The following is a 113,733-nucleotide window of genomic DNA, read 5'->3' as shown; positions in this document are numbered from 1 at the left end:
GTAAGGCTCTTGCCTTCGGCGAACGCGGTCCGCTCGGCGAATTCGCTTTTCTTACCTTTGTTGAAGGACGAGACGGGGCGGTGATAGCCCATCACCCGCGTCCAGACTTCGCAGGGCTGGCGCTCGTCATTGGACAGCAGGGTGACGGCATCGGTTTCAATGGCAGAAAGCGGCTTGTTCATTTCAGGTCTCCTTGGCGGATTGGTTCACTCGGCAGCGGCCTGCTTCTCGGCGAGCCGCTCGGCATCGCAGATCGGGCAGAACTCATGTTCGCCAGCGAGGTAGCCGTGCTTGGGACAGATGGAGAAAGTCGGCGTTATCGTGATGTAGGGCAGTCGGAAATTCTCGAGCGCCCGCCGGACCAGTTTCTTGCAGGCCTCGGCCGACGACACCCGTTCGCCGAGATAGAGATGAAGTACCGTGCCCCCGGTGTAGCGGGTCTGAAGCGGCTCCTGGCGGCGCAGCGCCTCGAAGGCATCGTCCGTGAAGCCGACCGGCAATTGGCTGGAGTTGGTGTAGTAGGGCGCATCCAGCGTGCCGGCCTGCAAGATGCTCGGAAAGCGCTTCTTGTCCTCGCGAGCAAAGCGATAGGTCGTGCCTTCCGCCGGCGTTGCTTCGAGATTGTAGAGATGGCCCGTCTCCTCCTGAAAGGCGACCATCTTTGCCCGCACATGGTCGAGCAGACGGATGGCGAAAGCCTCGCCCCATGCCGTCGTGATGTCCTCGGTATCGCCGGTGAAGTTGCGGATCAGTTCGTTGACGCCGTTGAGGCCCAGCGTCGAGAAATGGTTCCGGAGCGTACCGAGATAGCGCTTGGTGTAGGGAAACAGGCCATCGGCCATCAGTCGCTCGATGGTCTTGCGCTTGATCTCCAGGCTGGTGCGACCGATGGCCAGGAGCTCGTCCAGCCGACGCAACAATCCGGCCTCGTCGCCCTTATGAAGATAGCCGAGACGGGCGCAGTTCACCGTGACGACGCCCACCGACCCCGTTTGCTCGGCCGAGCCGAACAGGCCGTTGCCGCGCTTCAGAAGCTCCCGGAGATCGAGCTGCAGCCGGCAGCACATCGAGCGGACCATATTGGGCGTCAGCTCGGAATTGAGGAAGTTCTGGAAGTAGGGCAGCCCGTATTTCGCCGTCATCTCGAACAGGCGAGTGGCGTTGTCGCTCTCCCAGGGGAAGTCGGGCGTGATGTTGTAGGTTGGGATCGGGAAGGTGAAGACGCGCCCCTTGGCGTCTCCCGCCGTCATCACCTCCATATAAGCACGGTTGATGAGGTCCATCTCGGCCTGCAGGTCGCCATAGCGGAAGTCCATCTCGACGCCGCCGACCACCGGCACCAGATCCTTGAGATCGTCGGGACACACCCAATCGAAGGTGAGGTTGGTGAACGGCGTCTGCGTGCCCCAGCGCGAGGGGACGTTGAGATTGTAGATCAGCTCCTGGATCGACTGCCGGACATCCTCATAGGAGAGCCGATCCTTGCGCACGAAGGGCGCCATATAGGTGTCGAAAGACGAGAAGGCCTGAGCACCGGCCCACTCGTTCTGCAGCGTCCCGAGGAAATTGACGATCTGGCCGACGGCGCTCGAAAGATGCTTCGGCGGCCCGGCCTCCACCTTGCCCGGCACGCCGTTCAGCCCCTCGGTGAGCAGCGTGCGCAGCGACCAGCCGGCGCAATAGCCTGCGAGCATGTCGAGATCGTGGATGTGGATGTCGCCGTCGCGGTGCGCCTTGCCGACCTCGGGCGGATAGACGTGGGAAAGCCAGTAGTTGGCCGTCACCTTGCCCGAGACGTTCAGAATGAGGCCCCCCAGCGAGTAGCCCTGGTTGGCGTTGGCGTTCACCCGCCAATCGGCGCGTTCGAGATATTCGTCGATCGACGACACCACATCGACGACGGCGTTGGCATCGCGGCGAAGGCGCGCCCGTTGTTCGCGATAGACGATGTAGGCACGCGCCGTGGCAAAATGGTTGGCCGAGATCAACACCTGCTCGACGACGTCCTGGATCTCTTCGATCGACGGCATGCGCTCGGCAAACCGGTGGGCGATCACCTTCACGGCCTGCATGGCAAGCAGATGCGCCTCGGTGCTGGAAAATTCGCCGCTGGCAGCGCCAGCCCGTTCGACGGCAGAACGAATTTTCTCGGCGTCGAACAGGGCGAGCGCGCCCGACCGCTTGAGGACGCTGAGAGGCGGCTTGACTGACGTGATTTCCGACATCGTTCCCTGCACCGAAAAGAGAGGCAGAGAACGGGGAGCGCAATCGACACGCCGCCCGGAGAGATCTCCGGACGCAGGACGACGACGATCCACCGGTGCACCCCGCCCGAGGACATTTCACATAGGCCGGGGCAGGTCTCCTGGCTCACGGGTCTCGGCGGCCGATCCGTCTTCCCAGTGCCTCGCACCAGTGACATTCTTGGATCGGCCACTTCCCGCCTACAGTTGCGGGGGCAGCGCCGGCATTGACCGGCTTCCCTTTTCACTCCAGATGTTGTGGCACCTGAAGAACCTCGGCTCTACGAATAGTATTTCGCGCCTCACGAGTCGGGTCAATGAAAGAGGTTCACGGGAGTGGTTCTACCTATAAAGGCTGTGGATCACCATCGGTCAGTCCCGTCCGGTGGTTCGCTTCGGCAGGCCGAACCCGGGGGTACGACACGCAAAAAAGGCGCCCGCCACCACCGGTCAACGGCAGTTGGCGCAGCGCCTTCTTGCAGACTGGGAGAGGCTGGACCGATCGCCAGCCAGAGACAACAACCGCTCCGAAAGCCGCCCGCCGAGACAATGAGCTCGGCACAGCCCTCGGGTTCAGCCGGCGTCTATCACACCATGCCCAAAGCGTTCATGTACAGCTCGAGGATGGCTTCCGCCTCCTGCCGCTCGTCCGGGTCCTGCTTGCGGAGCTTCAGGATGGCCCTGACGGCCTTGACGTCGTAGCCACGGCCCTTGAGCTCGGCCATCACGTCCTTGATGTCGTCCTGGAGAGCGGCCTTCTCTTCCTCAAGCCGCTCGACGCGCTCGATGAACTGCCGAAGTTCACCCGCCGCGACGCCGCCCTGCGATTCTGCCGATTCCATGCTCATGGGATGTCTGTCCTGCCGATCTTGTCATTGGGTCCGGGCGGGGTGCCGCCCGTGAGGGGCGCATGAAGTCCGAAGTTCAGGGGCGCGTCAACCGTTTTCAAGCGTCCATTCACACGCCCGGTCCGTCAGCGCGCGATCGGTAAAAGGCGGTCTCGTGCATGGCCGGCTGCGCCACCAAAGGCGCCACCACCTCGAAAATCGTCTGCGCCCAGTGATTTGCGCCCGCCTCGTCGGCGATATGATCCTGCCGCACCTCGATGAGGAGATGGGCAAGGCCGCGCGCCGTACCGTGGTGGTAGAGCGTGTCGTTCTTGAGCGCCCCGTCATAGGGCTGGTTGTCACCTACCACCAGGCCGCGCGCTCGGAAGGCATCGAGTGCCGGCACCACCATGCGGTCGTCGCTATCCCAGAGAATCGCCATGTCCCACGGACGGGCAACGCCCTTCCAGGCCGGTGTGAAGGAATGGATGGACAGGATCACCGGCGCCACGCCGGTGGCGATCATCCGGTCGATCTGCCGGGCAATCGCCTGGTGATAGGGACGATGGAAGCGCTCGATGCGCCGCTGCCGCTCGGTGGCATCGACGCCGGCATTGCCCGGCACGATTGCCCCGTCGGAGAGCCGCATCACCAGCGTCGGATCGTCCTCGCCACGGTTGGGATCGATCAACAGGCGCGAGAAGCGGGTGAGCAGCGTCGGCGCGCCAGTGAACGCGGCGAGGCGATGAACCAGCCATTCGGTGCCGATGTCATAGGCGATGTGCCGCTCGAACTCGGCCGGCGGCAGGCCGAGGTCGCCATAGGGCGGCGGCACCCGGTTGGACGCATGATCGGCGATGATCAAGAGACCACCGGCATCGTTACCGGGCAGAAAAATGAAAGGAGCGTCGTTCGTCGGGTCCTGCATGGCTAACGATCCTAAATGCTGCTATCGGTCGGATAAAGTCGAGATCCATCCATCGGCGCCACCGACCCGCCGACCGTTGCACATCCGCCGCGGTCCGGCCCGGCGGCCGCCGCCGCCAGGTTGCTTCATGCCCGCTGCCCGAACGCTGTCGCACTCCGCCCGCCCCGGTCAGGTCGCGGCCTTTCTCGCCCTTTGCCTGGGCGCAGTCGCCATGGGCGTGTCGCCGATCTTCGTCCGCCTCGCCGACGTCGGCCCGTTCGCCAGCGCCTTCTGGCGCGTGGCGCTCGCCGTGCCGGTGCTGGCCATCTGGGCGATCAGCGAAGGCGGCAAGGGCGCCCTCCTCTCTGCCTTCCGCTCCAAGGCCATCTGGCTTGCGGGCTTCTTCTTCTCGATCGACCTGTTCTTCTGGCACCTTTCGATCCTTCACACCTCGATCGCCAACGCCACCTTCCTGTCGTCGATGGCGCCGATCTGGGTATTGCTGTTCTCCGGTCTGTTCATCGGCGAAAAGGTCGGACGACGCGAGGCAGGCGGCGTCATCGTCTGCATTCTCGGCGGCGCCGTGCTGCTGGGCGGCTCCTACACGCTCGATTCCAGCAAGCTGATCGGCGACATCTACGGTATTGGCACCTCCTTCGGCTTCGGCACCTATTTCCTTGCCGTGCGCGCCGCCCGCCGCGAGCACAGCACCGGCACCGTCACCTTCGGCGCCACCACGGTGACCGCGCTCTGCCTCGGCGTCATCGCCTTTGCCTTCGAACCGAAGCTCCTGCCCTCTTCGCTGGCCGGCGCCGCGACGCTCGCCGCCCTCGCCTACATCAGCCATATCGGCGGACAGGGCCTGCTCGCCTTCGCCCTCGGCTATCTGTCAGCCGCCTTCTCCTCGCTGGTCATTTTCATGGAAGTGATTGCCGCCGCGGCGCTGGCCTTCCTGGTGTTCGGAGAGGCGATCGGCTGGAGCCAGGCAGCCGGCGGCCTGATGATCCTCGGTGGCATCTGGATCGCCCGGCCGCGATCATGATTCATGTGTCTCAACGCGACCAAAGACTGGAGCGTAAGCCCTTGAGGGTGCGTGCTAATGCTGGAAGGGGACCGGACACGGCGGAACTGCGCGGCGGCTTGCGTAATTATACGTTGACATTTTGCCGTAGGTCACGCGATAAGGCGGGGCATTCTCCGATGAGCACCGGACAAGGATCGTTGGCGGGCGGAATACCGATGGCGGCACTCAAGGGACCGGTACGACGGACGCGGCCGGCACTCATTGCCGCGACGCTGTCGTTTCTCGCCCTTGCCGCAGCGACACCCGCAAAGGCCGATCTCAGGCTCTGCAACAAGACCGACGGCACCATTTCCGTGGCGATCGGCTACAAGGCCGCGGACGGCTGGCGCTCCGAAGGCTGGTGGAACATCGGCGGATCGAAATGCGGAACGCTGCTGACCGGCGCTCTCGCCTCGCGCTACTACTACCTCTACGCCGTCGACAGCCAGCATGGTGGCGAATGGGGTGGCAAGGCGTTCATGTGCACGAGACGCAAGATGTTTACCATCGGCGGCGTCGAGAACTGTGTCGCACGAGGCTATGAGCGGACGGGCTTCTTCGAGGTCGACACCGCCGAACAACGCAGCTGGACCGTACACCTCTACCAGCCGACCCAAAAAGGAAACGGGGCGAAATGAGACGAAACCGCAAGGTCAAGATTCTTGCAACATTGGGCCCCTCTTCCTCCGACAAGGACATGATCGCCCGGCTTCACCAGGCGGGTGCGGATTGCTTCCGCATCAACATGAGCCACACCAATCACGAGAAGCTGCGCTACTACGTCTCGACCATCCGTGAGGTCGAAGCCGAGGCGGGCCGCCCCATCGGCATCCTTGCCGACCTGCAAGGCCCCAAGTTGCGCGTCGGCACCTTTGCCGAAGGTCCTGTCTTCCTGGAGATCGGCGCGAAGTTCGGCTTCCACCGCGAGAAGTTCGCCGGTGATGTCACCGGCGTGACGCTGCCACATCCCGAAATCATCGATGCGCTGGAGCCGGGCCACCGCCTGTTGATCGACGACGGCCGCCTGCGGCTGCGCATCGTCGAGAACGATCGCAAGGTGGCGGTTGCCGTGGTCGAGGTCGGCGGCAAGATCTCCGACCGCAAGGGCGTCAGCCTGCCCGACACCGTGCTCACCTCCGGGGCGCTGACCGAGAAGGACCGCTCCGACCTCACCGCGGCGCTCGAAGCCGACGTCGACTGGATCGCGCTGTCCTTCGTGCAAGGGCCGGACGACCTTCGGGAAGTGCATGAGATCGTCGACGGCAAGTGCGGCGTCATGGCCAAGATCGAGAAGCCGCAGGCCGTCAAGCGCTTCAACGAGATCCTCGAACTGTCCGACGCCATCATGGTGGCGCGCGGCGACCTCGGCGTCGAGCTGCCGCTCGAGCAGGTGCCGAGCGTCCAGAAGAGCATCACCCGCACCACGCGCAAGGCCGGCAAGCCGGTGGTCGTTGCCACCCAGATGCTGGAATCGATGATCCAGTCGCCGGTGCCGACCCGCGCCGAAGTGTCCGACATCGCCAACGCCGTCTTCGAAGGTGCCGACGCCGTCATGCTCTCAGCCGAATCGGCGGCCGGTGCTTACCCGGTCGAGGCGGTTGCCACCATGAGCAACGTCGCCGAGGAAGTGGAGAGTTCCGAACACTACCAGTCGATCCTGGCCGGTCAGCGCGGCGAGCCGGACGCGACTCCCGCCGATGCCATTTCGGCCTCCGCCCGTCAGATCGCCGAGACGCTGGGCATCGCCGCCCTCGTCTGCTTCACCGCCTCCGGCGCCACCGGCCTGCGCGCTGCCCGCGAGCGGCCGTCGACGCCGATCCTGGCGCTGTCGCCCAACCGCTCGATGGCCCGCCGTCTGGCGCTGGTCTGGGGTATCCACTCGGTGGTCACCGACGATGCCCGCTCGCTCAACGACCTGGTGCAGCGTGCCAGCCGCATCTCGGCCGAAGAGGGCTTCACCAAGCCGGGCGATCGCATCATCATCACCGCCGGTGTGCCCTTCGGCACGGCGGGCGTGACCAATCTTCTGCGCATCGCCAGCATCGGCGCCGACGGCAAGTCGGGGATCTGACCGGTTGCGTGCCGTATGAATGGAGAAGGCCGGAGCGATCCGGCCTTTTTTGCTATTTCAGATATCCCGGCCGTGGCTGCCCGCGACAATCGCCTCGATCGCCTCGCTGAGGCCTTCCATTTGCGGGTCGACGGCCTGCAGGCGCCTCAGCACCTCCAGCGCCCGCTCGTGCTGGTCGAGACTCTCCAGCACCTCGGCCAGTTCCTTCATGGCCAGGAAATGGCGGGGCTCGATGCGCAGCACGGTCTGCAGATCGCCGAGCGCCTGTGACACCCGGCCGGCCAGAAGATGCAGCGTGCCACGCCGATAATAGGCCTCGGCAAAGGCCGGCCGCCGCACCGTCAGTTCGTCGAGAATATCGAGCGCTCCGGCGGCATCGCCCGCCGCCACTGACTTCGCGGTCCAGGAAAGGAGAAGATCGTCGGTGGCGCCGCCGCTCGTCGCCCAGCGCTGGCGAATCTCCGCCTCGATACCGGCCGCTTCGTTCCGGTCCTTGGCGGCGGCCAGGCGGGCAAACAGGTCGTTGAATTCCACAGCCTTGTCGGCCGGCACGACCGACACCAGCCGCTCGCGCCCGCTTGAAGCAGGCGGCAGCAATCCGTCGTCGGCCCAGACCGGTCCGACGGCAGTCATCAGCAGCAATGCGAAGGGCACAAAAACACGCATACCCGGAAAGGTACCTTCCCGGGCAGCGATCGTCGAGTGCATCCTGGCGCCGAGGCGGGTCAAAGCCCGCCCGTCCTTAGCCCTGGCGGGCCTTGTAGCGCGGATTCTTCTTGTTGATGATGTAGATGCGGCCCTTGCGACGGACCATCCGATTGTTGCGGTCGCGGGTCATGAGGGCCCGGAGAGAGTTCTTGATCTTCATTTGGTCCATCCTTGCCGACTGCCCGCCACGGCGTCAGCGCCTTGCGACGCGCCGCCGACGGGGCAATGCCCGACGTGGTCAATCCCGATGCCAGAAGGGCTGAGGCCCCCTTGCCCGAATTCGGGCGGACCATACGTATCGACCTCGAAGATGTCAATTGCGCGATGACCGACTTTTCGGGGAGAGTTGGCTGATTCTGCGATGGCTGAGAAACCGCTGGCTGGGCGGCGTGCCGGCTAACCGGCTTCCGCGTTCTCCTTGGCACCCCCGCCCCTCTTCGCCACTTCATTCAGCGCCCCGGCTCTATCGGCCACGTCTTCCAGCGCCTCGGCCTTCTCGGCCAGGGTTTCGCTGACTTGGCGGATTTCCTCTTCGTCGAGCTTTTCGATTCCGACGAACTTATTCTGGGCCGCCGAGGTGAGGATCAACTCGTCGATCTTCGCCTGCAGCGCCCTGCCGTCGCGATTCTGGGAATTCTGAAGCACGAACACCATCAGGAAGGTGATGATGGTGGTCGACGTATTGATGACCAGCTGCCACGTCTCGGAATAGTTGAAAAACGGCCCGGAGATCGCCCAGACCGCGACCAGCCCCACGGCCAGGGCGAAGGTGGCGGGCCGGCCGGACAACTCGGAGATGGCAGAGGCAAATTTCGAGAAGAGACGCGACAGAGAGGAACCGTTCATGATGACCTCGTGTTGTGAACGGGTGTCGTCCGTCTCGTTGGGGCGCTGCTCCAGAGGGACCGGGAGCGCGCTCCAGAGGGACCAGCGAGACGACACGCACAGAATGACAACCATCTTGCCAAGCGGCGGTTCCGTGCACCGGCCAGTTGAGTTATCGTCGGCCTCGCCCTTTTCTCGCCGCCATTCCGCTGTTATCGCATGCGTACCGGGACCGATGCCCGGAGTTCCAAAGTCGCTTCCCGACGTCGGACGACGAGGCTCGAACACCATGTCTGGGCAGATTGCCAGCCTTTCCCGCCTGCTTGATGGCGTCGGCCGCTTCATGCGGCTCGGCCGGGTGTCCCACGCCGCCGCCGAAGGGCCAGCCTGCGATGGCTGCGATCTTGTCCGTGTCGCCAGCTACAATATCCATAAGGCTATCGGCAACGACGGCACCTACGACCCCGCCCGGACCATCTCGGTGATCGCCGAGATCGACGCCGACATCATCGCTCTCCAGGAGGCCGACCGCCGGCTGGGCGATCGCAAGGGACGGCTCAACCTCGCCACGCTGGAAAAGGAAACCGGCCTGACGTTGGTGCCGCTCGCCGCCCGCCCCATGAGCCACGGCTGGCATGGCAATGCTCTGTTCTACCGGCGCGGCACGGTCATCCGTGCCGAACGCCTGCATCTGCCGCATGCCGAGCCGCGCGGCGCCGTGCTGGCCGAGTTCGACATTGGCGGCCGCCGTCTGCGCGTCGTCGCCGCCCATCTCGGTCTGTTGAGCCGCACCCGCCGCCTGCAGATGGAACGCCTGCGCTCGCAGCTCGAAGCACGCGAACCGATGCCGACGCTACTCTGCGGCGATTTCAACGAGTGGCGGCCGGGCCGGACCAATTCGCCGCTGGAACGGCTGTCGCCACTATTCCAGACCGCCAATGCCGTGCCGAGCTTCCCTTCGCGCCGGCCGGTCTTTCCGCTCGACCGCATCTTCGGCTGGCCCGACGGGCTGATCAGCGATTTCGGCATTCACGACAGTCCGACGGCGCGCCGCGCCTCCGATCACCTGCCGGTCAAGGCAGTGATCGATTTGAAATCGGCAGGCGGTTTGTTCGAGGAAACGCTAGCCCTGCCGCCGCGCCGTCAGAGCGACGCGGGCGGCGGCGAGATCCTCGACGGCGAGGCCGACCGACTTGAACACCGTTATGTCGGCGACTGAACGGCGCCCCTCGACCCTATTGCCACAGAGATCGTAGAGCGTGCCGGCGATCTCCTTCAGCGCCCCCGATACCATTGGTCCCTTGATGTCGCCCGATTCGACAGCCGCTGCCGGCCCGTCGATGAACACCCGGCCACGCGCCATCGCTCGATCATCGGCTTCGCGCATATCAGGCGTGAACGAGCCGACGAGATCGAGATGCTGGCCCGCCCTTAGCCAGTCGCCCCGGATCAACGGCGTGGTGGAAAGCGTGGCGCAGGAGATGATATCCACCTCGCCGACCGCCGCCTCGAGATCGGTCCGGACCGCCGCGTCGACCCCCTTGCCCCTGAGCTGCTCGACCAGCCGCTCGGCGCGCGCCGGCGTCGGGTTCCAGACGAGCACCCGGTCGATCGGCAGCACGGCGCGATAAGCGCCAGGCATTTCCGAACCGATATGGCCGGCCCCAACCACCAAGAGCGTATGGGCGTCGGCACGTGCCAGATACGACGCGGCAAGCGCCGAGGCGGCCGCGGTACGCCGGCCGGTCAGCGCGGCGCCGTCGAACAGCGCCACATGGGCGCCGGTCGTCTCGTTGAACAAGAGGTAGCTCGCCGTCACCGCCGGGAGGCCGCGCCTGGCATTGCCCGGCACGACGTTGACGATCTTGACCCCGCCATGGCTGCCGTCGCCCATCCAGGCCGGCATCATCAACAGCGTGGCATCCGGCTCGCCGGAGCGCGGCAGGCCGTGGGCATGGCGAAGCGGCGCCGTGACGCCGGCGGCGAACATGGCGCGCAGCTCGGCGATCAGCGACGGATAGTCGAGGGCGGACGCGGTTTCGGCAGCGTCGAGAACGAGCATGATTGGCTCCCAGGGGCGGAACTCAACAAAGCATAGCGTTCCCTCGGGCGATGGGAAGCCTCCTCTCGCGCCACGTCTCTCACGTTCCGCGGCAATGAGCGAAAGACTGAGACAAGGATCAGCTATCCATTTTTCGTATATGTGCCATGCAAAGGCGATTCAAACGACTAATTCGCCGAACGGATAGTTTTGATGACACTATAGCGAGGCTATTATCCAACCAAACGATTTGACAACTCGTCGAACTATCTCTGAATACGCTCTAGGACCGATTTTATTCAGGGCTAAAACCAATAGCGCCCGCCCGTTTTTTGCCCATTGAGCCTCGTAAAGCGGCATGTAGAGCCAGCCTCCCGAAGCCGACAGGAGAGACCATGACCTATCGACGCATCACCCTGCCGCTCTTCCTGGTGCAGGAACAGCGCCGCCTCGGCGGCAGCGGCGTGTTCACCGCGCTGATGACCGACATCTGCACCACCTGCAAGACCATCTCCAACGAGGTCAATCGCGGCGCCATGGCGGGCACTCTCGGCTATGCCGGTTCGCGCAACGTGCAGGGCGAGGACCAGAAGGAACTGGATGTTCTCGCCAACGACATCTTCCTCTACATGACCGACCAGAGCGGCAACTGGGCGGGCGTCGCCTCCGAGGAACTGGAAGACGCCTACATGTCGCGCGGCTCCGACGGCCGCTATCTCCTGCTGTTCGATCCGCTCGACGGCTCGTCCAACATCGGCGTCAACGTGGCGGTCGGCAGCATCTTCTCGATCCTGCGCCTGCCCGAGGGTGTCGACCCTTCCGACGAGCGCGGCTATCTGCAGCCCGGCGTCAAGCAGGTGGCGGCCGGCTACGCCATTTATGGCGCGTCGACCATGATGGTGCTGACCTCCGGCCACGGCGTCAACGGCTTCACGCTCGACCGCAACATCGGCGTCTTCGTCCTCACCCATCCCAACATGCGCATCCCCGAGGACACTAGCGAATACGCGATCAACGCCTCGCGCGAGCGCTACTGGCCGGCGCCGATCCGTCGTTACGTCCAGGAATGTGTCGCTGGCCCCGAGGGACCGCGTGGCCATAGATTCAACACCCGCTGGATCGCCTCGATGGTCGCCGAGGTACACCGCATCCTGATGCGCGGCGGCGTGTTCATGTATCCCGTCGATCGGGAAAATGCCCCGCGCGGCGGTCATCTCCGCCTGCTCTACGAAGCCAATCCCATGGCTTTCATCATCGAGCAGGCCGGCGGCCGCGCCATCTCCGGCCATGAGCGCATCCTCGATATCATGCCGGAGCGGCTGCACCAGCGCACCGGCGTGATCCTCGGCTCCACGAACGAGGTCGAGCGCATCGGCCGCTACTATGCCGAGGCCGACCGCGAAGAAACGTCGGCTGCCTGAAATTACGCCGAGAGTCGGAGAACTGGACCAGGGCCAGCGACGCATCGAGCGTTGCTGGCCCTTGTGACTTTAGCCGGTGTTCGATGGCCGGCCGGCACTGGCAACCCATGCCGGCGCGACGGACAGAAAAATGCGGAACCGATCGCACCCCTAGGGAATTTCCCTAAATCGGGAACCTCGCGTATTGTTCCCGGCGAAAGGTGAGAGCGTGCCCGAATTGTCCTTCCTTCCATTTTGCGCCGACTCCGCCGCGTTACCGCGACAGACGCCCGGTTTGAAGTGTCGTGGCGAGCGATAAGCGCGCACCACTGCCAGCTTTCGACAATCCTATTGCTATTTTTGACTGATCCGAGACCGCCGTGTCTCCCGATCGCCGGCAGGATTGAGAAGATCGGGATTATTCCGCTATCAGCCAGGAGAACAGTGATGACCCCCATGAGATATGCCACCGCTGTGCTTGCCCTAGGCCTTTTCGCCGGCACCGCCGATGCCAAGGTCGTGGTGTCCTCGAAGATCGACACCGAAGGCGGCGTCATCGGCAACATGATCCTGCTTGCCCTTCAGAATGCCGGCATCGACGTGGAAGACCGCATCCAGCTCGGCGCGACGCCGGTGGTGCGCAAGGCGATAACAGCAGGCGAGATCGACATCTATCCCGAATATACCGGCAACGCCGCCTTCTTCTTCAACAAGGCCGACGACCCGATCTGGAAGGATGCCGCCAAGGCCTACGAGGAAGCCAAGAAGCTCGATTACGACGCCAACAAGATCGTCTGGCTGACGCCGTCGCCGGCCAACAATACCTGGGCCATCGCGCTCCGCAAGGATGTGGCCGATAAGGCCGGCGTCAAGACGCTGAGCGACTTCGGCGCCTGGGTGGCTAAGGGCGGCGAGGTCAAGCTGGCGGGGTCCGCCGAGTTCGTCAACTCCGCCTCGGCGCTGCCGTCCTTCCAGACCACCTACGGCTTCAAGCTGACGCCCGAGCAGCTGATCGTGCTGTCCGGCGGCGATACGGCAGCCACCATCAAGGCGGCGGCCGACCAGACCAACGGCGCCAACGCCGCCATGGTCTATGGCACCGATGGCGCCATCGCCCCGTCCGGTCTCGTGGTGCTCACTGACGACAAGGCGGTGCAGCCGGTCTATCAGCCCACCGCCATCGTCCGCGAAGAGGTGCTGAAAGCCAACCCGGCCATTGCCGACACGCTGAAGCCGATCTTCGAGAGCCTCGACCTCACGACGCTGCAAACCCTCAACGCCCGTGTCCAGATCGGCGGCGAACCGGCCAAGACGGTCGCCGAGGACTATCTGAAGTCCAAGGGCTTTCTGAAGTAACAACCTGAAACGGAGGGGATTGGATTCCAGTCCCCTCCACTTGTCTCCCAGCGTAAAGGATTGTCATGACGACGCTCGCCGACGCCGCAACGGACGGAGCCGCCACGCCGCGGATCGACCGTCTCGGCGTCGTCATCGCCATCCTCATGGCCGTGGCGCTGGCCCTGCCCTTCGTCACCTTCCGGGCGACCCGCATCGCCGCCGGAAACGGCCTCAGGCTGTTCGACGCGCTGCCGCCGACGGCCGCCGCCGCTGTCGGCGCGGTGCTGATCGCCGCGCTCGTCACGGCGGTGGCAAATCGTCGGCCGAGTTTGCGCCTCGCCCTTGGCGCGTTGGCGCTCGTCGCCCTGGCGCTGGGGGCCGGCGCCGCCGGTACCCATCTGACGCCGGCGGACAGTCCCTATGCCCGCATCGCCCCGGGAAGCGGCTTCTGGGTCGGCCTGTTCGCCGGCGCCATATTGATGACCGATGCCATGGTGCGGCTGAAGCTCGGCCCGGTCGGCAGGCTGATCGCGCTCGCCGTCACGGTGGCGCTGGTCGCAGGCCTCCTCGCCTCCGGCGCCTGGAGCCATCTGTCGCTGATCGCCGAATACCGCAGCCGCGCCGACGTGTTCTGGCGCGAGGCGATCAATCACGTCATCCTTGCCGGCGGCTCGCTCGCCGCCGCCGTGGTCATCGGCCTGCCGCTCGGCGTCGTCGCCTATCAGCTCCGCGCCATCCGCGATCCGTTGATCAATGTCCTCAACATCATCCAGACCATCCCGTCGATGGCGCTGTTCGGCATCCTGATCGCCCCGCTCGGCTGGGTTGCCGCCAATGTTCCCGGCGCCCACGCCATCGGCATTCGCGGCATCGGCACCGCGCCGGCTTTTCTGGCTCTGTTCCTCTATTCGCTGCTGCCGATGGTCGCCAACACCGTGGTCGGTCTCAACGGCGTATCGCGCGCCGTGGTCGACGCGGCGCGTGGCATGGGCCTCACCGTTTTCCAACGGCTCCTGCAGGTGGAAATGCCGCTGGCCCTGCCGGTCGTCCTCACTGGCATCCGCATCGTCCTCGTGCAGAACATCGGCCTTGCCACGGTGGCGGCGCTGATCGGCGGCGGCGGTTTCGGCGTCTTTCTGTTCCAGGGGCTCGGCCAGACGGCCACCGACCTCATCCTGCTCGGCGCCTTGCCGCCGGTGGCCTTGGCATTCGCCGCCGCCGTCGTGCTCGACGCCGCCATCGAGATTTCCGGCAGAGGCAAGGCATGATCGATCTCAGCCATCTCACCAAGGTCTATGGCGATACCGCCGTCGTCGACGACGTCAACATGCACGTCGAAGCCGGCACCATCACCGTCATCGTCGGCACCTCCGGCTCCGGCAAGTCGACGCTGCTCCGCATGGTCAACCGGCTGGTCGAACCGACCAAGGGGCGCATCCTGGTGCAAGGCCGCGACGTCCTGAAGATGCCGGCCTACGAGCTCCGTCGATCGATCGGCTACGCCATCCAGAGCCACGGCCTGTTTCCGCATTGGACGGTCGCCCGCAACATCGCCACTGTGCCGATGCTGCTCGGCTGGGACCGCAAGAAGGTCGCCGCCCGTGTTGAGGAACTGATGGAGCTGTTCCAGCTCGATCATGCCCAATTCGCCGGCCGCTATCCGCATGAACTGTCCGGCGGCCAGCAGCAACGCGTCGGCGTTGCCCGGGCGATGGCAGCCAAACCCGCCCTGCTCCTGATGGACGAACCCTTCGGCGCCCTCGACCCGATCATCCGCGGCAAGGCCCAGGCCGACCTCAAGGCCATTCAGCGGCGCACCGGCACCACCATCCTGCTGGTCACCCACGACATGGACGAGGCCATCCACCTCGGCGACCGCATCGCCGTGATGGACGCTGGACAACTCAAGCAGTATGCGCCGGCCGCCGACATCCTGGCCCGGCCGGCCGACGCCTTCGTCGACGACCTGATCGGTACCGCCGACCGTCCCTTCCATTACCTGACGCTGGGAACGCTAGGCTCGGCCGTCGAGCCGGGCGAAGCCGATGGCGCACCGCTTGCCGCCAGTGCCAGCCTCTACGAGGGTCTCGGCGCGCTGCTCTGGTCCGGCCGCAAGGCTGCCCCGGTGATCGGCGACGACGGCGCGCCTCTCGGCCGCGTCAGCCTTTCCGGCATTACCGACAGGGCGGCGCAACCCAGATGATCCGCCCCGGCCTCCTCCTCAGGCTCGTCGTCTTCACGGCGCTGATCGCCTTCCTCGCGATGCCGGACCGCTTCGCCGGCCTGCTGGCGCCGCTGACCGACAATGGCGCGCCGGCCATCTACAATCAGGGCAGCCTCGTCAGCCTGACGCTGTCGCATCTCTTCACCGTCGCGCTGGCGACGTCGGCCGCCACCATCGTCGCCGTCGGCCTCGCCATCTTCGTCACCCGGCCGGCGGGGGCCGAGTTCCTCGCCCTGTCGCGCGCCGCCGTCAACATCGGCCAGACCTTTCCACCGGTCGCCGTGCTGGCCCTGTCGGTGCCGGCCATGGGGTTCGGCGAGGGGCCAACCCGGTTGGCCCTGTTCCTCTACGGCTTGCTGCCGATCTTCGAGAATAGTCTGGTCGGCCTGTCGACGCTGCCGCCCGCCGTGGTGGAGAGCGCGTCGGCGATGGGCATGACCGGCCGCCAGCGTCTCCTCAAGGTGGAACTGCCGCTCGCCATGCCGCTGATCATCGAGGGTATCCGGCTGTCGGCGGTCATCGGTCTCGCCACGGCGACCATCGGCTCGACGGTGGCCGCCAAGGGGCTCGGCGAGGTGATCGTCGCCGGCCTTCAGTCCAACAATCTCGCCTTCGTCGTCCAGGGCGGCGTGATCACCGGCATCCTGGCAGTGCTGATTTCCGACGGCTTTCAGATTTTGGCGCGCCGGACAAGCAAGCGACGGGGCGCCTCGCCTCAGGCGAGCCGGCCGGCGACGGACGGGCAACAGGCACCGGTATGAGCCGTCCGGAACGTCAGCGCCAGCCGCGGCCGCGCTCGCGATGATGGGCGACGGCCGCCAGCACGCGCTGTCGTGACAGATCCAATAGGCACCGCATTGCCGCCTCGGCGCGCTCGCCTTCGCGCGCCAGAATGGCCGATAGAACCGCCTCGTAAGGAGCAAGGTCGATCGGCGTGCCGCTGGCGTCCTTCTGCGTCATGCTGAACGACGCCTTGAGCGCGGTCTTGACGGCGCCGCCGATCGTCACGAACAGGCCGTTGTGCGTCGCCGCGATGATGGCAAGGTGGAACTCGCTTTCGGCGCCGGCGGCCAACGGCGCCTGATCGAGCATCGATACCATGTCGGCATAGCGTCGGCGGATGCGGTCGTGATCTTCCGTCGTGCCGGAGCGGGCGGCGAGGTAACAGGCGCGCGGCTCGAAGCACTGGCGCACCTCGTAAAGATCTTCGATGATCCGCTCGTCGAACTGGGCACTGAGGCGCCAGGACAGCACGTCCGGATCGAGAAGGTTCCAGTCGGCAAACGGCAGCACCCGCGTACCGACCTTGGGCGCCACCTCGATCAGCCGCTTGGCGGCGAGATTCTTCACCGCTTCGCGCACCGTCGAACGGCTGACCCCATATTCCTGGCAAAGCTCGGCCTCGATCGGCAGGGAGTCACCGGGGCCGAATTCGCCAGAGACGATACGGGTGCCGATGATTCGCGCGACCTGTGCACTCATGGTGCTGATGGTGGAATCTCTTTCGAACATATGTCTCTTTCCCAGAGCACCCATCGTCGAGGCCGCACCGGCCAGATCGAACAGTGGCTGCCCAGCCAATCCGATACGGAGCATTCGCCGGCCTCTGAGTTGCCTCAGTCCGACAAACACTCGAGCCATGAAGCGGGCCAGCCTCCGCTTGCAGCGGTAAGCCCGATCGAGACCTCAGCAGGGAATTGTCGCCCAGCTCGTCCGCCCTTCCCCCGGGAAGCACCGGCTAGCTGTACCTTTCTCGCCAAAAATGTCCAACGCGAGGATTGACAAGGCTCCTGCTCGCCGTACAATCTTATCATCATACCATAAGAAGAAAACTGGTTTTGTGGAGGAGAGTGCAGTGAGCAGCATCGAACTGGATTCGGTGTCCAAGCGGTTCGGCTCCGTCGAGGTGATCTCGGAGCTGTCGCTGACCGTCCACTCCGGCGAGTTCGTCGCCTTCCTCGGACCGTCTGGCTGCGGCAAATCGACGCTTCTGCGCATGATTGCCGGGCTGGAGACGGTCGACGGCGGTGAGATCCGCATCGGCGGCGAAAGGGTTGACAATCTCCCCCCCGGGGCACGCGGCGTCGCCATGGTGTTCCAGCACTATGCACTTTATCCGCACATGACCGTATTCGATAACCTGGCTTTTGGTCTCAAGAACATCGGCACGCCCACCGAGGAAATCGGCCGTCGCATCGAGGAAGCCGCCCGCATCCTGGAGATCAGCCACCTTCTGAAGCGCAAGCCCGGCCAGCTTTCCGGCGGTCAGCGCCAGCGCGTCGCCATCGGCCGCGCCCTGGTGAAAGACCCCAAGGCCTATCTGTTCGACGAGCCGCTTTCCAACCTCGACGCCGCCTTGCGCGTCCGCACCCGCGTCGAGCTGGCCCGTCTGCACCAGCAGACGCGTGCCACCACCATCTTCGTCACCCATGATCAGGTCGAGGCGATGACGCTGGCGAGCCGCATCGTGGTGATGAACGCCCGCAAGGTCGAACAGGTCGGCACGCCGATGGAAATCTATGGCCGCCCGGCCACTGAATTCGTCGCCCGTTTCGTCGGCTCGCCGGCCATGAACTTCCTGACCATCAACCTCAAGGATCGCGGCGGCTTCGCCTCCGCCGTGCTGGGCGACGGCTCGGTCATCGAGACCGACGTTCCCATCAACATCCTGCCGTCCGGCGAGTTGCGTGTTGGTCTCCGCGCCGAGGCGATCCGCGTCCGTGAAGACGGTGCGATCCCCGGCAAGGTGGAAGTGGTCGAGCGCCTCGGCGACCGTACGCATGCGCACATTCGCCTCGCAGACGGCAGCACGCTGGTGGCTGAGGACAAGGGCATCAGCCAGGTCCAGCCGGGCGACAGCGTCCGCCTCGCGGTGGAAGGCGCCACGGCGCACCTCTTCGATGCCGACGGCCTCGCCTATCACGCGCGCCAGTGACGGAGGGTGAGATGACGGACGTCACGCTTTCTCCCGGCAAGGCGGTTGCGGCGGTCAAGCGCCCGACCGGCGCCTCGATCGGCCCCCGCTGGTCCAATGCATTGTTCGTGGCACCCTACCTGGTGTTCTACGTCGTGCTCTTGGTCTACCCGCTGTTCAAGGGCATCTGGATGTCGATGCTCCAGTCCGACATGTTCGACAACACGTCGAAATATGCCGGCATGGCCAACTATCATCGGCTGTTCAACGATAAGATCTTCATCGGCACGGTCTGGAACACCGTCTGGTTCGTGGTGATGACGGTGCCGGTGTTCGTGGCGATCGGCCTTCTCTTGGCGCTCGCGCTCAACAGCAGCGACCGTACCGCGGCGGTGCTGCGCGCCATCTTCTTTGGCACCTCGGTGCTGTCGGTCACCATCGTCACCATCATCTGGAAGATGATGTACATGCCCGGCAACGGCGCAATCGCCAGCATATTCAAGCTTCTCGGCCTCGAGCCGGTCGCCTTCGTCACATCGTCCTCGCTGGCCCTGGTGGCGATCGCCATCTGTACCATCTGGTGGATCATCGGCCTGCCGATGATGCTGTTCCTCGCCGCCTTGCAGCAGATCCCCGGCGAACTCTATGAAGCCGCCGCCCTCGACAACGCCAGTCGCTGGCGCTCGTTCTGGTCGATCACCTTGCCGTCGATCCGCCGCACCATGCTGGTCGTCGTCATCTACGAGATCGTCGCCCAGTTCCAGCTGTTCGGTCAGGCCCAGTTGCTCACCCAGGGTGGCCCCAACAACGCCTCGCGCCCGATCGTTCTGTTCATCTACGAGCAGGGCTTCCGCTCCTGGAACCTCGGCTATGCCGCCGCCGCCTCGGAAATCCTGTTCCTGATCATGGCGGTTGCCGCCCTCGCCCAGTTCTTCGTGTCCCGCAAGCGCGTGGAGGAATAAGCCATGGCTGCCAGTGAACACATCGTCGGCCGCGGCATCGGCAACAAGCTGATCCTCTTCACGGTCGTCCTCGTCGCCGTCATCTGGATGTTGCCGATCGCCTGGACGCTCCTGCTATCGTTCAAGCCGAACTCGGAGCTGATGATCTCGACGGCCTCCGCCTTCCATCCGCCCTACACGCTCAAGAACTACGCCGACATCTTCCAGACATCGGGTGTGTTCCGCTGGCTGTGGAACAGCGCGGTGGTGTCGGTGGGCGTCACCGTCGGCATCCTGGTTCTGTCCTCGCTCGCCGGCTACGGCTTCGCCCGTGCCGAGTTCAAGGGCCGCGACATCATCTTCGTCCTGGTCTTGCTCGGTCTCGCCGTGCCGGAGCAGGCGGTGATCATTGCCCGCCACCAGATGTTCTCCGACCTGAAGATGCACAACACCTACCCGGCGATCATCCTGCCGGGCCTTTCAAGTGCCTTCGGCGTCTTCCTGATGACCCAGTATTTCAAGGCGATCCCCAAGGATATCGACGAGGCGGCGATGCTCGACAACGCCTCCCGCTTCAAGATCTTCTGGAAGGTGCTGCTGCCGCTGACCATCCCGGCCCAGGCGACGCTCGGCATCTTCTCCTTCCTCGGCGCCTGGAACGACTACCTGTGGCCGCTGATCTCGGCGACCAAGCCGGAGATGTTCACCATCACCGTCGGCATGGCCTCGACCCAGACCAACTTCGCCCAATCGGAAGGCCTCGGCTTCCTGATGGCGCAGGCGATCTTCGCAGGCCTGCCGGTGTTCGTCGTCTACCTGTTCTTCCAGAAATACATCGTCCGGGCCGTGGCCGGCGCGGCGATCAGCTGATCCCTCGGAGGAGGGGTTCAGCAAGACGGAATCCAGCGCATGACCGGCCGAGCGCGAAGGATTTTCAAAGAGATCGGCCGTATTGGAGGAGGTCCAATGAGAAAGCTAACAACTGCCCTGCTGGCGAGTCTGGTCGTGACCGCTGGCGCAAGCGCAGCGCTTGCGGCCGACAAGACCGAGATCTCCGTTGCGCGCTTCTTCGGCGCCTGCGAGGCCGACTATGGCACAGTCACCGACGTGACCAAGGCCAACGGCGAGTGCGGCATCATCACCGCGCTGATCAACAAGTTCAACGCCGACAGCAAGACCACCGTCGTCAAGCCGGAGATCGTCGAGTGGCCGGGCTATGACCAGCTCACCGCCCGCATCCGCTCCGGCGAGCCGCCGGTCATCTCCGTCATGCACGAAGCCGTCATTTCCGACTATTCGTCGCGCGGCCTGCTCGAACCCCTCGATGACGACTTCGCCAAGGCCGGCGTCGACGTCAATGACATGACCGATGCCGCCCGCCAGGGTGTCACCAAGGACGGCAAGATCTACGCCATGCCGTTCGACACCCACACCTGGCTGTGGCACATCAACATGAACCTCTTCAAGCAGGCCGGCCTCGTCGATAGCGCCGGCAAGCCGATCCTGCCGAAGAGCACCGACGAGCTGATGAAGCAGGCCCAGCAGTTCAAGGAGAAGACGGGCAAGCCCTACTTCATCTCGACGCTGGCCAACGAGACCGCCTTCTACACCCGCACCTTCGACACGCTGCTCTACCAGCAGAATGTCGACTTCTTCGCCGATCCGAACAAGGTGAACTTCTCCTCGCCGGAAGCCAAGAATGCCCTGCAGCTCCTGGCCGACATCTTCTCGAAGGACCTGACCACCAAGAACCAGGATTACGCGGCGTCCGTGTCCAGCTTCGCAGCTGGCGAAGGCGGCGTGTTCATCTGCGGCACCTGGCTGATCGACACCTACGACCAGGAAGCCAAGAAGAGCGGCGCGCTGGCCAACGGCTATGCCGTGACCGCCTTCCCGCAGATCTACCCCGGCAGCCCGCGTGTCTGGGCCGACGGTCATAGCTGGGTGCTTCTGAAGCAGGATCTCACCGACGCGCAGCGCGCCTCGGCAATCGAGTTCATGAAGTTCCTCTGGGACAATAACTACGAGTGGTCGCGCACCGGTCACCTGCCGATTCGCAAGTCGATCATCAACAGCGACCAGTTCAAGAACCTGCCGCACCGTGGCGACATCGCCTCGCTCGCCGTCAACGGCACCGCTCTGCCGTCGGCCGTCAAGCGTCAGTTCTCGATCCAGGAAATCGAGGGCGAAGAAGTCGGTTCGGCCATGCGCGGCGACAAGCCGGTCGATCAGGCCCTGACCGACGCCGAGTCCCGCATCAACGAGCTGCTCGCCAACGCGAAGTAAGCCACGACACTCTGCCCGGCCGGATCACTGCGACCGGCCGGGCAGGACACCCGCCGCAGTCGCCCGGCCGGCCTCCTCCCACCGGTTGGATACGGACGACGAGCGCCTTCCGTCCCTCAAGGGCCGGAAACCGCGCCAGGGTCTGCGGTGCCCTCTCCCCAGCCGGGGCACTGCAACCTTAAAGATCCTTCAAACCCGAAAGCTGAAAGCTCATGACGTCCGCTCGTCTTATCGTCGACGCCGATTTTGCCATTTCCGATCTCGACCGCCGGGTATTCGGCACCTTCGTCGAGCATATGGGGCGCTGCGTCTATACCGGCATTTTCGAACCGGGCCATCCCACCGCCGACGAGAACGGCTTCCGCCAGGACGTGGCCGACCTCACCAAGGAGCTCGGCGTCACCATCGTCCGCTATCCCGGCGGCAACTTCCTCTCGGGCTACAACTGGGAAGACGGCGTCGGCCCGAAGGAACAGCGCCCGCGCCGGCTCGACCTTGCCTGGTTCTCCACCGAGACCAACGCCTTCGGTACCAATGAATTCATGGACTGGTGCCGGCAGGTCGGCGTCGAGCCGATGTTCGGCGTCAACCTCGGCACCCGCGGCCTCGACGAGGCCCGCCGCTTCATCGAATATTGCAACCATCCCGGCGGCACCGAACTCTCCGAGCTCAGGAAGAGCCACGGCTACGAGAAGCCGCACGACATCAAGTTCTGGTGCCTCGGCAACGAGATGGACGGCCCCTGGCAGATCGGCGCCAAGACGGCAGCCGAATATGGCCGCGCCGCCCAGGAAACCGCCAAGGTGATGCGCTGGGTCGACCCGTCGATCGAACTGGCCGCCTGCGGTTCATCGAACCGCGACATGGCCACCTACGCCCGTTGGGAGTACGAGGTGCTCGACCACAGCTTCGACTACGTCGATTTCATCTCACTGCACACCTACTTCATGAACCCGCATGACTCGACCGAGGAATTCCTCGGCAACATCGAGCTCCTGGACTATTTCATCAAGGAAGTGGTGGCGATCGCCGACGCCGTGGCGGCCAACCGCCGCTCGCAGAAGCGTATCATGCTGTCGCTCGACGAGTGGAACGTCTGGTACAAGGCGCGCGGTCATGACGACCTCCGCAAGCCCGGCTGGCCCGAGCATCCGCCGCTGATCGAGGAAGTCTACAACACCGAGGACGCCCTGCTCATCGGTGGCGCGCTGATCACGCTGCTTAACAACGCCGACCGCGTGAAGTGCGCCTGCATTGCGCAGCTCGTCAACATCATCGGCCCGATCATGACCGAGCAGGGTGGCCCTGCCTGGCGCCAGACCATCTTCCACCCCTTCGCGCTGACGGCGAAATATGCCCGCGGCCGGGTGCTCCGGACACTCGCCACTTCCGGCAGCTTCGCCGGCAAGACGGCCGAGGAGATGCCCTACCTCATCTCCGCGGTCACCGAGGACGAGAGCACCGGCGAAGTGGTGATCTTCGCGCTCAACCGCAATCTCGCCGAACCGATGGACCTCAAGGTCGAGCTGCGCGGCTTCGGCGGCACGCGCGAAGTGACCGAGGCGTTGCAGGTCTATCACCCCAACATGAAGGCGGTGAACACCAAGGACGCCCCCAACACCGTGGCGCCGGCGCCGATCAAGTCGGTCGCCATCGAAAAGGACGCGCTGACCGCCAAGCTGATGCCCGGCAGTTGGAACGTCATCGTCACCAAGCCGAAGGGCTGAGGCAAAGCCACAGCAATTCCAGCAAAAGTAGGAACCGGTTTTGCGTCCGGAATTGCGTGAAAATAGATAAGGCGCGCGGCGACCGCTTCCCCGGTTGCCGCACCCTGCCGGCAGCGCTCCCGTCTGCTGGCCCGCAAGAACGCCGCGACTCCCCCAGTCGCGGCGTTCGTCGTTTTGGGCTTTGTCAGTCGAGGAAGTGAAAAATGACGAAGTGCTCGATCGGCTCGATCACCGCCGTAATATTCTTCGCCTTCTCCTTGTCGCGGAAACCGATGATCGTCTTGCCCAAGGTAGTCTTGGGCTCGTCGATCTGCTCCCATTTCTTGACGTTTTGAATCCAGGCCCTGAGGTCGCGCACCGTGGAGACGGGAACGAAATCCTCATCCATTCCCAGCATGGAACGCGCCCGGTTGTTGACCAGCAGGATCGACGCGTCTTCCAGCGCCTTATCCTCGCCGATCATCTTGGTGGCGGCGACCATGCCGATCGACGACTTGTCGAAAGCCGCCTGCAGGATCTCCAGCTTGTCATCGAGCGGCTCGGAATAGAGCAGCAGAAACTTGGTCGTCTGTTGCTCATCCGAAACGAGGGGCAGGACGACGCGCTCCCAGCGGACGTGACGGGCGGAAAAGTCGGTGCGGAACTGGATGTAGCGCGGCCGCATGTCGGCAAGGGCTGCGTTGTAAAGTCGCCGGAAGGACAGGCCCATATTGCCGACGATGGAAGACAAGAGGACGCCGCGGAACACCTTGCCATACTCGTGGACTGAGTTCGTCCCCTGATGGACATAGATGAAATCGTCGCCTTGCTGCAGGAGCAGCATGGCATCATCGAGACGAGCCTCCTCCTCGAAACCGTAAAGTTCCTTGAGAAGCGGCGCCGCGCCTGCCGATCGGGTTGCCTTGACCCAGTTCTCCAGGCGGCTGCGCAGGAAGAGAGACCGGCAGACGCTGAAGACTGCCGTCCCTTCCCAGGCCTGGACCTCCGAACCACCCAGCCGCGCCAAATCTGCCCTAACAGGCGGAGACGTTTCGACTCTGGGCGAAGATTGCCGACGATATAGTTCCGTATTGCGCATCTAGAACTCCTGTGAGCCTAGATATCTTTGCGGGTTTAAATATTCGTGAACCCCGGGTTGTAGGATCGTAAAAACAACCTATACGGCACAGCATCCCAATTTGGAAAAGATGCCGAATACAGCACGAACAACAGGCCACGAGGTGAGAATATTCAATGTTTTATCGGCAGGACCTGCTGCGAGATACGCCATTTGAAAAAAATGCCCCCGCAGACTGGTATTTGGCTAAGCAACTAGCAATTATACTTAAGAGATTTTGCGCTACAGATCGCTTTGCCGTACCTCCCGACAACGACTTGTTACTGCCCACATGGCCGGCAATTGCCTCCGCCTCGATTTGCGTCTCGCCAGAGTCGGCTATGAGAGCTCCCAAGTTCAGCCCAAGCGCGACATTGGCAGCCTGAGGGAACGGACCAGATGCGAACAGGACGGACGGAGGCCTGTGTAGGCCACCTTCGTCAGAGAGCAATAGATCATCCAATCCACCCTTGGGATACAGCCTTCTTAATGAAAGCTTAATTTCCCCGTTATTCCTAGTTATTTTTGACATTAAGAATACACACTACTTGGAAAAATCAGCGTTGGCCTATGTATACTTACGAATGTAGACTGCAATACGACCACAATCAGCGAGATAGTTCTTCTATTCGCACTTTTCATTTACCTCCTGTTTTTATTTTGCGCTTACAAGACGTTAGGAAAATGGCGCTCCATTTCTGGAGAAAGACATGCACACCATCCGCGGTCGGCTGATTACTATCGTCGGCGTTCTTTGCCTCAGCTTCATCCTGCTCGCCGTATACTCGGTCGTTCAGTTTCGCTCTACCCTCTATGGGGATACCGACCACCGTCTGCAGAACATGGTGGATAGCGCCTACAGCATCTTTGCCGGCTATCAGGAGCGCGTCACCAAAGGGGAAATCTCCGAGCAGGATGCCAAGGCCCAGGCGCTGGCCGCCATCAAGTCGATGCGTTACGACGAAACCGGCTATTTCTGGGTCCATGATCTGCATCCGACGATGATCATGCATCCCATGGTGCCGAAGCTGAACGGCCAGGATCTCACCACCTACAAGGGCAGCGACGGAACAGCCATCTTCATCGGCATGAACGCGGCCATAGCCGCCGCGGGCGGGGACGAAGCCACCTATAGCTACCAATGGTCAAAGCCCGGCGAAGAGCCGACCAAGCTGTTTCCGAAGCGCTCCTTCGTCAAACTCTTCAAGCCCTGGGGCTATGTGGTCGGCACGGGTCTTTACGTCGACGACCTCGACGCGCGCACCTCCCGGCTGACCGCCATTCTCGCAGCCATCTGCGTGGTTCTCCTGGCAGCATCGGCCGTTCTGGCCCTCCTCATCATGCGCTCCATCCTGAGGCCGCTGGCAGGCGCCGTTGAAGAGCTTCGCACCTTGGCTACCGGCAACACCGACATCTATCTCGATGAGTCTGGCGGCCTGAAAGAAATCGCCGCCATGCGGCACGCCGTTGCCTATTTCCGCGATGCCATCATCGAGCGCAAGAAGCTGAGCGAAGAGCAGGAAATCGAAAACCGCCGGCAGCGTGACCGGCAGCAGCGCATCGACTCGCTGGTCGACTCCTTCCGCGGCAACATCACTGGCTCGCTCGGCGCGGTGGTCACCACCGCCGGCGAGATGACCACGACGGCGAATACCCTCACCGGCATTGCCGATGCGACATCCAACCAGGCCACTGGCGCCGCATCGGCATCCGAGGAAGCCGCCGCCGCCGTCGACGCGGTTGCCTCGGCCACCGAGGAGCTGTCGGCCTCGGTCCAGGAGATTTCCCGTCAGGTGACCCAGACCAAGGACATCGTCCGCAACGCCACCAATGCGGCGACATCCACCAGCCAGAAGATCGACGGCCTGGTCACCTCGGTCGATCGGATCGGCACGGTGGTCCAGCTCATTTCCGACATCGCCGAACAGACCAACCTCCTGGCCCTGAACGCCACGATCGAGGCGGCGCGGGCCGGCGAGGCCGGCAAGGGCTTTGCGGTGGTGGCCTCCGAAGTCAAGTCGCTGGCCTCGCAGACGGCGAGCGCTACCGGCGAGATCTCCGAGCAGATCTCCAATGTGCAGTCGTCGACCGCCGAGGCGGTGGACGCCATCCGCCAGATCACCGAGATCATGAGGAACATCGACAACAGCACCTCGGCCATCGTGTCGGCGGTGCAGCAGCAGGGCCTCGCCACCCAGGAGATCTCTCACAACATCACTGAAACGGCGAATGGCGCCAAGGATGTGGTGCGGGCCATGACCGCCGTCTCCGGCCGCGTCGGCGAAACCCTCCACTGCGCCACCGACGTCCTCGACGCCTCCAAGCTGGTCACGGATCGGTCCACCGATCTGCGCAAGACCGTGGAGCGATTCCTGCAGGACGTTTCGGCGGCGTAAGGCCGCGGGCTTTAGGGCATAACGAAAGGGCCGCTACCTTGATCGGTGGCGGTCCTTTTTACGCCCATGGTCTTGGCTGATACCGGCGAGATCTTCGCATCGAAGAAATTGATCGCCGAAGGCCGATGGCTGGCCGCGATCGGCGAGCCGCCACGCCCTCGGCAGCCAATAGCTTCCTCAAAGCAATGTCGGTGTTGATGGAGTTCGCCCTGGAGGCCGGCCTGATCGATCATAACCCGGTCAGGGACGTGAAGAAGATCAGCTCCAAGTCAGACGGCTTCCACACCTGGACCGTCGCTGAGGTCGCTGCCTTCGAGGCACGTCACCCTGTTGGCACATGGCGCGACTTGCGATGGACCTATTCCTTTACACTGGCCTGAGACGCTCCGACGTGGTCCGGGTAGGTCCGCAGCAAATCGCCGACAACGTCCTGTCCATCCAGCCGGTCAAAACTCAGCGCAGCTCCGGCGACGTCGTCACAGTGCGCATTCTTCCTGCTCTGGCAGAGTCCATTGCGAAGACGACCACCGGCGACAAGACATTGTTGATCTCAGGCTGGGGCAAGCCATTCGCAGTGAAGGGCTTCGGCAACTGTTTCGGCGATCGCTGCGACGAGGCCGGAGTGCCTGGCTCGGCTCATGGCCTGCGCAAAGCAGCCGCCACCAGATGCGCAGAGAACGGTGCCACTGCGAACGAACTCATGGCCATGTTCGGCTGGACGACTTTGCAAGAGGCCGAGTGGTATACGCGAGCAGCGGAAAGAAGAAAGCTGGGACTGAGCGGCTCTGATCGGCTTAGCCAAATTCCGTAATGCGCAATGAGGCGCAACAGACTCTAGAAAAGGTTGTGCAACACCACTACTCACGCGTCACTTGACCAGTTAATTTTGGTGCGACATGGTCCCCTACAAAATCTGGCGGACTATTATGGGGGCGGGAATGACTGTCGAGCGCGGCGAGCCTCGGGATATAGCTCTGGCGAGGCTTCAACTGAACCTCTCCAATCCTCGTTTCGAGGACATGGATGGGCGCGATGAAGCCATGATCGCTCTACTCCAAAACGAGCAGATCGTTGAACTTGCGAGAGATATAGTCGCTCTCGGCGGTATAAACCCTCTAGAACGGTTGGCTGTCTTCCCGCTGGAAGGAACCGGGGATGGCGAGGATCAACAGTACACAACAGCCGAGGGGAATCGTAGGCTCTGCGCGCTACTGCTCATTGACGACCCCGAGGCAGTTCCCCCTGACATGCCTAACCGTGCCCGCTATGTGCGGACATTTACAGATCTTTCCCATAGGATCGCCCCCCTTTTGACAGTGCCATGTCAAGTATTTGTCGACATGAATGAGACACGACCTTGGCTTGAACGCCTACACAATGGCGCTCGTGACGGAACCGGGCGACGGCGCTGGACCCCAGAGCAGCAGGCAAGAAATACTAGCGATCTCACTAATAGGGCGGCAACTCAGCTTAGAGACCTAGGTGTTGAGTTAGGACTAGTTGACGCGCAGTCGCTATCAAGAACAACTACAACTCAACAACGTTTCATATCGAATTCACGCTTCCGTCAAGCGATGGGACTAGTCCGCCTCGATAATGGACGTCTTGAGAGGACTAGCTGCTGGAGCGATTTCGTCATTATGCTGCAACAATTCTTATCTGATGTTGCAAACGGCGTAGTGAATTCACGCTCACACAATGCGCGTGGAGATATCAACGAGTATGCACAACGCCTAGAGCAGTTGGAGGGACTAGAACGTCGAGGGGTTCCACAAGGTCCGCTTGAGCGGCGACCTAGTGAAGATGGCGACAATCACGTACAGGATACTGATGATAGCAGGCACGGTGCCGGGAGCAGGGACTCGAGCAACGACAACGCCTCCGGCGGCGGCGGAGCCCAAAGCGAGGCTGGAACGCCGAGCAGCGAGCCCCCTCCTAGTGAGGACCAAGGCAATCCCGACGACAATCCAGCGCCCAACCGCAACCCGCGCTCGCGCCGAAACTGTATTGGTATAGATGACGAGATACTCGCCTCTCTCCGTCGAGTTGGCGTTCCCAAACTGATCGATCTCTACATTTCATTCTCGTCGGTCCAGGCGCCACAGCATGCCCTCCTTTCAATGATCGGGTGCTGGTCCTTTTTTGAGACACTGACGCGCGCGCACGGACGCAACGATGGCGCCGAGTTTTCGGGATATATTAACAGCATTGTAGGGAGGCTCGGTGTCGATACACAACCAGCGCGCAACGCTCGAACTCTCATGCTGGCTTGGATTGCCAACGGTGGAAACGTGACAAAACATGATTGGCAGGCTGCTGCATATGACCACGGCCAACTATGCAACGCAGTTGATACGCTTAAGCCAATAATTGTCGCCATCGCCGACGACATTGCAGACCGACAGGGTTGATTAGAAGTGGCAAGGACCTGCTCACCACTGCGCTACCCCGGCGGAAAATCGAATCTTTTCCATCTCGTTCGCGCAATACTTCGAAAGAACGATATCGGACGAGGTCATTATGCGGAGCCTTTTGCAGGCGGCGCAGGCCTAGCCCTAATGCTACTCTATAGCGGCGAAGTTTGTGAAATACACATTAACGATCTCGACCCAGCCATTGCCGCCTTTTGGCGATCGGTTTTGACTAGAACCGAGGAACTGATCTCCCTCATACAGACCACAAAAGTAACAATTGAAGAGCGTTCGCGGCAGAGAGAGATTTATTTTAACGGCGAAGCTAAAGATGAATTAAGTATAGGATTTTCAGCTTTCTTCCTGAACAGAGTAAACAGAAGTGGTATCATAAGAACGGGAGGCGCTATTGGCGGCATATCTCAAAAAGGGAAATATCTTATCGATTGTAGGTATAATGCATCCGAACTCTCAGAGCGCATAAGGCGCATTGCAAAATATAGAAGCAGAATTCATTTCTCTTCTATGGACGCACGCGATTTCATAAAATCGATCGACGGCGAACTACCGAGAAGATCACTTATCTATGCGGATCCGCCATATTTTAAAAAGGGCTCTGAGCTCTATACGAGCTTCTTTAGGCAAAACGATCACGAAGAATTCCGCGACTCAATCTCATCAATTAATAGTAAGTGGATACTGACGTATGATAACGTCGACGAAATAAAAGAACTCTATTTGAGAAATAAACAGTTCCCATTTAGCGTTTACTATTCGGCCCAAACAAAACGATCTGGCGACGAGTTGCTTGTCGCGAGCGATACCCTGAAGGTAAGCGAGGCCGTTGACGCGTTCATGATGACCGCGGGAAGAAAGCCTCGTGAGCAGGACAAAGGCGACCGCGTCCCGCCAACGGGTGTATTTGTTTGATTTGGCAGCGGGTAAACCAGGAGCCAATCGCCACGGGCTTGCCAATAACGCAAACCCTTGTCGGCCTCGCATACGATTAAAACCTAGCGTAGCTGTGAAGTTCGCCACTGCCGCACAGCGACGAACTTGCCACCAAGTCGAGAAGAAAGGCCGCCTCCGAGACGATTGATCACGAGTCAGCCACGACGACTATGTTTGCCGCTAGACGTTTTCGGGCGCCATCAGCGCGGATGGTAGAACCGAGAGGATACCCACCCAAGTGTAGCAGCGCGAATTGCAACCACACTTCCGTTAATCCCTCACCTTTTTTTCCTGGTGAGGGAATTCGAGCGAAAAGCCCAAAGATATCAATGAGACATGGAAGAATTGGCACTCCCAACCGGAATCGAACCGGTGTTTTCGCCGTGAGAGGGCGACGTCCTGGACCGCTAGACGATGGGAGCGCGGTACGCCGTTGAAAGCGTGGGGCGGATATAGCGAAGGCCCTATGAGAGCGCAAGGGGGTATTTCATTTTCCGGCTCGGCTTTTGGGGCGCGCTGTCGGAAGCCGCAAGAGCCCCGATGGGAAACCTCCGCAGTCCGGTGAGTTGGCCATGTTGCGGCCGCCGTGCCGACGATCCGCCGACCGGATCGAAGCCTTCCTCGGAGAGCTGAACCGCGGCCTTTCCTCGCGTGAACCGCGGCTTTCGATCGGCTTATGACGCTCCGGTCAGCGCCGCTCTGGACATCCGCTCCGGAGGCGATCATAAAAGACGCCGTTCCGAGGGGTGTCTTCCATCCGGGAAGGCTGAGATGATCCGCGTGGCGGGTCGAACCCTTCGAACCTGATCCGGGTCATACCGGCGAAGGGACGGAACCTCATGGCCTCGCCGCATCCCATGCGGCTATCAGGCCGTGCTTCCCCCAACGCTTGTGGCCCATCCGCCCTTTTTCAGGGCACGGCGAACAATGGGACCTCGCGATGCGCTCGAAGACGATGCTTGCCACGGGTCTAGCCATGGGCCGAGGCGTCGCCATCCAGGCGCTGGTCTCCTTTGCCGCCGTGCTCATCCTCTGGCAGGCGGCGGCCACCGGCCTTGCCCTCCCCTCCTTTTTGCTACCGTCGCCGGCCGATGTGGTCGCCGCCTATGGCGCTTATGGCCCGCGCCTTCTGGCGGAAGCCGGCGTGACGCTGCTTGAGACTGCGCTCGGGCTTGCCGCCGGCATCGCCTTTGGCGTCGCAGCCGGCTTTGCTGTCTCCACCTCGTCGCTGGCCGGCCGGCTGCTGTCGCCGCTGCTGGTGGTCAGCCAGGCGTTGCCGGTGTTCGCGCTGGCGCCGCTCTTGGTACTGTGGTTCGGCTTCGGCCTTGCCTCCAAGGTGGTGATGACGACGCTAGTCATCTTCTTCCCCGTCGCGTCTGCCTTCGCCGATGGCCTCCGCCGCACGCCGCCGCATTTCCTCGACCTTGCCCGCCTCACCGGCGCCAGCCGCTTGCGCACGCTACGGCTGATCCGCGTGCCGGCCGCCCTGCCGGCGCTGGTCACCGGCATCCGCGTCGCCGCCGTCTACGCGCCGATCGGCGCGGTGATCGGCGAGTGGGTCGGCGCGTCGCGCGGTCTCGGCCTTTTGATGGTGCAGGCCAACGCCCGCATGCAGACGCCACTACTGTTCGCCGCTCTAGGCATGCTGGCCACGGCGACTCTTCTCCTCAAGATCGCCGTCGATCGGCTGACCCTCCGCCTCATTCCCTGGATCGAAAAAGACTGACCTCTCCGAAAGGACCTGACATGCGCCTTCTTCCTGCCCTTGCCGCCGCCCTCATACTCGCCGCGTCTCCAGCCGCCGCCGCCGACAAACTGTCCGTGCTGCTCGAATGGTTCGTCAATCCCGACCATGCACCGCTGGTGATCGCCAAGGAGAAGGGCATCTTTGCCGCCCATGGCCTGGACGTCGATCTGGTCGCCCCGGCCGATCCGTCGGCACCGCCGCGCCTCGTCGCCGCCGGGCAGGCCGACGTGGCGCTGCACTACCAGCCGAGCCTTGACCTCGATGTCGATGCCGGCCTGCCGCTCGTCCGCTTCGGCACGCTGATCGAGACGCCGCTCAACACGCTGATTGCCCTGAAGGATGGCCCGATCAAGTCGCTCGCTGACCTCAAGGGCCGCAAGATCGGCTATTCGGTGTCGGGCTTCGAGGATGCCATGCTCGGCCAATTCCTGAAGACCGCCGGCCTGACCGTCAAAGACGTCGATCTCGTCAATGTCAATTTCGCCCTGTCGGCATCACTGCTCGCCGGCCAGGTCGACGCCGTGGTCGGCGGCTATCGCAACTTCGAGCTCAACCAGATGAAGATCGAGGGCCATGAGGGCGTCGCCTTCTATCCCGAAGAGAACGGCATGCCGGCCTATGACGAGTTGATCTACGTGACGAACAAGAAACTCGTCGGCGACAAGCGCCTGCCGGAATTCCTCGCCGCCGTCGAAGAGGCCACCATCTACCTCACCAATCATCCGGACGACGCCTGGGCGCTGTTCATCAAGGCCTATCCCGACCTCAACGACGACCTCAACCGCCGCGCCTGGGCCGACACCCTGCCGCGCTTTGCCAAGCGCCCGGCGGCGCTCGATGCGGGGCGCTACCAGCGCTTCTCTCAGTTCATGAAGGACGCCGGCCTGATCAAGACGGTGAAGCCGGTCGAGGACTACGCGGTGGAGCTGCGTTAATCGACCGCAAAAAACAAACCGCCCGGAAGGTGACCCTCCGGGCGGATGCGTCAAAGAATGAAAGTGAAAGAGGCGGGCTTAGCACTCGCCGACGGCGTGGAGCTTGACGGGCTCCTTGCAACCGCAGTCTTCGCCGCGGCAGGCTTCCTCATCGGCGCCACCCGGCGGCTCGGCAGCCGTCTCTATGGCGAAGCGGATACCGGCGAGCACGTCATCAATGCGGGGCTGAGCCACCGGTACCGTCTGGACGAAGCCGGCATAGAGATGACCGTCGGGCTTGATGAAGAACATGCCCGGTTCGACGAACCAGCTTGGTTCCTTGACGCCGTCAAAGACCTTGCCGCGGCCCTCGCTGAGATAAAGGCCCCAGGCCTGCGCCTGATCGACCGTCAGGCCCCAGCAGACCGTCAACTCGTCAAGATGCCAGTCGCGCACCGTCTGCTCGGCCCGCAGTTGATCGTCGGCGGAAACGGCGAGCACACGGACGCCGAGCTTGCGAAACTCCTCGTAGCGCGCTTCATAGGCCTGAAGCTGCGCCTTGCAGAAGCCGCAATGCAGGCCACGATAGAACAGCACCAGCGTGAAGTGCTTCGGCTTCTGGTCGCACAGCCGCCAGCACGGACCACCAACGGTCTTCACCCGTAGCTGGGGAACCATTTGGTTCGGTATGAGGCGGGTCGACATGGACATCGGAACGCGGAACTCGCAGGGCTTGTCGCAAGACTTATACGACAGGAATGGCAGGGATCGCCACTCTTCTTGATGACCCCAATGTGCTTATTGTGCGTTCACAGGTTAAGAAGTCTCCCATCACGATTCGCGGAGCTAGCCGAAAGAGTCGTGAATAGGTGTTTTTATGTCGTTTCCGGAGGTCGAATAGAAGTTCGTCCGGCGCGACCAACAATAAATGGAACGCGGCGGATACCGAATCCACCACGCTCCGCAGACTGAAAGTTGCGCCCGTCAGCCGGTGAAACCGGGGATTGCCGCCCCCACCGAGCCCGCCACCAGCACCGCGTTGAGCGACAGCACCAGAACGGTGGCGCCAATGGCCAGGGCGTCGGTCAGGCGGCTGTTGGCATAGGCACCCATGATGTCGGTCCGGCGGGTCAGGAGCACCAGGGCGATCATCGGCACCGGCAGCGCCAGCGACAGCACCACCTGGCTGATGACCAGGGCATCGGTGGCATTGACGCCGGCGGCGACCACGGCGAAGGCCGGGATCATGGTGACGAGGCGGCGGACGAACACCGGGATCTCCATGCGGACGAAGCCCTGCATGATCATCTGGCCGGCCATGGTGCCCACCACCGACGAGGAGATGCCGGAGGCGATCAGCGACACCAGGAACACACCGGCGGCGGCAGCCCCCAGCAGCGGGGTCAGGGTGTGATAGGCGGTTTCGATCTCGGCGACGTCGCTATGGCCGGCATGGAAGGCCGAGGCGGCCATCATCACCATGGCGATGTTGACGAGACCGGCGACGGCCAGCGCCACCACCACTTCGATGTTGGAGAACTTCAGAACCTTGCGGCGTTCACCCTCATTGCGCACCCGTGCCCGGTTCTGGGTAAGGCCGGAATGAAGATAGACGGCGTGCGGCATGACGGTGGCGCCGATGATGCCGACGGCCAGCGTCAACGCGCCGGCATCCGGCAGAACCGGGGTGACGGCGCCGGCGGCGGCTGCCGCCCAGTCGACCGGAGCGATCAGCATCTCGATCAGGTAGCTGACACCGATGACGCCGACGAGGCTGCCGATGATCAGTTCCATCGGGCGATAGCCGCCACGGTCAAACATCAGCAGCCCATAGGTGATCAGCGCGGTGATGACCATGCCGGTCATCAGCGAGGTGCCGAACAAGAGCGACAGGCCGATCGCCCCGCCCAGGAACTCGGCGAGATCGGTGGCCATGGCGGCGATTTCGGAAATCACCCACATGCCGATCACCACCGGGAAGGGGAAGTGATCGCGGCTCATTTCGGCGAGGTTGCGGCCGGTGACGATGCCGAGCTTGGCCGACAGCGCCTGAAATAGCATGGCCACCAAGTTGGCCATCACCACCACCCAGATCAGCGCGTAGCCGTAGCCGGCGCCGGCGCCGATGTTGGTGGCGTAGTTGCCGGGGTCCATGTAGGCGATCGACGCGATCACCGCCGGGCCGACGAAGGCCAGCATCGCCCGTGGTCCCTTGAGCCGACCGGCCAGCGCTTCGGAGATGGCGAGCGACGTGCGCCCGGTCATTCCGGAGGGGGTAACGCTGAGAGCGGACTGGGAGACTACGGACATTTGGACCACCAGGAGGTTTCCTATGCTTGGAAATATAGCACAGGCTACATTTCCGTCAAGCCAGTTGCGAGTGACTTGCAATAAAATCTGCGCGACCGTATCCGGTTCCGGCTGAGGGATGACGCTTGGCTCCCTGAGTAAAGTTCGTGAGCCCCGGATCGGTTCCCTAGGGATGAGACTTGTGTGACGGTTGCAAATCTTAGCCGAGGCTGCATAATGTTCCGCCTCATCAATACGGTACGGCGGAGCGAGCCGGTGCCGCGCACAGGCCGCGAGGGACAAGACCATGTCGAGCGATGATCTGCCGCCCGAGCCTGACGACGGCATCCCACCGGAAGCGACCGACGCCGACCGCTTCACCAACGCCCGCGCCATCCGCTCGACCGCCCTCTTCGAGGACTATACCGAGCTGATCGCCGACCTGACCGAGGAGTTCGGCGAGGCGCGCATCACCGACATTGCCCGCCGGCTCGGCGTCACCCACCCCACCGCCAACAAGGCTGTGCTGCGCCTGAAGCGCGAGGGCCTCGTCATATCCCGGCCCTATCGCGGCGTGTTTCTCACCGAGGCCGGCGCCGCCATGGCCCGCGAGGTGAAGGCCCGCCACCGCCTGGTGGTCCGGTTGCTGATCGCCGTCGGCGTGCCGCCGGAAGCCGCCGAAATGGACGCCGAGGGCATCGAGCACTACGTCTCCGAGACGACGCTCAAGGCTTTCGAAGTCTATCTGGACGGCCGGCAATAGGCCGCCTGCCACAGTTCAGATCGTCATCTTGAGCGACCCATCGGTCGCAGCATCACACCATTGAGGGCACGCTCATGACCGGGCGGGACCAGAACCCTTATCTTCACGGCTCGCTCAGCCGGGTGTTCGCCCGCACCGCCGCGCCGATCGTGCTGTTCATGACGGTCAACGGCCTTTATGCCGTGGTCGACGCGCTGCTGCTCGGCCGCCTCGCCGGCCCGAAAGCACTGACCGCCGTGACGCTGATGTTCCCGGTGACGACGCTGATCGTGGCGCTGCAGACCATGGTCTCCTCCGGCATGGCGTCGCTGGTCGCCCGCCGGATCGGCGCCGGCGATATCCGGGCGGCCGAGGGCACCGTCACCGCCGCCAACCTCCTCGCCCTCACGGTGGCCGGCCTGCTGATCGCCGCCCTCGCCGTTGCCGGCGGACCGCTGGCCAAGGCCCTGTCCAACGGCGATGCCGAACTGGCCCGCATGGGCCTCACCTTCGTCTCGATCCTGGTGGTCTGTTCGCCGCTGAGCTTCCTGCTGTCGATCCAGGGCAACGCCCTGCGCTCGGAAGGCAGGGTTGGCGCCACGGCGGCGATCTCGGTGGCGATGACGGCCCTCAATATCGCCCTGAGTTCGCTGTTGATCGGATGGTTCGGCCTCGGCGTTGCCGGTTCGGCCATCGGCACGGCGCTGGCGCAAGCGGCGGCCATCGCCGCTATCGCCGTCTTCCGTCTCTCCGGCCGCGCGCGACTGTCGCTCTATGCCCGCGGCAGCGGGGCGATCCTCGCCAACTGGAAGAACATCGTCGTGCTCGGCGCGCCGGCGTCGCTCGGCCTGCTCGGCTTCAGCCTGTCGAGCGCCGTGATCATCGCCAACATCCAGGTGTGGTCGACTGTCGATCCGGCAGCCACCGTCGCCGCTTACGGTGTCATCACCCGCCTGATGACCTTCGCCTTCCTGCCGCTCCTGGGTGTCACCATGGCCGGCCAGTCGATCGTCGGCAATAACTTCGGTGCCGGCCTCCGGCAACGGGTGCGGACGACTCTGAAGATTGCTTTCGGCGCCGCCGTGATCTACGCGGCGATCTTCGAGGGCGTCTTCATCTTCCTGGCCCGGCCGCTTGGCGCCCTGTTCGTCAACGCGCCCCTGGTGGTGGCCGAGATCACCCGCGTCATGCCGCTGATTTCGCTGACCTATGTGCTGTCTGCGCCGTTGTTGATCCTGGCCGGCTATTACCAGGCGCTCGGCATGGCCGGCAGCGCGGCGATCCTCAATCTCGCTCGCACCTATCTCATCGGCCTGCCGCTGCTCGCCCTGCTGCCGATGGCGGCCGGCGAGATCGGCATCTGGATCGCCTACCCCATCGGCGATGTCGTCATGCTCGCCGTGGTGGCCGGCCTACTCGCCTGGAATGTCCGCCGCCATCACCTCGCCTGGGGCATCTTCCACGGCCAAGCCGACCGGCCCGAACAGATCCGATAGGCCGAACGGCCTTGCCGGGCGCATTGACAACCATGCCGCGAGGGCATAATCACCCGCCCGGTCCCTGGCGCCGGCCGCCCGCATGCTCTCCGAGCATTGGTGAAGCCAGTTTCCTTGTCTCATCCATTTTCGCACTCCGATGTGCGGCAATGCGGGCCCCTCGTCTCGTTTCCAAGCCTCCGCTGGCCGGCTTCTGGCAAGCCCGATCAAGCGGACGCCTACCACAAAGCGGTAGAGCAACAGCCCAATTCCCTTCTGGGCTCCGCTCCGGAGTGCGCTGAGAGGCGAGGTCATGTCTGAACAAGAACAAGCGCATAATCCTTATCTTCACGGCTCGCTGACGCGAGTGTTCGTGCGTACCGCCGCACCCATCGTGCTGTTCATGACGGTGAGCGGGCTCTATACGGTGGTCGACGCGCTGCTGCTCGGCCGGATTGCCGGACCGAAGGCACTCACCGCCGTGACGCTGATGTTCCCGGTGATGATGCTGATCGTCGCCTTGCAGAGCATGGTGTCCTCCGGCATGGCGTCCATCGTCGCCCGGGAGATCGGCGCCGGCGACATCCGCGCCGCCGAAGGCAGCGTCAACGCCGCCAACCTCCTGGCCCTCATCGTCTGCAGCGTTCTGATTCTCGTACTGCTGTTCGTCGGCGGGCCGATGACACAGGCGCTGTCGGATGGCGATCCGGAAATCGCTCATATGGGCCTCGTCTTCACCACCATCATGGTGGTGTTCTCGCCCTTCAGCTTCTTCCTGTCGATCCAGGGCGACGCGCTGCGCTCGGAGGGCAAGGTCGGCATGATGGCGTTGGTCGCCATATCGGTGACGCTGCTCAATATCGTCTTCAACTACATCCTGATCGGCCCATTCGGCCTCGGCGTCGCCGGTTCGGCCACCGGCACCGTGCTGGCCCAGGTGGTGGCGATCGCCGCCGTATTCTACCTGCGTCTCTCCGGCCGGACGCGGCTGCCGCTCTATGCACGCGGCACCGGCTCGCTGATTGCCAACTGGAAGGAGATGCTCGCCCTCGGCGCACCGCCGTCGCTGGGTCTCCTAGGCATCAGCCTGTCGAGCGCCATGGTGATCACCGATATCCAGATCTGGTCGACCACCGCCCCAGCCACCACCGTTGCCGCCTACGGCGTCATCAACCGCATCATGACCTTTGCCTTCTTGCCGCTGCTCGGCGTCACCATGGCCTGCCAGTCGATCGCCGGCAATAACTTCGGCGCCGGCCTGCACGATCGTGTCAGGACGACGCTGAAGGTCGCCTTCGGCATCGCCGTGGTCTACGCGGTTCTCTTCGAAGCGATGTTCATGTTTCTCGCTCGGCCGGTCGGCTCGCTGTTCGTTGCCGATCTTCAGGTGATCGGCGAGGTGGCGCGCATCATGCCGGTGACCAACGTCACCTATGTGCTGTCGGCACCGCTGATGATCCTCGGCGGCTACTATCAGGCGCTCGGCATGGCCGGCAGTGCGGCCATCCTCAACCTCGTTCGCACCTACGTCATCGGCCTGCCGCTCCTTGCCCTGTTGCCGATGGCGGCCGGCGAGTTCGGCATCTGGATCGCCTATCCGGTCGGCGACGTAGTGATGCTCGGCATAGTCGCCACCCTGCTCCTTTGGAACGCCCGCCGCCATCATCTCGCCTGGGGCATCTTCCACGGCAGGATCGGCCAGGTCGAACTGGCCTGATCGGTGGTCTGAACGGCAAAGGGGCCGCCGCGTAACCCGCGACGGCCCCTTTTCTCTTTCACCTCGTCGCAACCCTCATTCGAGGTTCTTGACGATCGTCTCCACCATCTTCTTGGCGTCGGCGAACAGCATCATCGTGTTGTCGCGGAAGAACAGCTCATTCTCGACGCCGGCATAGCCCGAGCCCATGCCGCGCTTGACGAACAGCACCGTGCCGGCCTTCTCGACGTCGAGGATCGGCATGCCGTAGATCGGCGACGACTTGTCGGTCTTGGCGGCGGGGTTGGTGACGTCGTTGGCGCCAATGACGAAAGCGACGTCGGCGGTGGCGAACTCCGAGTTGATGTCCTCGAGTTCGAACACCTCGTCATAGGGCACCGACGCCTCGGCGAGCAGCACGTTCATATGGCCGGGCATGCGACCGGCCACCGGGTGAATGGCATATTTCACCTCGACGCCTTCCGCCTTCAGCTTGTCGGCCATTTCGCGCAGCGCGTGCTGCGCCTGGGCGACCGCCATGCCGTAGCCGGGGACGATGATCACCTTGGAGGCGCTCTTCATGATGAAGGCGGCATCCTCGGCCGAGCCCTGCTTGACCGGTCGCTGTTCCACCGCGCCACCGGCCGCCGCCGTCTCGCCACCGAAGCCACCGAGAATGACGGAGATGAACGAGCGGTTCATGCCCTTGCACATGATGTAGCTGAGGATGGCGCCCGACGAGCCGACCAGCGCGCCGGTGATGATCAGTGCCGTGTTGCCCAGCGTGAAGCCGATACCGGCCGCCGCCCAGCCAGAGTAGCTGTTCAGCATCGAGACGACGACCGGCATGTCGGCGCCGCCGATCGGTACGATGATCAGGCCGCCGAAAGCCAGCGACACCAGCACGATCAGCCAGAACACGAAGTGGCTTTCCGTGTTGACCAGGAGCACGATCAACACCACCAGCAGCACCGCCAGGCCGGCGTTCACGAAGTGGCGGAACGGCAGGATGATCGGCTTGCCGCTCATCCTGCCGTCAAGTTTCAGGAAGGCGATCACCGAGCCGGTGAAGGTGATGGCGCCGATGGCGACACCGAGGCTCATCTCGACCAGGGCCTGCCCGTGGATTGCGCCGGGCACGCCGATGCCGAAGGCTTCCGGCGCGTAGAGCGCAGCCGCTGCCACCAGCACGGCGGCGAGACCGACCAGCGAGTGGAAGGCGGCGACCAGCTGCGGCATGGCTGTCATCGGGATCTTGCGGGCGATATAGGCGCCGACGCCACCACCGATGGCGAGACCGACGACGATCAGCGCATAGGCCCCGAACGACGGCTTGATCGAGGCGAGCGTCGTGACGATGGCGATCGCCATGCCGAGCATGCCCAGGAGGTTGCCGCGCCGGGCCGTCACCGGGCTGGAGAGCCCCCGGAGCGCCAGGATGAACAAGGCGCCCGAGATGAGATAGAGGACGGCGGAAAGATTGGCTGTCATGTCCGTGTCCTCAGTGCTTTTTCTTGTACATGGCGAGCATGCGGCTGGTGACCAGGAAGCCACCGAAGATGTTCACCGAGGCGAGAACCACGGCAAGGAAGCCGAAGCCGCGCGCCACGCCGGTGCCGGGCGCCAAGAGCTCGACGCCGACGGCCAGAAGGGCGCCGACGATGATCACCGAGGAGATGGCGTTGGTCACCGCCATCAGCGGCGTGTGCAAAGCCGGCGTCACCGACCACACCACGAAGTAGCCGACGAAGATCGCCAGCACGAAGATCGATAGACGGAACACGAAGGGATCGATCACCCCGCCCGACAGGGCGTGGGCGGCGGCGCCGGCCGCGTCGGCGGCGGCACCAGCCTGGCCGGACGCAACGGCGTCGGCGGCGGCATTGGCAGCGGCTTCGGCGGCGCGGGCCGCCTCGGCGGCGACGCGCGCAGCGAGCCGCGCCTGTTCAAGGGCCTGGTCGGCCGTGAGCGTAGAGGACATCGGATGGTTCTCCGCGTCAGTTCAGGAAAGCGGGATGGATGACGGCGCCCTCGCGCGTCAGCGCGGTCGCCTTGACGAGTTCGTCGTCCCAGTTGACGGCGAGAACCTTCTCCTTCTTGTCGATCAACGTTTCGACGAAGGCGTAGAGGTTCTTGGCGTAGAGCTGGGAGGCGGTGGCGGCGATGCGGCCGGGCACGTTCTTGTGGCCGACAATGCGGATACCTTCCGGTGTCGTCACGACCTCGCCGAGTCGGGCACCCTCGACGTTGCCACCACGCTCGACGGCGAGGTCGACCAGCACCGAACCCGGCTTCATCGATTTCACCATGTCGGCGGAGACGAGGCGCGGCGCCGGCCGGCCGGGGATCAGCGCCGTGGTAATGACGATGTCCTGCTTCTTGATGTGCTCGGCAACCAGCGCCGCCTGCTTGGCTTGGTATTCGGCCGACATCGGCTTGGCATAGCCCGCCGCCGTTTCGGCTTGCTTGAACTCTTCGTCCTCGACGGCAACGAACTTGGCACCAAGACTTTCCACCTGTTCCTTGGCGGCGGGGCGCACGTCGGTCGCCGTCACCACGGCGCCGAGGCGGCGGGCGGTGGCGATCGCCTGCAGACCGGCAACGCCGGCGCCCATCACGAACACGCGCGCCGCCGGCACCGTGCCGGCCGCCGTCATCATCATCGGAAAGGCGCGGCCATACTCGGAAGCGGCGTCGATCACCGCCTGATAGCCGGCAAGGTTGGCCTGGCTCGACAGCACGTCCATCACCTGCGCACGGGTGATGCGCGGCATGAACTCCATGGCAAAAGCGGTCACCCCGGTATCGGCCATGGCCTTGATGGCGTCATTGTCGCCGTAAGGGTCCATCATGGCAATGGCGAGCGCCCCCTTCTTGAGATGCGACAGAACCTCCTGCGACGGGCGCCGCACCGTCAGCACGATGTCGGCGTCACGCGCCGCATCGGCAGCCGTCTCAGTCAACACCGCACCGATCATCGAGTAATCGAAGTCCAGGATGAGCGACCGCAATCCCGCCCCGGCCTCGACCAGTACCGTGGCACCGAGACCGATAAAGCGTTTGGCCGTATCGGGCGTCATGGCGACACGCCCCTCTTCGGGATCGGGTTCTTTTAACACCGCAATCTTCATTGAGCTTCTCCAGGGTGTCTCGCATGTGCCGGCATCGGGGAGAGCCGCCCCTGGCGCTCCCTTTCCCCGCCTTCCCTCCCCGGAATGCGAGCCGAGGCCAGCCGGACCTCCGGGAAAATTCCTAGAGCCTTTTGCTTGCGTAATGCAACGTAACCTTCAAGCGGCGCAAAGCGACGCCGGGCCGTCTATTGAGGCATATTCGCCGATAGGTATTTGGCCCAAAAGGAAAAACCCGCCGGCTGACCGGCGGGTTCACACTTTTGCGCGCAAATACTTATCAACGATGGGCGGTCTCTTCACCCCTGCCGGGCGATCTCCGCGTCGAGCACTTCCAGTTCGCCGATCATCCGCTCGATCACCGAAAGCCCCATCTGCCAGAAGGCCGGATCGCTGGCGTCGAGGCCGAAGGGCTTGAGCAGTTCCGTGTGGTGCTTGGTGCCGCCCGCCTCCAGCATGGCGAAATACTTGTCCTGGAAGCCGCTCTCGGCGCCTTCGAACACGGCGTAGAGCGAGTTCACCAGGCAGTCGCCGAAGGCATAGGCGTAGACATAGAACGGCGAGTGAATGAAGTGCGGGATATAGGCCCAGAAGGTCTCATAGCCCGGCCCGAAGGTGATGGCCGGCCCAAGGCTCTCACCCTGCACCGATAGCCAAGCCTCGTTGATGCGGTCGGACGTCAGCTCCCCCTCGCGGCGGGCGGCATGCACCTTGCGCTCGAAGGAATAGAAGGCGATCTGCCGCACCACCGTGTTGAGCATGTCCTCGATCTTGGAGGCGAGCAGCGTCCGCTTCTCGGCCGGCGTCGCGGCGTTGCGCAGCAGCGACTGGAAGGTCAGCATCTCACCGAACACCGAGGCGGTCTCGGCGAGCGTCAGCGGCGTCGGCGCCATCAGCGCCCCTTGCCGGCCGGCCAGCACCTGATGCACGCCGTGGCCGAGCTCGTGGGCCAGCGTCATCACGTCGCGCGTGCGGCCGAGATAGTTGAGCAGCACGTAAGGATGGGCCGACGGCACCGTCGGATGGGCGAAGGCGCCGGGCGACTTGCCCGGCCGCACCGGCGCATCGATCCAGCGCTCGTCGAAGAAGCGGCGGGCGATATCCGCCATCTTCGGCGAGAAACGGCCGTAGGCGTCGAGCACCGTCGCCTTGGCTTCCGTCCAGGGCACCTGCCGGGTCACGGCGCCGGGCAGCGGCGCGTTGCGATCCCAATAGGGCATGGTCTCGCCACCCATCCAGCGCGACTTGAGCTGGTAATAGCGATGGCTGAGGCGCGGATAGGCGGCCCGCACCGCCTCGACCAAGGCATCGACCACCTCGCGCTCGACGCGGTTGGCAAGATGACGGGAGTCGGCGATATCCTTGAAACCGCGCCAGCGGTCGGAGATTTCCTTGTCCTTGGCGAGCGTGTTGGTGATACGGGCGAAGATGCCGATGTTGTCGCCGAACACCTTGCCAAGCGCCTCGGCCGCCGCCTTTCGCTTGGCCGGGTCCGCTTCCTGAAGGAGATGCAGCGTCGGCTCGATGGCGAGCTCCTCGCCATCGACGGGGAAGCGAAGGCCGGCGATGGTTTCGTCGAACAGACGATTCCAAGCCGAATAGGCGGTGATCGACTTCTCGTGGAACAACTCCTCCACCCGATCCTCGAGCTGATAGGGCTTGTCGAGGCGGATGTCGGTGAGCCATGGGCGATAATGGGCGAGCGCCGGATCGGCAAAGCCGGCCTCGATCAAGCTGTCGTCGATCCGATTGATTTCCAGCGTGAAGAACAGCAGCCCCGAGGAGATGGCGGTGATCTTCTCCTGCATGTCGCCGTAGAACTTCATGCGCTGGGGATCGGTGGTGTCGCCCGAATAGAGCAAGCCGGCATAGGACCCCAGCCGACCGAGCAGATCATCGAGCTTCTCATAGTCGGCAATCAGCGCGGCAAAGGCCGACGCGCCGCCCGGTCCCCTCAGGATCACCTCAAGCTTGCCTTTGGCGCGGTCGGCCAGACTGATGGCCGCATCGCCAGCCACCTGGATATCGCGCTCGATGGACGGATCGTCTGGTGACGCATAGAGCGCCGAAAGATCCCACTCCGGCAGAACTTCGGCAGCAGCACCGACATCGGCGGGATGGAAGGCGGGACGGGGCAGACGGTAACGGCTCATCGAACGGCAACTCCAAATACGGCGCAAGGCACCATGCGCAAGACTACGTGCTCCGGCCATCGACGATCAACGGGAAATGTCGGTGAAAAAGGCGTGATCGATGGCCCGAGCCTAACCTTCTCTTAACCCTTCGGTCGGCACAGTGCCCCGAATTGGCACAGACGCGGAAGGACGAACTAACGCATGGCCGCTCGTATCCTGATCGTCGATGACGATCCGATCCAGCGCCGCCTCCTTGAGGAGGCCGTCAAGCGCTTCGGCCACCAGGCGGTCACCGCCGACGGCGGCGAGGCCGGTCTCGCGACGCTGGCCGCCGCGCGCGGCGATTTCCAGCTGATGATCCTCGACCTCGTCATGCCCGACCTCGACGGCATGGCGGTGCTCGAACGCCTTGCCAAGGCCGGCGAGACCATACCGGTGATCGTTCAGACCTCGCGGGGCTCCATCGACACGGTGGTCGGCGCCATGCGGGCCGGCGCCTTCGACTTCATCGTCAAGCCGGTCAATCACGAACGGCTGGCCGTCTCCATCCAGAATGCTCTGAAGGTCACCGCCCTCGAAGGCGAGATCCGCCGCAGCAGGCGATCGGCGCCGGCCAGCCTCGGTTTTCGCGACATTATTACCAAAAGCCCGGAAATGGCCCGCGTGCTTCGCCTTGGCGAGCGTGCCGCCACCTCCGGCATTCCCATCCTGATTGAGGGCGAGAGCGGCGTCGGCAAGGAATTGGTGGCCCGCGCCATTCAGAACGCCTCCGATCGCCGGACCAAGCCTTTCGTCACCGTCAACTGCGGCGCCATCCCCGAGAACCTCGTTCAGAGCACGCTGTTCGGCCATGAGAAGGGCGCCTTCACCGGCGCCGTCGACCGCCATACCGGCAAGTTCCAGGAGGCGCACACCGGCACATTATTCCTCGACGAAGTCGGCGAGCTTCCGCTCGAGGTGCAGGTGCAGCTCCTGCGCGCCATCCAGGAGGGCGAGATCGAACCGGTCGGCGCCCGCCGATCGCAGAAGGTCGACTTCCGCCTGATCTCGGCCACCAACCGGCGCCTCTTGGACATGGTGAAGGAAGGCCGCTTCCGCGAAGACCTCTACTACCGCCTCAACGTCTACCCGATCTTCGTGCCGCCGCTTCGCGATCGCCGCGAGGACATCCCGCTGCTCGTCGAGCATTTCGTCTCCCGCTTTGCCGCCGAAGAGGGCAAGCGCCGCATCACCGGCATCCGGCCGGATGCCGTTGCCATGCTCAGCGCCTTCAACTGGCCGGGCAATATCCGCCAGTTGGAGAACGCAGTGTTTCGCGCCGTCATCCTCTGCGACGGCGGCGACCTCACGGTCGACGAGTTCCCCCAGATCGCCGCCCAGACCGGCCATGTCTCGGCCATCCGCCGCGTCGAGGGCGCCGACGCGCCGCCGCCGGCCGATCCGGTGATCATCGAAACCGCCCTGCCCCCGGTGGCATCCGAGGACGGTCTGATCGGCGTCGCCGTCAACTCAGGACCGAGCAACGATCCGGCGCCCTTCGGCTTCCTGCGGTCGCTGGCCGACGACGGCCATGTACGGCCTCTTGTCGCCATCGAGGAGGAGATGATCCGCCTCGCCATCGACCACTACGGCGGCCGCATGGCCGAGGTGGCGCGCCGGCTCGGCATCGGCCGTTCGACGCTCTATCGCAAACTCAAGGAATACGGCCTCGCCGAGGGCGACGACGATGACGCGGGTGTGGCCGCTGAGTAACAAGACGCCGTTAATCGACTTTTGGCGGAGTGTCGACCTTGTCGACGCCTCGCCGAAACGCCAAACAGACCTTTATGCATCTCTTGGCAGGCTCGCATGCCCGCAGGAATGGCCGTGGTGAATGTTATGACCTCCTCCCTGTCTAAACTTCTTCTTTCCACCGCCGTGATCGGCTTCAGCCTTTCCGCCATACCCGCCTTTGCCGAGGCCGGCTTCGACCCGCTTGGAGCCAAGGCCACCGACACGGCGACGCCGGGCGCTGTCGAGACCAAGGCCCTGCCGCCGGCCGCGGGTGCGACAGCCACGCCCACCGGAACCACGGCGCCGGCCGCCGCTGCCTCGGCGCCCACGGTCGCACCCGCCGCGCCGGCAACGGCGACCGCTGCCCCTGCCGTTGCTCCCACCGCGCCGGCAACCGAAACCGCTGCGCCCACCGTAGCGCCGACCACGCCGGCAGTTGAGACCGCCGCCCCCGCTGTGGCGCCTGCCGCCGCCGACCCGGCGCTTGCCACGACCTCTCCCAGCATGCCGATCGATCAGGCGATCGTCGCCGAGATCGGCAAGGTGGTCGCCTCGGCAACGGGCGATGCCCGCCGCCGGGCCGACGCCGTTGCCAAGGTCTACGCCGCCCGCGCCAACCAGCCGCTCTGGGTGGAGGGCGATCATTATTCCGACAAGGCCAAGGCGGTGATCGCCCGTCTGGCCGATGCCGTGACCGACGGTCTCAACCCGATCGATTACGCTCTGCCCCAGAGCGACCTTTCGGCGCCCACCACGGAACTCGTCGCCAACGCCGACCTTCGCGTCTCCATGGCGGTGGCGACCTTTGCCGAACAGGCCTCCGGCGGCCGCGTCGCGCCGCTGTCCATCTCCAAGGATATCACCCGCACGCCTGAGCGCATCCCGGCCGACAAGGCGCTGGCCAAGGTGGCCGACGCCGGCGATGCCGCCGCCGCGCTCGACAGCTTCAATCCGCCGACCGAGGGCTTCCGCCGCCTGAAGGCTATGCTGGCCGAGGTGCGAGCCGCCAAGGAGAACACCACCGGAACGGTCTCCACCGAGCCGGTCGCCCTGGCGAAGTCGCTGAAGCCCGGCATGAGCGATGAAGGCGTGCCGACGCTGCGCACCCGGCTTGGTCTCGCCGCCCCCGAGGCCGGCGTCGATCCGGCGCTTTACGACGAGACGCTGGTCACCGCCGTCGAGGCCTTCCAGAAGGCGAACGGCCTTTCCGCCGATGGCGTCGTCGGCAGCCGCACGGTGGCCGTCCTCAATGGCGCCCATCGCGACGTCGAGGGCGAAATCATCGCCAACATGGAAATGTGGCGCTGGATGCCGCGCGACCTCAGCCAGAACTACGTCTTCGTCAACATCCCCGAGTTCAAGGTCCGCGTCTTCCGCAACGGGCAGAAGGTTCACGAGGCGCGCGTGGTGGTTGGCAAGACCACCAACCAAACGCCGTTGTTTTCCGGCGAGATGCAATATCTGGTGGTCAATCCTTATTGGAACGTCCCGGAATCGATCAAGGTCAAGGAGATGCTGCCGGAGATCCAGGCGGATCCGGCTGGTTATTTCTCCCGCCACGGCTACGAAGCGACCTGGGACGGTCAGGTCATCGACCCGACCCGCATTATCTGGGACGAAAACGCCGTGAAGGCGGTCGGTATCCGTCAGGTGCCGGGTGAGGCCAATGCTCTCGGCCACATCAAGTTCATGTTCCCCAATCAGCACGCCGTCTACCTGCACGACACGCCGCTGAGGAGCTTGTTCAACCGCGACGTCCGCGCCTTCAGCCACGGCTGCGTGCGCGTCGACGATCCGATGGCCTTCGCCGACGCCGTTCTGCAGGGCGACCCTGAGTGGACGGTGCCCAAGTTGCAGGCCATGTTCGGCGGCGACGAGAAGCGCGTGGACATCGCCACCCACCTCAAAGTGCATCTCGCCTACTTCACCGCCTTCGTCGACGACGGCGGCAAGTTGCAGATCCGCGACGACATTTATGGCCATATTCAGGCCATCAAGAAGGCGCTGGGCATGTCGCAGGTCTGATCTGCAGCCAAGCGATTTTCCCCAGCCAGATACCTGCTTTGCCATTGGCGAAGCAGGTCTTTTGGCGTTCTTGCCATGCCATAAACTACCCACTTGGCCTTTTGACCGGTGACGGGTATTGTACGGCCCGTGAAATCCAGGGGAAGTTTCCGACCATCAGTTTCCGACCATCGGAGCCTTAAGCCGGCCTTCATTGGCTTACGGTAAACCGTTGCTTAATTCTCTCCGCCAATAATCAAAGTTGGCTGGTGACGAGAGCAAGCGGACAAAGACGCGTGAAAACCCGGACAACGAACACATCATCTGGAAGAGGAATCGCTTCAATGAAAGCAGCCAAGGCTTTCGGGGCATCGGCGATCTCCTCCCGTTTCGCCCTTGCCGCCGGTCGCACGGCGCTCGGCGCTTTCGTAGGGACAGCCGCGGCGCTGGCGATCTTCGCCTCGGCAGCCAAGGCGGCTGATACCCGCACCCTCGACCTCTACAACATGCACACCAAGGAACGGCTGACCATCACCTTCAAGAAGGATGGTCGCTACGTTCCCTCGGCGTTGTCCGAACTCAACCGCTTCCTGCGCGACTGGCGTCGCAACGAGGCGACGCGCATGGATCCGCGCCTGTTCGACACGGTGTGGGAGCTCTACCAGAAATCCGGATCGCGTCAGCCGATCCAAGTGGTCTGCGGTTATCGGTCGCTCGCCACCAACAACCTCCTCAGGTCTCGTTCGTCGGCCGTCGCCAAGCACAGCCAGCATACGCTCGGCAAGGCGATGGACATGAACATTCCCGACGTGTCCGTCGACAAGCTGCGCATGATCGGTGTGCAGATGCAGAACGGCGGCGTCGGCTGGTATCCGTCTGCCAACAGCCCCTTCGTGCATATCGACGTCGGTTCGGTGCGCGCCTGGCCCCGCCTTACCCGTACGCAGCTCGTCGGCCTGTTCCCTGACGGCAAGACTGCCCACATCCCGACCGATGGCAAGCCGCTGCCCGGCTACCAGCAGGCGCTCGCCGAGCTGCAGCGTGAGAAGGGAGCCAGCTCGGTTGCCATGGCATCGGCCGATTCGTCTTCCCGCAGTTCCGGCAAGGGTCTGTTGGCCATGCTGTTCTCCAATGACGAGGAAGACAGCCGCGAAGAGATCAGCTCGGCCGGCGGCGATGACGATGCGCCCGCCGCCGCTGCCCCGAAGCTGGCTCCGGTGGTCATGCCAAAGCCAACCCCACCGATTGCCACGCAGGCTGCACCCACCGCGCCGGTGCTGACCGCCGCCTTCACGCCACCGCCGCCCGCCGCTGCGCCCGAACGCCGGGTGACCAGCCTCGCCGAGGCAACGCTGCCAGCCGGGCTCGAACCGGCCGCCGTGCCGCAGCTGACCGGCGCCGATCGGCTGGCGATGGACAATGTGCCGCTGCCACAGGCCAAGCCCTCCGAGATCGCCGGCGATCCGGTGGAGGTGGCCATGGTGGATGCACCGATGATGCTGCCGCCGGTCAAGCCGCCGGCACCCGTCGAGGTGCCGTTGCCGGTGGCCGCCAGCCGTCAGGACGACGCCATCGCCGCCCAGCTCGCGCTGGCCGAAGTCGCTCAGGATCAGGCGCCGCAGCCCGCCACCGCCCTGTCCTTCGCCCCGCCCGCCGAGGCGCCGCTGCCGCCGGCCGCAACCGCTCGCCAGCCCGTGCAAACGGCTGCCCTCTCGCCGGCGCCGCGCAAGCCGGCACCACCGGCATCCGTCGCCAATCTCGCCAAGCCGTTGATCGACGGCGGCAAGAGCGACATGTTTGGCAACGTCGAGCTGCCGGAGATCGCCTCCGAGGATGGTCCTCTGCTGCTCGACGGCAGTCAGTCGGTTTATTGGGGCCGCTTCCGGACGCTGACCCATCCGGACCAGCTACACCTCGCCACGATGTTCGAGGCGCCGGCTCAGGTGGTCAACACCACTTTCAGCGCCCAGCCTTACGGTGCGCTGGTGTCGACCCGCTTTGCCGGCTCGGTGGCGGCGCCCGCACAGATCCTCGACTTCACGCGCCGCCAGTTAGCCATGCGCTGAGGTTGCCGCTTTCAATGAGAAACGCCGGTCTTTCGAGGCCGGCGTTTTGCTTTGCAAGAATGAGACGCCGATCTGTCCAGCCCAGGCATCACCCGATGACAGTCGCCTGGCCGTCGAAAACACGCAGCACGGTGAGCCGTCCTGTCGCATAAGCGCCGGTGTCGATGCCGATACGCCCCGGCGCGAAGACCGGTTCGTTGGCCGGTGTGTGGCCATGCACCACCGTCAGCCCCAACCCATTCGTCTGACTGACAAAGGGTTCGCGGATCCACATCAGGTCACCGTCGTCCTGCGCCTCGAGCGGCACGCCGGGACGAATGCCGGCATGGACGAATAGCACGTCGCCGAAACGCACCGCCACCGGCAGGTCCCGCAGGAAGTTGACATGCGTCTCCGGCACAGTTGCCCGCGTGATCTCGCCGAGCCCGCCCGTACCGCTACGATGCCGCGACAGACGCGTGAGATCGATACCGTAGGATTCCAGAGTCTGCTCGCCGCCGAACTCCAGCCATCCCATGTTGCCGTGGGGATCGTCGAGGAAGGCGAGGAAGGTTTCGTCATGGTTGCCGCAGATCGACCGACGTTCGAAGCCGGGCGGCGGCGCACTGATCAGGTGATCGAGCACATCGGCCGATTGAGGTCCTCTGTCGACAAGATCGCCAAGGCAAAGAATGATCCGGCGCTGGGCAGGAACGTTAGCGGCGTCGGCGATAATCCGCCGCTCGGCTGCCCTCAGTTCGGCGAGACAACCATGCACATCGCCAATGGCATAGACGACCGTTCCCATGGGATCAATCTCGATGCGCTCACGGCGGCCGGCAGGCGGTGCCGGTTGGGACTTAGCGCCGAGACCGAAGAGCGATCGAACCGCGGTGAGCAACAGGAGACTCCAAACTGGCTAGCAAGCCGGCAGGCCACCGGCGAAGATCTGTCTATTATGGGGCTGGCAATACGACTTGTGTTTACGTATTTATCCGATCTAAGCTTGGAAACGTCCAGTGGTTTCTCCTGGCAGGCCTCGAATTTTACAGAGACGGTTAAGGCAGACCAGGGTAGATAGAATAAAAACGGCGACCATGCCGAACGGTTCCGTGCTGGGACATTTGCCCGCTGGACGTTTCATGTCGGCGGGCATTTGATTTGGGGAAGTTGTTGATGCTGTCGTTGAAGCTGTCCGCGCCGTTCATTGGCCTGTTCTCCGTCGGATTGCTTGGCCTCGGCCTTTACGGAATGGGCCTGGAGTCCGCCCCCTTCCTCAGCACGGCCGGCTCCACCGCCGAACGGCTGCAGTCGGTCGCCACCGATCCGGACGTGCCATTCCTCTCCAGCAAGCGGGCACTCGGCGTTTATGAACTCGACTGCCGCAGGCTTGCCTTCGACCAGACGGCCGACCCGATCCCCTTCGAGGACCGACCGCGCCTGAACGAAGGCTGCTATGAGCGCGCCAAGTCCTTAGTCGAGGCGGCGCCGGGCAACGCCATCCTGTGGCTGTCGCTTGCCAGGTTCGCGGCAACCGATGCCAATCGACGCGACATCACGTTCCGGGCCCTTGAACTCAGCCGCGCCTACGGCCCCTGGCAATATGCGCTCGCCAGCGACAGGGTGCAGTTGATCAGCCTGCTCCCGGACGCTCCGCCGGCGATCAAGGCGATCGCCGATGCCGACTTCGAAACGTTGGCCGCCAGCTATCGCGGGCTCCAGCAATTGGCCACCATCTACCTTTCCAACCCAGATAAGCGCGACCGAATCACAGCGGCGGTCGAAAAGCGGCCGGCAAACGAGCAGCGCGGGTTCTTGGGTCTTGTTAAGCGCAACATGCAGTGACGAGCTGAAGCGTCGAACGCCAACATTTTATGCTCGCCTCGCTTACCCGACCGCAGCGCCTGAAACAACCGACCAACCGTTATGACAAAACACCCGCCGATCGGCCCGAACAGCCCAGATCGACGGGTGTTTCAGTAAGCCGGCCCTTTAACGGACGGAACGCCGCACATCGGCTAGCACAGCCGGCAGCAGCGTGCCGACCTGAGAGCTGGACATGCCGGGGCGGATGCGCCGGTCGTAGAGCATCGACACGACAGCCCGATCGAAGGGCATGAAGCGATCATGGCGCGAGCGATCGTTGAACACCGAGGCATAGAGCGCGTTATTGTCGTTCATCGGGCCGAGACCCTGCAGGATTTCTTCCACCATGCAGCGATGGAACAGACTGTCGCCCTCGTCGGACACGATCACCGCCGTGGAATGGACGATACCGAGCGAGCTCGGATAGACGCGCACTAGGCACTGTCCCGGCGCGGCGCCATGTGTTCCTTCGAGCACGTCCGACTGCACAACGCCGATATAATCGGCACGGTCGACGACATACACGGTGAAATTGGGATTTTCGCCTGGCCGAGCCATGCGAATGTCGAGCCCTTTAACGAGGCGCGGCAGGCGGGAGACGAATCCGGCGATATCGCGCTGGCGGTCCTTGTCCGCGACATTGACGACGCGGAGGCGCACGGGGCCTTCGAACTTCTTGACGGCGCTGCCCGCCGACGCACTGCCGTATTCGACACCGAACACGGTTTTCCGGAAGCCATCCATCAATTCGTCGTCGGAAAAGCCGACGATGCCTTCAGCCCGCACCGGACTGACGCAAAAATGACTGGCCGCAGCCAGCCCCACCACGAGCAGCATCAGCCCGAATACTGTCCTGAAAGCCACCATGACCACCTCGCCGCAGGGGATGGAAACGCCTCGAACTCAGGGGAAGAATTAACCAGAGCTTACCTCACGTCAATTCATCTGATCACGGATGCGTGACGCAATTGTGATCATTGACAGCCAACAATTAGGCACAACATCCTCCGACACTCGCCCAACGGATTGCTCCGATGCCGGCCGGCAGCTTGGCAATCGCGTCCCTTTCGTGCAAAACGAAAGGCGAACAGCCGGTGCCCTGCACCGATTCGACTTCGTGGCCTCACGACCACTTCTGCCTTCGTGAGGCGGGGCAAATATCGGAGTCGAACCACTAGACCGCCGGAGACGATCGAACCCCATGACTGAAGAGAGCCGCCTCGTCACGGGCGAGAAGCGCGCCGAGGATTTCGAGCAGTCGATCCGGCCGAGTGCGCTTTCCGAATTCGTCGGCCAGGCATCGGCGCGCGCCAATCTCCAGGTGTTCATCGAGGCTGCCAAGGCGCGCAAGGAGGCCCTCGATCACGTGCTGTTCGTCGGCCCGCCCGGCCTCGGCAAGACCACATTGGCGCAGATCGTTTCGCGGGAACTCGGTGTCAACTTCCGCGCCACCTCCGGTCCGGTGATTGCCAAGGCCGGCGATCTCGCCGCCCTTCTCACCAATCTCGAAGAGCGCGACGTCCTGTTCATCGACGAGATCCACCGCATGAGCCCGGCGGTGGAAGAAATCCTCTATCCGGCGATGGAGGATTATCAGCTCGACCTGATCATCGGCGAAGGACCGGCCGCGCGTTCAGTCCGGATCGATCTCGCCAAGTTCACGCTGGTCGGCGCCACTACCCGTCTCGGCCTGTTGACGACGCCGCTCCGCGACCGTTTCGGCATTCCCATCCGTCTCGAGTTCTACACCACCGAGGAGTTGGAGCTGATCGTCCGGCGCGGTGCACGCATTTTCGGCATCGGCATTTCCGATGATGGCGCCAACGAAATCGCCAAGCGCTCGCGCGGCACGCCGCGCATCGCCGGCCGCCTGCTGCGCCGTGTCCGCGACTTTGCCATCGTCGCCGGCGCCGAGACGATCACCGCCGAGATCGCCGACCGGGCCCTGCTTCGGCTCGACGTCGACCCTATCGGCCTCGATGCGCTCGATCTTCGCTACCTCAACACCATCGCCTTGAGTTTCAACGGCGGCCCCGTCGGCATCGAGACCATCGCGGCGGCTATCGCCGAGCCGCGCGACGCCATTGAGGACATCGTCGAGCCCTATCTGATCCAGAAAGGCTTCGTGCAGCGCACGCCGCGCGGCCGCCTGTTGACGCCCCACGCCTTCCGCCACATGGGCTTCGCCGTGCCTAAATCCGCCGAGGAAGCCCAGTTCACGCTGTTTTCCAGCGGCGAGGAGGAGTGACATGACCCGCGCGCTCGTCATCATTGATGTGCAGGCCAACCTGTTCGACACGCCGCGCGCTTACCGGATCGACGAAGTAGCCGCCCTGCTCGGCCGCAAGGCCGCCGAGGCGCGCGCCGCCGGCGTACCGGTGATCTTCATTCAGCATGAAGAGCTCGGCTCAGAGTGGGAACGCGGCACGCCCGGCTGGGAGTTTCATTCGTCGCTGGCGCCCAAGCCTGGCGACACCGTGGTCGCCAAATCCTTCTGCGACGGCTTCCGGGACACCGAACTTGCCGCCACGCTTCACCGGCTCGGCGTCGACGGCATCGTGGTCGGCGGCTACGCCACCGATTTCTGCGTCGACACCACCGTCCGCGCCGCCGCCTCGCGCGGCATTGCCACCACCGTCATCGCCGATGGACACACGACATCGGAGCGGCCGCATCTGCCGGCCGCCGACGTGGTGCGCCATCATACGTGGGTGTGGTCGCGATTCGACGCGCCGGTTTCGGTCGCTCCCGCCGAGGAAATCGCATTTTGACCGTCCACCGCCTTGCCGTCCGCGTTTATTTTGAAGACACCGACGCCGGCGGCATTCTCTACCACGGCAGCCACATGCGCTTCTTCGAGCGCGGACGCACCGAATTCCTCCGCGATCTCGGCATCAGCCAGAGCCTAACCGCCGACCGTACGGATCCAAACGCACTGCTGTTCGTCGTCCGACGGTTTGCCATCGAATACAAGAGGGCCAGTTTTCTCGACGACCTTCTGACGGTGGAAACCGAAATCGGCGCCATTTCCGGCCCGCGCTTTACGGTTGCCCAGCGCCTTCTGCGCGGTGACGATCTCATCGCCGAGGCCGAAGTCGAGGTGGTGGCGACCGGTGGCAACGGCCGGCCGCGCCGCCTGCCGCCGGCCATGGCTGCCCTCATTGAGAGCGCGCGTTGAAAGCCGCATTCTGGTAAACCTTCCTTAACCATACCATAGGATGACAGGAACGGGACCCCGGCGCCGTCGGCGGCGGAACCCGTCCCGGCGGCAGAGGGGCGAAATACCCCAGTTTTCCTGACCGTCAAGTCCCGTTTTCGCCAAATTTGGGCGGCATGTGGAAAGCCTAGGCATCAACGCATGCCGCCACAGCCTACCCCGGCCGACGCGACTTGGCGCCAAGAGATCGCCGCCCCATCCTGAGGACAACGGAACACACCATGAATGCGGTCGAACTGACCCAGAACGCGCTCGCAGCACCGGCCGCCGAGGTGTCCGTCTGGGCATTGTTCTGGCAGGCGAGTTTCATCGTCAAAGCGGTAATGCTCGGCCTGTTGGCCTCGTCGGTCTGGTGCTGGGCTATCATCGTCGACAAGATCATTGCCTATAACCGTGCTCGCCGTTCGATGGACCACTTCGAGAAGGTGTTCTGGTCCGGCCAGTCGCTCGAAGAACTCTATCGTTCGCTGACGTCCCGTTCCAACGAGGGGCTCGCCGCCATCTTCGTTGCCGCCATGCGGGAATGGAAGCGCAGCCACGAAGCTGGCCGCGTCTCCTTCCAGGGCATCACCGATCGTATCGGCAAGGTGATCGACGTCACCATTTCCCGCGAGATGGAGCGTCTTGAGGCACGTCTGATCTTCCTGGCCACCGTCGGCTCAGCCGGCCCGTTCATCGGCCTGTTCGGCACCGTCTGGGGCATCATGAGTTCGTTCCAGGCCATCGCCTCGTCCAAGAACACCAGCCTCGTCGTGGTGGCGCCGGCCATCTCCGAGGCGCTGCTCGCCACCGCCATGGGCCTTGCCGCCGCCATTCCGGCGGTGCTCGCCTACAACAAACTCTCCGCCGATGCTGCCAAGCTCGGCTCCCGCATGGATGGCTTCGCCGACGAATTCGCCGCCATTCTGTCCCGTCAGATCGACGATAGGAGCTGACCGATGGGCATGGGCGTTCCAGGAGGTGGATCCTCAGGAGGCAGTCGTCGCCGCAGGCGCCGTCATGCCAGTGGCGTGATGAGCGAAATCAATGTGACGCCGATGGTCGACGTCATGCTGGTGCTGCTCATCATCTTCATGGTGGCCGCGCCCCTGATGACCGTCGGCGTGCCGATCGATCTGCCGGAGACCGCCGCCAAGCCGATGGAAGGCCAGACCGACCCGATCAACATCTCGGTCGACGCCGCCGGCAAGGTATTCATCCAGGACAGCGAGATTTCCTACGACGAGTTGGTTCCCAAGTTGATGGCGGTCGCCAAGAACGGTGTTGAGGAACGCATCTACGTCCGCGGCGACAAAGCCGCCGACTACGGCATGGTGATGCGTGTCATGTCACGCATTTCCGCTGCCGGCTTCAAGAAAATCGGTCTGATCACCCAAGAGGAAACGGGGACGGCTGCGGCGCCGTCCAACTGATACATGCGCATAGGTCTTACGACATCCGTCATCGGTCACGTCCTGCTGTTCGTCTGGGGATTCGCATCCTTTTCAGGCGCGAAGCCGTTTGACGTGACGCCGATCGACGCCTTGCCGGTCGACCTCGTGCCGATCTCCGACGTGTCGAAGATCGCCGAAGGCACCAAGACCGCGCCAAAATCCGACAATGCCTCGCAGGCCAAGGTGAAGCCGCCGATACCGAGGCCCGACTCGCAGCGGGCCGGCGCCGCCAAGAACGATCAATCAGCGCCGATCACCGAGAAGGCCACCGATACGGCTGCGGCCAAAACGGCCGACGCGCCACCGCCACCGCCCAAGGCCGCGCCACCCAAGCCGGTCGAAACGCCGCCGCCGCCCGCCGAAAAGCCGGCCGAGCAGAAGGTAGCGACGGCCGAGGACGCCCCCAAGGCTGACACCGGCGAAATTGCCGAAAAGATCAAGGAAGCTGAAAAGCCGGTGCCGACGCCGCCCAAGCCGCCGCCGGTAAAGCCGAAGCCGCCGGCCCCGACACCGACAGAGGACACGGCCGACCAGCCGGACAAGACGGACGCCAAACCGGTCAAGGAAAAGCCAAAGCAGACGCAGAAGGATTCCAAGAGCAAGGATTTCGACCCCAACGAGATGGCGGCGCTGCTCAACAAGGTCGATCCGTCCGGCGGTGGCGGCAAGGAATCCGACAAGGAAGCCTCGCTGGGCTCGGAGAACCGGACAGGTCCGGTGGCCGAGATGAGCCAGAGCGAGCTCGATGCACTGACCGCCGCCGTGACGGCCTGCTTCAATCCGCCGGTTGGCGCCGAAGGCGTCGATCAAATGGTCGTGCCGCTGCGCGTGACCTTCACCATCGATGGCGACCTTGCCGCGCCGCCCGAGATCAAAGCAGTTCCTGCCGGCCCGGCCGGTCAGGCGGTCGCCGAGGCGGCCGTGCGCGCCGTCCAGCGCTGCGCGCCCTACCCGTTCCTGCCAAAGGACAAGTTCGACAACTGGCAGGTCGTGAACATGAATTTCACCCCGCCATCGTCCTACTGACGCGGCGAGCCAATTAAATCGACCCGGGCCGCACCATTCGATCGGAGCACGTCCGGAACATCCGTTTGGGAGCACCTCAGGATGCGAAAACTGGTCCGAACTCTGTTTGCCGCGTTGGCAGCCGTTGCCTTCGTCACCGCAGCGGCGCCGTCCAACGCTGAAATCACCATCAACATCAACGGCGGCAACGTTCAACCGCTGCCGATCGCCATCCCGAATTTCGTAGGTGGGGCTGACACGGCCGCCGTCGGCCAGCAGATGGCCGGTGTCATCGCCGCCGACCTGCAGCGCTCTGGCCTGTTCCAGGTCCTCAATCAGGCCTCCTACGTCGACCGCATCACCGACCCCAACGCTGTGCCCAACTTCCAGAACTGGCGGGCGATCAACGCCCAGGCCCTGGTGTCGGGCGGCATCGTCCGTGCCGCCGATGGCCGCCTACAGGCCGACTTCCGCCTGTGGGACGTGTTCGGCGGCGCCCAGCTGGCTGGTCAGCAGTATTTCACGACGCCGGAAAACTGGCGCCGCATCGCCCACATCATCGCCGACGCCATCTATGAGCGGCTGACCGGCGAGAAGGGCTATTTCGACACCCGCATCGTCTTCGTCGACGAAAGCGGCCCCAAGGGCAACCGCGTCAAGCGCCTCGCGCTGATGGATCAGGATGGCGCCAACGTCCGCTATCTCACCAATGGCAAGGACCTCGTCCTGACGCCGCGCTTCTCGCCGACCTCCCAGGTGGTCACCTACATGTCCTTCGGCACTGCCGAGCCGCGCGTCTATCTGCTGAATATCGAAAGCGGCCAGCGCACCCTCGTCGGCAACTTCCCGAACATGACCTTCTCGCCGCGCTTCTCGCCGGACGGCAATTCGGTGATCATGAGCCTCGAGCAGGACGGCAACGCCAACATCTACGCGATGCCGATCGGCGGCGCCCCGGCGCGGCTGACCAACACGGCGGCGATCGACACTTCGCCCTCCTATTCGCCTGACGGTTCGCGCATCGTCTTCGAGAGCGACCGTGGCGGCAACCAGCAGCTCTACGTCATGAGTGCCGGCGGTGGTGGCGCCACGCGCATTTCCTTCGGCAACGGCCGCTACAGCACGCCGGTCTGGAGCCCGCGTGGCGACCTGATCGCCTTCACCCGCCAGTCCGGCAGTGGCTTTGCCATCGGCGTGATGAAGCCGGACGGCTCGGGCGAGCGCATTCTCACCGAGGGCTTCCATAACGAAGGCCCGACCTGGGCGCCCAACGGCCGCGTCATCATGTTCTTCCGTGATTCGGGTGGCCCGAACGGCGGCCCGCAGCTCTTCTCGGTCGACCTGACCGGTCGCAACGAGCAGAAGGTTCCGACCCCGAACTTCGCCTCCGACCCTGCCTGGTCGCCGCTGCTCAAGTAACGAATTCGGCGCGCCGGACGCCCGTCCGGCGCGCGTTTACCATCAAAAGGCCGGGATCCCGAGATTTAGTGCTTTATTAACCACGTCTTTGAACGTGCGCTTAACCAAAGCCGTTTACCAAGACTCTCGAAACATCCGGTCAGAACGTATTCGAGGATTACCGGTATCATGACGACAGCCACCAGAATATTTAGCCGCCGCGCAGCGCTTGCCCTCGGCCTTGCCCTTCTCGCCGCCGCTTGCGCCAAGAGCCCAAGCGAGCTCGACAACCAGCTCGGCGCTGGAGCCGGCGGTGCCGGCGCCGCGACGCCCGGCAGCGCCCAGGACTTCGTGGTCAACGTCGGCGACCGCGTGTTCTTCGACACCGATTCGACCTCGCTCAACACCGAGGCCCAGACCGTTCTCGGCCGGCAGGCCCAGTGGCTGGCGCTCTATCCGCGCTACACGGTCACCGTCGAGGGCCACGCCGACGAGCGCGGCACCCGCGAATACAATCTCGCCCTCGGCGCCCGTCGTGCCAAGGCCGCCCAGGACTTCCTGGTTGCCCGTGGCGTGACTGCCAACCGCATCAAGACCATTTCCTACGGCAAGGAGCGCCCGGTCGCCCTCTGCGACCAGGACAGCTGCTGGGCGCAGAATCGCCGCGCCGTCACCGTGCTGAACACGGGCGGCTAATCTAGAGCCGCCACCGCCGCCTCACCCCAGGCACGATCATTCCCGGAATCCCCTATGGGACTCCGGGATTTTCGTATCGCGGCCGCAATAACGCCGAAGTCCGGCGCTTAGTTACGCGGGAGTGGCCGACACCACGATCCCAATCTCCGGAAGTCCGACCGCCGCCGTCCGAGGGGTTGCGCCGTGAACGGCAACATGGTCCTGTCTTCGATGAAGGCGCCATCCGGCTGGCGGACCACCGGCCGCACGGGAAGGCGCCGCTAGATTGCCTGGGATATTCGCGCTGATGACCAGCCGCCTTTTTCGTCCACCGAGCCGCTTCCGTTTCGCCGCGCTGGCTGCCGCCGCGCTTGGTGCCGCCTTGCTGACCACCGCGCCCGCCTCGGCGGGCCTGTTTGGTTCCGACCCGACGCCGCCGGCCAATATTCCCGTCCAGCAGGACGCAGCGCAGCAAGCGGTTCGCCTGGACAACATGGAACAGCAGGTGCGCCAGCTCAACGGTCGCATCGACGAGCTGACGCATCAGATCGATCAGCTGCAGAACCTGTTGAAGCGCGCCCAGGAGGACACCGAATTCCGCCTTCAACAGCTCGAAGGCGGCGGTAAGAGCCAGAAGCGCTCCGAAGCCACCTCGCCGGCAACGCCACCGGCCGCCAGTACGACCACCACCGCCAACACGGCGCTTCTGAACAGCGGCGCCCCGATGGATTCGGTTGGCGAAGGCGGCACGGTGCCGGCCGGCTTTGCCATCGATGCGCCCGGCGCGGTGGCCACCGCCCAGCCCGCCGCCGATGGTTCGCTGGGCGCACCGCCCGCTCCGCTCGGCACGCTTCCCAGCACCGTCGCCTCCGACACCGGAGTACCCTCGGCGAGTGCCGTCGGCGGTCCGCTCGATCTGTCAGCAATCGCCCGCGGCGAACTGGCCCCGAACAACCCAGCCATCGCCACCTCCGGCGGCCTTGCCGCCGCCGCGAGCCAGGATCTCGCGGTGGGCAGCGGCTCGCTTGGAGCGGGTACACTGGCCCCGCCGCCTACCGGCGTGCCGGCTACACCCCAGCAACAGATGGCCTCGGTGGCGCCGACCGCCGTCGATCCGGGTGCCGATTACGACCGCGCCTATTCCTCCATCGTCGGCGGAGACTACGCGGCGGCGGAGACCGGCTTCAAGAAATTCCTCGCCGATTTCCCGGGCGACCCGCGTGCCGCCGATGCGCAATACTGGCTTGGGGAGAGCTATTACTCGCGCCACCAGTATCGCGACGCCGCCACCTCCTATCTCGCCACCTACAAGAATCATCCGACCAGCCAGAAGGCGCCGGACAGTCTGTTCAAGCTCGGCCTGTCGCTTGAGGGCCTCGGTGAGACCACTGCCGCTTGCGCCACCTATGGCGAACTGACCAAGAAGTTCCCCAAGGCACAGTCCGGTCTCGTCTCGCGCGTCACCACCCGAAAGCAGAAACTCGGCTGCAGCTGACATGAATGACCGTCCCACCTCGCCCGATCTCCTGATGGCGAAGTTGCGCGACCGTCTGTTTGCTCCGCTCGCCGGCCTTTGCCGCGTCGGCGTCGCCGTTTCCGGCGGCCCGGATTCGACCGCCCTGCTCATTCTGTTCGATCTTTGGAGGCGCGAGAGCCCGGCCGCGCCCGTCCTTCATGTCTTGACCGTCGATCATGGCCTCAGGCCGGAAGCCGCTCGCGAGGCCGATGCCGTCGTCAGCCTCGCCGCCCGCCTCGGTCATCCGGCCGAAAAGCTCGTCTGGCACCACGATGGTCCGCCACCGACCAGCGACATTCAGGCCGAAGCTCGGACTGCCCGCTATCGCCTGCTCGTCGAGGCCGCCCATCGGCACCGGCTCGACGCCGTCCTGCTCGCCCACACGCTCGACGATCAAGCCGAAACGCTGCTGATGCATCTGGCACGCGGATCCGGCGTCACCGGTCTCGCCGGTATGCCGGCCGAACGAACGATTGACGGCGTCCGCTTCCTGCGTCCGCTTCTCGGTACGGCCAAGGCCGACCTGATCGCCGTCCTCGAAGAAGCCGGCGTCCCCTATATCACCGACCCCTCCAATGCGTCGGATCGCTACACGCGCGTTCGCATCCGCAAGGCCCTGCCGACATTCGCCGCCCTCGGTCTCACCGCCGATCGCCTGGCCGGCACCGCCCAACGCATGGCCCGCGCCGAAGCAGCGCTACGATCAGCAACCGACGATCTCCGCCGCCGCGCGGCCATCGATCATGGCGGTGTCTGGTCGGTCGACAGGGCGGCGCTCGCCGCCGCGCCCGACGAAATCGGCCTCCGCCTGATTATTCAGCTGATCCGAGCCATCCGTCCGTCGGACTATCCACCACGCGCCGATGCCCCGGAGGGGTGGCACGCCGCCTTCCGTGCCGATGCCGCGCCCCGGCGCGCCACCATGGCCGGCGTCGTGCTGCATCTGCGCCACGACAGCCTCTGGCTCTATGCCGAGGCCGGACGCGTCGGCTTCCCGGAGCTCGTCGTCGAAACCGACGGCGACCATGTGTGGGACAACCGGTTCACGGTCACGATCACCTGCAGCGAAGGCCACCACCTGATGATCGGCCCGAGCGGCCCAGGAACGCGAAGCGGTGACATGCCCGCGGCCGCCATGGCGAGCCTTCCCACCGTCACCGCCGCCGACGGCGGCGACCTGCCAGCCCGATTGGCGGTCACAATTCGTCCGATCGACCGGCAATTGTCTCTCGAAAGCGAGGATTGCCGGCCCGTGGCTTGGCAAGGCAGCACCGACAACCTATCTTAACCCGACATGGGCTAAGGGTGATGGGGGCCAAACCTACTCGCCTGGCCCTTCCCGCATCGCGCGATGCGCCTCAAAGGTCGACGATGAACGCAAATTTCCGCAACTTCGCACTCTGGGTCATCATTCTGTTGCTGCTGGTCGCGCTGTTCCAGCTGTTCCAGGGCTCGGACACTCGCCAGCCCGGCAACGACGTGGCCTTCTCGGAGTTCCTCAAAAACGTCGATCAAGGCTCCGTGCGCGACGTGACCATCGTCAATCAGACGATTTCGGGTCATCTGCAGAACGGCTCGACCTTCCAGACCTATGCGCCTTACAACGCCGACTATATCGGCGAGCTGACCAAGGCCGGCGTCACCATTGTCGCCCGTCCGCCCACCGAGAGCATCTCGCTGATCGGCACGCTGCTCAACTGGCTGCCGATGCTGATCCTGCTCGGTCTCTGGATCTTCTTCATGCGGCAGATGCAGGGAGGCGCAGGCGGCAAGGCCATGGGCTTCGGCAAGTCCAAGGCCAAGCTTCTGACCGAGGCGCACGGCCGCGTCACCTTCGACGACGTCGCCGGCATTGATGAAGCCAAGGAAGACCTGCAGGAAGTGGTCGAATTCCTGCGTGATCCGCAGAAGTTCCAGCGTCTCGGCGGACGCATTCCGCGCGGCGTGCTGCTGGTCGGTCCTCCCGGCACCGGTAAGACGCTGACCGCCCGCGCCGTCGCCGGCGAGGCCAATGTGCCCTTCTTCACCATCTCCGGTTCGGACTTCGTCGAAATGTTCGTCGGCGTCGGCGCCTCGCGCGTTCGAGACATGTTCGAACAGGCCAAGAAGAACGCGCCCTGCATCATCTTCATCGACGAAATCGACGCGGTCGGCCGCCATCGCGGTGCCGGCCTCGGCGGCGGCAACGACGAGCGCGAGCAGACGCTGAACCAGTTGCTGGTGGAGATGGACGGCTTCGAGCAGAACGAAGGCGTCATCATCATCGCCGCCACCAACCGTCCGGACGTGCTTGATCCGGCCCTGCTGCGTCCCGGCCGCTTCGACCGCCAGATCACCGTGCCGAACCCGGACGTCAACGGCCGCGAGAAAATCCTGAAGGTGCACGTGCGCAAGGTGCCGATGGCGCCCGACGTCGACCTCAAGATCCTCGCCCGCGGCACGCCCGGTTTCTCCGGCGCCGACCTGATGAACCTGGTCAACGAGGCCGCATTGCTGGCTGCCCGCCGCAACAAGCGCATCGTCACCATGGGTGAGTTCGAGGATGCCAAGGACAAGGTGATGATGGGGGCCGAGCGCAAGTCGCTGGCCATGACGGCCGAGGAGAAGCGCAACACCGCCTATCACGAGGCCGGCCACGCCATCATCGCGCTGATGCTGGACAAGACCATCGACCCGATTCACAAGGCGACCATCATTCCGCGCGGTCGTGCGCTCGGCATGGTGATGACCTTGCCGGAAAGCGACCGCTACAACTGGACCTATGAGAAGGCGGTGGCTCGCCTGACCATGCTGTTCGGTGGCCGCGAGGCGGAGATCCAGACCTTCGGGCCCGAAAAGGTCACCACCGGCGCTGCCGGCGACATCCAGATGGCCACCAGCCTCGCTCGTTCGATGGTGATGGAATGGGGTATGAGCGAGAAGCTCGGCCGCGTCCGTTACCGGCCCAACGAGCAGGAAGTCTTCCTCGGCCATTCGGTCAGCCAGTCGACCAATATGGCCGACGAGACGGCCAAGCTGATTGACGAGGAAGTGCGTCGCTATATCGAGGAAGGCGAGCAGAATGCCCGCCGCATCATCACCGAGAACCACGACAAATTCGTCGCCATCGCCGAGGCGCTGCTCGAATTCGAGACGCTGACCGGCGAGGAACTGCGCGGCATCATGAACGGCCGCTCGCCGGTGCGTGACGCCTTCGACGACACGACGCCGCCGCGTGGCTCGGCAGTTCCGACCACCAAGCCGCGTCCGAAGGGCGAAGAGCCCGACGGCGCCACGCCGCAGCCGACCGCCTGATCGGCACGAACGAACCAAATGAAAAGGCGCCGGACCATGGTTCCGGCGCCTTCTTTTTTGCCCCAGGCAGTAGTGCGGTTCGAGAGATGCGGCTTCGCGTCGCGACGACGTCACAAAGCAAAACGGCCGCCGAAACCGGCAGCCGTTCGAACGCGCAAAAGGCAGATAAGGTCAGCCCTGTGCTTCGGCTGACTGAAGCGCTTCGCGAGCCGGGCCGTAGCCGGGCTTCAGCACCATGGCGCGGTTGATCGAATCGCGACCACGCTGCACATCGCCGGTGCGGATCTGGGCGATGCCGAGATTGGTCCAGAATTCGGCCGACTGCTTGTTGCGGTTGACGGCCGCCGCGAAGTCCTGCAGCGCATCCTTGTTCTTGCCGATCTGCAGGCGGCTAAGGCCACGCGCGTTATACGGCTCGGAAGCATTGGCATCGAGCGCGATGGCGGCGTCGAGGTCGGCAATGGCCCGAATGTGGTTACCGCGGGTCTGGTAGATCAGCGCTCTGTTGTAATAGGCCTTGGCGTCGGATGTGTTGAGCGTCACCGCCTGATCGAAGTCGGACATGGCCAGATCAAGCTGCCCAGACTGCCGGTAGAGGGTACCTCGCCCGAGATAGGCCGGCTCGTAGGTGGCATTGAGCGTGATCGCCTGATTGTAGTCGGCGAGCGCCGCCTGCGGCTGATTCAGCTGACGATAGATCAGGGCGCGATTGTTGTAGGCCTGCGAGAAACCAGGATTGAGCTGGATCGCCATCGTGAAATCGGCGAGCGCAGCCTGAAACTGACCGGCCTGACCATAAGCCGAACCGCGCACGTTATAGTTCACCGGATTCTGCGGGTCGCGCTGGATCGCCGCCGTCAGCGAGCCGATGTTGGCCGCCGAACCGGCGTTGGCATCGACGGCCCAGGTCGGCTCATTCGAGGGCCCAGACGTCGTGCAGGCGGAAGCCAGAAGGCCAAGGGCAATAGCACCCGTGAGACCGCGAAGAGCCGAAGACGTCGCAATGAACCGCATCAATCCATCCCTTTCAGGCAATATCCGGACAAGCCGGATCGGCGGGCACCCTTGGTCGGCGCTGTCGTCCGCACGCTAGAGCATCGGACCGAAAAGGGGAAACCGGTTTTCGGAAAACCCGATGCAACAAAGACCGGATCATCGCACGTCCGCCGGGGCACACGATGATCTAAAACCAGCTGGTAGCGCTTTTGTGCCACCCAAGACCGATTTTAGAAACCGGACATAACAAAAGAGACGGTCGACTCGCGTGACCGTCCCTCGACTTCAACAAACACAATCGGGCGACGGAGCCCGTATATTAGTGGGTGCGGCCCTTGAGCGACACCATACCCTCGCGCTGAGCCCGCTTGCGAGCCAGCTTGCGCGAACGGCGAACGGCCTCGGCCTTTTCGCGCGCCTTCTTCTCCGACGGCTTCTCGTAATGGCCGCGCAGCTTCATCTCGCGGAAAATGCCTTCGCGCTGCATCTTCTTCTTCAGCGCCTTGAGAGCCTGGTCGACGTTGTTGTCGCGAACGAGTACCTGCACGCCTATTCTTCCCGTGGTCGGTCACCGTGAAACCCATATGGCCGGGGGGCAGACACACCCACAGCTTCGTGTCTCAGGCGACATGATGAAACCAATCCTGCGGAAATGACAAATTTCCGCCGCAGCGCGCCAGGGCGCCGCAAAAGTGGTGGTTCTCTAGCAAATCATCGGCAGCCTGTCCACTAGAGATCGGCGGGTTAGTGCGGAAAATGCGCCTGCCGGACGGCCCGCAAAAGCCGGCGCAACATCAAAGCCACAGCTGAGCCGCCTTATGAGGTCGGTAGGTCATGGTTAATGCATTTTCGCCAATATGGTCGGCATGGGATTTGCGAAGATGAATACGCGAAGCGAATTCGCAAAGGTGAAATCGGGTCAGGATCGAGGCCTGCCCTGAGGTGATGCGTCTGCGTTGGGGTTTCCCTTAAATGTGTCGTTGGCTCGCCTATTCCGGTCGTCCGATCTTCCTGGATACCTTGGTTTCCAAGCCCTGCCACTCGCTTATCCATCAGAGCCAGTCGGCAACCGAGTGCCTTGCCGCCACCAATGGCGACGGGTTCGGCCTCGGCTGGTATGGCGCCTGGGAAGAGCCCGGCCTGTTCCGTGACGCCATGCCTGCCTGGAATGACGACAATCTGAAGAGCCTGACGCATCAGATTTCATCACCGCTGTTCTTTGCCCACGTCCGCGCTTCCACCGGCACGCCCACCACCCGCGTCAACTGCCACCCCTTTGCCAGCGGCCGCTGGATGTTCATGCACAATGGCCAGGTCGGCGGCTGGGATCACATTCGCCGCCGCCTTGAGGCGCGCCTGTCCGACACCCGCTACCACGAGCGTCGCGGCTCCACTGATTCCGAAGTTCTGTTCCTGCTGCTCGACGCAGACGTCCTCGCCGCCGATCCGATTGCAGCCATGCGGTCGATGCTCGCCGAGACGCGGCGGGCGATGATCGACACCGGTGTCGACGAACCCTTGCGTCTCACCGCCGCCTTGTCGGACGGCAAGCATCTCCACGCCTTTCGCTATTCGTCCGACGACAAGCCGCCCAGCCTCTATTGGCGGCATGGCGACGACGGCATCACCGTGGTGTCCGAGCCGATCGATGCAGCGCATGATCAGTGGACGGCCGTCGCTCCCAATACGGTGCTGACGGTGGAGCCGGGCGGCCGTGTCCGCCTCGCCAGCTTCGAGGTCGAACTCGACCGCCGGGTTGCCACCCGCGTCGCCATAGCCTGAGATCAGAGCAATTTCAGCAAAAGTGGGAACCGGTTTTGCGTCCGTAATTGCGGTGGCACAAAGAGTAGGGCCTTCCGGTGAACCTGAGTTCGCCGGAAGGCGCTAGACGCCGACCCGATTGACGTGGCCCATCTTGCGGCCTGGGCGGCTTTCGGCCTTGCCATAGAGATGGAGCCGCGCCCTGGGATCGGCGGTGATCGTCGCCCAGGCGTCGGCCTCACCGCCAATGAGGTTTTCCATGACGGTCGGTGCAATGGTCGCCACCGAGCCGATCGGCCAGCCGGCGATGGCCCGCACGTGATTCTCAAACTGCGAGGTCACCGCGCCGTCTTCCGTCCAATGGCCGGAGTTATGGACGCGCGGCGCAATCTCGTTGACCACGAGACGCTCGCCCTTGTCATCGCGCACCACGAACAGTTCGACGCCGAGCACGCCGACATAATCAAGCGCATCGGCGATGCGGCGGCCAAGCGTCACCGCGGCGGCAGCCGTCTCGGCACCCACCCGGGCGGGCACACGTGTTTCCTTGAGGATATGGTTGGCGTGCGAATTCTCGCCGATGTCGTAGACGGCGGCCGCGCCATCGGCGCCGCGCACCACGATGGCCGACACTTCGAGAGCGAAGGGTACGAGTGCTTCCAAGACGAGGTCGGCACCGCCGAGCTCGGCTACCGCCGCCGCAAGCGCCTCTCGGCTCTCCACCTTGCGCTGGCCCTTGCCGTCGTAGCCAAAGCGGCGGGTCTTGACGATGGCAGGCAAGCCGGTGACGGCGATCGCTGCATCGATATCAGCCGCCCGATCGATCGGCGCGAAGGCCGCGACCTCGGCGCCGGCCTTGCGCAGAAAGGTCTTCTCGACGAGCCTGTCCTGCGAAGTGGCGAGCGCCAGTGCGCCCGGCCTCAGCAAAGTCCGCTCTGCGATCACCTCGGCGGCGCGAGCCGGCACGTTCTCGAACTCGTAGGTAACGACATCGCAACAATCGGCGAAGGCGGCGAGCGCCCCCTCGTCGTCATAGGCGGCAATGGTATGCGCCTTGGCGACATCGAAAGCCGGGCTTCCGGGGTCGGGGCAATAGACATGCATGGAAAGGCCCAGCCGGGCGGCGGCCAATGCCATCATGCGACCGAGCTGGCCGCCACCGAGCATGCCGATCACCGAACCGGGCGGAAGCTTCTCAGAGACCATTGGCAGGTTCCTCAGCAACGGCGGCCGTCTGGCGGGCGCGGAAATCGTCGAGCCGGGCCGCCAGGGCGGCATCCGACAAGGCCAGCACGGCGGCGGCCAGCAGCGCTGCGTTGATCGCCCCGGCCTTGCCGATAGCCAGCGTGCCCACCGGGATGCCGCCGGGCATCTGCACAATGGAGAGCAGACTGTCCTGCCCCTTGAGAGCATGGCTTTCGACGGGAACGCCCAGGACCGGCAGCGGCGTCAGCGCCGCCACCATGCCGGGCAGGTGCGCCGCGCCGCCGGCACCGGCGATGATCACCTTGAACCCCTCGGCGCGTGCGCCCTTGGCGAAGGCGACCATACGATCGGGCGTGCGGTGGGCGGAGACGATCATCGCCTTGTGCGGCACGCTCAGCACGTCCAGCGTGTCGGCGGCGTGTTTCATGGTCGCCCAGTCGGACTGGCTGCCCATGATGATGGCGACAGGCGGCTTATCGGTCATCTCAGGAAATCCCCGGCTCGCAGCGTGATGCCCATGGCGGTAGGGGAAATAACGGGCTCTGGCAAGCCTCAGCCGCCAATCTCATGCCGGAAACCAACGCTTCCGTGCGACCATTATCGCGAGACGTAGCCACGTGTCGCTGGCCTCCGGTCCGGCGATCGAAGGGTTAACGATTTCCAACCCGAGGGTCAGGCAATGATGTCGGGAACCGTCTGGTCTTCGAGCTGCTTGATCCGGTCCTTCAGCACCAGTTTGCGTTTCTTGAGGCGTTGGATCTGGATGGTATCGGCGGTGCCGAGCGACACCATCGCATCGATGGCCGCATCGAGATCCCGATGCTCCTGGCGGAGCCGCGCCAGCTCCAGTTGCACCTGCTCATTGGCTTCTTCCTGCCCGGTCATCCAGCAAACCCTTCGCCTCGTCCCCACCGGCCGCTGAGCGCCGGCATTTGCCCTAGTCTAGCAGATTGCCGCCGCCTTTTCATGATCCTCGGCGGGAAAGCCCCCGCCTTTCCTTCTGCTATCCGACCTGTTCGGTCTCGGCGCCCCCGGCTTCCTTTGGGAGCGGAGCGTCAGGCCGAATCCCTTTTCGGCCGCGGCATCGGCACCGAAAATAGTTAGTCGCCTCGCAGCGGTTATCCCGCACTTTCGGGCGAATGGGCGGACAAGTCGCGCTTTCTCCATCTTGCCGGCCTCGGCGAATGTGTCTAGACAACGAGGGTTGCCGCGCCAGACTTAAGGATGCGCCCGAGCGACACGATCCTCCTCGGAGACCACCCACGGACCATCGGTAAATCGGCGGTCTGCCCCATGCGGAGCGTAGTCGTGCTTGAGCTCCGAATCGATACAAGTGCGACTGCAACACACGAATCCACCGCTCTCGAGCGCCGGGCTAGGTGACGATACGATGATCGACGACCCCTTGTTTTACCTCGCCGCCATTCCGGCCGTGGTGCTCACGGGCCTGTCGAAGGGAGGTATGGGAGCCGCTTTCGGCCTCGCGGCGGTGCCTATTCTCGCCCTCGTTGTCTCGCCGGTCCGCGCCGCCGGGCTGATGCTGCCGATCCTGCTCATTTCCGACGTGGTGGCCATGTGGTCCTACCGGCGAGCCTTCAACGCCGGCCTCATCTGGCACCTGATGCCCGCCGCGGTTGTCGGCACGCTGCTCGGCTGGGCCACCGCCCGCTACGTGTCGGACGATGCGCTTCGCCTCCTCGTCGGCGTGCTCGCCATCGCCTTCGTCGCCCGCATCTGGTTGCTGGAAAGAGCCCACGCCCGCAAGGTTGCCGCCGGCACGGCCATCGGCGAGCCACCGCCCACCGGCAAGTCGACGCTCGGCGCGGCCATCTGGGGCACGCTCACCGGCTACACCTCCTTTGTCGCCCACGCCGGCGGGCCGCCGTTTCAAACCTACGTTCAGCCGATGCGGCTCAGCCCCATGTTGTTCGCCGGCACGTCGGCCATCTTCTTCGGCGCGCTCAACATGATGAAGGTGATTCCCTATGCCATGCTCGGCCAGTTCACCGCCGAAAATCTGTTGATGTCGGCCATTCTCGCCCCAGTAACCGTCGGCTCCACCTATGTCGGCGTGAAGATGGTGAAGGGGATCGACGAGCGGCTTTTCTACCGGATTCTGACCATCTCGGTGTTCGTGGTCGGCCTAAAACTAATTTATGACGGGGCGATGCATCTCTTTCCCGTCTGACGCGTTATTGCCCGTAAGCCACAGTTTCGCCGCGTCCTCGCCGAGGTCGCCGCTTACGTTTTTCCAGGAACCGGCTTTGCAAAACGCCCGCAAGGGCTACCGAGAAGGGAGAAAAACTATGGATATCAAGCCCCTCGGCAAACGCGACCACCGTATCGACGTCCTACGCGCCCTGGCGCTCCTATCGATTTTCATCAACCACATTCCCGGCAACGTTCTAGAACCTTTCACCCACAAGAACTTTGGCCTGTCCGATTCAGCCGAGGCTTTCGTCCTTCTGGCCGGTGTTGCGTCGGCCTTCGCCTACTTTCCCCGCTTCAATGCCGGGGCCGTTATTTTGCCGCTCGCCAAGATCGCCAAGCGGGTGGTGGTGCTTTACGTCGCCCACCTCGCCTCGCTGATGGTTGGCCTCGGCATCTTCTGTTATGCCCTCCAGCGCTGGGGCATGCCCATCCTCGACACGCCCCTCAACATCGACGCCATCTATGCCGAGCCGACCAAGGCCCTCATCGGCATACCCCTGATGACCCAGCAGATCGGCTATCACAACATTCTGCCGCTTTACGTCTGCCTGTTGATTTTCCTGCCGGTGTTGATGACGGTCGCCCGCTTCGTCGGCCTTGGCGCCATGCTGGCAACATCGGTGGCCATCTACGCCACCGCCCATATCTTCGCGCTGAATATGCCGAGCTATCCCAGCACCGGCGGCTGGTTCTTCAATCCTTTCACCTGGCAGCTGATCTTCGGCGTCGGCTTTTTCGCGGGCGTCCGCGTGTTGCGCGGCGAAACGCCGGTGCCCTTCTACCGGCCGCTCTGGTGGCTGGCACTCGCCTATCTGATCGCCGCCTGCATCTACCACCGCTACAACCTCTACGGCAGCATTCCCACCGTCAGCTGGCTGCCGGTCAACTTTCAGATCAACGAGAAGCCGTGGGTGGCGCTGCCCCGTCTGCTGCACATCCTGTCGCTGGCCTATGTCATCGGTCACAGCCGAATGATCATGACCTGGCTGGGGCGCTTGTCGCCGGAAGGCCTGTTGTCGCGCATCGGCCGCAATTCCCTGCCGGTCTTCTGGCTGGGAACGGCCCTGTCGGTGGTCGGCCAGGTGGTGCTGTTCGCCGATCAGCCCAGCCCCATCGAACAGATCGCCTTTATCGTCGTGGGCATCGCCGCCCAGGCAGGCCTCGCCTACATCCTCGATTACCTCGGGCAGGCAGGCAAGGCAGCGAAGGCCAAGGCCACTCCGGCCGCGAGCCTCGAACCGTCGACCGCCGGCAAGGGGGCGTTGGCGGCCTGACCTTTGGGACATCGTGCGGGAAAGCGGGTCCCGGCTTTCCCAGGCGATGCGGCAACAACGAACGAACAAGAGCGGCGGCCCCTGAATCCGGGCCGCCGCTCTTGTTTTTGCGTGCGCCTAGGACTCAAGAACGGATGCGTTTTCGGTTGGGTGCGCAAGCTGCCCTACGAAAGCAAAACGCCACGGACCAGAGGCCGTGGCGCTTGCCGGATTAGCGTATTCCGAACCGCGTTGTCCTCAATGAAGGACCTTGGCGTCGGCGGAAAGCTTAACGATTTCGTCTTTCAGGGCCAGTTTCTGCCGCTTCAATTCGCGCAGGGTCGTGCCGTCCGTACTCGGATGCTGATTGGCTTCGTCGAGTTCGCGCTCGAGAGCGGCATGACGGCGTTCAAGTTCTGCAATATGCGACTGAACAGACATTCGGGCCTCCTTGCTGTGGGCTGAGCCTCAACGCAGTGATCGTGTCACAATTTTGATATGAAGTCGATGGTCCCGCCTTTCAAGGTGGTGACGGTTGTTAATAAATTGCGCCGCTGCCCCCTAATACTTTCGTATAATTGCGCGACATGACGGTCTGCGTTTGCAGTTATTGCGACATCGACCAAGGTCGCAGCGGCCAGCGCCCTCCATCCGTACAAAGCCGAATGCATCCAATAGCCCGTTATTGGCGGCTAGCCGACTATCCTGTTGTCAACCAATCACCAAATCTTCGCTGATAAGAAATGGCGGCATCAGACTGTCGCATCTCATCGCGCCGGTCCCGTCTGCCATGAGGTGAACGTGCGCGCCGGAAAAGCTCCCGCCTTGCTTCTGACCGTGGGCTTGGCCTTCGCGGCCATGCCCGCCGAGGCCGTCGTCATCCTCGATAGTACCTGGGCCGAGGAAGGCGGCGGGCCGGACAACGAGGCGGCCGGTTTCGGCGCCGCCCTGCGCCTTGCCGCCGAGCCGCAATTCCGCGCCGTGCTGGCGCTATCGACCGACGGCGAATCCTGGGGCGAAGCCTCCGGCACCTGGCTGGGCAACAAGGATGGCCACGCCTATATCCTGTCCGCCGCCCATATCTTCGATCTTCCCGCCACCACCGACCAGTATGTGGTGCGTACGCCCGGCGGCGATACGCTCGGCATCGACCATCTCTGGGTATTGCCCGAATGGAATGGCGACCCCAACACCCGCGCCGGCTACGACCTCACCATCCTCCGCCTGGACGGCGAGATCGACGACGCCGGACCGCAGCCGGTGCTTTACACCGGAGGGAACGAGGCGGGAAAGCTGATCACCTTCGTTGGCTACGGCAATCGCGGTATCGGCTCGGCCGGCGAACAGGAGGCATTTTACGAAGGATCCGACAAGGCGGCAGCCCAAGGTATCGTCGACAGTTGGGACGGACTGGTGCGCCCGCCGGTCGAGGGCGAGGACGCCGGCAATGAACTCGGCATCTTCCTGGCCAAGGAAGACGGATCGATCGAGAACTCGCTCGGCGGCTCCAACTGGCCGGCGACGCCGCTCGTCGGTCTGCTTGGCTCGGGCGACAGCGGCGGCTCTGCCTGGATGAAGACCAAGGCCGGCTGGCTGCTGGTCGGCGTCAACTCCAGCGGCACCGGCGAAGCAAAATACGGCGAAACCTCCTGGTTCTGCCGCGTATCGTCTCATCGTGGCTGGATCGCCTCGATCTTTCCCGACGCTCGCTTCTCGCCACCCTGACCCATTAAAATGAGAACGGCCGCCCCCCAGGGACGGCCGTCTTGGCAGCGCTTGTATCGCCGACGAACGATCAGAGATCGTCGTCCTCGTCGGGCTTGGGGCCGGAGAGCGCGTTGAGCTTGGCGAATACCGCCTCGGCATCGAGCTCTTCTTCGTCGTCGCGCGATGGCGCGCGGAAGCCGGACAGCGCGTCGGGCGAGGTGGTCTCCTCGACCGGCAGCAGCGTCTGCGTCAGCACCTTTTCCGGCGACACCTTGCCCGCCTTCTCGACCTCCATGTCCAGCTCGATCTGCGAGCAGAGGCCGAGGGTGACCGGGTCGGACGGCGTCAGGTTGGCGGAATTCCAGTGGGTACGGTCGCGGATCTGGGCAATCGTCGTCTTGGTGGTGCCGACGAGGCGCATGATTTGCGCATCCTTGAGTTCCGGATGGTTGCGCACCAGCCAGAGAATGGCGTTCGGCCGGTCCTGACGGCGCGACACTGGCGTATAGCGCGGGCCACGGCGCTTGGCCTCGGGCACACGCACCTTCGGGTCGAGCAGCTTCAGGCGGATCGAACCATCCTTCTCGGCCCTCTCGATGTCCTCGCGGCTGAGCTGGCCGGTCAGGATCGGATCGAGCCCCTTGATGCCTTGCGCGGCTTCGCCGTCGGCGATGGCTTTGACCTCAAGGGCATGTAGCTTGCAGAAGGCGGCGATCTGGTCGAACGACAGGGCCGTGTTCTCGACCAGCCAGACGGCGGTTGCCTTGGGCATCAACGGGGTCGACATCGATAAATCCTCTTCGCTGGTCCACCGGCTCTCACCGGCGGCCCTCCGTCTCGTATCACGATGACCGGGGAATGACCCCTATATACAGATCACCCGCCTGTTCCGCAATCGCAGCAGGCCGGAAAATCCCGGTTTCAGCCAAAGGTCAGCACGATCTTGCCGACATGGTCGGCTTCGAGCTGGGCATGGGCCTCCGCCGCCTTCTCGAAGGGCAGCACTCGGTCGATGACCGGCGCAACGCTACCGGCGGCCAGGAGCGGCCACACCTTGTCGCGCAGCGCGGCGGCAATGCCCGCCTTGAAGGCCGCTTCGCGTGGCCGGAGCGTCGAGCCGGTATGAACAAGCCGTTTCTGCATCAGCTTGGCAAAATTGACCGAAGCCTTGGCGCCGCCGAGAAAGGCGATCTGCACGATGCGGCCGTCGACGGCGGCCAGCTCATAGTTGCGGTCGATATAGTCGCCGCCCACCATGTCCAGGATGACGTCGACGCCCCGCCCCTCGGTCGCCGCCTTGAGCACGGTAACGAAATCCTCCGTGCGGTAGTTGACGGCGATCTCGGCGCCCAACTGCCGGCAGGCCTCGCATTTCTCGGCATTGCCGGCGGTGGCGAAGACGCAGGCCCCAAAGGCGCGCGCCAGTTGGATCGCCGTGGTACCGATACCCGACGTGCCGCCATGGACCAGGAAGCTCTCGCCGGCTTGGAGGCGGCCCCGGTCGAACACGTTGGACCAGACGGTGAAGAAGGTCTCCGGCAAAGCCGCCGCCCGCACGGCATCGTAGCCATCCGGCCAGGGCAGACAGCTGCCAGCCGGCGCCGCACAATATTGGGCGTAGCCGCCGCCGGCCACCAGGGCCGTCACCTTGTCCCCGATCGCCAGCCCGCTCACCTCGGCGCCAACCGCCGCGATACGGCCAGCGACTTCCAGGCCGGGAATATCTGACGCGCCGGGCGGCGGCGGATAGACGCCCTGCCGTTGCAGCGCGTCCGGCCGGTTGACGCCCGCCGCCTCGACGGCGATCAGCACCCCGTCGGCGGGCAGGGAGGGCAGCGGCCGTCGCGCCGGCTTCAAAACCTCCGGTCCGCCGGGACGGGAAATTTCAATCGCCAGCATGTCGGTGGGTAAAGCTGCCATGGTGGGTCCCTCGCGCCGAATCGCCAATCTTCAAGTCCGAAGCGTAGCCTATCCCCCGTTCGCCGGCTTGACACGCCGGCCGGGTGAGCCTTCACTTTGCCGTGCCCGAATGAGGAGGAAGCGCCATGACCAATGATGACGATCGGCCTCAACCACCGCCGCCGGCCCATGTCGTCGGCCAGGATCTGTCGCGCCTCTCGGTAGCGGAACTTCGCGCCCGCATCGAGCTGCTGCACGCCGAGATCGCCAGGGTCGAGGACGCTCTTCGCCTCAAGGACGACGTCCGCAGCGCCGCCGATTCCCTCTTCAAGTTCTGAAATGTTTGGCTAATGGAATCCCGCCAAAAATATTCATTGTTAAGCGTCCATTTACCATTTTCGTTTATCAAGAAGGTGATCCGTACGTTTGGATCGCGAGTGGCTCTTGTCACTCTTTTGACGCCTCCCTGTTTAACTTATGAAGGGCCGCCTCTGGCGGCCTTCTTTTTTGCCGTCGGCAGACCAGTATGAGCGATGCGCTGAGCGTGTTCTCCGTGCCGGTCGACGATTACCGGGTCCATGTCAGCCATTTCGGACCGACCGACCAGACGGCGTTATTGCTGCATGGCGGCGGCAGTTCTTCGTCGGACAGGATTTTCCCATTGCGCGAGGACTTGGCGCAGCGTGGCATCGGCACGCTGGCGCTCGATCATCTTGGCCATGGCCGAACGGGTGGAGATCTGGCCCGCGCATCCCTGCAGCGGCGCGTCGAGGAAGTGCTTGCCGCGATCGATTTCGTCAAGCCGAGCAAACTCTTGGGCAGTGTTTCGATGAGTATGGGCGGCTATGTTGCCGTGCGTATTCACAAGCTGATTGGCTTGCCGGCGATGGTCCTCATCGCACCGGCCATGTATGACGCGGCTGCCTATCCTGTGCCGTTCGGAGCAGGCTTTACCGACGTGATCCGCGCGCAGCGAAGTTACGACCGCAGCGATGCCTGGGACATTCTGGCCGATTTCACGGGGTCCCTCCTCGTCGTGGCCGGTCGGGACGATGAGGTCATTCCGAGGGAAGTGATCCATCGCTGCCACGATGCTGCGAAGAATGCCGCTCGGGAGCTGGTTCTTCTCGAGGGGATTGATCATTTTGTCATGACGCGTTTGCGCGCCGGCCCGCGCGGCCGGCTCGACGCCGTGCTTGACCGCATGGCGGCAACGCTGTCGGGAGACGCTACGGACACCAGCTGACCGAGCGCGTATATAGGGGCAAGACAGCAAGAGAAGCGCGGGCATTGAGCGAGCTTCCATCCGCGCTCGGATTTGCCGAGACTCTCCCGCCGCTTTGCGTTAACCTTTCATCAACATCTGGGGCGGCGTTGGCCGTCTCTGGCACGCCTGTTGCGAACTTCACTGCAAAGTCGGACGACTGTTCCGGAAAGGGATGCCATTTCGTCTCGTTCTGGGGATTGCGGGGAAGAGCGGCGGCACCCGCCAGCTTTTTTCTTTGCGACGGCGCTTCGACGGTCCAAGTCATGGGCCGCGGAGCCGGCCGGGCCGATTGTCCGAGCGTCTGGTGCAGAGGTGGCGTAATGAGTGATCTATTCGGCAAGTCCCATTCCGGTACGGAAGCCATCGCCTTCGGTGCGCGAGCGCTCAATTCGGAGCTGTTTCGTGAGCTGTTCCGCGAGGGCATGGCGCTGGTCGAGGAGACGGCCAGCTATCTCGATGGCGCCGGCCGCATCGAAAGCCGGACGCTCGGCCGCGCCGCCACGCTGTCCTATTCCACCGAGTCGATGCGCCTCACCACGCGCCTGATGCAGATCGCCTCCTGGCTTCTGATGCAGCGCGCCGTCAACGAAGGCGAGATGTCCTCCGAGCAGGCCCGCAGCGAGAAGAACAAGGTCCGCCTCGACTTCCAGTCGCCGGTGATGTCCGGCCCGCTGTGGAGCGAGCTGCCGGAGACGCTTCGCTCGATCATCGAGCGCACCGACCGGCTGCACGAGCGCATCGTCCACATGGACAAGGCAATCTACGAAATCGCCGTCGAACCGGCCGCCAATCTCGTTGCCCGTGATCTCGACCGCCTCGCCAGTGCTTTCGGCGCTCGCCGCATCGACGGCTGAGCGTCTTCGACAGCTCGCTGGCGCGGGGAGGCGCCGGCGAGCTGCCGTTTCACGCTGCCCCTCATAGCCCAAAACAAAACCCCGGCGAGTAACACTCGCCGGGGTTTTCATATCTGCGCTTTCGCCAAGCCTTACTTGGTGGCGAACAGGCCGCCGAACTTCGAATTGAAGCGCGACAGACGGCCGCCGCGGTCCATCAACTGCTGCGTACCGCCGGTCCAGGCCGGATGCACCTTCGGGTCGATGTCGAGGTTGAGCGTCGCGTCCTTCGCGCCGTAGCACGAACGGGTGACGAACTCGGTGCCATCAGTCATGACGACCTTGATGTCATGATAATCGGGATGAATGCCCTGCTTCATCTTTTCGGTCCTTTCCGGCGTCCCGAGGACGCGATCAATGACGCCGGCCTTGTCGGGGCGCCCGGTGTGGGGTGTCGGCCACGCTGCGGCTCATCAGAGGAACGAGCCGCCCCGAGGACTATCCTCGAGCGGCTCGTCTCCGGTCCACCGCATGGCCCGGTCGGGCGCCTCTATAGCGCAAAGGCTCGGCGCGAACAAGCGCCGTGGACGCATAGGCGGCGCTTTTCGCGCCGGTTTGCGGCGCCCGCCGTCAGTCTGCGTCGACCAGGGTCGGCAACTGCTCGCGGGCCATCGCCTTCATGGCTTCCTGCACCTTTTCGAAGGCGCGCACCTCGATCTGGCGGACGCGCTCGCGGCTGACGCCAAACTCGGTGGAAAGGTCTTCCAGCGTCATCGGATCCTCGGCGAGCCGTCGCGCCTCGAAGATACGCCGCTCGCGCTCGTTGAGTACGCCCAGCGCCCGCTTCAGCATGCCGCGGCGCTGATCGAGTTCCTCCGACTCCGCCAACACCGTTTCCTGGTCGTCACGGTCGTCGACCAGCCAATCCTGCCACTCGCCGCTTTCGCTGTCGGAACGCAGCGGCGAGTTGAGCGAGGCGTCGCCGGACAGGCGCCGGTTCATGGAGATGACGTCTTCCTTGGTCACGCCGAGCTTGGTGGCAATCGAATCCACCTGATCGGGCTTGAGGTCGCCGTCGCCGAGCGCCTGCAGCTGGCTCTTGGCCTTGCGAAGATTGAAGAACAGCCGCTTCTGGTTGGCCGTCGTGCCCATCTTGACCAGCGACCACGAGCGCAGGATGTATTCCTGGATGGCGGCCTTGATCCACCACATGGCATAGGTGGCGAGGCGGAAGCCCTTGTCGGGCTCGAAGCGCTTGACCGCCTGCATCAGACCGACATTGCCTTCGGAAATCACTTCGCCGATCGGCAGACCATAGCCGCGATAGCCCATGGCGATCTTGGCCACGAGGCGCAGATGCGAGGTCACGAGTTTCTGAGCGGCGTCGCGATCGTCATAGTCCGCATAGCGCTTGGCCAGCATGTATTCTTCCTGCGGCTCAAGCATCGGAAAGCGACGGATCTCGTCGAGATAGCGGCTAAGGCCGCCTTCTCCCGCGGCGATCATCGGCAATGTGGTACGGGCCATTGAGCACCCCCCTTATGGTCTTGGGACCGCTCCCAAACGGACACGGCATCCCCTTCGGTGCCTTGCCGTGCAAGCGCACTGAGAGACGAATATAGGAACGATCCCGGCAATTTCATGGGTAACCTATGAAAAAGCCTAAAGTTCCCGGAACGCCTCCACCAAGTCTGCCATATCCTGTGGCAATCCGCTCTCAAAATGCAGGAGCTCACCGGTCACAGGATGCTCGAAAGCGATCAAGAATGCGTGCAACGCCTGACGCTGGAAAGCCCGTACCGCTGCTGCCGCTCCCTCCGGCAGGCGATTGACCTTGGTCAGGAAGTGCGAGCCATAGACGACATCTCCCACCAGCGGATGGCCGGCGGAGGTCAGATGCACGCGGATTTGGTGCGTGCGCCCCGTTTCGAGGTGGCACTCGACGAGCGCGGCAACGGCACCCCGCCCTGCCTCGGCGGGAAAGCGCTCGGCCACTTCGTAATGGGTGATCGCTTCCTTGCCGCCACCACCGCGAATGATGGCCATCTTGGTCCGGTCGGACGACGAGCGGCCCAGCGGCGCCTCGATGGTGCCGCGAAACGGCTCCGGGCTACCCCAGACCAGCGCCAGATAGCCGCGCTCGAGCGGGCCGGTTCGGCCGTGATCGGCGAACTGGGCGGAAAGGCCGGCGTGCGCCCGATCGTTTTTCGCCACCACCATCAGGCCGGTGGTGTCCTTGTCAAGCCGGTGGACGATGCCCGGCCGCCGCACGCCACCGATGCCCGAGAGGCTGTCGCCGCAATGGGCGATCAACGCGTTGACCAGCGTGCCCGTCCAGTTGCCGGCCGCCGGGTGCACCACGAGGCCGGCCGGCTTGTCGATGACGATCAGGTCGTCGTCCTCGTAGACGACGTCGAGCGGAATGTCCTCGCCCTGCGGCTCGGCATCCTCGGCCGGCGGCACCACGACGCTGAGCGCCAGATTGCCGATCAGCTTCCTCGACGCGTCGGTCACCACTGTACCATCGACGGCAACGGCGCCGGCTTCGATCAGCGCCTTCAGACGCGAACGGCTGACATCCGGAAAAGCCTCGGCGACAAGCTTGTCGAACCGCGTCTTCGCCGCCGCCTCAACGGTGGCCGTCCGCGCCTCGCCAGACTCGTCTTCCAGGCTGATATCGTCCTCGTCCGCCATCGCTACCCCTAAGGCACCCGCTCGAAAAGTTGCGACACTTTCGGAAAAGGGGTGCATGAAAACAACCGGCCGAGCGAAAGTCGACCCGTTGGATCGTCATCGCTCCAGGCGGCGCGTCGACAAACCGCGCCGAATTCGCTATGCCGCCTATCGCAGAAATCCGCGCTGAAGGAAAGCATCATGACCGGGCCGATCGACGAAGACCGCGAGGCGCCGCTCGATCCAGCCATCGCCCGGGTGCAGGCTCGCTTGCGCACCATGATGCTGATCGCCGCCGGCACGCTCGGCATCGGCCTGATCGCCGTGTTCGTGGCTATCGCCTTTCGTGTGGCAAGAAGCGGTGAGGCGACGCCGCCGGCCGGCGCGCCATTCCAGACCCTGATCGAAGTGGTCACGCCGGGCACCGTCGTCAGCACTCAAGTCGATGCCGACCGCCTGTCGCTGACCATCGACGGCCCCGAGGGCAAGGTGATCGAGATCCATCACCTTCCATCCGGCAAGCTGGTCGGCCGTGCCGTGCTGTTGGCAAAGTGACTGCCCACGCAGCCTGACGCCATCTCCGCCGACAGCTTTGCGCTGAGCGAGACAATCGACCGCCAGCGGCCTGTTGCCGCGTCGCTGACACTCACCGGCCTTGTGCCGATGAAGCTGTCGAACTCCGCCTGAAAGCCGCTCCAAAACAAACCGGCGCCGCTTCTGAGGCGGCGCCGGTTTGTAGCTTGATCACTGTCCCCAGGCGGCAAAGGCGTCGGCGAAAGCCTTTTCGCCGGTAGCGCCCTTCTCGAAGGTGAGAATGGCGCGACGGCGATTGCCATAGCGGATGGGGATGTCCATCCACGGCCGGTCCTTCAAGAGCTGGATGTTGCGGGCGACATCCTGCTCAAGGCCGGACAGCGCCAGCCAGAACAGACTGTCGGACACCTTGGCGACGGCACCGGTGATCGTGTCGCCACGCGCTTCCTCGGTCTGCTTGGCGATCATGCCGGGCGCCGCGTCGATGAACTTGCCGGCAAACGACGGCGGCAGGTCGAAAGAGAATTCCACGATGTGACTGGCCGGCAGCGCCTGATCGTCATTCTTATGGATGGAGAGGCGCATCTTGAGGCCGGTTTGCGGGATCTCGATATCGCCCCGGATCTGCGGCACCGGCTTGTCGCCGGGCAATGCCGGTTCGTTGACGAAGGACCAGACCACTGTACCATCGAGCTTGGTGCCGGGAGCTCCGGGAATCGGCTCTTCGTAAAGAATGGCCTTTTGGGCGACGCCGATCGTTTGGCCGGCCTGGGCGGTGGCGGCCGGCGGCGGAGTGGACGCGGCAGGCGCTGCCAGAACGGGGCCGGCATCGGCCGGGGGCGGCGTTTGCTGGGCCGGCGCTGCCGGAGCGGCCATGGCCGTTGCGCTGCCAGGCGCCGGCGGCAAGTCGGGATCGACGGCTGTCGCCCCGTGGACCGCCTCGGTCTGCACCGCGACGGCGTCCGGGGCGACCGGCGCCGCCGGCGCCTCACCTTCGGCGGGCAGGCGATCAAGAATCTTGGGAGCGAGACCGTCGTCGCCGGTCGTCGCCGCGTTGGTCTCGGCCTGCGGCTCCCCGGCGAACAGCCCCGACAGCGTATCGCGATAGACGAAAATGCCACTGCCGAGCGCGACCACGAGGAGCGCGGCAAGCCCGATCAGCAGCAGCCGGCCACGCCGGCCAGCGCCGGCACGATCTTCCGGCCAAGGCAGCGTTGCCGCCTCGCGCTGGGCCTGCAGCCGTTCCGGCTCCAGTTTGTCGGACATTCCGACCATGACCGATTCGGGACGCGAACCGGCCGCGCGGCCATTGCCGAGATCCGGCTCGACCCGATCGGCCGAGACCGGTTCGTCGACCTCGTCCACCTCATTCATGGCGTGGCGCGCGGCACGCACGGCGGTGGACGACGCTTCACCCAGCGAATCGGCCTGTTTCAGGGTGCGCGATAGCGCGCTGACGCCGACGCCGATCCGCGGCTCGCCATGCTCCTCCGGCAGGCGCGCGGTCGGCAGCCGGGGACGCTCGGTCGGCAGGCTCGTCGGCGGCCGTGGGGCGTCCCGGTCGGACGGCTCGGCGCGAGCGGGCGTAGTGCCGCGCGCCGACAGCGGCTCGATGTGCCGGAACGGATTCATGTCCGGCGTGGCGAGCGGCTCGATATGACGGAACGGATTCATATCCGGAGTGGCGAGCGAAGCCAGTCCGCCTTTGCGAGGCGGAGTCGACTGCTCGGGGCGCTTTGGTTCGGCGCGCAGATCCGGCTCGACGCGGGGGGCAGGCTGCTCCGGCACCGGCGGCGGCGATGCCTTGGCGACAGGCGGCGGCGCCGCGGGAGCAGGTTCAGCGGGCGCGGCTTCGTCGGCAACGCCGGCTACCTCTGCCTCTACCCGACGGATGCAATCCTCAAGCGCCACGCGCTGGTCGGCGATCTCGGTCGGCGACAGCGGCGGATTGTAGGAACTGAGCTGGCGGAGGAGCGCGACGCGAGCCTTCTCGTAGACGGCGCGCCTCGCCTCGCCCGAGCCTGATGGCAGCGAGGAAATGGCACGCTTCAATACGGGATAGTAGTCCGCCATGTACCGCATCTCTCGGCTTGGCGCCCCGCCTTGTGGCGGAACGCTGTTTCGATAGGACACCCGGCGGCGAGCCTTGCGATGGCGGCCGGGCTTTTTTGCGGCGGGAAGGCCGGCAAAACGTGGTGAATCACTTAATCCTGAAACGGATCACGCACAAGAATCGTGTCGAGACGATCAGGACTGGTGGACAACATAGCCACCGGGGCACCAATCAGCTCCTCGATATGGCGCACATACTTGATCGCCTGCGCCGGCAGCTCGGCCCAGGAGCGGGCACCGGCGGTCGATTCCTTCCAGCCTTCCATGGTCTCATAGATCGGCTTCACCCGTGCCTGATCTTCCTGGTTGGCCGGCAGGTAATCGAGGGTGCGGCCATCGATCTCGTAGCCGATGCACACCTTGATCTCGTCGAGGCCGTCCAGCACGTCGAGCTTAGTCAGCGCGATGCCGTTGATGCCCGACGTGACCACCGTCTGGCGCACCAGCACGGCGTCGAACCAGCCGCAGCGGCGCTTGCGACCCGTCACCGTGCCGAACTCCTTGCCGCGCTGTCCCAGGAAGTCGCCGACTTCATCGAACAGCTCGGTCGGGAACGGCCCGGAGCCGACGCGCGTCGTATAGGCCTTGGTGATGCCGAGCACATAATCGAGCGCGCCGGGACCCATGCCGGAACCGGCCGCCGCCTGGCCGGCCATGGTGTTGGAGCCGGTAACGAAGGGATAGGTGCCGTGGTCGTTGTCCAGCAGCGCGCCCTGGGCACCCTCGAACAGAATGCGGGACCCCGCCTTGCGCTTCTCATCGAGCAGCCGCCAGGTGACGTCCATATAGGGCAGGATGAAATCGGCCACCGCCATCAGCTCTTCGCGGACGGTCTCAGGCGCGATCTCCGACTGGCCAAGGCCGCGGCGCAGCGGATTGTGATGAGCGAGCAGGCGCTCGATGCGGTTGTTCAGCGTCTCGGGATGGGCGAGATCGACGAGGCGGATGGCTCTGCGGCCGACCTTGTCCTCATAGGCGGGGCCGATGCCGCGCTTGGTGGTGCCGATGCGGGTGGTCGGCGAAGCGGCGTTCTCGCGCAGCTCGTCGAGCTCCTGATGAATGGACAGGATCAGCGTGGCATTCTCGGCGATACGCAGGTTGTCGGGACTGATCTTGACGCCCTGCTCGCGGATGCGCGTCACTTCGTTGACGAAGGCGCGCGGATCGACGACGACACCGTTGCCGATGACGGAGAGCTTGCCCGGACGGGCGACACCGGAGGGCAGCAGCGACAGCTTGTAGGAAACGCCGTCGATCACCAGCGTGTGGCCGGCATTATGACCGCCCTGGAAGCGGACGACCACGTCGGCCCGCTCGGACAACCAGTCGACGATTTTGCCCTTGCCTTCGTCTCCCCACTGGGAGCCGACCACCACTACGTTCGCCATTGAAAAAGGTCCCGTCGTTCAAGTGTCAGACCTTTCCGCGCCGCGCCACCGCCGGCAGCACGCGCACGGAAAGCCCCGATGCCTTGGGCACCGGGGCTTGACCGACTATAACGACGCCCGCCCGTCAATGAAAGTCGCGATGTCGGAAATCTGCCATTTATCCTGAAGTCAGCGTACCGGATTGCACGAAAGAGGCGTGCGGGGAACCGTCAGACCCGTTAGGAACAAGCATCCAAGATCGACGAGAGGTGCTTTGTGACCGATGACGGTTTCTGGTCGCGTCTCTACGACCGGCCGTATCTTCTGCTGATATTGGCGCCCCTTTTCTGGGCCGGCAATGCCGTGGCGAGCCGCCTCGCGGTTGGCGAGGTGTCACCCATGGCGCTCACCACCTTCCGCTGGTTGGGCGTATTGCTGTTGCTGCTCGTTTTCGCCCGCAAACCCGTCATGGCCGACTGGTCGGTGATGAAAAGCCGGCTTCCCTACATGCTGGCGATGGGCGCGCTGGGCTTCACCTTTTTCAACGCCTTCTTCTATATCGCCGCCCATTTCACCTCGGCCGTCAATATCGGCATCATCCAGGGCGCCCTGCCCGGCCTGGTCTTCGTCTTTGCCTACTTGATTGCCGGCACGCGGGCCGGCACCGGCCAACTGGCGGGCATGGCAACGACGCTGGTCGGCGTCGGCGTCATCGCCGTCAAGGGCGACATCAGCACCCTCGCCGCGCTCGATTTCAACGTTGGCGATCTGATGATGCTCGGCGCCTGCGTCGTCTACGCTCTCTATACCGTGCTGCTGCCGAGACGACCGAGGATTGCCGGTCTTTCCTTCTTCGCCGGCCTTTCGGTCGCCGCCTTCCTGACCTCGCTGCCCTTCCTCGCCGCCGAGATCGCCATGGGCCAATATGTGGCGCCAACGCCTTTCGGATGGCTGGTCGTCGCCTATTGCGCGGTTTTTCCGTCAGTGATCTCGCAGATCTTCTTCGTGCGCGGCGTCGAGCTGGTCGGACCGGGCCGGGCGGGCGTCTTCATCAACCTGATTCCGGTTTTCGCATCGATCCTCGCCGTGCTGGTACTCGGCGAAAGCTTTAGGGCCTATCACGCGCTGGCATTGGCGCTGGTGCTGGGCGGCATCTTCTGGGCGGAGTGGAGCAAGCGCGGCCAAACTGTCAAATGATCCGCGCGTCCTATTGCCGAAGCGTCAAGGTTGCCGTGACGCTGCTGTCGGTATAGTCGCCGCCTGCCGCGTTGGAACGGACGATCTTGTGCTCGCCGTCGAGGCCGAGTTCCACCGTGCGGTTGAGCTTGTAGCCGATGCCGGCCTTCAGCGTCGTGGTGGTGACCTGACGGTCGATGCCGGCATAATCCTCCAGCGTCAGCCCACCGCCGCCGACCACGAAAGCATTGGGCGTCAGGGCATAGGTGACGGTCAGCTCGCCGATGTGCTTGAGCACGCCCGAGGCGCCAGCCGCCGACGTCGGCGCGAAACTGGTCGAGGCGATGCCGTTGAGGCGCAACAACTCGCTGGGATCCCAGGTGAGCGAGGCCGAGCCGACCACCCCGGAAATATTGGCAAGGCCATCTTCCCTCAGCCACTCGTAGCCATAACCGAGGGCGATCTCACCAGTCACGTCGTCGCGCGCCACGGCAACGCCGGCCTTGGCTTCACCGCCGACGCCGCTGCGGCTGAGCCCATCGCCGGCCGCCGATCGATCGAAGCTGCGGCTGAAGGCGCCGATCTCCACAAAGGGCTGCAGGACGGCACCGTTGTCGAGCGACAGACGCAGCGATGAGGACAGCGCCGTATTGTCGAGCGTCGGATCGGTCTCGTTGGCGGTGCGGTCGATGCCGAGACCGGTCTTGAGGCCGATAACGCCGCCGAACCGTTCATAGCCGAGCGTGCCGGAGAAGGTGTTTTCCTTGCCGTCTCCCGACGTATCGTCGCGCAAGGTCCAGCCGGCCGATGCGGTGAGCCGGTCGGCGTTGGTAAGGTCGAAACGGCCGGTAATATTGGCGTTGCCTTCGGGCAGCGATTCATCGATGCCGGAGAGCGAACGGCGGTAGGCCCCGCCAAGGCGCAGCTCCAGACTGTTGCGCTCCCAGTCGGAACGGGCCGCGACATCGCCGGTCGAGCGGAGGAAGGTTTCATCGCCCTGCGTCGAATGATGGCGGAGCCCAAGGCCGGTCGACGTGGTGGTGTTGACGATGAAGTTGCCGAGCCGCAGGCCCAGCGGCTCGTATTCGGCACGAGCATCGGCCTCGCGCGTGACGAGCGGCAGACTGGGCGCCACCGCCGGCAGTTTGGCGGAAAGCACCGGCGGCACAGGTCGAACCACCGTCCTGAGTTCGGGCGTGGGCAGGCTGGAACGCAACGGCGGGATGGCGATCTCGGCCGTCTCCGGCTTGGGAGTTGTTGGCTTTTCGGTGTCGAGCGACGGATCGGCGAGGATGTTGGCCGACTTCACCGGCAGAGAGGCTCTGAGCGCGGGCACAGCCTCCGGTTCGTCGGCTTCCTGCGCACGGGAAGGTATGGCGAGGAGGACGAACGTCATCGTCAGAGCCCCAAAGGTCTGCCGCCGATGCACGCTCGCCTCCGTCGTCGCCCTGACCGCCCCGAGCGGTGTTCAGTGTTGACGAAGCGTAAAGGGAGATGGTTAACGAGTCGTTAGGCACCCGTCCGCGATCGCTCACCCCTCGGCGGCGATCCGTGCTTCAATCGCCGGTTCCTGTCACCGGCTCGATGAGGAAGCGGCCGTCGCGGTGGCCGGTGATGTGCACCTTCGTGCCGACCGGCATGTCCGGCCCGTCAGCCCGCCAGACGGTGTCGTCGAGGCGGATATGGCCGGAGCCATCCTCAATCGCCCTGTCGACCACGGCAAACCGACCGACTTGCCGACCAAGCCGGTCGTTGGCAAGGCCATCGCCCTCCTTGGCCGCCCGGCCATAGACGCGCCGGCCGATCAGCACGGCCGCCGCCGACAGCACAACGAACAGAATGAGCTCCACCTGCCAGCTCAGGCTGATGGCCAGCGCCAACAGGCCAACGACCAGCGCCGCCGCACCAAACCAGATGAAGAAGGTGCCGGGCACCACCACTTCGATGCCGGCCAGCAACAGCGCCAGCACCAGCCATGACCATGGCCCGAGATAAGCGATCAGTCCTTCGAGGAGACCCATGATGCGCCTTTCCCTCAGCCACCAACCGGCGGCACGGCCCCACGCCGGCGCGGCGTCCCGTCCGTGGGTGCGCCTCGCGAGCCATCATCGCTGAAGGCGGCACGGGCCAGTTCGGCGATGCCACCGAGCGACCCCAGCAAGGCCGTCGCTTCCATCGGCAGCATCAGGATCTTCTGGTTGGGCGAATGGGCAAACTGACCGAGTACCTGGGTGTATTTGTCGGCAATGAAATAGTTGAGCGCCTGCACGTCGCCATTCGACACCGCCTCGGAGACCAGCGCCGTCGCCTTGGCCTCGGCTTCGGCAAGGCGTTCGCGCGCTTCGGCGTCGCGGAAGGCCGCTTCGCGCCGGCCCTCGGCCTGCAGCACCTGTGCCTGCTTCTCGCCTTCGGCCTTCAGGATGGCCGACTGGCGCGAGCCCTCAGCCTCGAGGATCTGGGCGCGCTTCTCGCGTTCCGCCTTCATCTGCCGGGCCATGGAGGCGACGAGGTCGGCCGGCGGATTGATGTCCTTGATCTCGACGCGGGTGATCTTGACGCCCCAGGCCTCGGTCGCCGCGTCGACGACATGCAGCAGACGCGCATTGATCTCGTCGCGATTGCTGAGGAGATTGTCGAGGTCCATCGAGCCCATCACCGTGCGGATGTTGGTCATGGTGATGTTGAGAATGGCGCGCTGCAGATTGGATATTTCATAAGCGGCCCGCGCCGCGTCGAGCACCTGGTAAAACGCAACGCCGTCCACCGTGCAGGTGGCATTATCGCGGGTGATGATTTCCTGGCTCGGCACGTCCAGCACCTGCTCCATGCGGTTGAGCTTGGCGCCGATGCGGTCGAAGAACGGAACGATCAGGTTGAGTCCGGGCTGGAGCGTGCGCGTGTAGCGGCCGAAGCGCTCCACCGTCCAGTTATAGCCTTGCGGAACCTGCTTGATGCCGGCGAACAGGACGATGATGGCGAACAGGACGAGCGCGATGATGGCGATGTCGCCGCCGCTCAAAAAGACGTTCATGGAATGCCTCCCGGAAATGCTGAATAAGTCTAGGCATTTCCAGCAGGAATTTCAAATGGACATGCGGATCAGTGAAGGGTTGAAAGCCGAGGCCGGCCTCCGCGTCGCCGGCGAGCCAGGGGTGGCAGGCTCACCGGCGCTTGGGGCTGGAAAGCAATCGCCAATGAGCGATTGCCGCGTCAGGCCGCGACCGTCGCGGGCTGGGCAGGAACGAGCCGGCCGGTCGGCCGAAGAACGCCCTCGGCGCCGCTGAGCGCGCCGGCAGCCAGTTCGAGGCCCAGGAACCGAGCCCGCTCGAAGGGACCGGGCATGGACAGCTTTTCCATGCCGCGCGTCGAGAAGCCGAAGCGCCGGTAGTAGGGCTCGTCGCCGACCAGAACGATGGCGCCATGGCCGGACGCCCGCGCCCGTTCGGTCGCAAGACGCATCAATCCGGCACCGATGCCGGCGCCCCGGCATTCGTCTTCGACGGCAAGCGGGCCGAGCAGCAACAGCGGCGTCCGTCCGGCCGCCGCCTCCCAAAGACGCACGCTGCCGACGAGACGGTCACCGTCCCGGGCAACGAGCGCCAGACCCTCGGAGGGCAGACGCCCCGAGCGAATTTTCTCCGAGGATTTGCGAAAGCGAGCCGGACCAAAGGCCCGGTCGAGCAACGTCTCACGGGCGAAAATGTCACCCGCTTGTTCAGTCATGTAAGCGATCATCGAGGCAACCCCGTCCCCCGCCGCTCGGCGGGGCGATGAAGTCACAAAGGAACCGGTCGGAGGCTGGCCGCCCGGAGTGAACTCAGATCACGTAGGACTTGAGCGGCGAGAAGCCGTTGAAGGCCACCGCCGAATAGGTCGTCGTGTAGGCGCCGGTGCCTTCGATCAGCACTTCGTCGCCGATCTCCAGGCTGATCGGCAGCTCGTAGGGCGTCTTCTCATAGAGGACGTCGGCGCTGTCGCAGGTCGGTCCGGCCAGCACGCAGGGCGCGGTGGCGCTTCCGTCGTGGCGGGTGCGGATCGGATAGCGAATCGCCTCTTCCATCGTCTCGGCGAGGCCGCCGAACTTGCCGATGTCGAGGTAGACCCAACGCTGCTCGTCGTCGCGATGCTTCTTGGAGATCAGCACCACTTCCGCCTTGATCATGCCGGCACCGCCGACCATGCCGCGGCCCGGCTCGATGATCGTCTCGGGCACATGGTTGGCAAAGTGACGACGCACCGCCTCGTCGATCGAGCGGCCATAGGCCTCGGTCGCCGGGACGTCCTTGAGATAGCGGGTCGGGAAGCCACCGCCGAGGTTGACCATCTTGAGCTGGATGCCGCGCTCGGCCAACTGGGCGAAAATGGCGGCGGCCGAAGCGAGCGCGCCGTCCCAGGCGTCGAGGTTGCCCTGCTGCGAGCCGACGTGGAAGGAAATACCGTGGGCGGTGAGACCGGAACGATGGGCATGCTCCAGCACCTCGGCCGCCATCGACGGCTCGCAACCGAACTTGCGGCTGAGCGGCCATTCGGCGCCGGCACCGTCGCACAGGATGCGGCAGAATACCTTGGCACCGCGCTTGCCGGTCGCCTCGGCCTGGCGGGCCACCTTGTCCACCTCGGCCTCGCAGTCGACGGCGAACAGGTTGACACCCAGCTCGAGGGCGCGGGCGACGTCGCGCTCCTTCTTGATGGTGTTGCCGAAGGAGATGCGATCGGCGGTGGCGCCGGTAGCCAGCACCATCTCGATCTCCGGGATCGAGGCGCAGTCGAAGGACGAGCCGAGATCGGCGAGCAACTGCAGCACTTCCGGCGCCGGGTTGGCCTTCACCGCATAATAGATGCGGGTGTCGGGCAACGCATGGCGGAAGGCGTTGAAGTTGTCGCGGATGACATCGAGATCGACGACAAGGCAGGGGCCTTCGGGTCGTCGGCTGGCAAGGAAATCAAGAATACGCGCGGTCATGGCCAGTGAACTCCGTCGTCCAAGTTCTGCGTTCTGAGGACGAGCAGCCTCTCTCCGCGACCGGTGTGGACCCGATGCGCGCAAGTGAATGCTCCCCTCGCCTTCCGTTACCGAAAGGCGGTGGATGTCAGTTTCGACTGTCGATCGCGAACGCCCGGCGAAGATGCGCCATGCGATCGTAACGTTCAGTCGTGCAGCCTTTGATTGGACGGATCACTCCAGTCCGCACGTCCGGCAAGGAAGTAAGTGCCTCTTTAGTAACGCCAGCGTTTGGAGCGCCAGCAGAGACCAAAAAAGCCCTCTACGTCGTTGCTTTAAGTCGCGTCCGCCGCTTGAGAAGCGGCTTAGACCCGGTTTAACTCCGGTCACCGGTTGCCCTCGCCGGAACCGCCGTTAGCGGCCCTAGCGAAACCGGCACGCAACCACAGGCACGTGCGAAATTGGGCAAGGACGCATGTACTCTGCGTCGCCCCCTTCTGCAAGACCCTGGGCTACGAAAATCCGTTTGTGACGACAATTTCATGCGAGGTGCCCTCGCAGCGCCACGCTGGCCGACGGAGCGAGGCGAGCGTTTCCCGGCGCACTCCGGCCAAGTGCAAACGGCACTTCAAAAGCCGCATTAGTTCAACAGGAAGAATTCGATTGTCCACCCATGGGAAACGATACGTAAAACAGTAGAAAATCCAGCGATTCTGCGATGAAATTTCAATTTTTCATATTGACGAAACTGAGTGGATTCAGGTCATTAGAGTTAACGGGGCGCGACTGCCGGTTGGCCGATTACGGGGCTTTCACATGGTCGGCCCTAAAGCGCTTTCGCCATCTCTCAAGCGGTCCGGAGGCCACGGAACCGCTCGCGTCATGTGGACGAAAGTCCGGAGCGTCTCAAACTGGCGGCGGATAATGGATACATTCACTCGCATGCGTACGTTCGTGGAGGTCGTCGAAGCGGGCGGCTTCTCCGCGGCAGCACGAAAGCTCGGCCGTTCCAAGGCCCTGATCTCGAAATACGTCAAAGAGCTTGAAGACGAGCTGGGCGCCCGCCTGATGAACCGCACGACGCGGCGTCTGGCGCTTACCGAGCTGGGTCAGGCCTATTTCCGTGATGCGGGCGAAATCCTGCAGCGGGTCGACGACCTTCAGGATATGGTCCGCGAACGCCACGGCGAACCCACCGGCCTGTTGCGCGTCGCTGCCCCGCGCACCTTCGGCGATTCGACGCTCGGCAAGGCGATCATGGATTTCGTGGCGGCCAATCCCGCCATCCGGCTCGATCTTCGGCTGGACGACCGTTTCGTCGACCTGATCGACGAAGGCTTCGACTGCGCCATCCGCGTCAGCGAGCTCTCCGATTCGAGCCTGATCGCCCGGAAACTCGCCGACTATCGCTTTGCCACCGTGGTGCGTCCCGATGTCGCCGATATCCACGGCCTGCCGGATACTCCCGACGATCTGACCCGGCTGCCCTGCATCATCGATTCCAACCTGCGCAACCGCTTCAACTGGCGCTTCCTCGTCAACGGCATCCGGCAGACGGTGCCGGTATCAGGCCGCGTCGAAGTCAACTCGCCATCGGCCGTGCGCCTTGCCGTGCTGGCCGGTCTCGGCTTCGGTTCGGTGCCCTACAAGATGGTGGAGGACGACATCGCCGCTGGCCGGCTCAAAATCGTGTTATCGGAGTTCGAGCTGGGCGCAGCCAATATCTACGTCGTCTATCCGCATCGCCGGCATCTTTCCGCCAAGATCCGCGCCTTCGTCGACTTCATGGCCGACTGGTTCCAAAAGAACGGTGATGAATGCAGCGGCGGGCCGACCGCCCCGGCGACGGAGATCGTCGAGCCGAGTTGACATCGTCCCGCCTTGTTTGGCAGCGATGTGTCGCCGGAGGCGCTGACCGCCGCCGCGTACTGCCACGGGATGTCGCGCGTGACCAACAGGACGAATTTCTTCGCTGTCGCCTTTGCCGGCGCCCTTAGCGCGGCCGCGCCGGCCGCTGCCCATCCGCATGTCTGGGTCGATGCCAAGGCGGAGGTGGTCTACGACGCGAAGGGTGAAATCACCGCCGTCCGCAACATCTGGCGCTTCGACGATGCCTATTCGGCCTTCGCGAGCCAGGGCCTCGACACCAATGGCGATGGCAAGCTTTCCACCGAGGAGCTGAAGCCGCTTGCCGAAATCAATGTCCAGTCGCTGAAGGATTACGCCTATTTCACCTTCATCACAGCCAACGGAGGTGTGGATGTCGATTTCAACAAGCCCACCGAATATTGGCTCCAAGACGAAGGCGGCCGCCTCATCCTGTTCTTCACCCTGCCCACCAAGGCGCCGGTGAAAGTTGAGGGAAAGATGCGGCTGGAGATCTACGATCCGACGTTCTTCGTCGCCTTCCGCATGATCGACGACAAGGATGGCCCGATCGTTCTCGACGGCGCGCCCGCCAGTTGCACCGCCAAAACCTTCCGGCCGCCGGACATGGACCCGGCCGCCGCCGCGGCACTGGCCGCCATCCCCGCCGACCAGCGCAATCTGCCTCCCGAGTTGCAGCTTCTCGCCGACGATCAGACCAACGGGGCCGACATCACATGTCCCTGAAGCTTCGCCCTGCCGCCGCCGGATTCGCCCTGCTTCTTCTGGCCGCTCCGGCCCTTGCCTCCACCGGCCCGTTCGGCGTTGGCCTGCCGGAGCCAGCCGCGACCGGCGGGGCTTTCCTTCCCGGCCTGTTCCGGGCGATCGCCGGCTGGCAAGCCGTCTTCTACCGCGATCTCACAGCAACGCTCACCGCCATGAAGGCGAATGGCAGCGCCGGCGTCTGGCTGATGGCGCTCTCCTTTCTTTACGGCGTGCTGCACGCCGTCGGTCCCGGCCACGGCAAGGCGGTGATCTCCACCTACGTGCTCGCCAACCGCGAAACGGCACGCAACGGCGCCATCCTCGCCATGGTCTCGGCGCTCGCCCAGGCGGTGACGGCGGTGGTGATGGTGGTGGTCGCCGCCATTGTGCTCGGCGCCACGTCCATCGCCATGACACGGGCAGCCGCCACGCTCGAGACCGGCTCCTTCGCGTTGATCGTCCTGCTCGGCCTCTGGCTGGTCTGGCGCAAGATCGTCAAGCCGCTCGGCGCATGGTTCGCCGAACGCTATGCCCCCGTGATCGTAACGGTGGGTGGGGCGCCCGTCGTGATGACCACCAGCTTTGCCACCGCCATCACGCACGACGACTGCGGCCACGATCATCGCCGGCTGGGGCTCAAGCCGACGCGGCATGTACACGACGACAGTTGCGGTCATGTTCATGCGCCGTCGCCGGAAGTTGCCGCCGGTCGCCTCGACTGGAAGAAGGCGTGGTCGGCCGTAGTCGCCGTTGGCCTCCGCCCCTGTACCGGCGCGCTGATCGTGCTGGTGTTCGCCTTGAGCCAGGGCCTGTTCGCTGCCGGCATCGCCTCGGCGTTTGCCATGGCGCTCGGCACCGGCTTTACCGTCGCAGCCCTGACGCTCGCTGCCGTGACGACACGCGGCCTGGCCGTCCGCCTGGCAGCGACCGGCAATGGCGAGTTCGCCCATCACCTGCATGCCGTCATTGAAGCGGGCGCCGCCGTTGTTGTGCTGCTGTTCGGCCTCTTGATGTTCGGCGCGTCGCTCTGGGGTTGACGGCTCAGCGTTTGGCAGCTTCGGCGGCGATGGCCGCGCCGAAAGCTTCCAGGATGGCCTTGGAAGGCCCATCCTTTGCGCCCCAGTATTCGGGGTGCCACTGAACGCCCAGCGTAAAGCCGGCCACCCCCTTCACGGATACCGCTTCGATAGTGCCGTCCGGCGCCGTCGCCTCGACGACGAGCCGGTCGGAAAGCCGCGCCACCGCCTGCCGGTGCAGCGAATTCACCTCGATTTCGCCCTCGACGATGCGACCAAGGCAGCCGCCGGCGGCAATCGTCACGCCATGACGGATGGCGAACTTGCCGTCCATGTCGGCCACATCGGGATGGCGGTGATCCATGCGCCCCGGCTGGTCCTGGATATCGGAGGCGAGCGAGCCGCCGAGCGCCACGTTGAGTTCCTGCAAGCCACGGCAGATGCAGAGCAAGGGAATGCCGCGCTCGATGGTCCGCCGGATCAACGGTAGGCTGGTCGCGTCGCGCACCTCGTCATAGGGCCCCATTGCCTCGGTCGCCGTCACACCGTAATGCGAGGGATGGACATTGGTTCTCGACCCCGTGGCGACGACGCCATCGACGCGATCGAGAACCGCATCAAGATCGAGGCGCGATCCGAAGGCCGACAGAATCAGCGGGATGCCGCCCGACACCCCGAGCACCGCCTCGAGGTAGGTGCTGGGTGCACAATGCCAAGTGTAGCCATCGAAGTCGCGGGTGTCGGCAGTGAAGAGAACGACGGGAGCGGTCATGAACGGATCCGAAGCGTTGACAACCCGATCTTGTTAGCCGATCGGCTGGAAAAGCGGGAGACCCATTCTTGACCGAGTTTGGGAGGGATTTCCAGGCGTGACGATTTTACGCAACTTTCGGAAAAGTTTGCAGAATTGAAGCATCGACTAATTGCGCGATGCCGGATTTTCCGTTTTTAATGCCGCACACGCCGGTTCGTGTCTTCGGGTCGAAGGCCAGGTGGCGTTCAAGTTTCAACGATGTCGCCGCCTGAGCGGGGCTTGAAATAAGGGGCAAGGGGAGGATCGCATGGATCGTCGTCAGTTCATCAAGAAGGCCGGGCTGGTCTCCACCGGTGCCGCAGCGAGCGTGGGGACGCTCGCCATGCCGGCCATTGCGCAGTCGCAGCCGGAGATCAAGTGGCGCCTTGCCTCCAGCTTCCCAAAATCGACCGACGCCATTTTCGGCTCGTCCGAGCTATTCGCCAAGACGGTGTCCGAGGCAACCGACGGCAAGTTTCAGATCCAGGTGTTCCCGGCCGGCGAACTGGTGCCGCCGTTGCAGGTGCTCGACGCCGTGCAGAACGACACTGTCGAGATCACCCATACTGCCTCCTATTATTTCATCGGCAAGGATCTCACCTTCGCCATCGCCACCTCGCTGCCCTTCGGCCTCAACACCCGCCAGCAGCAGGCCTGGATCTACCAGGGCGGCGGCCTCGAGCTGATGAATGACTTCCTCGCCAACTACAACGCGGTGATGCTGCTCGGCGGCAATACCGGCACGCAGATGGGCGGCTGGTTCCGCAACGAGATCAACACTGTCGCCGATCTCAAGGGCCTGAAGTTCCGCGTCGGCGGCGTCGGCGGCAAGGTGCTGTCGGCGCTCGGGGTGGTGCCGCAGCAGATCCCGGCAACGGACATCTATCCGGCCCTTGAAAAGGGCACCATCGACGCCACCGAATGGGTTGGCCCCTATGACGACGAGCGACTCGGCCTCTATCAGGTGGCGAAATACTATTATTACCCGAGCTTCTGGGAGGGCTCGTCGGCGCTGCAGTACATGATCAACAAGAAGAAGTGGGAAGAGCTGCCGCAGGCCTACAAGGCCGTGCTGAAGGCCGCCGCCGCGCTCGCCAACGACGACATGACCGCCGCCTATGACGCCCGCAACTTCGCCGCCCTGAAGCGCCTGGTGGCGCAGGGCGTGCAGCTCCGGCCGTTCAGCCGCGAGATCCTCGACGCCGCCTATGACGCCGCCTTCAAGCTCTATGCGGATGAAGCGGCCAAGAACCCGGCGTTCAAGAAGATCTACGAGCCGTGGAAGCAGTTCCGCGCCGAGAGCTATCAGTGGTTCCGCGTCGCCGAATACAACTTCGACAGCTACGTCTACTCGCAGCAGGCCGCCGGCAAGTAAGCCGAGCCCTCTTGCAAAAATCAGAAGGCCGGCGGAGCAATCCACCGGCCTTTTTCATTGTTATGGCTTGGCGCCGAAGTCCGGCGCTGGAGCACCAAAGGATGGGGCGGGCGCGCCGAATGAAGGAGCCGCCGGCGTGCCGAATGGGCTGGCTCCCGGATTGCCCGGCGCGCCGAAGGCCGGCGCAGCCGGCGTCGGCGCCATGATGTCGATCTTGACGTTGTCGAGGTTCACCGCCGCACGATCAGCCTTGTAGTGCGTCACCATGCCCGGGAACAGGATGACCAGCGCCACCATCAGTACCTGGATCAGGACGAAGGGAATGGCGCCGAAATAGATCTGCGACGAGGTCACCGGCGCCGTCCGCTGGCCGGAGATCTTGTCGACGTAAGGATGGTTCGGCGCCACCGAGCGCAGGAAGAACAGCGCGAAGCCGAACGGCGGATGCATGAAGGAGGTCTGCATATTGACGCCGAGCAGCACGCCGAACCACACGAGGTCGATGCCGAGCTTGTCGGCGACCGGCGCGAGCAGTGGGATGATGATGAAGGCCAGCTCGAAATAATCGAGGAAGAAGGCCAGGAAGAAGACCAGGATATTGACGACGATCAGGAAGCCGACCTCGCCGCCCGGCAGGCCTGCCAGCAGGCTTTCCACCCAGAGATGGCCATTGATGCCGTAGAAGGTCAGCGAGAAGACGCGAGCGCCGAGCAGCACGAACATGCAGAAGGCGGAGAGCTTGGCCGTCTGCTCCAGCGCTTGCACCACCATGGTGAAGGTAAGACGACGGTTGAAAATGGCGAGCAGCAGCGCGCCCACCGAACCCATGGCACCGCCTTCAGTCGGCGTGGCAAGGCCGATGAAGATAGTGCCGAGCACTAGGAACACCAGCACCAGCGGCGGCACCAACGACGTCAGCACTTTGACCAACAGGCGCCAGCCGCGCAATGTCCGCGCTTCGGCAGGCAGCGCCGGCACCCAATGGGGACGAACCAGCGACACGACAAAAACGAACAGCGCATAGAGCGCGGTCAGGATCAGGCTGGGGTAGAGGGCCCCCTTATACATGTCTCCCACAGACCGGCCGAGCTGGTCGGCCAGCACGATCAGCACCAGACTGGGCGGGATGATCTGGGCAAGCGTGCCGGAGGCGGCGATGACGCCTGAGGCGACGCGCCGGTCATAGCCGTAGCGCAGCATGATCGGCAGCGAAATGAGGCCCATGGCGATCACCGACGCCGCGACGACGCCGGTGGTGGCCGCCAGCAGCGCGCCGACGAAAATCACCGCATAGGCAAGGCCGCCCCGGATCGGCCCGAACAACTGACCGATGGTGTCGAGCAGGTCTTCCGCCATGCCCGAACGTTCCAGCACCAGGCCCATGAAAGTAAAGAAGGGGATGGCGAGCAGCGTGTCGTTGCTCATGACCGACCAGACGCGATCGGGGATCGCCTGAAACAGGTTGGGCGACAACAGGCCGAGCTCGATGCCGATCAGGCCGAAGCCGAAGCCGCAGGCAGCAAGCGCGAAAGCGACGGGATAGCCGATCAGCAGGAACAGCAGCATCGAGCCGAACATGATCGGCGCGAGGTTGGCGACGAGGAAGGCGGTCATGGCAAGCGATCCTCGTCGATCAATTATGGGACGCGTGAGCTGGCGACGGGTCCGGCCCGTCGCCTGTCAGGAAGGCGATGCGCTTGATGACCTCGCTGACACCCTGCAAACCGAGCAGCGAGAAACCGATGGGGATCAGCACCCAGGCCGGCCACAGCGGCAGGCCGCCGGCGCTCGACGACACCTCTCCGGAGAGAACCTTCGATACCACCTGCGGCCAGCTGAACCAGACGGCAGCGACGGTGAACGGCAGCAGGAAGATCAGCGTGCCCAGGATGTCGACGATCACCTGCGCCCGACGGCTCAAGTGTGAGGCGATGATGTCGATCCGGACGTGCTCGCCCCTGAGCAGCGTATAGCCGGCGCAGAGCAGGAACACCGCGGAGAACAGGTACCATTGTCCTTCCAGCAGCGAGTTGGCCGAATAGTTGAAGAGCTTGCGGATGATGGCATTGCCCGCCGACAGCAGGATCGCCGCCAGCACCAGCCAGCGAGCAAAATAGTTGACGCCGACGTTCAGTGCGTCGATCGCCGCGCATACCCTAAGCAAGCCTCGCATCGTCTTCCCCCGGCCGGACAGTTGCCGCTCGCCGTGAGTGCGATCGCCATTCCGCCCACGCCACCACATTTCCTGCGGCGGCCGGGCCTGCATAGCTCATTTTCGGCGACAAACACAAGCAACCCGCAGGGAATACGCAATACCTATATGGTCTTGGCGGATTTTCACCACCACCGATCGGCAACACTGGAGGCCTCGCGCATCCCACCGCTTTCAGCTAGAAATTCTCTAAACTCATTGTCTGGATCCCGCCCAATGTCGCTGCCGCCCAATCATCCGATCGTCTCTCACGGCAAGGTCGGCGTTCTTCTCGTCAACCTCGGTACGCCCGACGGCACCGACCGCCGCTCGATGCGGCGCTATCTCGAGGAATTCCTGTCCGATCGGCGGGTGATCGAAACGTCGCGCCTCATCTGGTACCCGGTGCTCTACGGCATCATCCTCAACACGCGGCCGCAGAAAAAGGGCCGCGACTACGACACCATCTGGAACAGGGAGCTCAACGAGAGCCCCCTGCGCACCTACACGCGCTCTCAGGCGGAGAAGCTGGCGGCGCGCCTCGGCAGCAGCGGCGTGATCATCGACTGGGCGATGCGCTACGGCAACCCATCGATCGCCAGCCGGCTCGACGTGCTGCAGGCGGCGGGCTGCGAGCGCATCCTCATCTACCCGCTCTATCCGCAATATGCCGCCGCCACCACGGCCACCGTCAACGACAAGGCCTTCGCCCATCTCCTCACCAAGCGCTGGCAGCCGGCGGTGCGCACCGTGCCGCCCTATCACGACGATCCCGTCTATATCGACGCCCTCGCCCGCTCGGTCGAGGCGCATCTCGCCACGCTCTCCTTCGAGCCGGAGGTGGTGCTCGCCTCGTTCCATGGCATTCCCAAAAGCTATTTTGAAAAGGGCGACCCCTATTATTGCCACTGCCAGAAGACGGGGCGTCTGCTGCGCGAACGTCTCGGCTGGAGCGAGGATCGGCTTCGCATCACCTTCCAGTCGCGCTTCGGACCCGAAGAATGGCTGCAGCCCTATACCGACAAGACCGTCGAGGGGCTGGCCCGATCGGGCATCAAGTCGATTGCCGTGATGACCCCGGGCTTCGTTGCTGACTGTCTCGAAACCATCGAGGAGATCGGCGTCGAGAATGCCGACATTTTCCGGGCTAACGGCGGCGTCAACTTTGCCCGCATTCCCTGTCTCAATGACGGCGATGACGGCATGAACGTCATCGAACACGTGGTACGCCGCGAGCTTCAAGGTTGGATTTAGAGCAGGTCCAGCAAAAATGGGAACCGGTTTTGCGTCCGGAACTGCGGCCTAACAAGGAGATAGAGCTTTTCCGGCGAACCCGATTTCGTCGGAAAAGTTCTAGTAGCCGGCAACACGGTTTTTGAAATTTTCGGAAAGACCACCGCACCGTGTTTTGGCGGCAGCCGTGACTATTAACGGTTTTCCCTGCCTCACCGAATGTCGAACGACGGCTTTTCCGCAAAGACCGTGACTGGAAAACTTGGCGCCGGCATGCTCTAATGTCTGAAGGGGACGGCATGGAAGGCACAGGCGCCGCCGTTTAACCCTTTATTCGCAATTCCCGTTGACCTGAAAGACGCGGAGATCTTCCGGCACCAGGGGTGTCGTGACAGGAGAAGTTTGAATGAATTCATCGCCCGTGCATGGCACGATCACCGGTCCCATTGTGATGATCGGTTTTGGCTCCATTGGACGCGGTACGCTGCCGCTCATCGAACGGCACCTTGAATTCGACCGATCACGCTTCGTCGTCATCGACCCCAGCGACGCCGGCAAGGATATCCTGGCCTATCACGGCATCCGGTTCATTCAGGCGAAGATCACCCCCGACAACTATCGCGACATCCTCAAGCCGCTGCTCACCGTCGGCGGTGGCCGGGGCTTTTGCGTCAACCTCTCCGTCGATACCGGCTCGCTCGACATCATGAAGCTCTGCCGTGAGATCGGCGCGCTCTATATCGACACGGTCATCGAGCCCTGGGAGGGCTTCTATTTCGACAAGGAAGTCGAGCCGGCCCATCGCACCAACTACTGGCTGCGCGAAGCCGTGCGGACCGAGAAGCTGGCCAATCCCGGCGGCCCCACGGCCGTCTCCTGCTGCGGCGCCAACCCCGGCATGGTCTCCTGGTTCGTCAAGGTGGCACTCGAGAATCTCGCCCGTGACATGGGCATTGCCTACACGCCGCCGAAAGGGCGCGAAGACTGGGCGCGGCTGATGCAGACCATCGGTGTCAAGGGCATCCACATCGCCGAGCGCGATACCCAGCGCACGCTGATCCCGCATTCGATGGACGTCTTCCGCAATACCTGGTCGGTCGACGGTTTCGTGTCGGAAGGTTTGCAGCCGGCCGAACTCGGCTGGGGCACCGGCGAGACCTGGGAACCGGAAACCGCCCGCCATCATGATGGCGGCTGCCAGGCGGCGATCTATCTTCTCCAGGCCGGCGCCAACACCCGCGTCCGCACCTGGTGCCCGACGCCGGGGGCGCAGTTCGGCTTCCTCGTCACCCATAACGAGGCGATCTCCATCGCCGATTACTACACGGTCGGCGAAGGCACCCACCCCGAATATCGGCCGACCTGCCACTACGCCTATCATCCGGCCAACATCGCCGTGCTGTCGCTGCACGAAATGTTCGGCGGCGGCGGCCAGGTGCAGACGGTGACCGAGGTGTTGTCCGAGGACAAGATCATCGACGGCGCCGACGAACTCGGCGTGCTGCTCTACGGCCACGGCAAGAACGCCTACTGGTACGGCTCGCAGCTCACCATCGAAGAGGCGCGCAAGCTCGCCCCCTACCAGAACGCCACCGGCCTGCAAGTAACTTCGGCCGTGCTGGCCGGCATGGTCTGGGCGCTGGAAAACCCGGAAGCCGGCATCGTCGAAACCGATGAGATGGATCACGCGCGTTGCCTGGAGATCCAGATGCCCTACCTGGGGCCGGTGAAGGGCTACTACACCGACTGGACGCCGCTCGCCGGCCGCCCCGGCTTCTTCCCCGAGGATATCGACGAGACCAACCCCTGGAGCTTCCGCAACATCCTGGTGCGATAGGGCAGCGCCCGCTTTTGGGCTCCACGCCGTTAAGCCTGCACTGTATTTCTACGTATAATATGGTATGGTCTCCCTGACCGGCAGAAAGCCGGGAGGGGGGACTATTGTGAGCAATTCCATTTCGCTTTTGTTCTTTCGCACCGCCGCCGTCCTGCTGATCGTCGGCATGATCTTTGGCATCTACATGTCGGCGAGCGGCAATCACGCCGCCGCCGCTGCCCACGCCCATCTTAACCTGATCGGCTTCGTGGTGATGTGTGTCTACGGCATCTTCTTTGCGCTCAATCCCGGCAGGAGCACTGGCCGCCTGCCGAAGATCCTCTGGGCGCTCAACACCATCGCCGCCGTGGTGATGTTCCCGTCGCTGGTACTGCTGCTCAACGGCCACCCCAGCTTCGAGCCGCTGGTTGCCGCCGCGTCTTTCCTGGCGCTCTTGGGTGCCATCCTGTTCGCGGTGCTGCTGTTCCAGCCAACGGCGACCGCCTAACCCTTCCAGAGCAGGGTATCGCGGTCGCCAGGGACGTCGAGTTCGGACGGAAAGTCGGGAAAGACGAAGCGCTTTCCCGACTTCTCGAAGGTGACGAGACCGGTCGTCCGGTCGCGAGCCACGATATGCTCGCGCCGGACCTTGCCGACCGGGCTGTCGAGCGTGAAGCGGACGGCGTTGATCCAGCTCGGCGTGGTGGCCGTCAGCTCATCCTGCAACGCGAAGAAACGGTCGAGTGTCACCCGGAACGGCGCCGAATGGCGGATCGGCTCCGGCACATAGACCGAAAGCGTGCGCACGCGATAGTCGTCGAGCGCCTCGATCAGCCGCGCCAGCACGTCGCGATGGTCGTTGACGCCGCGCAGCAGAGGGAAATGATTGTAGAGGCGGATGCGGTGCCGATCGAGCCGGTCGAGCACCTCGCCGACCTCGCCGCAGACCTCATAGGGGTGGGCAAAGTGCAGCACCAGTCGCACGTTCGCCTCGGCCAGAAGGTCGAGCTTTCTGTCATCGGCGAACACCTTCGGCGCGAAGGCCGGCGTGCGGGTGTGCAGGCGGATTGACCGGATGGTCGGCACGGCGCGAAGGCCCGAAAGCACCACGCTAAGGTCGCGCGTCGACAGGGTCAGCGGATCACCGCCGGACAGCACCACTTCCGACACCTCCGGCCGCGTGCCGAGATAGGTCGTCAGCTTCTCTACCTCGGCGGCGAGACCCTTGAGATCGCCCCCCTCGGCGTGGGCGTCGGTCAACACGTCCTGGCGGAAGCAGTATTGGCAATGACCGGCGCAGATCGACGTCGGCATGAACAGCACGCGATCGGCATATTTATGGATGATCGTCTGCGAGCCGGGTACCGGCATGTTGGAGCGATCATCGACCCAGTCCGGCACCTCGCCACCGGCCGGCGCACCGAAGCGCTCTCGGGTCGGCCGCACCATGCGGTGGAGCGGCCCCTCGGTGTGGCCGAGCGTCGCTGCCTCCTCGTCGAGCTTGCGCTGGTAGAAAGCCGGTATCTTGATCGGCAACAGCCGCTCGCGGACGGCCAGCGCCGCATAGGCGGCGTCGAGCTCGCGTTGTTCACCCGGCGTGGTGCGATCGGAAGGGGATGATCGGAGCGCGGTCATCAGCGTGTCAGGTCGATCAGACCGGCGGCGCCGCTCTCGCAGCCGAAGGCCAGCTCGAGGCCATTGCCGCTCCAGGTCAAGGCCGACACCGGAGAACCGTTCGGGCGCGCCAGCAGCACCTCCTCGCGGTCGGAGAAGCGGCTGAGCAGGATCATGCCGTCGTCATAGCCGAGCGCGGCGATCTCCTCCAGGGGATGGCAGCCGACGCGGGTGACCAGTTCCTGTCGGCCGCCCAGCTCCAGCGGTCGTTGGCCCATCGGCCCATCCTTGTGAAAGAACGGCCACAGCACCGAAACGCCAGCGCCGGAGGTGGCGAGATAGCGTCCCTTGACCGACCAGGACATCGATTTCACCTTGGCCGGATAGCCGGACATGCGCATGTGCTGGCCGTCGCGAAGACGCCAGCCGTGCAGTGCCATCTCCTGCATGGAGGTGACGACATTGGCGCCGTCGGGCGACAGCGTCACCGCAATGTGCGAGCCCTTCCATTCCAGTTCCTGCACCGGCGCGGCCGTGCCGGGGAACCACAGGCCAACGCCGTTATAGCCGGCAATGGCTAGCCTCAGCCCCTTGGGGAAGAAGGTGAGGCCGAGGGCGGCGCGCGGCCGTTCCAGCTCGTGCACCTTGCCGGCACCGTCGATCACCACCACCGTCCGCCCCGAGGCGAAGGCAACGGCGCCACCCGGCCCGGCGGCCACCACGTCGATCCACTTGCGACCGCGCTCGGCAACCAGCGTGCTGGTGCCATCGGCCATGGTGCGCATCACCTTGCCGTCGTCGCCGCCGGTGATCATCGACTTGCCGTCGGCAGCCAGCGCCGAGGCGAGGATGCCGCCGCCATGCGGCTTCACCACCCGGCCGGCCGTACCGAGCGCAATGGCCCCATCACCGGTGATGAAGGTCGGCACACCGGCAACGTAGTGGACATCGACGACATAGCCGGAAAGCGGAAGCGGGGTAACCTCGGGCACGGGTGCGGCTCCGGAGCGGTGTTGGGATTGGTGCGACGGGAGTGCGTCATTCAGGCCGCAAATGCAAGAGCGGCGGCTGTCTCCAGCCGCCGGCATCCGTCATTTTGAAGCCGAACTCAAACAGCGGCAGCCTTGAAGCCGGCCTCGAGTTCGGCGCGATCGAGCTTGCGGCCGATGAACACCAGACGGCTCTCGCGCGGCTCGCTCGGCTTCCAATCGCGCTGCAGGTCGCCTTCGACGATCATGTGCACGCCCTGCACCACGTAGCGCTTCGGTTCATCGGGGAAGGCGAGAATGCCCTTGAGGCGCAGGATGTTCGGCCCCTGCGCCTGGGTGATCTCGGTGATCCAGCCGAGGATCTTGTCGGGGTTGAGTTCGCCAGCCTTCAGCGACACCGACGTCACCTCGGTGTCGTGATGCGTCTCATGACCGTGGTGATGATGATCGTGATCATGGTCATGGTGGTGATGGTCATGATCGCAGTCCGGACCGCAGATGTGATCATAGTCATGATCGTGCTCGTCGGCATCGAGGAACGAGGGATCGAGCTCCAGCACCCGGTCGAGATCGAAGGCGCCGCGATCGAGAACAGCGTCGAGCGCCACGCCCGAACGGGTGGCCCGATGGATCTTGGCGTAAGGGTTGAGCTGGCGAACCGTCGCCTCCACCTCGCGCAGCTCTTCCGGCGTCACAAGGTCAGTCTTGTTGAGGACGATGACGTCGGCGAAGGCCACCTGATCCTCCGCTTCCGGCGCGTCGCCGAGCCGGTCGAGGAAGAATTTGGCGTCGACCAGCGTCACGACGGCGTCGAGGTGGGCGAACTTCTTCACCTCTTCATCCATGAAGAAGGTCTGGGCAACCGGCACCGGGTCGGCAATGCCGGTGGTCTCCACCAGGATGGCGTCGAAGCTGCCGCGCCGCTTGGCCAGGTTCTCGACGACGCGGATCAGATCGCCACGAACGGTGCAGCAGATGCAGCCGTTGTTCATTTCGAACACTTCCTCGTCGGTATCGACCACGAGGTCGTTGTCGATGCCGATCTCGCCGAACTCATTGACGATGACCGCATAACGCTTGCCGTGATCCTCGGTGAGGATACGGTTGAGCAGCGTCGTCTTGCCGGCACCGAGGTAGCCGGTGAGGACGGTAACGGGAATGGACGGGGCGGCGGCCGGAGCGGACATGCGCATCTCCACGGATAAGAGGACCGCTGTCCTAGCACGCCCTCCTGACGGGCGCACGACAAAGGCGGACGGCGGCTCACGGAAAAATCTTCGGCCCCTAAATAAGTGTCATAGTTTCGTGTGAAAAGGGGATCACTCAAAGGTGTAGAGCGGCGACCGGCCCAACCGGCGCCGACGACGGAGACGGGCATGAGCTTCAACCATCGCAAGAGCGTCACCCACCGGCTGGTCCAGGCGGCCCGCGTTCATCGCACGCGCGCCGCGGTCCATTTGGGCCGTATCGGCCTGCATCCGGGCCAGGAGGCGGTCCTGAAGGCGCTCGCCGACCGCGACGGCCAGTCGATGTCGGAACTGGCTGCCGAACTCGCCGTGCAGCCGCCAACCGTCACCAAGATGATCTCCCGTCTCGGCGCGCAGGGTCTGCTCACCCGGCAGACCTCCAGCGCCGACGGCCGCCTCGCCCGCGTCTTCCTGACCGACGCCGGTCGCGAGCGGGCCGGCGCCGTCGATGCCGTATGGAAGCGCGTGGAGAAGGAAGCGCTGGCCGGCCTCGACGAGAAGGACCGCAAGCGCCTCAAGAAGCTGCTGCGCCAGATCGAAAAGAACCTGATGCCGGCCGGCGTGGCCGCCAACGCCGACGATGACGACGACGACGCGCCCGAAGTCACGGTCGCCAAGCCGGTTCTGGCTGTCCTTCACGATGAGGCCGATGAGGGCGCCACCGACTGAACCGAGCCCTCACGAACCTAGCTTACATCGGCGCGGATAATACTTTAGTATGACTTTGAATCGATCCGGAGGCGGCACCCGCGCCGGTGTGCCGTCCGTCCTGCGCCAGTGAAATCCTCAATGTCCTCCTCCGGGCCAATCCCGTCGCCTGCCCCACCTGCCCGCGCGCCCCTCAAGGCCCTGATCCCGCTGTTCGGTTCGACAATGGTCTTCGCCTGCCTCGACACGACGGCCAAGGCGATGAGCTATTACCTGCCGGTGATCGAGATCTCCTGGTTCCGCTACGTCATCAACCTCTTGATGGCGGTGGCCGTGCTGAACCCAATCTCCTCGCCCGGCGCCTGGCGGTTCAAACTGCCGGGATTGCAGGTCGTCAGGGCGCTCCTCCTGACGGTGATGACGCTCGCCAACTTCAGCGCCCTCCGCTACCTGCAGGTAGCTGAGACGACGTCGATCGGCTTCCTGTCGCCGATGGTGATCACGCTGCTGTCAGTCATCTTTTTACATGAGGCCATCGGTATTCGCCGCGTGGTCGCCATCGTCGTCGGCTTTCTCGGCGTGCTGCTGATCACCCAGCCAGGCTTCGGCACCTTCCATCCGGCCATGCTGCTGGCGCTCGCCTCGATGGCCTCTGGTGCCGTCTACAATCTCGTCACCCGCCACCTTGCCACGCGGGTCAATCCGGGCTCGCTGGTGATCTCGCTCGCCGCCGTGCCGAGCCTTCTGCTGATCCCGGCGCTGTTCGTCGTCTGGCAGACGCCGCCGTCACTCTTTGTCTGGGGCCTGCTGGTTTTCATGGGCGCCGCCGGCGGTTTCGGCCACTTCCTGGTGATGACCGCCCATCGCTTTGCGACAGCCGCCACCCTCGCCCCCTATGGCTATATCCAGCTGGTCTGGACCATCATCTCCGGCTATCTCGTCTTCGCCGACGTGCCATCGATCTGGACGCTGCTCGGTGCCGGCGTGGTCATCGCTTCGGGCATCTATCTCTTCCATCGCGAACGCGTCGTCCACGCCCGCGAAATGGCTGCCGCCGCACACTCCTGAGGCAATGGCCGGCAACTGGCTCCGTACGTAGGCAATCCAGTTGACGCCGCCCGCCCTTATGTTTCATGTGATCGATTGAGAAGGCAGAAAACAGGACCCTCGATGACCACGAGCAAACGGGAAGACCTCCGCCGATTCCGCCGCCGCCGCGTGACGCTGAGCCAGCTGGCCGCGCAGCTTGAGGTGTCGACTGCGACGGTTTCCCTGGCGCTGCGCGACAACCCGGCCGTCTCGGCCGAGACGCGCAAGCGCGTGCAGGCACTGGCCGTCGAGATGGGCTACATCTACAATCGGCAGGCCGCCTCGCTCCGCACCGCGCGCACCGACATCGTCGGCGTGGTCGTGCACGACGTGCTCAACCCCTACTTCGCCGAGGTGTTCCGTGCCGTCGAGAGCGAGCTCGAGAAATACGGCCTGACCATCCTGATCTGCAATCATCGCGACAGCATCGAGCGCCAGCGCAATTTCGTCCAGGTGCTGCAGCAGCAGAACGCCGACGGTCTGGTCCTCTGCCCGTCGGTGGGCACCACGGTTGCCGATATCGATGCCATCATGCGTACCGGCACGCCGGTGACGCTGGTCTGCCGCGACGTCGACGGTGCCAACGCCCCCAGCGTGCGCGGCGACGATCGGCATGGCATGTACGAGATCACCCGCCTGTTGATCGACAAGGGCCACAAGGACATCGCCTTCGTCGGTGGTCTGCGTTACACCTCGTCAGGCCGCGATCGCTACGCCGGCTTCCGCGAGGCGATGACCGAAGCCGGCCTGACGCCGGTGCTCGATATCCCCGAACTGATGAATCAGGCCGATGGCCGCAAGGCGGCTGAAATCATCGCCGCCCATTCGCCCCGTCCTTCTGCCGTCGTCTGCTTCAACGACGTGCTGGCCTTCGGCCTGATGAGCAGCTTCACCCGTCTCGGCATCCGCCCCGGCGTCGATGTCGCCGTCACCGGCTATGATGACGTCGATGGCTCCGAAACCTGGGCGCCGGCGCTGACCACGGTGCAGAATGGCTCCGAGGAGATCGGCCAGGAGGCGGCGCGCGCCATCTACGCGCTGATCGTCGGCGAGGAACCGCCGTTCGAGCATAAACTCATAGCTCCGCATCTGGTCATTCGGGAATCGAGTGGCTGACAAGGCGGTTTTCTGCCATACCACACTGGAATGGCAGGACGTTCCTGGGCGCTCTCCGGCAGTCCTGCCGCCGTCTTCCGGCCTGTGCGTTGACACGTCCCGGCACAGCGACCGCCGATAAAGAGGATCCGCCATGTTCGACACCGCCGCCCTTCTCGCCGTTCTCCGCCGCGCGCCGGTGGTTCCCGTGCTGATCATCGATCGTCTGGAAGACGCCGTGCCGCTCGGCACCGCGCTGGTCAAGGGCGGCCTGCCGGCGCTGGAAGTGACATTGCGGACCCCGGCGGCGCTGGAAGCCATTCGGCAGATGAGCGCCATTCCAGGCGGCGTGGTCGGCGCCGGTACGGTGCTCGACCGTGCCCAGGCCAAGGCGGCCGTCGAAGCCGGTGCCAAGTTCCTGGTCAGCCCGGGCGCCACGCCCGACCTGCTCGACGTGGCGATCGAGCTCAATGTGCCGCTGCTGCCGGGCGTCGCCACGGCCTCGGAAGCGATGGTCGCCCGCGACAAGGGCTACCGCATCGTCAAGTTCTTCCCGGCCGGTCCTGCCGGCGGGCCGAAATATCTGCAGGCGCTGGCCTCGCCGCTCGGCGACATGGTGTTCTGCCCGACCGGTGGCGTCAGCCTCGAAAACGCGACCGACTACCTGAAGCTCAAGAACGTCATCTGCGTCGGCGGCTCCTGGGTGGCGCCAAGCGACGCCGTCAAGGCCGGCGATTGGGCGCGTATCGAGCAACTGGCAAGGGAAGCGGCGGCGATCGCCGTCTGAGCATTTCGCGAACAAGTCGAGCATCGAACTCGCCGGTCGGGCTGAAACAGCTTGGCCGGCGAGATTTTTGGGCTCAGGCCCGCGCCTGCGTGGCGACCATGCTGACCATGCCCGACGACTCGATCTGGGCCGGCAGCATGGCGCGGGAAAACAGGTAGCCCTGGCCGAAATCGACGCCGAAATGCCGGAGCATATCGCGTTGGGCGGCTGTCTCGACGCCTTCGGCAATCACCGGTATGCCAAGGTCATGGGCGAGCGCCGTGATGCCGCGAACGATGGAGCGGCTTTCGCGCTCTTCGGTCAGTGTTGCCACGAAGGAGCGGTCGATCTTCAGGAGGTCGACGGGAAAATCCTTGAGATGGCTCAGCGAGGCATAGCCGGTGCCGAAATCGTCGAGGGCGATCTTGATGCCCTTGCTAGCCAGCTGCGACAGTGTCGACTGGACTTCGTCAGCCACCTTCGACAGCAGCACGTTCTCCGTCACCTCGACCATCAAGGCCGCCGCCGGCACGTCGAACTCATCGAGCGCGGCGGTCAGACAGTCGCAAAGGTCGCCGCGCCGGAACTGCGGCGTGGCGACGTTGATCGCTATATGGTCGAAGATAATGCCGCGCGCCCGCCAATCGGCCGCCTGCCGCACGGCCTCGCGAATGACCATGTCGCCGATGGCAAGGCCCAACTGTGGATCGTCGAGGGCGATGCCGAAAAAGCCGGGGCTGGCAATGAAGCCGTCCGGGCGATGCCAGCGCAGCAGCGCCTCGAAGCCGGCGAGCACGCCAGTGCGCAACGAGTATTTCGGCTGATAGTGCAGGCGCAGATCACCCCGGTCGATGGCCTGGCGGATCGCCCTCAGGATGGAATGGCGCAGCTCGATAGCTTCGCGCATCGCTCGATCGAACAGCACGAAGCGATTTCGTCCTTCGCCCTTGGCCTCGTAGAGGGCGATGTCGGCATCCTTGAACAACAGGTCTGGCTGCGTGCCCGACAGCGCACGGGCGATGCCGACCGAGATGGTCACCGGAATCGACTCGGCTTCGTAGGCGATCGGTTCCTGCAGGCCGCGCATCATCTGCTCGCCGATGGCGGTCAGTTCATCCTCGCCGCCGCAATCGGGCATCAGCAGCGCGAACTCGTCGCCACCGAGACGGGCGACCACACCAAGTTCGCCAACGGCCTCGCGCAAGCGCCGCCCCACCTCGGCCAACAGCACATCGCCGGCGTGATGGCCGAGCGTGTCGTTGACCGATTTGAAGTGATCAACGTCGATCAGATAAAGGCCGACGGTGCGGGCCGGCGTGCGGAAGGTCAGCGCGCGGTCGAGCCGCTCCTGAAACACGGCGCGGTTCAAAAGCCCCGTCACCATGTCATGCGTGGCGATGAAGTTGACTTCCTCTTCGGTGGCCCGCTGCAGCGTCGTGTCCTGCACCGTTCCGAGCAGGCGAACCACCTTGCCGCGCTGGACCTCCGCCTCGCAGACGCAACGCGCCCAGCGACGACGGCCGGATTCGGTCACCAGAGGTATTTCCGTCTCGAAGGACTCGCCGCGCGTCAGCACACGGACAATCAGCCGCTTGACCTCACCGGCAGCTTCCTCCTGGCAATATGCCAGGAGCGTCATCAGATCGGGCGGCCTCGACGTCTCGTCGAGTTCCAATAGGCGGTAGATTTCGGCCGACCAGATCATGCGATCGGCGGCAACATCATATTCCCAGCCGCCGATGCGGGCGAGGCGGGCCGTCTGCTCCAGGAGGCGTCTCTGTTTGCCAATCTCCCATTTCTGGGCGGCAATCTCGGCGTCCTTCTTGGCGCGAGTGATCTGGTCGAGCTCGCGCTCGATACGGATGCGGCGAAGATGCAGCCGGTCGATGATGGCATGCGTCAGGCGCTGCAGGTTCTCGATGTCGAAAACAGAAACCTGCCTTGGCTCGGCAAACATCACCACGACAGCGCCGATGCACAGCCCCTTCTTCACTTCGATGGGGACGCCAACGGCGGCGCGAAGACCATTCTCGCAGTGGACCAGAGGATGATCGGCAAATAGGGGATCTTTCGCCAAGTCCTCGAACACGACGACTTCGCCGGCGAGAACCGCCTGCTCGCTGACCGAGGCCGAGCGCGGCAGTACGGTGACATGCCGGCCGGCAGAAGCCTTGCACCACGAACGATCGGCATCCTGAAAGGTAATGACGGCGGCATCGGCGCTCAGCAGACTGCGAGCAAGATCGCAAAGGCCGTCAAATTCTGGCTCGGGTGCGGTGTCCAGAATCCGATAGCGATAGAGCTCGCGCAGTCGCTTCTTTTCGATTGCGCCCGATCTGGTCATCGCCCTCATCACTCCCCGGCTCGGCAGAATCGCCGCAGCCGTCCCCACGGCGGGAGTGTGCGGGGTGATCGTTTCCAAACACTGAATCGGAACTGATTAAAAACGAATCATCTACATAAAACGGCGGCCGCCGGAAAACCCGGCGGCCGCATAATTCATCTTCGGTGGATAAGCTTTTAGCGCGCGCCCGGCAGCGACAGATGGCCGACGCCGCGGGCGACCGTCACGGCCAGCACGATCTTCAGCGCATCGCCAAGAACGAACGGCAGGAAGCCGAAGGTCACGGCCTTTTCAGCGCCAATCAGATAGGCGAGGAAGGCAACGCCGAGGGCCATCAGCACCACTTCGCCCGCCAGGGCGGCGGCAACGACGCCCCAGAGCTTGCCGGCCGTGCGCTCGACAATCAGGCCGGCGACGAAGGCAGCGCCGACGAAGCCCACGAGATATCCAATGGTCGCCGGCTTGACGAACAGCGTCGCCATATTGGCGGCTCCTGACAGCACCGGCAAACCAAGCGCCGCCTCTCCGAGGTAGACGAGAACGGCGGCGGCGCCGAGACGGGCACCGAACAGCAGGCCGACCAGCAGCACGGCGAAGGTCTGCATCGTCATCGGCACCGGGAAGAACGGCACTTCGATCTGCGTCGCAGCGGCGATCAACAGCGAGCCGAACACGACGGTTGCCACTTTGACGGCGCCGTTCGAATTGGCGAGCGAGCGGGTAAAGGCGGTGGACGGCTGGTTCAGAGTGTTCAAGTCTCGGTCCTTTCCGGCGTGGCGGCCTTGCCGATCACGGCATTGCGGCCCGTATATGCGGCGGCTTTCCTGCGGACAAAAACATCTGACCGTCGCCGCGTCAAGATGAGGGAACAGGAATTGCTATGCGATACTACGTAGTAGGCTGCCAGTCTCCACTGGAGCTTGTCGCTTCAGGTGACATTCGCGGACCTCTCGGATGCGGACGCCAAGTTGTCAGTCGCGAAAATCTTAGGGCATCCAACCTCAGCAAGCGTCTTTCGTCCGGCTTGGTGCGGTTTGATTGTTCAGCGTTATGGTCTCGACCCGTTGGCGAAAGGAGGATCATTGTGAGAGATGGCAAGCCCGCATGATCATGAGCTGTCTGACGCCAGTCACGATCGGTCTCTATGTCTGGAGGCGCCCATCTGTGCGAGGTGGCCCGTGACCAACTTCTCGACCACGGCTGAGACACCGGACCAGACCTGCTTCAGGAGCATTTCTCGCTTTGCCCAGCGAAGCAGCTATAAGAAAACCGAACCGCGATCATCGACCACACGAGACGAAGGACTCCTCGGGATGATGATGACGTCGCTGCCCCACCGAATACTGACAGGGCCGGCCGCTATGGTTCTGAGCGTGTTGACGATAGGCACTGCAAGCGCCCGAGATGCCTCGCTTCCACCGGCCAACCAGCAGTTCGACTACCAGTTGGGCGGCGCCTACGCGCCTGCTAGCGGCGTCGGGATTGTCGTGCGCGACAGGCTCGCCTCGCCCGCGGCAGGCAAGTACAACATCTGCTACGTGAATGCCTTCCAGACCCAGCCAGCCGAGGCCAAATGGTGGCTGAAGAACCACCCCGATCTGCTGCTTCGCAAGAACGGCACCTATGTCGCAGATCCCGAATGGAAAGACGAGTATTTGCTCGACACCTCCACGGCGGGAAAGCGGAACGCCCTGATGTCGGTCGTCGGTCCTTGGATCGATAAATGTGCGCGCGACGGCTTCAACGCCATCGAGGCTGACAATTTGGACAGCTGGACACGCTCCCGGTCCGTCCTGGGCAAAGAGGCCAACATTGCCTTCGCAACCCGGCTTGCCGAGCGTGCGCATGCCGCCGGCCTCGCAATAGCCCAGAAGAACGCCAGCGAACTGGACGGTTCGATTAACCGGGTTTTCTGGACGGCTACGGGATCGTAGGAGCCGCCTCGGCGCAGTATCCTGACGGCTCGGCTTTGGGAACAGCCGCTTTGCTGGGGGGCTTATCTCCGTGGACCTTCGGCCTACGCCGCCGCGCTCCGCTCCAAACAGATCAGCCGTTTGATGTTGTAGACGAGGTTGGCGAGACCGATCTTGGTCGTCGCCCTGGCGATACCAATGGTCCGGATGAACAAACCCATCCGGGCCTTCTGTTCGGCAAAGACGTGCTCGACGTGGGAGCGCACCTTGGATTTGAGATTGTTGGCCCGGCGCGTCGCCTCGTTCATCGGCTTG

General features: G+C 64.0%; 104 protein-coding genes, 1 tRNA gene, 1 pseudogene and 2 riboswitches (1 of these 108 only partly in view). Of the genes and pseudogenes, 60 read left to right on the top strand and 46 right to left on the bottom strand.

Annotated elements, in window-relative coordinates:
* The 4 genes from nrdD to G522_RS0120685 form a co-directional block, all read right to left on the bottom strand.
* Positions 1–182, bottom strand: the 5' portion of a protein-coding gene (gene nrdD / locus G522_RS30815) for an anaerobic ribonucleoside-triphosphate reductase (protein ID WP_036840274.1). The gene continues 16 nt to the left of window position 1, outside the view; 182 of the gene's 198 nt are visible here — the first part of the coding sequence; the start codon lies at positions 180–182; its stop codon lies off the left edge, out of view.
* A 24-nt stretch (positions 183–206) separates the two neighbouring features.
* Positions 207–2,225, bottom strand: coding sequence for a ribonucleoside triphosphate reductase (locus tag G522_RS0120695; RefSeq protein WP_036840272.1), 2,019 nt, complete (start codon positions 2,223–2,225; stop codon positions 207–209).
* A 113-nt stretch (positions 2,226–2,338) separates the two neighbouring features.
* A riboswitch (cobalamin riboswitch) is annotated at positions 2,339–2,536 on the bottom strand.
* A 294-nt stretch (positions 2,537–2,830) separates the two neighbouring features.
* Positions 2,831–3,085 (bottom strand): DUF2312 domain-containing protein, encoded by a 255-nt coding sequence (locus tag G522_RS0120690; protein WP_051228978.1) that lies wholly within the window; start codon positions 3,083–3,085, stop codon positions 2,831–2,833.
* A 115-nt stretch (positions 3,086–3,200) separates the two neighbouring features.
* Positions 3,201–3,998, bottom strand: a complete 798-nt coding sequence (locus G522_RS0120685; protein ID WP_026792666.1) for an N-formylglutamate amidohydrolase — start codon at positions 3,996–3,998, stop codon at positions 3,201–3,203.
* Positions 3,999–4,125: 127 nt separating this feature from the next.
* On the opposite strand from G522_RS0120685, the gene G522_RS0120680 reads away from it, so the two are divergent.
* The 3 genes from G522_RS0120680 (at position 4,126) to pyk (ending at position 7,111) form a co-directional block, all read left to right on the top strand.
* Complete coding sequence (locus tag G522_RS0120680; protein WP_026792665.1) at positions 4,126–5,019, top strand: DMT family transporter; 894 nt, start codon at positions 4,126–4,128, stop codon at positions 5,017–5,019.
* A 197-nt stretch (positions 5,020–5,216) separates the two neighbouring features.
* Complete coding sequence (locus tag G522_RS0120675; RefSeq protein WP_026792664.1) at positions 5,217–5,678, top strand: DUF1036 domain-containing protein; 462 nt, start codon at positions 5,217–5,219, stop codon at positions 5,676–5,678.
* Positions 5,675–7,111 (top strand): pyruvate kinase, encoded by a 1,437-nt coding sequence (gene pyk, locus G522_RS0120670; RefSeq protein ID WP_026792663.1) that lies wholly within the window; start codon positions 5,675–5,677, stop codon positions 7,109–7,111. The genes G522_RS0120675 and pyk overlap by 4 nt, the downstream gene beginning before the upstream one ends.
* Before the next feature lie 57 nt (positions 7,112–7,168).
* On the opposite strand, the gene G522_RS27985 is transcribed toward pyk, so the two are convergent.
* From G522_RS27985 to G522_RS27980, 3 genes are all read right to left on the bottom strand, one after another.
* Positions 7,169–7,777: a tetratricopeptide repeat protein gene (locus G522_RS27985; protein ID WP_051228961.1), complete on the bottom strand. Its 609-nt coding sequence runs from the start codon at positions 7,775–7,777 to the stop codon at positions 7,169–7,171.
* Between the two features lie 76 nt (positions 7,778–7,853).
* Entirely contained in the window at positions 7,854–7,979 is a 126-nt protein-coding gene (gene ykgO / locus G522_RS0120660) for a type B 50S ribosomal protein L36 (RefSeq protein WP_026783921.1), read from the bottom strand.
* Between the two features lie 236 nt (positions 7,980–8,215).
* Positions 8,216–8,665, bottom strand: a complete 450-nt coding sequence (locus G522_RS27980) for a low affinity iron permease family protein (protein ID WP_051228976.1) — start codon at positions 8,663–8,665, stop codon at positions 8,216–8,218.
* 268 nt (positions 8,666–8,933) lie between these two features.
* Between G522_RS27980 and G522_RS27975 the strand changes: the two genes are divergently transcribed.
* Positions 8,934–9,863, top strand: a complete 930-nt coding sequence (locus tag G522_RS27975; protein WP_245586703.1) for an endonuclease/exonuclease/phosphatase family protein — start codon at positions 8,934–8,936, stop codon at positions 9,861–9,863.
* On the opposite strand, the gene lhpI is transcribed toward G522_RS27975, so the two are convergent.
* Positions 9,768–10,706, bottom strand: a complete 939-nt coding sequence (gene lhpI, locus G522_RS0120645) for a bifunctional Delta(1)-pyrroline-2-carboxylate/Delta(1)-piperideine-2-carboxylate reductase (protein WP_026792662.1) — start codon at positions 10,704–10,706, stop codon at positions 9,768–9,770. The genes G522_RS27975 and lhpI overlap by 96 nt on opposite strands.
* Before the next feature lie 374 nt (positions 10,707–11,080).
* Between lhpI and G522_RS0120640 the strand changes: the two genes are divergently transcribed.
* The 5 genes from G522_RS0120640 to G522_RS27970 all read left to right on the top strand — a co-directional run bounded on the left by G522_RS0120640 (position 11,081) and on the right by G522_RS27970 (position 16,408).
* Positions 11,081–12,106 carry a class 1 fructose-bisphosphatase gene (locus tag G522_RS0120640; protein ID WP_026792661.1) on the top strand — a complete coding sequence of 342 codons (1,026 nt, stop codon included), beginning with the start codon at positions 11,081–11,083 and terminating at the stop codon, positions 12,104–12,106.
* Between the two features lie 426 nt (positions 12,107–12,532).
* On the top strand, positions 12,533–13,441 hold the full coding sequence (osmF, locus tag G522_RS0120635; protein WP_036840270.1) for a glycine betaine ABC transporter substrate-binding protein OsmF: 909 nt from the start codon (positions 12,533–12,535) through the stop codon (positions 13,439–13,441).
* Between the two features lie 65 nt (positions 13,442–13,506).
* Complete coding sequence (locus tag G522_RS0120630; RefSeq protein ID WP_051228959.1) at positions 13,507–14,691, top strand: ABC transporter permease; 1,185 nt, start codon at positions 13,507–13,509, stop codon at positions 14,689–14,691.
* Positions 14,688–15,626, top strand: a complete 939-nt coding sequence (locus G522_RS0120625; protein ID WP_026792658.1) for an ABC transporter ATP-binding protein — start codon at positions 14,688–14,690, stop codon at positions 15,624–15,626. Before G522_RS0120630 ends, G522_RS0120625 begins: the two co-directional genes overlap by 4 nt.
* A complete protein-coding gene (locus G522_RS27970) occupies positions 15,623–16,408 on the top strand; it encodes an ABC transporter permease (RefSeq protein WP_156887005.1) in 786 nt (261 codons plus the stop codon). The genes G522_RS0120625 and G522_RS27970 overlap by 4 nt, the downstream gene beginning before the upstream one ends.
* 13 nt (positions 16,409–16,421) lie before the next feature.
* Here G522_RS27970 and G522_RS27965 read toward each other — a convergent pair whose 3' ends face one another.
* Entirely contained in the window at positions 16,422–17,159 is a 738-nt protein-coding gene (locus G522_RS27965; protein ID WP_051228957.1) for a FadR/GntR family transcriptional regulator, read from the bottom strand.
* Between the two features lie 343 nt (positions 17,160–17,502).
* Here G522_RS27965 and G522_RS0120605 point away from each other — a divergent pair, with 343 nt between their 5' ends.
* The 5 genes from G522_RS0120605 (at position 17,503) to arfA (ending at position 23,515) form a co-directional block, all read left to right on the top strand.
* Complete coding sequence (locus G522_RS0120605) at positions 17,503–18,582, top strand: ABC transporter ATP-binding protein (protein WP_026792657.1); 1,080 nt, start codon at positions 17,503–17,505, stop codon at positions 18,580–18,582.
* 11 nt (positions 18,583–18,593) lie between these two features.
* Complete coding sequence (locus G522_RS0120600) at positions 18,594–19,523, top strand: carbohydrate ABC transporter permease (protein ID WP_026792656.1); 930 nt, start codon at positions 18,594–18,596, stop codon at positions 19,521–19,523.
* Positions 19,524–19,526: 3 nt separating this feature from the next.
* Positions 19,527–20,372, top strand: a complete 846-nt coding sequence (locus G522_RS0120595) for a carbohydrate ABC transporter permease (RefSeq protein WP_026792655.1) — start codon at positions 19,527–19,529, stop codon at positions 20,370–20,372.
* Between the two features lie 96 nt (positions 20,373–20,468).
* Positions 20,469–21,788 carry an extracellular solute-binding protein gene (locus G522_RS0120590; RefSeq protein WP_026792654.1) on the top strand — a complete coding sequence of 440 codons (1,320 nt, stop codon included), beginning with the start codon at positions 20,469–20,471 and terminating at the stop codon, positions 21,786–21,788.
* Positions 21,789–22,000: 212 nt separating this feature from the next.
* Positions 22,001–23,515: an arabinosylfuranosidase ArfA gene (gene arfA / locus G522_RS0120585; RefSeq protein ID WP_026792653.1), complete on the top strand. Its 1,515-nt coding sequence runs from the start codon at positions 22,001–22,003 to the stop codon at positions 23,513–23,515.
* Positions 23,516–23,699: 184 nt separating this feature from the next.
* Here arfA and G522_RS0120580 read toward each other — a convergent pair whose 3' ends face one another.
* Positions 23,700–24,521, bottom strand: a complete 822-nt coding sequence (locus G522_RS0120580) for a hypothetical protein (RefSeq protein WP_026792652.1) — start codon at positions 24,519–24,521, stop codon at positions 23,700–23,702.
* 800 nt (positions 24,522–25,321) lie between these two features.
* Here G522_RS0120580 and G522_RS0120575 point away from each other — a divergent pair.
* The 5 genes from G522_RS0120575 to G522_RS27950 all read left to right on the top strand — a co-directional run bounded on the left by G522_RS0120575 (position 25,322) and on the right by G522_RS27950 (position 30,348).
* The gene (locus tag G522_RS0120575; RefSeq protein WP_026792651.1) at positions 25,322–27,007 is read left to right on the top strand and encodes a methyl-accepting chemotaxis protein; all 1,686 of its coding nucleotides are present in this window, start codon (positions 25,322–25,324) and stop codon (positions 27,005–27,007) included.
* Positions 27,008–27,132: 125 nt separating this feature from the next.
* Positions 27,133–27,387 carry a hypothetical protein gene (locus G522_RS30140; protein WP_051228955.1) on the top strand — a complete coding sequence of 85 codons (255 nt, stop codon included), beginning with the start codon at positions 27,133–27,135 and terminating at the stop codon, positions 27,385–27,387.
* A complete protein-coding gene (locus G522_RS29230) occupies positions 27,360–27,818 on the top strand; it encodes a tyrosine-type recombinase/integrase (protein ID WP_169453569.1) in 459 nt (152 codons plus the stop codon). Before G522_RS30140 ends, G522_RS29230 begins: the two co-directional genes overlap by 28 nt.
* Positions 27,819–27,945: 127 nt before the next feature.
* Positions 27,946–29,418 (top strand): hypothetical protein, encoded by a 1,473-nt coding sequence (locus G522_RS30135; RefSeq protein ID WP_156887004.1) that lies wholly within the window; start codon positions 27,946–27,948, stop codon positions 29,416–29,418.
* A gap of 6 nt (positions 29,419–29,424) precedes the next feature.
* Positions 29,425–30,348 (top strand): DNA adenine methylase, encoded by a 924-nt coding sequence (locus G522_RS27950; protein ID WP_084633316.1) that lies wholly within the window; start codon positions 29,425–29,427, stop codon positions 30,346–30,348.
* Between the two features lie 367 nt (positions 30,349–30,715).
* On the opposite strand, the gene G522_RS0120560 is transcribed toward G522_RS27950, so the two are convergent.
* Positions 30,716–30,791, bottom strand: a tRNA-Glu gene (locus G522_RS0120560).
* A gap of 310 nt (positions 30,792–31,101) precedes the next feature.
* Positions 31,102–31,216: riboswitch (TPP riboswitch) on the top strand.
* Between the two features lie 93 nt (positions 31,217–31,309).
* Between G522_RS0120560 and G522_RS0120555 the strand changes: the two genes are divergently transcribed.
* Entirely contained in the window at positions 31,310–32,095 is a 786-nt protein-coding gene (locus tag G522_RS0120555; RefSeq protein WP_245586702.1) for an ABC transporter permease, read from the top strand.
* Between the two features lie 20 nt (positions 32,096–32,115).
* Positions 32,116–33,051 (top strand): ABC transporter substrate-binding protein, encoded by a 936-nt coding sequence (locus G522_RS0120550; protein ID WP_026792649.1) that lies wholly within the window; start codon positions 32,116–32,118, stop codon positions 33,049–33,051.
* 78 nt (positions 33,052–33,129) lie between these two features.
* Here G522_RS0120550 and G522_RS27945 read toward each other — a convergent pair whose 3' ends face one another.
* Positions 33,130–33,741, bottom strand: coding sequence for a redoxin domain-containing protein (locus tag G522_RS27945; protein WP_084633315.1), 612 nt, complete (start codon positions 33,739–33,741; stop codon positions 33,130–33,132).
* Between the two features lie 273 nt (positions 33,742–34,014).
* Positions 34,015–35,340, bottom strand: a complete 1,326-nt coding sequence (locus tag G522_RS0120540; protein WP_051228949.1) for an Nramp family divalent metal transporter — start codon at positions 35,338–35,340, stop codon at positions 34,015–34,017.
* 286 nt (positions 35,341–35,626) lie between these two features.
* Here G522_RS0120540 and mntR point away from each other — a divergent pair, with 286 nt between their 5' ends.
* The 3 genes from mntR to G522_RS0120525 all read left to right on the top strand — a co-directional run bounded on the left by mntR (position 35,627) and on the right by G522_RS0120525 (position 39,253).
* On the top strand, positions 35,627–36,082 hold the full coding sequence (gene mntR, locus G522_RS0120535) for a manganese-binding transcriptional regulator MntR (protein WP_026792647.1): 456 nt from the start codon (positions 35,627–35,629) through the stop codon (positions 36,080–36,082).
* Positions 36,083–36,156: 74 nt separating this feature from the next.
* On the top strand, positions 36,157–37,557 hold the full coding sequence (locus G522_RS0120530) for an MATE family efflux transporter (RefSeq protein WP_026792646.1): 1,401 nt from the start codon (positions 36,157–36,159) through the stop codon (positions 37,555–37,557).
* A gap of 292 nt (positions 37,558–37,849) precedes the next feature.
* Positions 37,850–39,253 (top strand): MATE family efflux transporter, encoded by a 1,404-nt coding sequence (locus tag G522_RS0120525; RefSeq protein WP_026792645.1) that lies wholly within the window; start codon positions 37,850–37,852, stop codon positions 39,251–39,253.
* 75 nt (positions 39,254–39,328) lie between these two features.
* Here the strand turns inward: G522_RS0120525 and G522_RS0120520 are convergent, their stop codons facing one another.
* The 4 genes from G522_RS0120520 to G522_RS0120505 all read right to left on the bottom strand — a co-directional run bounded on the left by G522_RS0120520 (position 39,329) and on the right by G522_RS0120505 (position 44,513).
* Positions 39,329–40,723 (bottom strand): NAD(P)(+) transhydrogenase (Re/Si-specific) subunit beta, encoded by a 1,395-nt coding sequence (locus tag G522_RS0120520; RefSeq protein ID WP_026792644.1) that lies wholly within the window; start codon positions 40,721–40,723, stop codon positions 39,329–39,331.
* 10 nt (positions 40,724–40,733) lie between these two features.
* Positions 40,734–41,213 (bottom strand): proton-translocating transhydrogenase family protein, encoded by a 480-nt coding sequence (locus G522_RS0120515; protein WP_026792643.1) that lies wholly within the window; start codon positions 41,211–41,213, stop codon positions 40,734–40,736.
* Positions 41,214–41,229: 16 nt separating this feature from the next.
* On the bottom strand, positions 41,230–42,363 hold the full coding sequence (locus G522_RS0120510; RefSeq protein WP_026792642.1) for a Re/Si-specific NAD(P)(+) transhydrogenase subunit alpha: 1,134 nt from the start codon (positions 42,361–42,363) through the stop codon (positions 41,230–41,232).
* A 296-nt stretch (positions 42,364–42,659) separates the two neighbouring features.
* Entirely contained in the window at positions 42,660–44,513 is a 1,854-nt protein-coding gene (locus tag G522_RS0120505) for a M3 family oligoendopeptidase (RefSeq protein ID WP_026792641.1), read from the bottom strand.
* 183 nt (positions 44,514–44,696) lie between these two features.
* Here G522_RS0120505 and G522_RS0120500 point away from each other — a divergent pair, with 183 nt between their 5' ends.
* The 3 genes from G522_RS0120500 (at position 44,697) to mepK (ending at position 50,338) form a co-directional block, all read left to right on the top strand.
* On the top strand, positions 44,697–46,247 hold the full coding sequence (locus G522_RS0120500; RefSeq protein ID WP_026792640.1) for a sigma-54-dependent transcriptional regulator: 1,551 nt from the start codon (positions 44,697–44,699) through the stop codon (positions 46,245–46,247).
* 126 nt (positions 46,248–46,373) lie between these two features.
* Entirely contained in the window at positions 46,374–48,293 is a 1,920-nt protein-coding gene (locus G522_RS27940) for a L,D-transpeptidase family protein (RefSeq protein ID WP_051228947.1), read from the top strand.
* A 323-nt stretch (positions 48,294–48,616) separates the two neighbouring features.
* Positions 48,617–50,338, top strand: coding sequence for a peptidoglycan L,D-endopeptidase MepK (mepK, locus tag G522_RS27935; protein WP_051228945.1), 1,722 nt, complete (start codon positions 48,617–48,619; stop codon positions 50,336–50,338).
* A gap of 88 nt (positions 50,339–50,426) precedes the next feature.
* On the opposite strand, the gene G522_RS0120485 is transcribed toward mepK, so the two are convergent.
* Complete coding sequence (locus G522_RS0120485; protein WP_026792639.1) at positions 50,427–51,218, bottom strand: metallophosphoesterase; 792 nt, start codon at positions 51,216–51,218, stop codon at positions 50,427–50,429.
* Between the two features lie 275 nt (positions 51,219–51,493).
* Here G522_RS0120485 and G522_RS0120480 point away from each other — a divergent pair, with 275 nt between their 5' ends.
* The gene (locus G522_RS0120480) at positions 51,494–52,162 is read left to right on the top strand and encodes a hypothetical protein (protein ID WP_026792638.1); all 669 of its coding nucleotides are present in this window, start codon (positions 51,494–51,496) and stop codon (positions 52,160–52,162) included.
* Positions 52,163–52,309: 147 nt separating this feature from the next.
* Here the strand turns inward: G522_RS0120480 and G522_RS0120475 are convergent, their stop codons facing one another.
* The gene (locus G522_RS0120475) at positions 52,310–53,050 is read right to left on the bottom strand and encodes a DUF2927 domain-containing protein (protein WP_026792637.1); all 741 of its coding nucleotides are present in this window, start codon (positions 53,048–53,050) and stop codon (positions 52,310–52,312) included.
* Positions 53,051–53,384: 334 nt separating this feature from the next.
* Between G522_RS0120475 and ruvB the strand changes: the two genes are divergently transcribed.
* The 11 genes from ruvB (at position 53,385) to ftsH (ending at position 64,721) form a co-directional block, all read left to right on the top strand.
* Positions 53,385–54,431 (top strand): Holliday junction branch migration DNA helicase RuvB, encoded by a 1,047-nt coding sequence (gene ruvB / locus G522_RS0120470; RefSeq protein WP_026792636.1) that lies wholly within the window; start codon positions 53,385–53,387, stop codon positions 54,429–54,431.
* A 1-nt stretch (position 54,432) separates the two neighbouring features.
* Positions 54,433–54,954 (top strand): isochorismatase family protein, encoded by a 522-nt coding sequence (locus G522_RS0120465; RefSeq protein ID WP_026792635.1) that lies wholly within the window; start codon positions 54,433–54,435, stop codon positions 54,952–54,954.
* Positions 54,951–55,361 carry a YbgC/FadM family acyl-CoA thioesterase gene (locus G522_RS0120460; RefSeq protein WP_026792634.1) on the top strand — a complete coding sequence of 137 codons (411 nt, stop codon included), beginning with the start codon at positions 54,951–54,953 and terminating at the stop codon, positions 55,359–55,361. The genes G522_RS0120465 and G522_RS0120460 overlap by 4 nt, the downstream gene beginning before the upstream one ends.
* A gap of 275 nt (positions 55,362–55,636) precedes the next feature.
* Positions 55,637–56,335: a protein TolQ gene (tolQ, locus tag G522_RS0120455; protein ID WP_210162953.1), complete on the top strand. Its 699-nt coding sequence runs from the start codon at positions 55,637–55,639 to the stop codon at positions 56,333–56,335.
* Between the two features lie 3 nt (positions 56,336–56,338).
* Positions 56,339–56,812 carry a protein TolR gene (gene tolR / locus G522_RS0120450; RefSeq protein WP_026792632.1) on the top strand — a complete coding sequence of 158 codons (474 nt, stop codon included), beginning with the start codon at positions 56,339–56,341 and terminating at the stop codon, positions 56,810–56,812.
* A 3-nt stretch (positions 56,813–56,815) separates the two neighbouring features.
* Positions 56,816–57,859, top strand: coding sequence for a hypothetical protein (locus G522_RS0120445; protein ID WP_026792631.1), 1,044 nt, complete (start codon positions 56,816–56,818; stop codon positions 57,857–57,859).
* An 81-nt stretch (positions 57,860–57,940) separates the two neighbouring features.
* Complete coding sequence (gene tolB, locus G522_RS0120440) at positions 57,941–59,257, top strand: Tol-Pal system beta propeller repeat protein TolB (RefSeq protein ID WP_026792630.1); 1,317 nt, start codon at positions 57,941–57,943, stop codon at positions 59,255–59,257.
* A 168-nt stretch (positions 59,258–59,425) separates the two neighbouring features.
* Complete coding sequence (gene pal / locus G522_RS0120435; protein ID WP_026792629.1) at positions 59,426–59,932, top strand: peptidoglycan-associated lipoprotein Pal; 507 nt, start codon at positions 59,426–59,428, stop codon at positions 59,930–59,932.
* A 286-nt stretch (positions 59,933–60,218) separates the two neighbouring features.
* On the top strand, positions 60,219–61,406 hold the full coding sequence (gene ybgF, locus G522_RS27930; protein ID WP_051228943.1) for a tol-pal system protein YbgF: 1,188 nt from the start codon (positions 60,219–60,221) through the stop codon (positions 61,404–61,406).
* Between the two features lies 1 nt (position 61,407).
* Positions 61,408–62,715, top strand: a complete 1,308-nt coding sequence (tilS, locus tag G522_RS27925) for a tRNA lysidine(34) synthetase TilS (RefSeq protein ID WP_051228941.1) — start codon at positions 61,408–61,410, stop codon at positions 62,713–62,715.
* A gap of 83 nt (positions 62,716–62,798) precedes the next feature.
* Positions 62,799–64,721 carry an ATP-dependent zinc metalloprotease FtsH gene (ftsH, locus tag G522_RS0120420; RefSeq protein ID WP_026792628.1) on the top strand — a complete coding sequence of 641 codons (1,923 nt, stop codon included), beginning with the start codon at positions 62,799–62,801 and terminating at the stop codon, positions 64,719–64,721.
* 171 nt (positions 64,722–64,892) lie between these two features.
* Here the strand turns inward: ftsH and G522_RS0120415 are convergent, their stop codons facing one another.
* Both G522_RS0120415 and rpsU read right to left on the bottom strand, forming a co-directional pair.
* Positions 64,893–65,735 carry a tetratricopeptide repeat protein gene (locus G522_RS0120415; protein ID WP_026792627.1) on the bottom strand — a complete coding sequence of 281 codons (843 nt, stop codon included), beginning with the start codon at positions 65,733–65,735 and terminating at the stop codon, positions 64,893–64,895.
* A gap of 301 nt (positions 65,736–66,036) precedes the next feature.
* The gene (gene rpsU / locus G522_RS0120410) at positions 66,037–66,264 is read right to left on the bottom strand and encodes a 30S ribosomal protein S21 (protein ID WP_026792626.1); all 228 of its coding nucleotides are present in this window, start codon (positions 66,262–66,264) and stop codon (positions 66,037–66,039) included.
* 425 nt (positions 66,265–66,689) lie between these two features.
* Here rpsU and G522_RS27920 point away from each other — a divergent pair, with 425 nt between their 5' ends.
* A complete protein-coding gene (locus tag G522_RS27920) occupies positions 66,690–67,499 on the top strand; it encodes a class II glutamine amidotransferase (RefSeq protein WP_036840262.1) in 810 nt (269 codons plus the stop codon).
* Positions 67,500–67,601: 102 nt separating this feature from the next.
* Here the strand turns inward: G522_RS27920 and G522_RS0120400 are convergent, their stop codons facing one another.
* From G522_RS0120400 to G522_RS0120390, 3 genes are all read right to left on the bottom strand, one after another.
* On the bottom strand, positions 67,602–68,684 hold the full coding sequence (locus G522_RS0120400) for a 5-(carboxyamino)imidazole ribonucleotide synthase (RefSeq protein ID WP_026792625.1): 1,083 nt from the start codon (positions 68,682–68,684) through the stop codon (positions 67,602–67,604).
* Positions 68,674–69,168 carry a 5-(carboxyamino)imidazole ribonucleotide mutase gene (gene purE, locus G522_RS0120395; RefSeq protein ID WP_026792624.1) on the bottom strand — a complete coding sequence of 165 codons (495 nt, stop codon included), beginning with the start codon at positions 69,166–69,168 and terminating at the stop codon, positions 68,674–68,676. The genes G522_RS0120400 and purE overlap by 11 nt, the downstream gene beginning before the upstream one ends.
* 188 nt (positions 69,169–69,356) lie before the next feature.
* Complete coding sequence (locus tag G522_RS0120390; RefSeq protein WP_026792623.1) at positions 69,357–69,569, bottom strand: YdcH family protein; 213 nt, start codon at positions 69,567–69,569, stop codon at positions 69,357–69,359.
* 505 nt (positions 69,570–70,074) lie between these two features.
* Between G522_RS0120390 and G522_RS0120385 the strand changes: the two genes are divergently transcribed.
* Together G522_RS0120385 and G522_RS27915 are read left to right on the top strand one after the other, a co-directional pair.
* Complete coding sequence (locus tag G522_RS0120385) at positions 70,075–70,872, top strand: sulfite exporter TauE/SafE family protein (protein ID WP_026792622.1); 798 nt, start codon at positions 70,075–70,077, stop codon at positions 70,870–70,872.
* A gap of 118 nt (positions 70,873–70,990) precedes the next feature.
* The gene (locus G522_RS27915; protein ID WP_051228940.1) at positions 70,991–72,169 is read left to right on the top strand and encodes an OpgC family protein; all 1,179 of its coding nucleotides are present in this window, start codon (positions 70,991–70,993) and stop codon (positions 72,167–72,169) included.
* A gap of 237 nt (positions 72,170–72,406) precedes the next feature.
* Here G522_RS27915 and G522_RS29705 read toward each other — a convergent pair whose 3' ends face one another.
* The gene (locus G522_RS29705; protein WP_084633313.1) at positions 72,407–72,589 is read right to left on the bottom strand and encodes a YdcH family protein; all 183 of its coding nucleotides are present in this window, start codon (positions 72,587–72,589) and stop codon (positions 72,407–72,409) included.
* 384 nt (positions 72,590–72,973) lie between these two features.
* On the opposite strand from G522_RS29705, the gene G522_RS0120370 reads away from it, so the two are divergent.
* Positions 72,974–73,873: a hypothetical protein gene (locus G522_RS0120370; protein ID WP_210162952.1), complete on the top strand. Its 900-nt coding sequence runs from the start codon at positions 72,974–72,976 to the stop codon at positions 73,871–73,873.
* A 70-nt stretch (positions 73,874–73,943) separates the two neighbouring features.
* On the opposite strand, the gene G522_RS0120365 is transcribed toward G522_RS0120370, so the two are convergent.
* Both G522_RS0120365 and G522_RS0120360 read right to left on the bottom strand, forming a co-directional pair.
* On the bottom strand, positions 73,944–74,642 hold the full coding sequence (locus G522_RS0120365) for a DUF1013 domain-containing protein (RefSeq protein ID WP_036840258.1): 699 nt from the start codon (positions 74,640–74,642) through the stop codon (positions 73,944–73,946).
* Positions 74,643–74,776: 134 nt separating this feature from the next.
* Positions 74,777–75,775, bottom strand: a complete 999-nt coding sequence (locus G522_RS0120360; protein ID WP_026792618.1) for an NAD(P)H-quinone oxidoreductase — start codon at positions 75,773–75,775, stop codon at positions 74,777–74,779.
* A 125-nt stretch (positions 75,776–75,900) separates the two neighbouring features.
* Between G522_RS0120360 and G522_RS0120355 the strand changes: the two genes are divergently transcribed.
* The 3 genes from G522_RS0120355 (at position 75,901) to rcdA (ending at position 77,875) form a co-directional block, all read left to right on the top strand.
* Positions 75,901–76,092, top strand: a complete 192-nt coding sequence (locus tag G522_RS0120355) for a DUF1192 domain-containing protein (RefSeq protein ID WP_026792617.1) — start codon at positions 75,901–75,903, stop codon at positions 76,090–76,092.
* A gap of 188 nt (positions 76,093–76,280) precedes the next feature.
* Positions 76,281–77,000, top strand: coding sequence for an alpha/beta fold hydrolase (locus G522_RS27910; protein WP_051228938.1), 720 nt, complete (start codon positions 76,281–76,283; stop codon positions 76,998–77,000).
* 341 nt (positions 77,001–77,341) lie between these two features.
* A complete protein-coding gene (gene rcdA / locus G522_RS0120345; RefSeq protein WP_026792616.1) occupies positions 77,342–77,875 on the top strand; it encodes a protease adaptor protein RcdA in 534 nt (177 codons plus the stop codon).
* Positions 77,876–78,006: 131 nt separating this feature from the next.
* On the opposite strand, the gene rpmE is transcribed toward rcdA, so the two are convergent.
* The 3 genes from rpmE to G522_RS0120330 all read right to left on the bottom strand — a co-directional run bounded on the left by rpmE (position 78,007) and on the right by G522_RS0120330 (position 80,548).
* Positions 78,007–78,234, bottom strand: a complete 228-nt coding sequence (gene rpmE, locus G522_RS0120340) for a 50S ribosomal protein L31 (RefSeq protein WP_026792615.1) — start codon at positions 78,232–78,234, stop codon at positions 78,007–78,009.
* A gap of 250 nt (positions 78,235–78,484) precedes the next feature.
* Positions 78,485–79,381 carry an RNA polymerase sigma factor RpoH gene (gene rpoH, locus G522_RS0120335; protein ID WP_026792614.1) on the bottom strand — a complete coding sequence of 299 codons (897 nt, stop codon included), beginning with the start codon at positions 79,379–79,381 and terminating at the stop codon, positions 78,485–78,487.
* A 135-nt stretch (positions 79,382–79,516) separates the two neighbouring features.
* Positions 79,517–80,548: an RluA family pseudouridine synthase gene (locus tag G522_RS0120330; RefSeq protein WP_026792613.1), complete on the bottom strand. Its 1,032-nt coding sequence runs from the start codon at positions 80,546–80,548 to the stop codon at positions 79,517–79,519.
* Between the two features lie 180 nt (positions 80,549–80,728).
* Here G522_RS0120330 and G522_RS29225 point away from each other — a divergent pair, with 180 nt between their 5' ends.
* The gene (locus G522_RS29225) at positions 80,729–81,082 is read left to right on the top strand and encodes a hypothetical protein (protein ID WP_051228936.1); all 354 of its coding nucleotides are present in this window, start codon (positions 80,729–80,731) and stop codon (positions 81,080–81,082) included.
* 189 nt (positions 81,083–81,271) lie between these two features.
* On the opposite strand, the gene G522_RS0120320 is transcribed toward G522_RS29225, so the two are convergent.
* Positions 81,272–83,134 carry a hypothetical protein gene (locus G522_RS0120320; protein WP_026792612.1) on the bottom strand — a complete coding sequence of 621 codons (1,863 nt, stop codon included), beginning with the start codon at positions 83,132–83,134 and terminating at the stop codon, positions 81,272–81,274.
* 131 nt (positions 83,135–83,265) lie between these two features.
* Positions 83,266–84,561 (bottom strand): adenylosuccinate synthase, encoded by a 1,296-nt coding sequence (locus tag G522_RS0120315; protein ID WP_026792611.1) that lies wholly within the window; start codon positions 84,559–84,561, stop codon positions 83,266–83,268.
* 255 nt (positions 84,562–84,816) lie between these two features.
* Between G522_RS0120315 and G522_RS27900 the strand changes: the two genes are divergently transcribed.
* The gene (locus G522_RS27900; RefSeq protein ID WP_036840255.1) at positions 84,817–85,737 is read left to right on the top strand and encodes a DMT family transporter; all 921 of its coding nucleotides are present in this window, start codon (positions 84,817–84,819) and stop codon (positions 85,735–85,737) included.
* Positions 85,738–85,747: 10 nt separating this feature from the next.
* On the opposite strand, the gene G522_RS0120305 is transcribed toward G522_RS27900, so the two are convergent.
* The 5 genes from G522_RS0120305 to G522_RS0120285 all read right to left on the bottom strand — a co-directional run bounded on the left by G522_RS0120305 (position 85,748) and on the right by G522_RS0120285 (position 90,685).
* On the bottom strand, positions 85,748–87,112 hold the full coding sequence (locus G522_RS0120305) for an outer membrane beta-barrel protein (protein WP_156887003.1): 1,365 nt from the start codon (positions 87,110–87,112) through the stop codon (positions 85,748–85,750).
* A 160-nt stretch (positions 87,113–87,272) separates the two neighbouring features.
* Positions 87,273–87,737, bottom strand: a complete 465-nt coding sequence (locus G522_RS0120300) for an NfeD family protein (RefSeq protein ID WP_026792609.1) — start codon at positions 87,735–87,737, stop codon at positions 87,273–87,275.
* A 14-nt stretch (positions 87,738–87,751) separates the two neighbouring features.
* Positions 87,752–88,735 (bottom strand): SPFH domain-containing protein, encoded by a 984-nt coding sequence (locus G522_RS0120295; protein ID WP_026792608.1) that lies wholly within the window; start codon positions 88,733–88,735, stop codon positions 87,752–87,754.
* 191 nt (positions 88,736–88,926) lie between these two features.
* On the bottom strand, positions 88,927–89,451 hold the full coding sequence (locus G522_RS0120290; RefSeq protein WP_026792607.1) for a GNAT family N-acetyltransferase: 525 nt from the start codon (positions 89,449–89,451) through the stop codon (positions 88,927–88,929).
* 82 nt (positions 89,452–89,533) lie between these two features.
* The gene (locus tag G522_RS0120285) at positions 89,534–90,685 is read right to left on the bottom strand and encodes a type III PLP-dependent enzyme (protein WP_026792606.1); all 1,152 of its coding nucleotides are present in this window, start codon (positions 90,683–90,685) and stop codon (positions 89,534–89,536) included.
* A gap of 897 nt (positions 90,686–91,582) precedes the next feature.
* Between G522_RS0120285 and G522_RS27895 the strand changes: the two genes are divergently transcribed.
* The 3 genes from G522_RS27895 to G522_RS0120270 all read left to right on the top strand — a co-directional run bounded on the left by G522_RS27895 (position 91,583) and on the right by G522_RS0120270 (position 94,326).
* Complete coding sequence (locus G522_RS27895; protein ID WP_051228934.1) at positions 91,583–92,527, top strand: LysR family transcriptional regulator; 945 nt, start codon at positions 91,583–91,585, stop codon at positions 92,525–92,527.
* A 78-nt stretch (positions 92,528–92,605) separates the two neighbouring features.
* Positions 92,606–93,271 (top strand): DUF1007 family protein, encoded by a 666-nt coding sequence (locus G522_RS0120275; protein ID WP_169453567.1) that lies wholly within the window; start codon positions 92,606–92,608, stop codon positions 93,269–93,271.
* The gene (locus tag G522_RS0120270) at positions 93,262–94,326 is read left to right on the top strand and encodes a nickel/cobalt transporter (RefSeq protein WP_026792604.1); all 1,065 of its coding nucleotides are present in this window, start codon (positions 93,262–93,264) and stop codon (positions 94,324–94,326) included. Before G522_RS0120275 ends, G522_RS0120270 begins: the two co-directional genes overlap by 10 nt.
* A 4-nt stretch (positions 94,327–94,330) precedes the next feature.
* On the opposite strand, the gene G522_RS0120265 is transcribed toward G522_RS0120270, so the two are convergent.
* Positions 94,331–95,077, bottom strand: a complete 747-nt coding sequence (locus tag G522_RS0120265) for a gamma-glutamyl-gamma-aminobutyrate hydrolase family protein (protein WP_026792603.1) — start codon at positions 95,075–95,077, stop codon at positions 94,331–94,333.
* Between the two features lie 289 nt (positions 95,078–95,366).
* On the opposite strand from G522_RS0120265, the gene G522_RS0120260 reads away from it, so the two are divergent.
* On the top strand, positions 95,367–96,473 hold the full coding sequence (locus tag G522_RS0120260) for a TRAP transporter substrate-binding protein (protein ID WP_026792602.1): 1,107 nt from the start codon (positions 95,367–95,369) through the stop codon (positions 96,471–96,473).
* Positions 96,474–96,533: 60 nt separating this feature from the next.
* On the opposite strand, the gene G522_RS0120255 is transcribed toward G522_RS0120260, so the two are convergent.
* Together G522_RS0120255 and G522_RS0120250 are read right to left on the bottom strand one after the other, a co-directional pair.
* Positions 96,534–98,087, bottom strand: a complete 1,554-nt coding sequence (locus G522_RS0120255; RefSeq protein ID WP_026792601.1) for a TRAP transporter large permease — start codon at positions 98,085–98,087, stop codon at positions 96,534–96,536.
* Positions 98,088–98,106: 19 nt separating this feature from the next.
* Positions 98,107–98,646 (bottom strand): TRAP transporter small permease subunit, encoded by a 540-nt coding sequence (locus tag G522_RS0120250; protein ID WP_026792600.1) that lies wholly within the window; start codon positions 98,644–98,646, stop codon positions 98,107–98,109.
* A gap of 255 nt (positions 98,647–98,901) precedes the next feature.
* On the opposite strand from G522_RS0120250, the gene hemH reads away from it, so the two are divergent.
* From hemH to G522_RS0120235, 3 genes are all read left to right on the top strand, one after another.
* Complete coding sequence (gene hemH / locus G522_RS0120245) at positions 98,902–99,918, top strand: ferrochelatase (RefSeq protein WP_026792599.1); 1,017 nt, start codon at positions 98,902–98,904, stop codon at positions 99,916–99,918.
* A gap of 385 nt (positions 99,919–100,303) precedes the next feature.
* Positions 100,304–101,734, top strand: coding sequence for a homospermidine synthase (locus tag G522_RS0120240; RefSeq protein ID WP_026792598.1), 1,431 nt, complete (start codon positions 100,304–100,306; stop codon positions 101,732–101,734).
* Positions 101,735–101,840: 106 nt separating this feature from the next.
* Entirely contained in the window at positions 101,841–102,221 is a 381-nt protein-coding gene (locus tag G522_RS0120235) for a hypothetical protein (protein ID WP_084633312.1), read from the top strand.
* Here G522_RS0120235 and G522_RS0120230 read toward each other — a convergent pair.
* From G522_RS0120230 to G522_RS0120220, 3 genes are all read right to left on the bottom strand, one after another.
* Positions 102,218–103,348 (bottom strand): radical SAM protein, encoded by a 1,131-nt coding sequence (locus G522_RS0120230; protein WP_026792596.1) that lies wholly within the window; start codon positions 103,346–103,348, stop codon positions 102,218–102,220. The two genes, G522_RS0120235 and G522_RS0120230, sit on opposite strands and share 4 nt — an antisense overlap.
* Entirely contained in the window at positions 103,348–104,319 is a 972-nt protein-coding gene (locus G522_RS0120225) for a WD40 repeat domain-containing protein (protein WP_026792595.1), read from the bottom strand. Before G522_RS0120225 ends, G522_RS0120230 begins: the two co-directional genes overlap by 1 nt.
* A 116-nt stretch (positions 104,320–104,435) precedes the next feature.
* Entirely contained in the window at positions 104,436–105,503 is a 1,068-nt protein-coding gene (locus tag G522_RS0120220; RefSeq protein ID WP_026792594.1) for a CobW family GTP-binding protein, read from the bottom strand.
* Positions 105,504–105,692: 189 nt separating this feature from the next.
* Here G522_RS0120220 and G522_RS27890 point away from each other — a divergent pair, with 189 nt between their 5' ends.
* The 4 genes from G522_RS27890 to G522_RS0120200 all read left to right on the top strand — a co-directional run bounded on the left by G522_RS27890 (position 105,693) and on the right by G522_RS0120200 (position 109,182).
* Positions 105,693–106,232 (top strand): MarR family winged helix-turn-helix transcriptional regulator, encoded by a 540-nt coding sequence (locus G522_RS27890; RefSeq protein ID WP_036840247.1) that lies wholly within the window; start codon positions 105,693–105,695, stop codon positions 106,230–106,232.
* Positions 106,233–106,352: 120 nt separating this feature from the next.
* Entirely contained in the window at positions 106,353–107,279 is a 927-nt protein-coding gene (locus G522_RS0120210) for a DMT family transporter (RefSeq protein WP_051228928.1), read from the top strand.
* 102 nt (positions 107,280–107,381) lie between these two features.
* Complete coding sequence (locus G522_RS0120205; RefSeq protein ID WP_051228926.1) at positions 107,382–108,416, top strand: LacI family DNA-binding transcriptional regulator; 1,035 nt, start codon at positions 107,382–107,384, stop codon at positions 108,414–108,416.
* Positions 108,417–108,549: 133 nt separating this feature from the next.
* Positions 108,550–109,182 carry a bifunctional 4-hydroxy-2-oxoglutarate aldolase/2-dehydro-3-deoxy-phosphogluconate aldolase gene (locus G522_RS0120200; RefSeq protein ID WP_026792591.1) on the top strand — a complete coding sequence of 211 codons (633 nt, stop codon included), beginning with the start codon at positions 108,550–108,552 and terminating at the stop codon, positions 109,180–109,182.
* A gap of 73 nt (positions 109,183–109,255) precedes the next feature.
* Here G522_RS0120200 and G522_RS0120195 read toward each other — a convergent pair whose 3' ends face one another.
* Entirely contained in the window at positions 109,256–111,505 is a 2,250-nt protein-coding gene (locus G522_RS0120195; RefSeq protein ID WP_026792590.1) for a putative bifunctional diguanylate cyclase/phosphodiesterase, read from the bottom strand.
* Positions 111,506–111,681: 176 nt separating this feature from the next.
* Complete coding sequence (locus G522_RS27885) at positions 111,682–112,260, bottom strand: biotin transporter BioY (protein ID WP_051228924.1); 579 nt, start codon at positions 112,258–112,260, stop codon at positions 111,682–111,684.
* A 423-nt stretch (positions 112,261–112,683) separates the two neighbouring features.
* Here G522_RS27885 and G522_RS27880 point away from each other — a divergent pair, with 423 nt between their 5' ends.
* A complete protein-coding gene (locus G522_RS27880) occupies positions 112,684–113,439 on the top strand; it encodes an endo alpha-1,4 polygalactosaminidase (protein ID WP_210162951.1) in 756 nt (251 codons plus the stop codon).
* Between the two features lie 83 nt (positions 113,440–113,522).
* On the opposite strand, the pseudogene G522_RS30315 reads toward G522_RS27880, so the two are convergent.
* Positions 113,523–113,733, bottom strand: a pseudogene (locus G522_RS30315) (IS5/IS1182 family transposase); the annotation flags it as partial.

The organism is Pleomorphomonas oryzae DSM 16300 (genome assembly GCF_000422965.1).
Lineage (GTDB): Bacteria > Pseudomonadota > Alphaproteobacteria > Rhizobiales > Pleomorphomonadaceae > Pleomorphomonas > Pleomorphomonas oryzae.
Note: the sequence above shows the minus strand (reverse complement) of the source record. Positions and strands in the feature narration are given on the sequence as shown.

Excerpts from the sequence above, each read along its gene's own strand:
- G522_RS27980 (WP_051228976.1), bottom strand. The coding sequence starts at position 8,665 with ATGAACGGTTCCTCTCTGTCGCGTCTCTTCTCGAAATTTGCCTCTGCC.
- G522_RS27970 (WP_156887005.1), top strand. The coding sequence starts at position 15,623 with ATGATCCGCCCCGGCCTCCTCCTCAGGCTCGTCGTCTTCACGGCGCTG.
- G522_RS27965 (WP_051228957.1), bottom strand. The coding sequence starts at position 17,159 with ATGTTCGAAAGAGATTCCACCATCAGCACCATGAGTGCACAGGTCGCG.
- tolR (WP_026792632.1), top strand. The coding sequence starts at position 56,339 with ATGGGCATGGGCGTTCCAGGAGGTGGATCCTCAGGAGGCAGTCGTCGC.
- G522_RS0120530 (WP_026792646.1), top strand. The coding sequence starts at position 36,157 with ATGACCGGGCGGGACCAGAACCCTTATCTTCACGGCTCGCTCAGCCGG.
- G522_RS0120550 (WP_026792649.1), top strand. The coding sequence starts at position 32,116 with ATGCGCCTTCTTCCTGCCCTTGCCGCCGCCCTCATACTCGCCGCGTCT.
- G522_RS0120600 (WP_026792656.1), top strand. The coding sequence starts at position 18,594 with ATGACGGACGTCACGCTTTCTCCCGGCAAGGCGGTTGCGGCGGTCAAG.
- G522_RS0120200 (WP_026792591.1), top strand. The coding sequence starts at position 108,550 with ATGTTCGACACCGCCGCCCTTCTCGCCGTTCTCCGCCGCGCGCCGGTG.
- G522_RS29230 (WP_169453569.1), top strand. The coding sequence starts at position 27,360 with ATGGACCTATTCCTTTACACTGGCCTGAGACGCTCCGACGTGGTCCGG.
- G522_RS0120675 (WP_026792664.1), top strand. The coding sequence starts at position 5,217 with ATGGCGGCACTCAAGGGACCGGTACGACGGACGCGGCCGGCACTCATT.
- purE (WP_026792624.1), bottom strand. The coding sequence starts at position 69,168 with ATGACCGATAAGCCGCCTGTCGCCATCATCATGGGCAGCCAGTCCGAC.
- G522_RS0120260 (WP_026792602.1), top strand. The coding sequence starts at position 95,367 with ATGGATCGTCGTCAGTTCATCAAGAAGGCCGGGCTGGTCTCCACCGGT.
- G522_RS0120355 (WP_026792617.1), top strand. The coding sequence starts at position 75,901 with ATGACCAATGATGACGATCGGCCTCAACCACCGCCGCCGGCCCATGTC.
- G522_RS0120690 (WP_051228978.1), bottom strand. The coding sequence starts at position 3,085 with ATGGAATCGGCAGAATCGCAGGGCGGCGTCGCGGCGGGTGAACTTCGG.
- G522_RS0120595 (WP_026792655.1), top strand. The coding sequence starts at position 19,527 with ATGGCTGCCAGTGAACACATCGTCGGCCGCGGCATCGGCAACAAGCTG.
- G522_RS0120240 (WP_026792598.1), top strand. The coding sequence starts at position 100,304 with ATGAATTCATCGCCCGTGCATGGCACGATCACCGGTCCCATTGTGATG.
- G522_RS0120445 (WP_026792631.1), top strand. The coding sequence starts at position 56,816 with ATGCGCATAGGTCTTACGACATCCGTCATCGGTCACGTCCTGCTGTTC.
- G522_RS29705 (WP_084633313.1), bottom strand. The coding sequence starts at position 72,589 with ATGTCTGTTCAGTCGCATATTGCAGAACTTGAACGCCGTCATGCCGCT.
- G522_RS0120590 (WP_026792654.1), top strand. The coding sequence starts at position 20,469 with ATGAGAAAGCTAACAACTGCCCTGCTGGCGAGTCTGGTCGTGACCGCT.
- ykgO (WP_026783921.1), bottom strand. The coding sequence starts at position 7,979 with ATGAAGATCAAGAACTCTCTCCGGGCCCTCATGACCCGCGACCGCAAC.
- G522_RS0120475 (WP_026792637.1), bottom strand. The coding sequence starts at position 53,050 with ATGGTGGCTTTCAGGACAGTATTCGGGCTGATGCTGCTCGTGGTGGGG.
- G522_RS0120220 (WP_026792594.1), bottom strand. The coding sequence starts at position 105,503 with ATGTCCGCTCCGGCCGCCGCCCCGTCCATTCCCGTTACCGTCCTCACC.
- tilS (WP_051228941.1), top strand. The coding sequence starts at position 61,408 with ATGAATGACCGTCCCACCTCGCCCGATCTCCTGATGGCGAAGTTGCGC.
- G522_RS0120265 (WP_026792603.1), bottom strand. The coding sequence starts at position 95,077 with ATGACCGCTCCCGTCGTTCTCTTCACTGCCGACACCCGCGACTTCGAT.
- G522_RS27940 (WP_051228947.1), top strand. The coding sequence starts at position 46,374 with ATGACCTCCTCCCTGTCTAAACTTCTTCTTTCCACCGCCGTGATCGGC.
- G522_RS0120290 (WP_026792607.1), bottom strand. The coding sequence starts at position 89,451 with ATGATCGCTTACATGACTGAACAAGCGGGTGACATTTTCGCCCGTGAG.
- G522_RS0120540 (WP_051228949.1), bottom strand. The coding sequence starts at position 35,340 with ATGTCCGTAGTCTCCCAGTCCGCTCTCAGCGTTACCCCCTCCGGAATG.
- G522_RS0120625 (WP_026792658.1), top strand. The coding sequence starts at position 14,688 with ATGATCGATCTCAGCCATCTCACCAAGGTCTATGGCGATACCGCCGTC.
- G522_RS0120500 (WP_026792640.1), top strand. The coding sequence starts at position 44,697 with ATGGCCGCTCGTATCCTGATCGTCGATGACGATCCGATCCAGCGCCGC.
- ybgF (WP_051228943.1), top strand. The coding sequence starts at position 60,219 with ATGACCAGCCGCCTTTTTCGTCCACCGAGCCGCTTCCGTTTCGCCGCG.
- G522_RS0120400 (WP_026792625.1), bottom strand. The coding sequence starts at position 68,684 with ATGGTCTCTGAGAAGCTTCCGCCCGGTTCGGTGATCGGCATGCTCGGT.
- G522_RS0120525 (WP_026792645.1), top strand. The coding sequence starts at position 37,850 with ATGTCTGAACAAGAACAAGCGCATAATCCTTATCTTCACGGCTCGCTG.
- G522_RS0120630 (WP_051228959.1), top strand. The coding sequence starts at position 13,507 with ATGACGACGCTCGCCGACGCCGCAACGGACGGAGCCGCCACGCCGCGG.
- G522_RS27915 (WP_051228940.1), top strand. The coding sequence starts at position 70,991 with ATGGATATCAAGCCCCTCGGCAAACGCGACCACCGTATCGACGTCCTA.
- G522_RS0120300 (WP_026792609.1), bottom strand. The coding sequence starts at position 87,737 with ATGGGTCTCCTCGAAGGACTGATCGCTTATCTCGGGCCATGGTCATGG.
- G522_RS0120270 (WP_026792604.1), top strand. The coding sequence starts at position 93,262 with ATGTCCCTGAAGCTTCGCCCTGCCGCCGCCGGATTCGCCCTGCTTCTT.
- G522_RS0120685 (WP_026792666.1), bottom strand. The coding sequence starts at position 3,998 with ATGCAGGACCCGACGAACGACGCTCCTTTCATTTTTCTGCCCGGTAAC.
- G522_RS0120415 (WP_026792627.1), bottom strand. The coding sequence starts at position 65,735 with ATGCGGTTCATTGCGACGTCTTCGGCTCTTCGCGGTCTCACGGGTGCT.
- G522_RS0120320 (WP_026792612.1), bottom strand. The coding sequence starts at position 83,134 with ATGGCGGACTACTATCCCGTATTGAAGCGTGCCATTTCCTCGCTGCCA.
- G522_RS0120255 (WP_026792601.1), bottom strand. The coding sequence starts at position 98,087 with ATGACCGCCTTCCTCGTCGCCAACCTCGCGCCGATCATGTTCGGCTCG.
- G522_RS0120195 (WP_026792590.1), bottom strand. The coding sequence starts at position 111,505 with ATGACCAGATCGGGCGCAATCGAAAAGAAGCGACTGCGCGAGCTCTAT.
- G522_RS27895 (WP_051228934.1), top strand. The coding sequence starts at position 91,583 with ATGGATACATTCACTCGCATGCGTACGTTCGTGGAGGTCGTCGAAGCG.
- G522_RS27985 (WP_051228961.1), bottom strand. The coding sequence starts at position 7,777 with ATGCGTGTTTTTGTGCCCTTCGCATTGCTGCTGATGACTGCCGTCGGA.
- G522_RS0120510 (WP_026792642.1), bottom strand. The coding sequence starts at position 42,363 with ATGAAGATTGCGGTGTTAAAAGAACCCGATCCCGAAGAGGGGCGTGTC.
- G522_RS27910 (WP_051228938.1), top strand. The coding sequence starts at position 76,281 with ATGAGCGATGCGCTGAGCGTGTTCTCCGTGCCGGTCGACGATTACCGG.
- G522_RS0120385 (WP_026792622.1), top strand. The coding sequence starts at position 70,075 with ATGATCGACGACCCCTTGTTTTACCTCGCCGCCATTCCGGCCGTGGTG.
- G522_RS0120695 (WP_036840272.1), bottom strand. The coding sequence starts at position 2,225 with ATGTCGGAAATCACGTCAGTCAAGCCGCCTCTCAGCGTCCTCAAGCGG.
- G522_RS0120520 (WP_026792644.1), bottom strand. The coding sequence starts at position 40,723 with ATGACAGCCAATCTTTCCGCCGTCCTCTATCTCATCTCGGGCGCCTTG.
- G522_RS0120465 (WP_026792635.1), top strand. The coding sequence starts at position 54,433 with ATGACCCGCGCGCTCGTCATCATTGATGTGCAGGCCAACCTGTTCGAC.
- mepK (WP_051228945.1), top strand. The coding sequence starts at position 48,617 with ATGAAAGCAGCCAAGGCTTTCGGGGCATCGGCGATCTCCTCCCGTTTC.
- G522_RS27890 (WP_036840247.1), top strand. The coding sequence starts at position 105,693 with ATGAGCTTCAACCATCGCAAGAGCGTCACCCACCGGCTGGTCCAGGCG.
- G522_RS0120360 (WP_026792618.1), bottom strand. The coding sequence starts at position 75,775 with ATGGCAGCTTTACCCACCGACATGCTGGCGATTGAAATTTCCCGTCCC.
- lhpI (WP_026792662.1), bottom strand. The coding sequence starts at position 10,706 with ATGCTCGTTCTCGACGCTGCCGAAACCGCGTCCGCCCTCGACTATCCG.
- G522_RS29225 (WP_051228936.1), top strand. The coding sequence starts at position 80,729 with ATGACCGGGCCGATCGACGAAGACCGCGAGGCGCCGCTCGATCCAGCC.
- G522_RS0120330 (WP_026792613.1), bottom strand. The coding sequence starts at position 80,548 with ATGGCGGACGAGGACGATATCAGCCTGGAAGACGAGTCTGGCGAGGCG.
- ftsH (WP_026792628.1), top strand. The coding sequence starts at position 62,799 with ATGAACGCAAATTTCCGCAACTTCGCACTCTGGGTCATCATTCTGTTG.
- tolB (WP_026792630.1), top strand. The coding sequence starts at position 57,941 with ATGCGAAAACTGGTCCGAACTCTGTTTGCCGCGTTGGCAGCCGTTGCC.
- G522_RS0120305 (WP_156887003.1), bottom strand. The coding sequence starts at position 87,112 with ATGACGTTCGTCCTCCTCGCCATACCTTCCCGTGCGCAGGAAGCCGAC.
- pyk (WP_026792663.1), top strand. The coding sequence starts at position 5,675 with ATGAGACGAAACCGCAAGGTCAAGATTCTTGCAACATTGGGCCCCTCT.
- G522_RS0120575 (WP_026792651.1), top strand. The coding sequence starts at position 25,322 with ATGCACACCATCCGCGGTCGGCTGATTACTATCGTCGGCGTTCTTTGC.
- pal (WP_026792629.1), top strand. The coding sequence starts at position 59,426 with ATGACGACAGCCACCAGAATATTTAGCCGCCGCGCAGCGCTTGCCCTC.
- hemH (WP_026792599.1), top strand. The coding sequence starts at position 98,902 with ATGTCGCTGCCGCCCAATCATCCGATCGTCTCTCACGGCAAGGTCGGC.
- G522_RS0120210 (WP_051228928.1), top strand. The coding sequence starts at position 106,353 with ATGTCCTCCTCCGGGCCAATCCCGTCGCCTGCCCCACCTGCCCGCGCG.
- rcdA (WP_026792616.1), top strand. The coding sequence starts at position 77,342 with ATGAGTGATCTATTCGGCAAGTCCCATTCCGGTACGGAAGCCATCGCC.
- G522_RS30140 (WP_051228955.1), top strand. The coding sequence starts at position 27,133 with ATGGCTGGCCGCGATCGGCGAGCCGCCACGCCCTCGGCAGCCAATAGC.
- G522_RS0120250 (WP_026792600.1), bottom strand. The coding sequence starts at position 98,646 with ATGCGAGGCTTGCTTAGGGTATGCGCGGCGATCGACGCACTGAACGTC.
- G522_RS0120515 (WP_026792643.1), bottom strand. The coding sequence starts at position 41,213 with ATGTCCTCTACGCTCACGGCCGACCAGGCCCTTGAACAGGCGCGGCTC.
- G522_RS0120640 (WP_026792661.1), top strand. The coding sequence starts at position 11,081 with ATGACCTATCGACGCATCACCCTGCCGCTCTTCCTGGTGCAGGAACAG.
- G522_RS0120555 (WP_245586702.1), top strand. The coding sequence starts at position 31,310 with ATGCGCTCGAAGACGATGCTTGCCACGGGTCTAGCCATGGGCCGAGGC.
- G522_RS0120390 (WP_026792623.1), bottom strand. The coding sequence starts at position 69,569 with ATGACCGGGCAGGAAGAAGCCAATGAGCAGGTGCAACTGGAGCTGGCG.
- arfA (WP_026792653.1), top strand. The coding sequence starts at position 22,001 with ATGACGTCCGCTCGTCTTATCGTCGACGCCGATTTTGCCATTTCCGAT.
- ruvB (WP_026792636.1), top strand. The coding sequence starts at position 53,385 with ATGACTGAAGAGAGCCGCCTCGTCACGGGCGAGAAGCGCGCCGAGGAT.
- rpmE (WP_026792615.1), bottom strand. The coding sequence starts at position 78,234 with ATGAAGCAGGGCATTCATCCCGATTATCATGACATCAAGGTCGTCATG.
- G522_RS0120480 (WP_026792638.1), top strand. The coding sequence starts at position 51,494 with ATGCTGTCGTTGAAGCTGTCCGCGCCGTTCATTGGCCTGTTCTCCGTC.
- G522_RS0120315 (WP_026792611.1), bottom strand. The coding sequence starts at position 84,561 with ATGGCGAACGTAGTGGTGGTCGGCTCCCAGTGGGGAGACGAAGGCAAG.
- G522_RS27920 (WP_036840262.1), top strand. The coding sequence starts at position 66,690 with ATGTGTCGTTGGCTCGCCTATTCCGGTCGTCCGATCTTCCTGGATACC.
- G522_RS0120365 (WP_036840258.1), bottom strand. The coding sequence starts at position 74,642 with ATGTCGACCCCGTTGATGCCCAAGGCAACCGCCGTCTGGCTGGTCGAG.
- G522_RS30135 (WP_156887004.1), top strand. The coding sequence starts at position 27,946 with ATGACTGTCGAGCGCGGCGAGCCTCGGGATATAGCTCTGGCGAGGCTT.
- G522_RS0120505 (WP_026792641.1), bottom strand. The coding sequence starts at position 44,513 with ATGAGCCGTTACCGTCTGCCCCGTCCCGCCTTCCATCCCGCCGATGTC.
- G522_RS0120680 (WP_026792665.1), top strand. The coding sequence starts at position 4,126 with ATGCCCGCTGCCCGAACGCTGTCGCACTCCGCCCGCCCCGGTCAGGTC.
- rpoH (WP_026792614.1), bottom strand. The coding sequence starts at position 79,381 with ATGGCCCGTACCACATTGCCGATGATCGCCGCGGGAGAAGGCGGCCTT.
- G522_RS27945 (WP_084633315.1), bottom strand. The coding sequence starts at position 33,741 with ATGTCCATGTCGACCCGCCTCATACCGAACCAAATGGTTCCCCAGCTA.
- mntR (WP_026792647.1), top strand. The coding sequence starts at position 35,627 with ATGTCGAGCGATGATCTGCCGCCCGAGCCTGACGACGGCATCCCACCG.
- osmF (WP_036840270.1), top strand. The coding sequence starts at position 12,533 with ATGACCCCCATGAGATATGCCACCGCTGTGCTTGCCCTAGGCCTTTTC.
- G522_RS0120230 (WP_026792596.1), bottom strand. The coding sequence starts at position 103,348 with ATGACCGCGCTCCGATCATCCCCTTCCGATCGCACCACGCCGGGTGAA.
- G522_RS0120205 (WP_051228926.1), top strand. The coding sequence starts at position 107,382 with ATGACCACGAGCAAACGGGAAGACCTCCGCCGATTCCGCCGCCGCCGC.
- G522_RS27975 (WP_245586703.1), top strand. The coding sequence starts at position 8,934 with ATGTCTGGGCAGATTGCCAGCCTTTCCCGCCTGCTTGATGGCGTCGGC.